A 91327-nucleotide genomic window follows, 5' to 3' on the forward strand; every position below is an offset into this window, starting at 1 on the left:
GCCGTGCGCCATCGGGGCTTTCCGATGGCGCACGGCCGGTCCGGACAAGGTTTTTCAAACACGGCCCGCCGAGTCCCGCCGCGCGCGGCGGGGACAGGGGCGGTGCCCGATTTACCCGAAGGCGCGGCTTCGCGGGTGCGATACACGCGGTACCATAGGGCGAAAGCGCGGCGCGCCCGGGTGCGTGCGGCGTACATGAAGCAAGGGATTGAAAGGAGCCATCGCCATGGCAGAGACCGTCAAGCTGTTCGTGGGCCTCGATGTGGGCGGGACATCCGTCAAGGAGGGCCTGTTCACCGAGGAGGGTGCGCTGATCGCCCGCGCGAGCGTGCCGACGCCGCCGCTGATCGACGGGACGGGCTACGATGCCGTCTGCTCCGGCATCGACGAGCTCGTGGGCCAGGCGAATGCCACGGTCGAGGACGTGTACGGCATCGGTCTTGCTGTCCCCTGCCCGGTCCCCGCCGACGGCGAGATCCGCCTGCAGGCGAACATCCAGCTGAATGCACCCGGCCTCATGCGCGCGCTGGAGACCCGCTGCCCGCATGCCGCCATCAAGTTCGGCAACGATGCCAACGCGGCGGCGATGGGCGAGCTGTGGCGCGGTACCGCACGCGGCAAGCAGAGCATGGTCATGGTGACCCTCGGCACCGGTGTCGGCGGCGGCGTGGTCGTGGGCGGCGATGTCGTCGAGGGCTTCGTGGGCGCTGCGGGCGAGATCGGCCATCTGTGCATGAACCCCGACGAGGAGCGCACGTGCGGATGCGGCGGCAGGGGGCATCTCGAGCAGTACGCCTCCGCGACCGGCATCGTGACCAGCTATCGCGACGAGTGCGCGAAGCGCGGGGCGGACCCGGTCGAGCTGTCGGGCCCGAGCGATTCGCGTGCGGTCTTCGAGGCGTATGCGGCGGGCGACGAGGCCGCCGGTGCCGCCGTGTCGACCATGTGCGAGTATCTGGGCCGTGCGCTGTCCGTCATCGCGGCGGTCGTCGACCCCGAGGTCTTCGTGCTCGGCGGCGGCGTGTCAAATTCCGCCAGCCAGTACCTCGACGAGCTGTACGCCGCCTATCGTCGCTACGCCATTAGCGTGTGCGCCGACACGCCGATCGAGATCGCCTCGCTCGGCAACGACGCCGGCATCTTCGGCGCCGCCTACATGGCGCTGCGTGCTGCCGAGGCGTAGCTGCGGCCAGGCGCGCGGGGCCATCGGGTGCGGAGATGCACCTGAGGCCTTAACATGCCGTGCAAGAGCGGCAAGGTCCGCTGAAGTCGATTGAGTACATCGAAGTGGGGGCGGGCGGTCCTGTGTGGGATCGCCCGCCCCTGGCGCTATCTGAGACAGGTGCGGCGCGCGGTTGTACTCAGCGGTTCTGCCCGCATGCCGCGTCGCGGTGCGCCATGTGGCCGAGCGCGTCGGCGAGGTCGGCCGTCACGGTGAGCGACCTGCCCTCGAGCTGTTGCGGCTCGCCTGCCTTGCCCTTGTTGATGCGCAGGTAGAACGCGTTCTCGTTGCCTGCGACCATACGCCAGAACGGGATCTCGATGATGCTCGGCGTCATACCGCCCACGCCGAGCTCCATGAAGAGCACGCGGTCCGCACCGGCGATCGCCTCGCTCACGAAGCGCTCGTAGCGCTGCTTCTCCTGCTGCCATCGTCCCTGTTCGCAGAAGGTGTCATCGCGCACCCACGGTACCTGCAGCCAGCCGCAATGCGGGCAGCGCGGCAGCAGGTCGGACGGGGCGGCAAGACCCTCTGGCCCCACGGCGTCGCAGATGGCGCGCATCGCCGGCAGCGCGTAGGTGAGCTCGTCGCAGCAGGGCTGTGCGCATTGCAGGTAGCCGAAGTCCCCTTGGAAAAGCCATGTGCTCTGCGTGGGAAACGCGCGGCGTACCTGGCCGTCGACATTGGTGGTGAGGATGGTGTGCGGCTTGTCCGCGAGAAGCTCGCGCAACGCCTGATACGCCTGGCCCACCGGACAGTCCTCGAGGTAGGTGATGTACTCGGCAAGATATGCCCAGCGCTCCTCGTTGGTGGCGTAGGCGTGGTAGAAGCCCTCCATGAGGTTTCGGATGCCGTGGACCCGCTCGAAGCGGGCGAAGCGGTTGTCGAACTCATCGGTGCGCTGGTAGAAGTCATACCCGCAGGCGCTCGACATGCCCGACCCGATGCCCACCACGATGGCATCCGCCGCGCGTACGAGGTCGGTGGCCTGGAAGATCGCCTCCCGATAGGCATCTTCGTTCTCGTACGGATGGGACTCGGGGGCGCCGAGGTGCAGCGTGCACATATCCATCAAGCATGCCATTGCCAACCTGCTTTCTCCAATGCCGACGAAGGTGCCCCGGGGTGGCAAGGGCGGGGCGGGCGCCCGGTCGACTGCGTGTCCGGTCGTTCGGTTTCTACCCGTTTTGCGCGCATCCCGCTCGATGGGTGCGCTGCTCGGGAAGGGCGTGTCGGCGGGTTCGGCACCATGGGTCGGAGAGGCGGTGGATCGCGAGCGCGATGCGCGCGGCGATCCGTCCGGGCGTGGGCGTGTCGAAAATGCAGTATGCTGTTTCGAGACCCGGCGCGCCGACGCGTGCCGGGTCTTTGTCGGCAACGATGGTTGGTGGGATATGGCTCAGCAGAACCTTTCGGCGCGTCAGTCTGCTCTTGTCGGCGTGACGCTCTTCTCCATGTTCTTCGGTGCGGGAAACCTGATCTTGCCCCCGCTGCTCGGTTTCCAAGCGGGCGAGGCGACCGTTCCCGCCGCGCTCGGCTTTCTTGTGGCGGCCATCGGCCTGCCCGTGCTCGGCATCGTCGTCGTGGCGCTGGCGGGCACGGTGCGCGACCTCGCCGCGCGCGTCCACCCGCTGTTCGCGCGGATTTTCGTCGCGGCGGTGTACCTGGCGATCGGCCCGTGCCTGGCCATCCCGCGCACCTCGTCGACCGCGTTCGAGATGCTTGCTCCCTTGCTGCCCGCACACATACCGATTGAGACGGCGAGCATCGTGTTCTCCGTTGCGTTCTTCGCTGTCGCCTACGTGCTGGCCATGCATCCGGGGCGCCTGACCAACCTGCTCGGGCGCATCACCGGCCCGGCGCTCATCGCCTTGATCGTCGCGGTGACGGGTGCCGCGCTGCTCTCGCCGGTGCCCGAGGTGGGACCGGCAGTGGCGCCCTATACCGATGGTGCCGCCGTCCAGGGCTTCCTTGTGGGCTATCAGACAATGGATCTGCTTGCCTCGCTCACGTTCGGCCTGGTCATCGCCACGAACATCCGTGAGATGGGCGTTACCGACCCCGCCGGGCTCACGCGCGAGATCTCGCGCGCCGGTGTCGTGGCGGGCGTTCTCATGGCGCTCATCTACTGTGGACTGGCCTTCGTGGGCGTGGGCGCGCGCACCATCGCGCCCGACGCCACGAACGGCGCGGCGATCCTGACGGCATCGGCGACGGCGCATTTCGGCACCGTGGGCACCGTCGTGGTCGCGGCGATCTTTCTGCTCGCCTGCCTGAACGTCTGCACGGGGCTTATCAGCTGCTGCGGTACGTATTTCGCCGACGAGCTGCCCCGTGTCTCCTACCGTGCCTGCGCCGTGGCCTTCGCGGTGTTCTCCTGCGTGCTGTCGAACTTCGGGCTCGATACGATCCTGGCCTTCTCGGTGCCGCTGCTCGGCGCGATGTATCCGGTGGCCATCGTGCTCGTGCTGATGGGTCTCGCCCACGGCCTCAGCGACCGCTACCGTCTGATGTGGCCCTCGGTCGTCGCGGTTACCGCGGTAGTGAGCGTGTCCGATGCGCTGCGCGCCGCGTTCGCGCCCACGCTGTGGCTGCCCATCGATGCGCTGCCTCTCGCAGGGTTGGATCTGGCTTGGGTCGTGCCGGCGCTGTGCGCTGCCCTCATCTCCTATCTCGTATCGCGCTCTCTGAACGCGCGCGCTGCGGCATAGGCCTCATGTTCCTCGCGGCGCGCTCTTCCTCCGGGGAGGTGCGCGTCGCGAACTGGTGGCCGTGCATACTGCCACCGAGAAGGCATCGATTTTTCCATATGCATCTCGCAATATGATATGAGATGCGAACAAGTTCTGCCTTGTACCGACAGACCCCTTCCCACCTGATGCACGGGATGGATAATGGGGGCAGTTTCCGATGGGTATCGGAGCCGATGTGGAGAGGTGGGGCGCATGATCGACGATTACCGCAAGGCACACAAGATCGGTGTCAGGCAGGTCCAGACCGATATCGCTGCGGGGCGCTACCCCTATCCCGTCGCCCTGGGCGACATCCTGAGCGACAGAGGCTATCAGGGCGAGGTCCCCATCGGCGAGATGGAAATCGACATGTCGCTCATCGCGGGCACGCGTACGCGCGGCCGCCAGAACTCCTTCTCGCGCGAGTTCATGCCGCTGCTCGAGGACAACTCGGAGTTCGCCACCAAGTGGAGTGCGCTGATCGATTCGCAGCGCAAAGAGGGGCTGCATGAGTCCATCATCGTCTACGAGTACCTGCAGCGCTTCTACGTGCAGGAGGGCAACAAGCGCGTCTCGGTGATGCGCTACCTCAACATGCCCACCATCATGGCGAACGTGACACGCGTGCTCCCCATGCCGTCGGATTCGAAGGAATCGCGCATCTACCAGGATTTCCTGCGCTTCTGGCGCGTGGCGCCCATCTACGGCATCGTCTTTTCCGAAGAGGGATCCTACGAGCGGCTCGCCGTGTTCGCCGGCCACGACCTCGACACCATCTGGCCCGAGGACGACGTGAAGACGCTGCGCTCGGTGTTCTCGAGCTTCGCCGAGGCGTTCGCGCGCCGGGACGGCGACCGCTTGGACATGACCGCGGGCGACGCGTTTTTGGTGTACCTGAAGGTCTACGGTTACGAGCTCGCCATGTGCGGCTCGCCGACCGAGATCGCCGACCGCCTCGGTCGCATCTGGGGCGAGCTGCGCGTCAAGTCGAACGGTGAGTCCATCGCCTATCTGGAGAGTCCGAGCGAACCCGCTCGCAGCTCGCTCATCTCGGACCTGAAGGGCCTGGCCCAGCGGGCGCTGCTGGCCAAGCCGATGCACATCGCCTTCATCTACGAGCTGGATCCGACGACTTCAGGCTGGGCGGCCGCGCACGATAAGGGCCGCCGGGAGCTGGAGCGCGCCTCGCACGGCACGGTCGAGACCACGGTCTATACCGACTGCAAATCCGACGAGGCGTTCGACCGCGCCATCGACAAAGCGGTGGCCGACCATTGCGATCTGGTCGTGACGAACGTGCCGACCCAGATGCCGCAGGCCCTGCGCGCTGCGGTCAGGTACCCGCATCTGAAGGTGCTCAACTGCTCGGTGAGCCTCTCCCACAGCGCGGTGCGTACGTTCGGCACGCGCACCTACGAGGCGAAATACCTGCTGGGCGTGCTCGCGGCGAGCCTGTCGTGCAACCACCGCGTGGGATACGTCGCCGATGCGCCGGTCTACGGCACGGTTGCGAGCATCAACGCGTTCGCCATCGGGGTGCAGACCGTCGATCCGCATGCGACGGTCTTCCTCAAGTGGTATGCATCGAAGGACTACGACTGGCGTCGCGAGCTGGCGGAGACCGACGTGCGCGTCATCTGCGCCCGCGATGTGCCCGACCTGCGTCATCCGGAGGAGCCCTGGGGGCTCTACCTCGTGGAGCACGACGGCACCGAGGTCCATCTGGGCGAGCCCGTGTGGGATTGGGGGCGCTATTACGAGCGCATCGTCCAGTCCATTCGCGACAACTCGTGGCGCCACGAGGCCGATATGCGGCGCGACAAGGCCCTGAACTACTGGTGGGGCCTTTCCTCCGGCGTGATGGACATTCATGTCGAGGACGTCGTGCCGTTCCGTCAGCGCGTGCTGGTCGAGGTGTTCAAGCAGGCGGTGCAAAGCGGGCAGATGCGCCCGTTTGCAGGCGAGCTGAAAAGCCAGATCGGCATCGTGCAGCCCGCGGGGTCCGATAGGCTGCCGAGCAATGAGATCGCCCGCATGTCATGGCTCAACGAGAACGTCGTGGGCCGTCTGCCGGAGGAGCGGGAACTGTCCGACCGCGCGCTCGACGAGGTGAGCGTTTCGGGCGTCATTCCCCTCGACCCGGTGGTCGCGGCTCACCGAGAGGCGAAGCGATGAAGATACTGGCCATTGCCGATGTCGAAGAGGCCTGGCTGACCGACTACTACGACCGTGAGCGCATGGAGGGGGTCGAGCTCATCATCTCGTGCGGCGATCTGCCGGCGAGCTACCTTGAGCACATCGAGACCCTGGCGAACGTGCCGCTTGTCTACGTGTGGGGCAACCACGACATGGCCTACATGGAGCATCCGCCCCAGGGCTGCTACTCCATCGAGGGGCAGCTGCGCGACTTCCGCGGCATCCGCATCATGGGTGTCGGCGGCTCGGTGAAGTACAACGACCGCGTCTTCGGCTTCACCGAGAAGCAGATGCGCTCGCGCGTGGGCAGGCTCGCCCTGCTCGCGCGTGCCACGGGCGGCGTGGACATCGTAGTCGCGCACGCGCCGATACGCGGCTATGGGGATATGGACGACTTGCCGCACCAGGGGTTCGAGGCGTTCGACTACTACGTGGACAAGCTGAAGCCCACGTTCTTTTTGCACGGGCACATCCATCGGGAGTACGGGCGCGTCGCGCGCACGCTCGAGCACCCGTGCGGCACGACGATCGTGAACGCCTGCGGGGCCTATATGTTCGACTATCCCGATGAGCTCATCCGCGAGCGCGAGCCGCTTCTGATTCCCTCCGTCGCGTAAAAGCTGGATCTGCGCCGGCGTCGCCTGCCCCATGTGTCCGGGACCGACCTCGCGCGGAGGGTTTGCGCCCGCCGGCTGCTCCGTATTGACGGTATTAGGTTACCGAAACGCGGACATGCAAAATCGATGCCCGGGCTCACGGCTTCCAACAGGGGTTTTGCGCGTCGAGGAGATGGCTTGCGGACGGGGTTCGGCTGACAGCCGCCTAATAGTGGAAATGGGGAGCAACGCAGCGGCGTCTATCGACCGCCGACGCGGGTGGGGCAAAGAGAAAGCTGGTCTGCCTCGGACCCAGTTACTTCATACGGGAAGTGCCGCGCTGTTCCGCCCGTCTACAGGACGGGGCAGAACTGGGTGATATCTTCGCGCCGCGCCTCGTCGAGCGCATCGTCGCAGATGAGCGCCGCAAGGTCCGCCAGATGGTAGAACGCGTAGAAGTCGCAGCGTCCGATTTTGCTGGTATCGCACACGGCGTAGCGCTCGCGCGCCTTGTCGAACACGAGGCGCTGGATCCTGCCCTCGTCCATGTTGTAGGTGAACAGATCGCCGTTTGCGACGCCGTTCGCGCCGATGAACGCCTTGTCGATGCCGAGCGGCGCGACGGCGTCCTCGGCCATGCTTCCCACAAAGCAGCTGGTCTGATGGCGGAAGAGCCCGCCGACGAGGTAGAGCTCGCATTGATCGTTGTTCTCGAGCAGCTTGAACACGGAAAGGCTGTTCGTGATGATGCGCAGGTTGCCGTGGGGGAGGTAGTCGACCATGGTCTCGACGGTGGTGCCGGCGCCGAGAAAGACCGTGTCTCCCGGCTCGATCAGGCGCGCGGCGCGCTGGGCGATCTGCTGCTTGGCCTGCGTGTGCAGGCGGCGCTTCTCGAGATGGCTGTACTCGCGCGGCAGCGGGATGCCGCCGGCGGAGTAGGACTCCTTCAGGGTTGACGGGATGCGGGCTCCTCCGTAGACGCGCTCGATGATGCCGCGCTCGGAGAGCTCCTCGAGGTCGCGCCTGATGGTCATCTCCGAGACGTCGAGCGCTGTCGCGATGGCGCTGACCGTCGCGGTGCCGTTCGCCATGAGGCGGGAAACGATCTGTTCTTGCCGTTCTGCTTTGAGCATGGGAACCTCCTTGCACCTATTGAACACAATCGAACAAACTAGCGCAAGTTATTTGTGATATTGAGCCGTTCAACCCGCGGGGCCGACCGTTCACCTGGAGGTGCGCGCACGGTGGGGAAGAGGCTCCGGACCCTTCTCTCAAAATGATATATAAGTGCAGGTATAAGGTACTGAATATCCATATTGCCAGGTGATATGCACGCGATGTGGCAACGCTTGCCGACAGCAGGCGACCGGTCCCTCGCAGATATGGTACAGTCATCGTGAACCTATCAAACTCTTACAGTCTCAAACATAAACGGAAGGGGACTGAAGGTGCGGCGGCGGGATGTGCCGCATGCCCGCCGTCGGATATCACGAGAGGAGATTCCATGGGCACGGCAGTATCTGAACTTGTCGATCGCTTCTCCGAGCAGTTCGGGGGAGGGCACGACCTCGCGCACGTCCACGCGCCGGCGCGCAGCGAGATCGCCGGCAACCATACCGATCATGAGGGAGGCCATGTGGTCGCCGGTGCCCTCGACGTGTCGATCGAGGGTGTGGCAGCGCTCAACGGCACCATGTGCGCCCGCGTGGTGAGCGCCGGCTACGAACCCTTCGAGATCGACCTTTCCGACCTCTCCGCGCGCGAGGACGAGCATGTCAGCACGGCCGGCCTGGTGCGCGGTATGGCGGCCGACCTCGCCGCGACCGGCCGTGAGGTCCAGGGTTTCGACCTCCTGATGACGAGCGACATCCCCGGTGGCAGCGGCCTTTCGTCCTCGGCGGCGCTCGAGCTCGCCGTCGGCCGCGTCATGGAGACGCTGTGGCCCGGCGACCCGGTGAGCCCCACCGCGATGGCGCAGGCCGCCCAGCGCGCCGAGAACGTCTACTTCGGCAAGCCCTGCGGCCTGATGGACCAGCTGTCCGAGGCGCTCGGCGGCATCGCCCACATCAATTTCGAGGATCCCGAGAACCCCGTGTCCGAGAAACTCGATTTCGACTTCGCCGACAAGGGATATGCGCTGTGCCTGGCCTACATGGGCACCGACCACAGTGTGAGCACCGCCGACTACGCCGCCGTGCCCGGCGAGATGCAGGCCGTGGCCGCTGAGTTCGGCAAGACCCGCCTGTGCGAGGTGCCCGTCGAGCAGTTCGACGAGCGCGTGGTGGAGCTGCGCGAAAAGCTGGGCGACCGCCCGGTGCTGCGCGCCCTGCATTACTACATCGAGAACCGCCTCGTCGTCGAGCGCTGGGACGCCCTGTGCGCGGGCGATATCGACACGTTCCTCGACTTGACGCGTCGCTCCGGCGCGAGTTCGGGCATGTACCTGCAAAACGTCTCGTGCGGCGGCAATGACCAGCCCGCCATGGTGGCCCTGGCGCTCGCCGAGCGCCTGCTGGGCGACGACGGTGCCGTCCGCATCCACGGCGGCGGCTTCGGCGGCTCTATCCAGGCCTTCGTGCCGCTCGACAAGGTCGACGCGTTCGTGCGCGGCATGGACGGCTGGCTGGGTGAGGGCAACTGCCGCACCTACCGCATCGCTTCTGAGGGGGCGTATGCGGCATGGCTGTAGAGAAGACCTATAGCGCCTCCGATCTCGCCGCCGATATCGAAGCGCTCGTCCGCTACGCGGTTCGCTGCGGTCTGGTTGCCCCGGCCGATGCCATGTGGGCGCACAACACCGTGCTGGAGGCCGTCGGCGCCACCGGTCCCGCGGCCCCGCATGTGCAGGTGTACCTCGATGCCGCCTACGCCACCTCGCCCACGTCGGACCTCACCGGCGAGGCGCCGGTGCCTGCCGTGGCCACGGGCGACGACGAATTCGACCTCGAGGGGACCGTCACCCGCATCGCGGAGGCCGGCGTGGCCAACGGGATGGAGGAGGACACCCCGTCGGGCGTCGACCGCGTGGCCACGCACGTCATGAATATCTTGATGCCCAGGCCCTCCGAGGTTGAGCGCGCCTTCGCCGCGCTGTACCGCTCCTTCGGCGCCAAGGCGGCGACCGACTGGTTCTACAAGATGAGCTGCGACAGCCGCTACGTGCGCAAGGCCGCCATCGCGAGAAACATCGCCTGGACCTCTCCGACCGAGTGGGGCGAGTTGGAGATCACCATCAACCTTTCCAAGCCGGAGAAGGACCCGAAGGCCATCGCCGCCGCTGGGGCCGCCAAGGACACCGGCGACGTGTACCCGGCCTGCCAGCTCTGCATGGAGAATGAGGGCTATCCGGGCCGCGGCGCGGGCGCTCCCCACGGTGCGCACCCGGCGCGCCAGAGCCTCCGCATCCTGCCCATCACGCTGGGCGGCGAGCACTGGGGTCTGCAGTACAGCCCGTACGCCTACTTCAACGAGCACTGCATCGCCATGAGCGCTGAGCACCGTCTTATGCACGTCGACCGCGAGAACATGAGCCGCCTGCTCGATTTCGTCGACCTGTTCGGCCATTACTTCATCGGCTCTAATGCCGACCTGCCCATCGTGGGCGGCTCCATCCTGTCGCACGATCACTTCCAGGGCGGACGGCACGTGTTCCCGATGATGAAGGCGCCGGCGGCGAAGACGTTCGAGATCGCGGGCTTCGACGATGTCTCCTGCGAGGTCGTGCGCTGGCCCATGAGCGTGCTGCGCCTGCGCGCAACCGACCGCGAGCGCTTGCTCGACGCCGCTGCGCATGTGCTCGACGTCTGGCGTGGCTACACGGACGAGGAGGCGGGCGTCATCGCCGAGACGGTGGAGGACGGTGTGGCTGTCGCCCACAATACCATCACGCCCGTTGCGTGCAAGGAGGGCAACGAGTACGTGCTCTATCTCGCGCTGCGCTGCAACATCGCGACCGACGAGCACCCGCTCGGCGTGTTCCACCCGCATGCGGAGTGGCACCACATCAAGAAGGAGAACATCGGCCTTATCGAGGTCATGGGTCTCGCCATCCTGCCGGCGCGCCTGGTTGAGGAGCTCGCTGCGGTCAAGGGGCACCTGCTGGCGCACGCAGGGGATGCCGACACGACGGCGCTCGCGGACGAGCTTGCTGCCGACCCGCTGTCCGCCTCCCATGCCGCCTGGGCGCTTGAGCTTGCGGCTGCCAATCCCGACATTACCGAGGAGACGGCCGAGCAGGTCATCCGCGACGGCGTGAGCGATGTCTTCGGCCATGTGCTCGCCGATGCCGGCGTGTTCAAGTGGAACGAATCCGGCCGCGCGGCGCAAGACCGCTTCCTGGCTGTCCTCTAGGCTGCGGCCAGCCCAATGCCCCGGCACCTCAAGGCAGGTGTCGGGGCATTTGTTTTTCGGGGCCATCTCATGAGAAGGGGGCGATGCAGCTCGTGCATCGCCCCCTCTGGCGTGTATATCGGTGCTACGAAAACGCTTACCCGTGCAAGGCTACTCGTCCACGCGCACGAAGTGGTAGCTGCGGCTCATGTAGAGCGCGGAGCTCACCGGCAGCGGCAGGCCCATATCCATGAGCGCGTTTGCCGGATAGACGCGGTCAGAGGCGACCTCGCGGTAGAAGGCGTCCCGCGTGAGACCGCGCGGCACCACATAACGGGCCTCGCCGTAGCCCTCCGCCTTCGCGACGACGGCGTTCACGATGGCCTCGGAGCCGTCTTCCGCCATGAACTCCCAGGCGTAGACGTCGTCGCTCATGGGATCGGTCAGGCGGTAGTAGAGGCCCTCGCGCATCAGGCCCTCGATGGAGCGGTAGCGCTTGATCTGCTCGCGGATGATCTCGCAGGCGCGGTCGTTGAGCTCGAGCAGGTCGAGCTCGTAGCCGAAGCCGCCGCCGGACATGGCGATGAGGCCGCGGGCGGACAGCGACACGGTGCGGCCGTTGACCTCGTTCGGGCAGGCGGAGACGTGGGCACCCATGACGGAGCAGGGATAGCCGAACGACGAGCCGTACTGGATGGTCATGCGATCATGGCCGTCGGTGTTGTCGCTCGTCCAGAACTGCGGCGCGTAATGGAACCAGCCGGCGTCGAAGCGGCCGCCGCCCGCAGCGCAACCCTCGATCAGCAGGTTCGGATAGCGCTGCACCAGGCGCTCGAGCACATCGTACAGGCCGAGGTAGTAGTCGTAGATGACGCGACCCTGGTCGACGGTGGCGTGCGAGTAGATGTCGATCATGCTGCGGTTGAAATCCCACTTCAGGTACTCGATGTTGCCCTGGTCGAGCACGCGGCACAGCTGATCGAAGAGGTTGTCGCGCACCTCTTTGCGGGAGAAGTCGAGCACGAGCTGGTCGCGGCCGAGTGCGGGCTGCTTGCCCGGGATCGCGAGCGCCCAGTCGGGGTGCGCGCGGAACAGGTCGCTGTTCTCGTTGACCATCTCGGGTTCGACCCAGATGCCGAACTTCACGCCCGTGGCGTTGACGCGCTCGATGAGCTGCGCCAAGGTGCCGCCGAGCTTCTCCTCGTTGACGGTCCAGTCGCCGAGCGACCGGCAATCGTCGTCGCGCGCGCCGAACCAGCCGTCATCCATGACGAGCATGTCCATGCCGAGGTCGGCCGCCTTCTCGGCGAGGCGCACGAGCTCGTCGCCGGTGAAGTTGAAGTAGTGGGCCTCCCAGCTGTTGACCAGGATGGGGCGCGGGGCGTCGCGCCAGGGGCCGCGGCACACGTGACGGCGGATGCAGCGGTGGAGGTTGTGCGACAGGTGCTCGAGGCCCTCATTGGAGTAGGTCATGATGACCTCGGGGGCCACCAGCTGCTCGCCCGGCTCGAGCGGGTAGCTGAAAAGCTCGTCGGACAGGCCCATCTGCATGCGGATCTGCTGGTACTGGGTCTGCTCGACCTCGGCCTTGAAGTTGCCGCTGTACACGAAGCTCATAGACCAGGCGCGGCCGGCGGTCTCGGTCGCATCGCGGTCGCACAGGATCATGAACGGGTTGTACTGGTGCGAGGACTGGCCGCGGCGGCTGCCGACGCTGAAGGAGCCCGGCAGCACGTGCTGGCGGCTCGGCTTGCGCTCCATGCAGTGCTGGCCGTTGAAGGTGATGACGTCGAAGGAGCCCGCGACGAAGTCGAGGCAGGCGGACTGCAGCTTCTCGACCGTCACGCGGCCGTCGCCGGCGTTTCTCACGATCGCGGCGCGCGCGATGATGTCGATCTCGGGGATGACGCCGAACAGCAGCTCGACCTCAAGCCCGATGCGCTCGTCGGCAAGCGTGACCGAAAGGGTCTCGGCGCCGTCCGTATCCGCGTCCGCGTAGGAGGCGGGCAGGCCGGGCAGGCCGTACTTGCCGGCGCGCACCTCGTGGCGCACATAGCGCAGGTCGCAACCGAACGTGCCGTTCGCGTCGCGCACCTGCAGCAGGGTGCTGCGCAGGTCGCCGTTGCCCTGGAAGGGAAACTCCTGGGGCAGGACATCGAGCGAATACGTGCGGGTGCCGGCCTCATGCGGGCTGCAGCAGCAGCCGCTGCGGTCCGCATAGGTGGGCAGGTAGTCCATGGTGCCCTCGCTGCGGGTACCGTAGTACAGGTGCAGCAGGTAACCGAAATCGTCAACGTGCATCTGATAAGTCGTGTTTCGCGTATGCAGCGTGAAGGTTTGCGTTGCGTCGTCAATGCGAATTGACATCGTACCTCGCTTTTTCTTGGCTGGGTGGAATGGTCGCGCCCGACTACGCTCATCGAGCAGGGGTATTTTACGGCACTTGGGTCCCGTCTCCGGGACCCAAGTGCAAGGGGTTACAAGCTACATGAGCAGTGCATATGTCGTATTTTGATACATGCAGGCAGCATAACCGTTACTTCACGGCACCGTTCGTGACGCCGCCGATGATCTGCTTCTGCGCGATGATGTAGAAGATGATCATCGGGAGCATGGCGAGCAGGTAGGAGGCGAACGCCAGGTTGTAGTTCGTGGAGAACGCGGTCTGGAAGTTCATCTGGGCGAGCGGCAGCGTGTTGATGCCCTGGCCGCCCATGATGACGAGCGGGGTCATGACGTCGTTCCACACGGCGAGGCCGGTGATGACAGCGACGGTGGCGTGCATGGGCTTCATGAGCGGGAAGATGACCTTCCAGTAGGTGCTCCAGGTGGAGGCGCCGTCCATGCGCGCGGCCTCTTCGAGCGCGATGGGGATGTTACGCAGGTAGCCCGTGTAGAGCATCATGTTCATCGGCATGTAGAAGACGATGTAGAGGATCATGACGCCGAACATGTTGTCCAGGTGCATGACGGCGGTCTGCTTGACGAGCGGCATCATCAGGATCGCGAAGGGCACGTACATGCCGGCGATGATGAAGTAGTAGCTCGCCTTGAAGATCCGGCTATGATCCATGTTGCGGCCGATCGCGTAGGCGGCGAGGCTATGGATGAGGATCGACGCCACGACGGCCACGACGGTGATGATCAACGAATTCAAGAAGGAGTTGAAGAAGTCCGTGACCTGGATGGCCTCGATGAAGTTGTCGAGGCTCCAAGAGCTCGGCAGCGACAGGATGCCGGCGATGTCGTTCGTCATCTCGGAGGGGTCCTTGAAGGCGATGACGACCGCCATGTACAGCGGGAAGATGATGGTGATGAGGCCGATGATGAGCAGGATGGTGATAGGCCAGTTCACCCGCTCTTTAACTTTATCTTTAGCCATTAGAGCTGCTCCTCCTTACTGTTCAAGAACTTGGTCTGCAGGATGGAGACCACCGCGATGAGAATGAAGAAGATCACCGCGTTGGCGCACTGGTAGCCGAACTGGCCGCCGGACAGGCCGTTGTTGTAGATGAGGTAGGAGATGGACTCGGTGGACTGGGCGGGGCCGCCGGAAGTCATCGAGACGATCTGGTCGAAGACCATCAGCATGTCCTTCATCACGAGCACCATGTTGGTGGTGACGCTCGGCATGATGAGCGGGAAGGTGATGTAGCGGAACTTGTCCCAGCCGGTGGCACCGTCGAGGCTGCCCGCCTCGTAGACGTCCTCGGGCACAGAGGACAGGCCGGTGATGTAGATGATGGTGGTCTGCGCGCAGGCCTGCCACACCACGACGATCACGATGGCCACCCACGCCCAGTCGGGGTTCGCGAGAATGGACTCGGTGCCGGTGATGGCGGGCACGATGTAGGTGAAGAAGTAGCTGAACACGTAGCCGACGACCAAGCCGCCCAGGATGCGGGGCACGAAGTAGACGCCGCGCAGCGCGCTCTTGAACTTGATCTTGCTCGTAAGGCCGATGGCCAGCATGAGCGAGATGACGTTCGTGCCGAGCGTGGCGACGATGGCCACCTTGAACGTGAACAGATACGAGTTCAGGATACGGGTATCGCTGAACATGTCGATGTAGTTCTGGATGCCGACGATGTTGAAGGCGCCGTAGCCCTTCGAGTCGGTGAAGCTGTACAAAAAGCCCGTGATGAGCGGGATCGTATTGAATGCGCAGAAGAGCACAAGAACCGGAATCAGAATCGCCATGAAGGTCTTGCGGCGATTCGACCCGATTGCAGCCGTACTTGCCATAGCGCGTCCTCCTTACTGCTGACCCTTGCTGTCCTGTACCTTACGGATGACATTGCGGTTGTAGCGCTGCCAATCGGTGTCCCATTTCTCCAGGAACGCGTCGATGTCCTTGTTCAGAAGCATCGTCTGGACCTGCGCGTCGCAACCCATGGAGGAGGGATAGGAGTGGTCGAGGTAGTCGAGGACGCGGCCCTCGTCCAAGAAGGACTGGATGTCGTCAAACAACGGATCGAGCTCGAAGTCTCCCTTCAGGCAGGGGATGGCACGCTGGTCGTCGATGTAGGTCTGGATGTTTTCGGCTTGCGACAGGAACTTGATGACCTCGTACACGGCGTCCTTGTGCTCGCAGGTCTCGGCGACGCACCACTGCAGGTCGACACCGGAGACTACCACGCGGTCCTCAGCGCGCTCCGCCGAGGGCATGGCGAACATACCGATGTTCATATCGGGGTTCACCGAGAGGATCTGCGGTACGGCAAACGAGCCGCAAGGGTACATGGCGCTCTGGCCGCGCGCGAACGCGGTGCAGGCGTCGTTATAGGCATAGGCGAACGGGCCGGGCTCCGCGTAGTCCAGCAGCTCGAGCATGCGCTCGGCGGGTTCGCGGTAGTAGTCTGCGAACTTGGCCTCGCCGAGGTTCACCTTGTAATTGAGATCCGACGGGACCATATTCGCCGTGATGGAGTTCCACGGCGACAGGATGGTCCACGTGTCAAGGTAGCCCAGGTAGATGGGGTAGATATCGGGCGTTTCGCTCTGGATCTGCTTGAACAAGGCGATCAGCTCGTCCCAGGTCTCGGGAATCATCCAACCGTGCTCCTCGAACATATCCTTGTTGTAGAGCATGCCGGCGGCGTTCGCTACATAGGGCACGCCGTAGATGCCCTCCATGGGTACGTAGGTCACGCTGTCGAGGATGTCGATGTAGGCGTCCTGTACGTCGTCGAGCGTCGGGCAGTCGGAGACGTCGGCGAGAATCTGGGAGTCGGTGAAGCTCGCGTAGTCACCGTCGCCGCCGATGCCGATGACATCGGGGTAGTTCTCACGCACAAAGCGCGTCTTCATGACGGTCACGGCGTCTGCCGGGCTCTGGATATTGAGGTAGATGTCATCGTGTGCCGCGTTGAACTCCTCCATGAGGTGCTCGAAGATGCTCACGGCCTCCTGCTTGTAGCTGACGATCTCAACCTCGATTTTGCCGTCTGCGCGCTCGGTGGTGCAGCCGCTGAACAGCAGGCCTGCTGCTCCGGCAGCCGCTCCTCCCAGGAGCGCACGGCGGGAAATGGGTTTGTTCAGCATGCGTGTAGCCTCCTTCCGCGCTTAGTGAACGATGGCCAGCTCGGACTGCTTGTCGAATACGTGGATCTTGTCGAGGTCGAACGCGACCTTGATGCGGCTCCCTACGCGTGCGGGGTTGGTGGACGACACGTGGCTGGAGACAGAGCCGCCGTCGACGTCGGCGTAGATCATGGCCTCCGAACCGAGCAGCTCGTAGACGGTGACCGTCGCCTCGATGGGCTCGGAGAGGTTGCGCCCGGCGGCATGCTCGTTGGAGTCGACGACGTCTTCGGGGCGGATGCCCATGACGACGACCTTGCCCACATAGCCCTTGTCCGCCAGGACCTTGCCCTTGTCGTCCGCGAGGGTGATGGTGTTCTTGCCGAAGGAGAGGGTGACGTGGCCGGCGGACTCGCCCACGGTGGCGTCGATGAAGTTCATCTGCGGGCTGCCGATGAAGCCGGCGACGAACAGGTTGCACGGCTCGGAGTAGAGCTTCGAGGGCGAATCGACCTGCTGCATGACGCCGTCCTTCATGACGACGATGCGGGTGCCGAGCGTCATGGCCTCGGTCTGATCGTGGGTAACGTAGATGATGGTGGCGCCCAGGCGGTCATGGAGCTTAGAGATCTCGGCGCGCATCTGGACGCGGAGCTTGGCGTCGAGGTTGGACAGCGGCTCGTCCATGAGGTAGACCTTGGGGTTGCGGCAGATGGCGCGGCCCATGGCGACGCGCTGGCGCTGGCCGCCGGAGAGCGCGGAGGGCTTGCGGTCGAGCAGCTTCTCGAGGTCGAGAATGCGCGCTGCCTCGCGCACGGCGCGATCGATATCGTCGGGGCTGGCCTTGCGCAGCTTCATCGGGAAAGCCATGTTGTCGTAGACGGTCATGTGCGGGTAGAGCGCGTAGTTCTGGAAGACCATCGCGATGTCGCGGTCCTTCGGCTCGACGTCGTTCACGACGCGGCCGTCGATCTTCAGCGTGCCGGACGTGATGTCCTCAAGGCCTGCGATCATACGCAGCGTCGTGGACTTTCCGCAGCCGGAGGGACCGACGAAGATGACGAATTCCTTGTCGGCGATCTCCAGGTTGAAATCCTTGACGCCCTCGTAACCGTTCGGGTATGTCTTCCCTACGTGTTCCAGAGAGAGCTCAGCCATTGCGTAACCCCTTCCTGTGTGCCCGTATGCGTCCTGACTGCGCATAGAGGCAGTTCTTACTGCGTCTTCAATACTATGTTTGCAAATTTGCGCGCTTGAGATTTCATTACGATATACAAGCTTGCTCTGTTCGCGATTGAGCAGGTAGAACGCCTCGTGTTTTGGCTGCCACACGAAGTTTCGTTCGGCAAACGGTCCAAAATGACCCGGAAGCGGTTTTTGAGGAGTTCTTCTATTTCCGCATGTAATGGGTAATATAGCCCCTTACCTGCACTAATAACTATAAACAAGTCATAGTGATATAAAATATAGATATCTAGGAGAGAAAAACAGCATGAACTAATATACAGTAATATAACCAATTGCGTGATGTAGCGCAGCCAGGGAATATTTCACCCGGTTATGGAAGGCAGATGCAATGCCCATGCACGAGATCGTCTCGTCCACGTTTTCACGAGGCAAATACATCGATTTGATGCCGTACCAGTACGGACGCGAGGTCTGCACGCCGGGCCACGCATTCGGCCCGTTCCGCCGCAGCCACTACCTGTTCCACTACATCATCTCGGGCGGCGGCACGCTTGTCTCCTCGGACGTTTCGGGAGAACAGACCACCTATCACCTGCAGGCAGGGGAGGGTTTCATGATCTTCCCGGGCCAGGTGAACACCTACTATGCGGATATGGATGACCCATGGGAATATATCTGGGTGGAGTTCGACGGCATCAGGGTGAAGGAGTCCCTGTCGTTTGCCGGGCTCTCCGAGTCCTCGCCGGTCTACCGCGCCGAGAAGACCGATGTGCGGGAGACGATGGAGCAGGAGATGCGCTACCTCGTCGACCATGAGAACGATACGGCGTTTCAGCTCATCGGCCACACCTATCTGTTCTTGGACAGCCTGCTGCGCTCGGTGGAGACCCCGCATGCGGCCTCGACGAGCAAGCTGCAGGACCTCTACATCCGCGAGGCCATGACCTATATCGAGCAGAACTACCAAAACGGCATCACGGTGGAGGACATCGCGCGCCAGACGGGCCTCAACCGCAGCTACTTTGGCAAGATCTTCAAGAACGCGACCGACAAGTCGCCCCAGCAGTACCTGATCGACTTCCGCATGACGAAGGCGGCACAGCTGCTCAAGCTCACGGCGCTGTCGGTGGGCGAGGTGGGCCGCGCGGTGGGCTATCCCAACCAGCTCCACTTCTCGCGTGCGTTCAAGAGCGCCTTTGGGCTGTGCCCGCGCGAGTGGCGTCGCGAGAACGCCACGGTGTAGGAGATCCCGTACGGCAGGGATGTCTCCAAACTGCCCCGTCCCCGATGAGGACATCCCGCCCGCGCGCGTGCTACGATTACAGCGTTTGATACACCTGTGAACCGTCTTGGAGGGTATCCATGAGCAACGTTCTCGTCTTCGGTCACCAGAACCCCGATAACGACGCCATCATGAGCGCCGTGGTCCTGTCCCAGCTGCTGAACCAGGTCAACTACAACGGCGACACCTACCAGGCCTGCCGCTTGGGCGCGCTACCCGCTGAGTCCGCGAAGCTCCTCGCCGACGCGGGCATCGAGGAGCCCGTGCTCATCGAGAGCGTCGAGGAGGGCCAGCAGGTCGTCCTCACCGACCACAACGAGGCGGGCCAGTCCGTGGCCGGTCTCGAGGGCGCCCAGATCGTCGGCGTCGTCGACCACCATCGCTTCGGCGGCTTCACCACCGCCGCCCCGCTGCACATCATCGCCCTGCCCTGGGGCTCCAGCTGTTGCATCGTGGCGAGGCTCTTTGAGCTCTTCGGCCAGCAGCCGACCGACACCCAGGCGAAGCTTCTGCTCGCAGCCATGATGACCGATACGCTCATGCTCAAGAGCCCGACCACGACCGATGTCGACCGCGCCGTCGCCGCCCGCCTCGGCGAGCAGCTCGGCGTCGACCCCGTCAAGTTCGGTATGGAGGTCTTCCTCACCCGTCCGTCCGGTTCCTTCACTGCCGAGCAGATGGTCGGCAACGACATCAAGCAGTTCGAGGTCGGCGCGAGCAAGCTCCTCATCGGCCAGTACGAGACGGTCGACAAGTCCCGCGCGCTCGGCATGATCCCCGAGATTCGCGAGGCCATGCGCGCCTATCAGGCCGAGAAGGGCGCCGACGGCATCGTGCTGTGCCTGACCGACATCATGGAGGAGGGCTCCCAGGTCCTGTTCGAGGGCGAGACCGAAATCGCCCAGAAGGGCCTCGGCGTCGAGGACGTGCCCGAGGGCGTCTGGATGCCCGGCGTGCTTTCCCGCAAGAAGCAGGTCGCTGCGCCGATCCTGGCCGCCGCTGAGTAACGGAAGCGACTCCAGTACGTTTTCTGACAAGCCCGGTGCCACCTGCGGCGCCGGGCTTTTCCGTGAAACGGGCACGTGCCGCGGGCGTCCCAGGACCGCGGGCGGAACGCTTTCCGTTCGCCTGTGAATTCGCGCGTCTCCCGAAGAAGCGGGGTCTTGCGCAGACCGATGGGTGAATAATAATTTATTACAGATGCGTGCATTCGCTGGGATGCACGGCGTGTGGATGGACTGACGGCTGAAGGGACCGGACGTATCATGACGAAGCATACGCGCAGACAGAGCAGGCGATCGACCAAGGCGGTCGAGCGCAAGGCGCTTGCGCTCGATGCGCCCGGCGCACCCGTTCCGCTTCTGAATGAAAGCCAGCGCCTGCGCCTCGAGCACCGCAGCGCGTTCGAGAACATCACCTCGAACGGCACCATCTCCGCGTGCGTGATGATTGTGGCCGCCGTCGCGGCCGTCATCTGTGCGAACACCGACGCCTACGAGGCCGTCCACGCCTTCTTCGAGCGTCCTGTCGCCATCGATATCTGCGGGTGGACCTTCTCGCTCACGTTCGAGCTGTTCGTGAACGACTTCCTCATGGGCATCTTCTTTTTGCTGGTGGGAACCGAACTCAAATACGAGATGACGGTGGGGCAGCTCAAGCGCCCCCGCCAGGCGATGCTGCCCATGCTCGCCGCGGTGGGCGGCGTCATCGCGCCCGCCTGCATCTACGCGTTCGTGAACCGCGATGGCGCCATCTACGGATGGGCCATTCCGATGGCGACCGACATCGCCTTCGCCCTCGGCGTGCTGTCGCTTCTGGGCAGCCGCGTGCCGCCGGCGATCAAGGTGTTCTTCTCGACGCTCGCCATCGCGGACGACCTGCTCGCCATCGTTGCCATCGCCCTGTTCTACGGGCAGACTCCGCAGTTGGGCTGGCTCGCCGCGGCTGCCGTGGTGACCTGCCTGCTTATCGCGTTGAATGTACGGCGTCATTTCCGCCTGGCGCCGTATCTTGCCTTGGGCCTCGTGCTGTGGTTTTTCGTGTACCAGTCCGGGATCCATGCGACGCTCGCGGGCGTCATCCTGGCGTTCACCATCCCGGCGCGCTCCGATATCGACGCGAGCGGCTTGGTCGGTTGGCTTCAGGCGAAGCTTCCCGAGCTCGAGGACCGCTTCGATGACAAGACGCATATCCTCGGCCAGCACGACTTCACGCATGCGGTCTACGGGGTCGAGCGCATCATGCATCGCGTGACGCCGCCGCTTCAGCGCCTGGAGAACGCAATCTCCACCCCGGTGAACTTCATCATCCTGCCGCTGTTCGCCTTCGTGAACGCCCAGGTGCGCCTGGTGGGCGTCGACCCGGCGTCGGTGCTGTTCGACCCCGTCGCCATCGGTACCTACTTGGGCATGCTGCTCGGCAAGCCGATCGGCATCGTTGGCATGACGTGCGCGCTCATCAAGCTGGGACTCGCCGAGATGCCACAGGGCGTGGGCTGGCGCCATATCGTCGGCGTGGGCATCCTGGGCGGCATCGGCTTCACGATGTCGATCCTCATCTCCGGCCTCGCGTTCGGCGGGGCGCCCGCCGAGCTCCTCGCCTCCAAGACGGCGATTCTCGCCGGCTCGATTTCGTCTGCTGCGATCGGCCTTATCTACATGCGCTTCGCCTGTCGCGAGTAGCGTGCGTAGCGGTAAGGGACGGGCCGCCGTCAGCGGCTGAGCATGCGCCGCACCGACTCGACCTGCTCGATGGCCGCTTCGACCTGGTCGCGCGCGTCGTTGATCCGCCCCTGGACGTAGAGGTCGACGAAGGGGTTGTCCCAGAACAGGTCGATGGCGGAGGCGAAGTCGTCCGTGTCGATATGGACGCCGCCTGCACCCTCCACGTCGGCGAGCTCGCGCGCGAAGACGGAGAGCGCGTCGCGCGCCGCGTTGAGCTCGCGCTCGGCGTCGGACATCTTGCTTTGCTTGATGAGGGTGGAGAAGAAGCCTCCGCCTACGATATCGAAGACGCCCCAGTTCTTCGCGGAGCCGAGCGCGTCGCGCGCGGCATAGAGGTGCTCGAGGGCGCAGTCGGCGGCGCGGATTGCCTCTTCGCGCTCGCGATTCTGGTTGGAATCGGACATGGAGCTCTCCTTTGCGATCGATGCGGTGCAGCTATTCCACGGTTCCGTACGTAGAGCCCCAGCCGTGGGCGGCGAGCGCCGAGTTCAGCTGGTCGCAGAGGCGTTGGCGGTCGTAGACACCCGGGGGCAGCAGCGTGACGATCTCCATGAGGTCGTCGCCGAGGTCCAAGATCTCCGCCTGGACGACGAGGTCGAGCCGGTCGATGGTCTCGCGACCGATGAACATGCCGTCCACCAGGCGCTGCAGGTCGCCGAACTCCTCCGCTTGAAACGAGCCGAGCCTCATGGGTCTCCTCCTCACCGTTGTCGTTTCGCCCCAATGTACCACGGTATGCATGAAGATATGTTTCCAGACGCAATACCTGCAGGTAATCTCGTTCACCTTTTTTGCCGCGCGCGTATACTTATGCAAGCTGTGTGAAACGACCTGCGCGGTCTCGCGTCTGCGAAACACGTGCTCGGTCACACGAAAAGGGAAGAGGGCCCGTCATGCAAACGATGTACGAGAAGATGGAGACGCCTGAGCTCGACGCCGCGATCGCCGACCTGCGCTCCCAGGTGGACGCCGTCAAGGCGAAGGGGTTGAAGCTCGATATGGCGCGCGGCAAGCCGTCGCCCGCCCAGGTGGATATCTCCCGTCCTATGCTCGACCTGCTCACGAGCGAAGCCGACCTCACCGACGGGGGCGTCGACTGCTCGAATTACGGCTGCTTCGAGGGCATCCCCTCGGCGCGCCGCCTAGCTGGTGAGTTCCTCGGCCTTCCCGCCGAGCAGACCATCGTGCTCGGCTCCTCGAGCCTGAACATCATGCAGTCCGTTCTCATCCACTACTGGGAGAAGGGCGTGCCCGGTTGCACCCCGTGGAGCAAGCTCGACCACGTGAAGTTCCTGTGCCCCGCGCCCGGCTACGACCGCCACTTCGGCATCACACAGGACCTGGGTATCGAGAACGTCCCGGTGCGCATGACCGAGACCGGTCCCGACATGGACGAGGTGGAGCGCCTGTGCGCCGCCGACGATTCCATCAAGGGCATGTTCTGCGTCCCGAAGTACTCCAACCCCACGGGCGTCACGTACTCCGACGAGACGGTCCGTCGCCTCGCCACCATGAAGGCCGCGCCGGACTTCCGCATCGTGTGGGATAACGCCTACGCAGTGCACGACTTCACCGACACGCCCGACCAGCTGGCCAACATCTTCGACTTCGCGCGCGAGGCGGGTACCGAGGACCGCATCCTCGCGGTGGCGTCGACCTCCAAGATCACGTTCCCGGGTGCGGGCATCGCATTCTTCGGTTCCTCGCCGGCTAACGTCGTCGAGGTCGCCAACACCCTGAAGGTGGGCCTTATCTCGGCGAACAAGCTGAACCAGCTCATGCACACCCGCTTCCTGCCGACGCTCGACGCCGTGCGCGCTCACATGCGCAAGCACGCGGAGTTCCTGCGTCCGCGGTTTGCCTGCGTCGAGGAGAAGCTCACCGAGGGCCTGGGCGGCACCGGGTGCGGCACCTGGTCGCATCCGCACGGCGGCTATTTCGTGTCCTTCGACGGCCCCGAGGGCTCGGCGAAGCGCGTGGGTGCACTCTGCGCCGAGATGGGCGTGAAGCTCACGCCGGCTGGTGCCACCTGGCCGGGCGGCAACGACCCGCACGACACGAACATCCGCATCGCCCCGACCTACCCGAGCGTCGAGGAGCTCGCAAGCGCCCTCGACGTGCTCGTGCTCGCCGTCAAGCTCGTCTCCGCCGAGCTCGCCCGCGAGGCGCGCGCCTAGGTGGTCGCCGACGCCCACGCGGCGCGTGTCCGTCAGATCTTCTCGAACATCGCGCGCCGCTACGACCTGTTCAATGCGCTCTCCAGCTTCGGTATCTACCGGAGCTGGCTGGCGCGTACCGCCCGTGCGGCGGCCTGCACGCCCGCAGACCGCGTGCTCGATGTCGCCGGCGGCACCGGCGATGTCGCCTTCGAGCTGGCGCGCCGCTGCCCGCCCGCATCCATCGAGCTCACCGACTTCACCCCGGAGATGCTCGAGGTCGCCCGTGAGCGCATCGCCGCCGGCGCCGCCCGCGGCGTGGATGTGGGCGTCCGCGAGGTCGATGCCCACAACCTGCCGTATACGGACGGCAGCTTCACGATGGTGACCTGCGCCTACGGCCTCAGGAACTTCTCGGACCGCACGCGCGCCATGCGCGAGGCGGCCCGCGTGCTCGTGCCCGGCGGCCGCTACGTGGTGCTCGAGTTCGCCACGCCGCCCTGGGCGCCTTGGCGCGCCCTGTACGGTTGGTACCTGGGGCATATGATCCCGCTCATCGGCGGGGTGCTCTGCGGCGACCGCTCGGGTTTCGAGTACCTGCGCGACTCCATTCGGGGCTTTCCGCCGCAGGAGGTCATCTGCGACGAGCTGCGCCGCTCCGGGTTTTCCGCGGTGTCGTATCGCAACTGCACCGGGGGCATCGCTGCGGTGTACACGGCGGTCAAGTAGGCTTCAGCGCGGGGCGTGTGCCCGTCCTTTTTTCGCGGCGGAGGGGTCGGTTGGTGTTGCCGTGTCCGGGCGGCTCGGTACAATAGCGTGACGCGGGCGCGCTGCGTGCCCGCCGTCCACGTATACAAGATTGGTACGAAGCATGTCTGATGAGTTTTTCGACGACGAGCAGGAATTGATGGAGAAGGCCGCGCCCGCCGCGACGCCGAAGAAGAAGGCCGCCGAGGCGCAGCCTTCTGCCCCGGCGCCCCAGGACGCTCCGCGCGCCTCCGACGCCGGTCGTCGCGAGCCGCCGCCGTTTTGGATGGTGCTCGCCATCGCCGTGATCGCGCTCGTGTTGGGTGTGGTCATCGGGTACCTGATCGGCACCTCGACGGCCTACAGCGCCTTGCAGGTTGTCCAGAGCGACGAGGCGCTCGAGGCCTACGGCGATTCGTCTTCCACGACCGATTCGAGCGAGATGCTGCCCGAGGGCCATCCGCAGCTCGACATCAAGGAGGACGGCACGGCGACGGTCGTCGAGGGCGACGAGGCGGACGCCTCTTAAGGCATCCGCAAGACCTTCCACACAAAAGGAGAGGACATGGCGTTTTCCGCCCAGCAAACCAAACGCATGCAGGTCGCGATTCTCATCGTGGCGGGCGTGGTGGTCGCGGTGTTGGCCATCGCCGTCTTCTCCGGTGCGCTGGTGCCCGCCTCGTCTAGCACGACGGCGCAAGACGGCGCCGCCGCCCAGCAGAATCAGGGCAGTGCAAGCGGCACGACATCCTCCGAGGCGCACGACATGACGCACGTCGATGCGAACTACGAGGGCACGGTCGAGCAGCTGCAGGCACAGTACGATGCCGACCCCTCGAACCCCTCCGCGCTGCTGAAGCTTGCGAACGGCTACTTCGACTGGGGCGCCGCCGCGCTGCAGGTCGCTGAGACGGACGAGGACAACGCTCACGTCGTTGACCTCTTCAACCAGGCGATCGCGCGCTACGATGATTATCTGGCCGACAACCCCGACTCGAAGTCCGTCGAGGTCGACCGCGCCATCTGCATCTTCTACACCGGGGATACGGACCGCGCGATCGCGACGCTCGAGGACTTCGTCGCCGCCGATGACAGCTTCGGGCCCGCCTGGGCGAATCTTGGCATGTTCTACGAGAACGCCGGGCGTACGGACGACGCCCGGGGTGCCTACGAGTGCGCGATCGAGGCCGATGCCGACGACGCGTTCGGCGTGCGCACCTATGCGCAGGGCCGGCTTGACGCGCTCGACGGCGAGTAAGGTTCCGGCCGCCATCCGAACGATGTCCCACGAACCGACTACTAGATAAGGAGCGAACTTATGGATCTTGGAATCACGACCACCCCGACGCCCGAGCGTTACCTGATTTCCGTTGCAGGCGAGGTTGACATCTCGAACGTCGACGCGCTGCGTGACCGCATCGATTTGGCGCTCGAGCAGCCCACTGCCAAGATCACGCTCGACTTCGCGAACGTCTCGTATATCGACTCGACCGGTATCGGCGTTCTCGTGGGCGCGGCGCATCACGCAGCCGAACACGAGAAGGGCTTCGAGGTCATCAATGCGCAGCCCAACGTCATGCGCGTGGCCCAGCTACTCGGCGTCGACCGCGAGATCGGCATCACCGAGGCCTAACAGCCATATTCCGCTGCGTTTTTCGTGCAGGTATCGAGCGCGTGCGCATTTCGCGTACGCGCTTTGTGCTATGCCGTGGGAGCGCGGTATACTGCAACAGTTGTTCTGAGAGCATTCGTCCGGCATGTCGCCGGCAACGACGATGAAACCACGGGAGGTTCGCTCGTGCCTAGTATCGGTGGAACAGAGCTGGTGATCATCTTGGTGTTCGCCTTCCTGCTCTTCGGTCCCGATAAGCTTCCGCAGATGGGGCGCACGATCGGTCGCGCGCTTCGCCAGTTCCGCGAGACGCAGCAGAAACTGACCGACGTTGTCCAGACCGAGGTTGTGGACCCCATGGCGGCCGCTGCCAACGCACCGAAGCCGAAGAAGGGCGCCGCCGCCGGCACCGCGCCTGCTGCGGCAGACGATGATGATGCGGATATCGAGTCCACGTCTGGCTCTGCGGCCGCCCCGCGCCGCAAGGAGACGTTCGCCGAGCGCCGTGCGCGCCTGGCCGCCGAGAAGGCCGAGCGCGAGGCTGCAGAGGCCGCGCCCGAGGCCGATGAGGTCGCCGGCACCGCGTCCGCTGCTCCGGCTGCTGCTCCCGCTGAGGCTGCGCCCGCACAGAAGCCTGCGGCTGCCGAGCCGGCTGACACGCCGGCGCCTGCGGCTGAGGCTGCTGCCGAGGAGCCCCAGGTGACCACCACCGAGGACCTCTATGCGCGCCGCCCGCGCAAGCACCGCAAGGCTGAGCCCGCGGCTGCAGCCGACGCGACCGTTGAGGGCGATGCGACCGCCGATACCGCCAAGACCACGGAAGGGGGCGAGCGCTAATGCCGATCGGACCCGCTCGCATGCCGCTGCTCGACCACCTGGGTGAGCTGCGGCGCCGTCTGACCATCGTTGTCGTGTCCGTCCTCGTGGCGACCGTCGTCATGTACTTCGCCACGCCGGTTATCGTCGACATCCTGAAGGATCCCATCGCCTCGAAGCTGCCCGAGGGCACGAACTTCGTGATCACCACCTCGCTCGGCGGTTTCTCCATCCGATTCAACATCGCGCTCAAGGTTGCCGTCGTCATGTGCACGCCCATGATCGTGTGGCAGATCCTGGCGTTCTTCCTGCCGGCGCTCAAGCCGAATGAGCGCAAGTGGGTCGTCCCCACGGTGCTCGCCTCGGTGGCGCTGTTCTTCCTCGGCGCGATCTTCAGCTACTTCATCATCATCCCGGCAGGTTTCGAGTGGCTGATCGGCGAGACCATGTCCATCGCCGAGGTGCTGCCGAGCCTCGAGGACTACATCAACATCGAGATGCTCCTCATGATCGGCTTCGGCGTGGCGTTCCAGCTGCCGCTCATCGTGTTCTACCTCGCGGTGTTCCATATCGTTCCGTACGCGAGCTTCCGCGCGGCATGGCGCTACATCTACGTCATCATGCTCATCGTGTCCGCCTCGGTGACGCCGGATGCGAGCCCGGTGACGCTCATCTTCATGTACGCGGCGATGCTCGCCCTGTACGAGATCTCGCTGTTCATCACCCGCATCGTGATCGTGGCGCGCGAAGGCAAGCAGGGCCTCTACGGCAGCCGCCTGTCGTTCATGTCCGATGACGAGGATGATGAGTAGCGGATGCACGAGCTGGGACTTGTTTCCGGAATTCTCGATGTAGCGATCAAGACGGCGCGTGAGGCTGGTGCCTCGCGCGTCGTTTCCGTATCGCTGCGCATCGGTGACATGGCCGAGGTGAACGAGGAGTCGATGGACTTCGCCTGGGATATCCTTCGCGAAGACGACCCGCTGACGGCTGAGGCCGAGATGCAGGTCGAGTACGTGCGTCCGAAAAGCGTGTGCGTGAGCTGTGGGCATGAGTTCACCCACGACCGCTTCCACCTACGCTGCCCCGAATGCGGTAGCGGCCAGACGGTGCTTCTGGCTGGCCGCGAGATGGATATCGTGTCAATGGAGATCGAAACCCCGGATGACGACGGGTGAGGCGCGCCCTCGCGTGCCCGAAGGAGGATATATGGCAGAGAAGACCGTGGAGATCGGAAGCTCCATCCTGAGCCGCAATGAGCGTCTGGCCTCTGAGCTGCGCGAGCGCTTCGCGAAGACGCGTACCTATGTGGTGAACGTGTTGTCGAGCCCCGGCTCGGGCAAGAGCTCGACCATCCTCGCCACGAACGAGATTCTGCGCGAGCGCTTCGGCCTGCGCTGCGCCGTCATCGAGGGCGATATCGCGAGCGACGTGGATGCCGTCAAGATGAAGGAGGCGGGCATGCCCGCCATCCAGATCAACACGGGCGGCTTGTGCCACCTCGAGGGCAATATGATCAGCCAGGCGATCGACGCGCTCGACGCCGGCGTCGGCCTCGACAACATCGACGTCATCTTCATCGAGAACGTGGGCAACCTCGTGTGTCCTGTCGACTTCGATTTGGGTGAGAACCTCGCCGTCATGATCCTGTCCGTCCCGGAGGGCGATGACAAGCCCATCAAGTACCCGGGTATCTTCCAGCATGCAGGCGCGCTGCTGCTGAACAAGATCGACGTCGCGCCGGCATTCGACTTCGACATGGACGGCTACAACCGTACGCTCGACGACCTGAACCCTGAGGCCCCGCGCTTTTCGATCAGCGCCACGAAGGGCGAGGGCATGGACGCGTGGGCGGGGTGGCTCGCCGCGCAGATGGGCAGATAAGGGCCGAACAGGACGGCTTGCGGTTGGGAAGATGCGGATAATTCGCGCGTGCGGCTCACTTGTGGTACGTTGCGGTACACGACTTTGACGCCTGCGGCGTGCGCTGCGGGTGCATATATAGGTAAGGAGCCGCTTTGAAGCTCGTCATCACAGAGAAAAACGATGCCGCGCAACAGATTGCCCGTCTGCTCAGCACGGTCGGAAAGCCCAAGGCCGATAAGGTCTACAACACCCCTGTCTACCGCTTTACGGTTGACGGTGAGGAGTGGGTCACCATCGGTCTGCGCGGCCACATCCTGGCGCCCGATTTCCCCACCGAGCTCAAGTTCGACAAGAAGCTCGGCTGGTATGCCATCTCCCAGGAGGGCGAGATGCTGCCCGCCGACGTGCCGGACGGTCTGGCTCGCCCGCCGTATGAGTCCAAGCGCAAGCCGTTCCTCAAGGACGGCATCGACATCAAGGGCTGGAAGGTGCCGAGCCTGCCGTATCTGGTGTGGGCGCCCATCGAGAAGCTTCCGGCGGAGAAGGAGATCATCCGCGCGCTCAAGAACCTCGCGAAGAAGGCCGACTCCGTGGTGATCGGCACGGACTTCGACCGCGAGGGCGAGCTGATCGGCTCCGATGCCCTCGCCATGGTGCGCGACGTCGCGCCGGACGTGCCCGTGTCGCGCGCCCGCTACTCCGCCTTCACCAAGGCTGAGATCGATCATGCCTTCGCGAACCTCGTGGAGCTCGACCAGAACCTGGCGGACGCTGGCGAGTCCCGCCAGTACATCGACCTCATCTGGGGCGCCGCGCTCACGCGCTACCTCACCATGGCGAAGTTCGGCGGCTTCGGCAATGTGCGCTCCGCCGGTCGCGTGCAGACGCCCACGCTCGCCCTGGTCGTTGAGCGCGAGCGCGAGCGTCTCGCCTTCAAGCCCGAGGACTACTGGGTCATCTCCGGCGAGGCGCGTCCCGCCGGCGCCGATGACGATGCCGCCTTCAAGATCACGCATACCCAGGGGCGCTTTACCGACCAGCAGGCCGCATCCACCGCGTTTTCCCACGTGGAGGGCGCCAGTACGGGCACTGTCACGAGCGTGGTCAAGAAAAGCCGCACCCAGCGTCCGCCTGCGCCGTTCAACACCACGTCGCTGCAGGCCGCGGCGGCCGCCGAAGGCATCAGCCCGGCGCGTACCATGCGCATCGCCGAGTCGCTCTACATGGACGGTCTCATCTCGTATCCGCGCGTCGACAACACGGTCTACCCGCGTTCGCTCGACCTGCGCGCTACGGTGAAGGCGATCGCGGAGGTGCCGCAGTACGCGCCCGTCTGCCGCGAGCTGCTCTCGCGTGAGAAGCTCACCGCTACACGCGGCAAGACCGAGACGACGGACCACCCGCCCATCTATCCCACGGCGCCTGCGGACCCCACGAAGCTTGAGCCCGCGCAGTGGAAGCTCTACAACCTGATCGCCCGCCGCTTCTTGGCGACGCTGTCCGACGCTGCCGTCATCGAGGGCACGAAGATCGAGATCGACGTCGCGGGCGAGCCGTTTGCAGCATCCGGCGACGTGCTCAAGGTCCCGGGCTTTCGCGGCGTGTACCCCTTCGGCTTGAAGAAGGACGAGCAGCTGCCCGCCCTTGAGCAGGGGGATACCGTCGACATCCGCGACATGCAGCTCGAGGCAAAGCAGACCGAGCCGCCGGCGCGCTATTCCCAAGGCAAGCTCGTGCAGGAGATGGAGAAGCGTGGCCTGGGCACCAAGTCCACGCGCGCGAGCATCATCGAGCGCCTCTACCAGGTGAAGTACTTCAAGGGCACGCCGAGCGGTCCCATCGAGCCGAGCCAGCTCGGCATGGCGATCATCGACGCGCTCCACGAGTTCGCGCCGCGTATCACCACCCCGGATATGACGAGCGAGCTCGAAGAGGACATGACACACGTGGCCGAGGGCATCGATACCCAAGACCAGGTGGTCTACCACTCTCGCGCGCTGCTTGCGGGCATGCTCGATGCGCTTATCGAGCATAAGGACGACCTGGGCGAGGCGATCTCGGACGCCGTGACGGCAGACGCCAAGGTGGGTACCTGCCCCAAGTGCGGCAAGGACCTCGTCATGAAGACGAGCGCCAAGACCCGTGGCAGCTTCATCGGCTGCATGGGCTGGCCCGATTGCGACGTGACCTATCCCGTGCCCTCCGGCGTGCGCGTAAGCCCGCTCGAGGGCGAGGCTGCCGTGTGCCCTGAGTGCGGAGCGCCGCGCATCAAGTGCCAGCCGTTCCGTCAGAAGGCCTACGAGATCTGCGTGAACCCCAAGTGCCCCACGAACTACGAGCCCGACCTGAAGGTGGGGGAGTGCAAGGTCTGCGCCGAGGCCGGCCGCCACGGCGATCTGATTGCGCACAAGTCCGAGAAGAGCGGCAAGCGCTTCATCCGATGCACGAACTACGAGGAGTGCGGCGTGTCCTATCCGCTGCCCGGGCGTGGCAAGCTCGAAGCGACCGGTGAGGTCTGTGAGCATTGCGGCGCGCCGATCGTGGTGGTGCACACCGCGCGCGGTCCGTGGCGCATCTGCGTGAACATGGACTGCCCGGGCAAGGAGAAGAAGACGACGACCCGCGGGCGCAAGGGCGCCTCGACTGCGAAGAAGCCGGCTGCCAAGAAGACTGCCGCGAAGAAGACCGCAACGAAGTCGACGAAGAAGACGACGGCCAAGAAGGCCTCAAGCACGAAGAAGGTCGCCGAGTAGGGTCGCCGCTCGTCTGGATATCATTGCTCTGTCCGCCCTGGCTGTGTCCCCTGCGAACGTTTCGCAGAACGCGCGGCCAGGGCGGACAGCTTCACGTTAACGCTTTTGACGGCCGTTACAGGACGAGCGTCGAGTCGCGAGTGAGGTCGCTTCCTGCAGAAGCGCCGTTGCTGTCGACGATCAGGACATCATGGGCGCCGAAGGAGGTGGGGCCGGCAGTTCCCTCTTCCAGGACGTATACGATGCCGTCCTCGCAGCGGTAATAGCTTCTCTCGGTCGCCTGGGCGGCCAGGGTGCGGGAGGTTTCCTCGATAGCGGTGTCGGTATCGAGGAAATGCCCGTCGGTGGTCGAGAAGAACGTCTCGAGGGCGTCGACGGTCGCCGCGCGCAGGTCGTTTTCGCTCATGCCGAGTGCCTCGGTGGCGGAGAGCTGCTCGCCGGTCTCGAGGTCGAAGAACATGCCGCTGACGAAGCGCGTGCCGTGCGCGCCACCGTAAAAGCCGTAGGTATCGGTGCGGACGGACGCGACGCCGTCCTGGATGGAGACGATGTCGGCCGCATAGCCGTGGTCCTGTTCCTCGCCGGAGTCGAAGGTCCAGGCTTCCGCCTGCCTCCGCCGTTCCTCGACGCGCGTACGCAGGAAGTCGTTGATGACGGCGACGCCTGCGGGAGCGTCTCCTTCCTCGACGCAGATCTCGGAATAGCGCCAGATGACCTCCTGGTCGAACTCGAGACCAGGGCCCTGTGAGGAAGCGAGCGATGAGGTCTCCTCGTGCTCCTGCACGGTGTAGGCGGGACTGCCCGCAGCGGGTGCTGACTCCGCATCCGTTTCGGCATCCGGGTCGATGGCGCCGGATGCCTCACGGAGGAAGTCGAGCGTCTGCTGCGTCAGCTCGAGGGTCTCGTCGAGCTGGTCGGTGCCGCCCCTGGCGCTGAGCACAAGATGGCGCGAGGATTGCTCGATGCCAGCGGTGAGATCTGCTATCTCCTCCTCGTCAATCTCCCTGTCGTCATGGAAGCAGCGATACCCCTGGTCTTCGTAGATGTAGTCGAGCGTCAAGGTGGGCGCGAAGGTCGTGCCGTCAAAGGCGTAATAGCGCAGGGTCATGCTCGGCTGGCCTTCCGCTGCATGGGGCGATTCACCGTAGGTGCATGCCGAAAGCTCCAGCACGCCATCGTGCAGGTATGTCGTGAAGCATGCGTAACCGCCATCAAGCTTCTCGAGCACGCCGGGCTCGTTGAAGACAAGGTCGATCGCGCCGTCCCGATAGGCCCAGACTTCGACGGCGAACGCATCGACCTGTTGCTCAAGGTATCCGTCGACGCCCTCGATAAAGGTGGGGTGCGTGTTGTAGACGACGACAAGCTCCTCAGTGCCGTCGCCGTTGAAGTCGATGAGCTGGGCGAAGCACAGCCCGGTCATCATGTTCGTGCTCAAAGCGCCAGATGTCGTCCACGCGGGCTCGCCCACTTGCGCGATGTAGTCCTGGCACTTCTGCCAATAAAGCTCGTAGGCGGTCGGCTGGGGCGTCTGCGCGTCCGCATCGGGATCGGGGGCGACGACGATATCAGTCTCCGCATCCTGGTTGTCCGGCTCATACTCGAGGGGCAGCTGCTGGGGCACCTGCGAGGCGCTGGTGTCCCCGGTGCCGTCGGATGTCGTCTCGTTGACGATGTAGAGGACATAGGAGCCCTGCGGGAGGTCGTCGCCGAAGTCGGCCATGGTGAAGCCTCCCGGGCCGTCGACGTTCAAGCAGTACGGGGTGGTTTCGAGCTTGGACTGCGGGTCATCCTGCCCTGCATCGGGATTGACGAGCGATGCGCTATACAGGGTGATCGGCTCATCGGCGACGTCGTGGGGGATGATGCGCGTGGCGCGCGCGACCGGCACGCTCTCGTCTTGGCCAAAGCGGACTTCGGTTGGATGCTTCCCGAACAAGAGGATGCAGGCGACGACGATGACGGCGATAAGCACGATGGCTGCGATGGTGACGATGGCGCCGCGGCGAGGGTTCTTCTTGGGTGCCGTTTGGGCTCCGGGCATATCCGCTGTTGCGGGCGGAATGGGTGGGTGTGGCGCCGTGTTCGGTGGCTCAGATGTGGTATCAACGGTGCGATCGGGCGCTGTGGATGACCGATCGAGGGCGGCGGTTTTCGGGTCGGTGTGTGGCTGGGGGGCGTCTTGCGGGGAAGATGGGGCCTCGATGGGCACGGGTTCCGGATGCGCAACCGGGGCGCCGCATCTCGTGCAGAAGCGCATGCCCGGCTTCAGCTCATTACCGCAGTTGGTGCAAAACATCGCGTCCTCCCGTCCCATGGGATAGATGGACCCTGAGGGGGTCAGCTCCATCATAGGCGATGTGGGGCTTTGTGCTGGCGCGACTCGGTGTATACAAGGTGCAGCGGCTTGAGGCGGCTGCGCGCACGCGTCAGTGTATGATGTGTCCTACATCAGGACGGCGGGTGCCAAAGGAGGCATATCTCGTGTTCATCACACTCGAGGGAATCGACGGATGCGGCAAGTCGACGCAGGCGCGCCTGCTGGCAGCGGCGCTGGAGGGTGCCGGGCATACGGTCGTTACCGTGCGCGAGCCGGGCGGCGTCGACATTTCCGAGCAGATCCGCGCGATCCTGCTCGACCCCGCCAACAGCACCATGAGCGACACCTGCGAGCTGTTGCTCTACGCGGCGGCGCGCGCCCAGGTGGTGCATGAGGTGATCGCGCCCGCGCTTGCAGCCGGGTCGGTCGTCGTGTGCGACCGCTTCTTCGATTCCACGACGGCCTACCAGGGTTTTGCCGGCTCCTCGACGCGAGAGGACGCTGATGCGGCCAACGCGCTGGCTGTCGGTGATTTCCGGCCGGACCTGACGTTCGTGTTCGATATCGATCCGGCAGCGGCCGCCGCCCGTCGCGCCGAGCGCGCAGGAGGACCTGACCGCATGGAGGCCAAGGGTCTGGCGTTCCAGGAGCGCGTGGCGGAGGGATTTCGCACCATCGCCCGCGAGGAGCCCGGTCGCGTGCGCCTTGTGGACGCGACGCAGCCCGTCGACGCGGTGTTCGCCTGCGTGCTCGCCGAGCTCGCCCATGCGGGCCTGGCCATCGATGCCGCGAGCGCCCGCGCCGCGCTGCTTTCGGTGGGTGCCTAGCATGAGTACATCGCCGCGCAGCGGCCTGCTCGCCCAACTGGATACCCAGCCACGCGTGCGGGATTTCCTCGCCCGTGCCGTCGCGACGGGCAGGACGAGCCATGCCTACCTGTTCGTGGGCGCTCCCGGGTCGGGCAAGCTCGACGCCGCCTGGGCCCTCGCGCAGGCGCTTCTGTGCGACGAGGGCGGCTGCGGGGCATGCGACGCCTGCGTGCGCGTGGCGCGCCATACGCACCCCGACGTGCACCTCTTCCAGCCGGAGAGCGCTACGGGCTACCTGATCGCCCAGGTGCGCGACCTGCTTGAGGACGTGGCGCTTGCGCCCATCCGCGGCGCGCGCAAGGTCTATATCATCGACCGCGCTGAGCAGCTCCGTTCCAATTCGGCGAACGCGCTGCTGAAAACCCTCGAGGAGCCCCCAGCGCACACGACGTTCATCCTGCTTGGCACCTCGACCGACGTGATGCTTTCCACCATCGTCTCGCGCTGCCAGTGCGTGCCGTTCCGCATGCTGTCGACCGATGAGTCGGCCGAGGCGGTGGCGCATGCCACGGGCCTTGCGCTCGCGCGCTGCCGCATGGCGGTGGCGGTTGCGGGGAGCCCGGCGCGCGCCATCGAGTTTCTGAAGAGCGCTGAGCGCCAGGAGGCGCGCCGCCAGATGCTGCGCGCCGTCGACGCGTTGCCGCATGCGGACGAGGCGGACATCTTGCTTTCGGCAAAAGATCTCATGGGCGCGATCCGCGCGCCGCTCGCCGACGTGAAGTCGACTCAGCAGGCCGTGCTCGAGAGGGATGCGGACTATCTGTCTCGTGGAGCCTTGAAGCAGCTGGAGGAGCGCAACAAGCGCGAACTTACCGCCCGCGAGCGTTCGGGTATCATGGAAGCGCTGGCGAGCGTGCGCGTCCTTCTGCGCGATGTGCTGATGAGCCTCGAGGGCGTCGCGGACGGCGTCGTCGATGAGGACGCGGCAGATATCGTCGCGCGCCTTGCCGCCGTGACCACCACGTCCGGCGTCGTGTGCGCTCTGGACGCCGTGAGCGACGCGGAGCGGCGCATCGCCCGCAACATTACCCCTCAGCTGACCATCGAGGTCATGCTCTTCGATATCAGGAAGGCTCTTGTATGCCTGTAGTCGTACCAGTTAAGTTCTCCTTCGCCTCGCGCGACCTGTGGTTCGATCCGCAGGGGCTCGATATCATGCAGGGCGATCACGCCATCTGCTCGACGGAGCGCGGCACGGAGTTCGGCCTCGTGACGGCCGACCCGTTCGAGGTGCCCGCCTCCGAGCTCGCGGCGCCTCTGAAGCCGGTGCTCGGCATCGCGACCGATGCGGATTACGACCGCGCCGACGAGCTCGCGCGCCGCGGCGAGGCCGCGATGGCCGACTTCCGCGAGCTTATCGAGAAGAACGGACTCGACATGAAGCCCGTTGGCGTCGAGTTCCTGTTCGGCGGGGAGAAGGTCGTCTTCTACTTCGCCGCCGAGGACCGCGTGGACTTCCGTCAGCTTGTGAAGGATCTGTCCGGGCGCTTCCGCATGCGCGTCGACATGCGCCAGATCGGCGTGCGCGACGAGACCCGCCTGGTCGGCGGATACGCGCATTGCGGCCAGGAGCTGTGCTGCACGCGGTTCGGCGGCCAGTTCGAACCCGTGAGCATCCGCATGGCCAAAGAGCAGGACCTGCCGCTGAACTCGTCCAAGATCTCGGGTGTGTGCGGCCGCCTCATGTGCTGCCTGCGCTACGAGTTCGAGGCTTATAAGGACTTCAAGGGCCGCGCTCCGAAGAAGAAGGCGATTATCGACACACCGCTCGGCAAGGCGCGCATCCAGGAATACGACACGCCCAAGGAGCAGCTCGTCTTGCGCCTGGAGAACGGCAAGGCGTTCCGCGTGAACCTGGCGGACATGACCTGCTCGGACGAGTGCAAGAAGCGCAGCCGCGAGCAGGGGTGCGCCTGCCGTCCGGACACCGTGACCCGCGAGGTGCTCGACCGCATCGAGTCGCCCGAGATCAAGCTTGCGCTCATGGAGCTCGATCGCGAGATGGGCGTGAACGTGGGCGACGGGCTGGACAGCTCCGACCGCATCGTCGCCGCCGGCCCCACGCCGCGCCGCAAGAAGCAGCGCGAGGAGGAGGCCGCCCGCGCCGAGGGCGCCGGTTCGCGCAAGCGCAACCGCCGCGCCAAGTCCGATCAGGACACCTCGGCGTCCCAGGCCGAGCAGGGCTCCTCGCGCCGTCGCCGCCGTCGTGCGGATGCGCCCGCCGCGCAGGGTGCGGCGCAGCAGGACGCTTCCGCGCAGCAGCCGTCCTCGCGTCGTCGCCGCAGGCACCTGTCCGCTGAGGAGCGCGATAATGCCTTCCGCGCGGCAGCTGCGCGCGAGCAGCGCTCCGCAGACGATGCGGGCACCCGTCCGTCCGATGAGGCCGGCCCCTCGCGCCCCTCGCGCCGCCGTCGTCATAAGTCGGCGTCCGACCAGGGCAAGGGCGAGGGACGCAGCGGCCAGTCGGTGAAGCCCGATGTGCCGTCCGTCGCCGAGCAGGTTGCCTCGGGCAAGGTGAAGGTTTCGCGCCGCCGGCCCGGTGACGGGGGCGGCAACGTGGAGCGCAGCGCGCCTGCGTCCGGTGCGAACCAGGCTCCCGATGGAGGCGAGGGCGGCGAGAAGAAGCGCCGTCGCCGTCGCCGTTCGCGCAAGCCCCGCGGCGGTTCCGAGGGGACCGGTGCGAGCGACGCGCCGTCGACGCCGGAGCGCTAGAACCTGTCCGCGTCACCTTCGCGCAGGTGTCCTATACTGATGTGACCCTCTCCCGTGTTTGCGCGGGGGAGGGTTTTTCATGTGCGGTAAGGATGATGGGGCGAATCTGTTTGATGGGGATGCGCCAGTGCTTCGGGCGCTTGGGGTCCTGTGTGACGCGGCGCTCGAGGCGCTCTCTCCCACGCGCTGCGCGGGGTGCGAGCGGCCGGGCGAGCTGATCTGCGGGGACTGCTTGACGCGCCTGGACCTGATAGATCCCGCGACCGCGTGCACCCATTGCGGCGCACCCTTTGGCTCGCTCGTATGCACCGAGTGCACGCCCGCGACCGGCGAGCCCCATGTTCTGCGCACCTCTGCGATCGGTCGCGTGCTCGCCGTGGCGGTCTTTGACGGTCCGATGCCGCGCATCGTCCGCGCGTACAAGGACGCCGGGGAGCAGCGCTTGGCGCCGCTTTTCGCCGACATGCTGCTCGATGCCGCAGTACATGCCCAAGCGAGCGCCGAGGACCGCTATGGCGGGCTGTTGGACGATGCGGACGCGCTTATCTTCGTTCCGGCGACCGCCTCCGCGTACCGTCGGCGCGGGTTCGACCACATGGGCGCCATCGCGAGCGCGCTCGCGCGCTCGGCGGGCATACCTCTCGTCGATGCGCTCGTGAAGCACGGCAGCTCCGACCAGCGCCTGCTCGGGCGAGCCGACCGAAAACTTCAAGCCCAGGGTGCCTACGAGGTGGTGGAGGATGTCCGCGGAGCGCGCATCCTGCTGATCGATGACGTCATCACCACCGGCTCGACCGTCGCCGCCGCAGCGGACGCGCTCGCGCGCGCCGGCGCGTGCCATGTCGACGCGCTCGCGCTCGCCCGTGTGCTGAGCTAGGGCGCCGGATGGGGAGCCCCGAGACAGATTCTGTAAAGGAGCTGACGTGAATCTGCCGGCCAGCCGGGGCGTCGGTAACCATTGGTTGAACCGTACCTGCTATAATGCGCTCGTTCCCGCCAGGCTGTGGTTGCGGTGGGCGGCCCTGTGCGTGCCCTCCTAGTCCAAGGCAGACGCGGCCGAAAGGATCCACGTAAGCGACCGCGTGCGCGCGGCGCGATCATGGCGCGTCCTAGAGGTAAGTCGCACCGTCCGTTCTATGTCTTTTGGGGCGCAGGGCCCCTGCGGGCGAGCGGGCAAGTCGTGAGGTCGCTGCGGCGACGCAAGCAAACGCTCCAGTGCGCAGGTGTGGGGTCAAAGACCAGGTCAGCTGGGGGAACGCCATAGGTAAGTTCTGCCGGTGCGGAAGGCGCCGGCAACGGACGCGCGGACGCGCGTGGTGATGGATGGAGAAGATCGGTATGCGTGGACGGGGTTCACGGCGGATGGGGCTCTTCGCGGCAGTGGCGCTTACGGTGGCACTCGGACTGGGGGGTTGCTCGCTGTTCACGCCCTCGCGCGCCGACGTCGCTCATGAGCAGGTGGAAGCGCAGATACCCGCCGACTCGCTCGTGCAGGAAGGCGTCTTGACGGTCGCGTTCAACTTCTCCGATGCCCCTCAGGGCATGACGGCCGCTGACGGCTCCGTCACCGGCTACGATGCGGACCTCGCTCGGCTGCTCGCCCAGGACCTCGGACTCGAGGTTTCGTTCGTGGACGCCGCCGGCCCCTCCGACGCGCTGTCCTCCGGATCGGCGGATATCTACATCGGCGCCTCGTCTTCCGATGCGTCCTCCTCCGTGACGGTGATCGGCGATCTTCTGGAGGACGCTCCCGCCCTGTTCTGCGGCCCCTCTGTCGGTTCGACCATCTCGAGTGCGGGCCTCTCCACCCTGACGGTGGGAGTCCAGTCCTCATCGGCGGCGCAGGACGCGCTCACGAAGACGGGGCTTCTCGGCGAGCAGCGTACCTACGGCAACGTCAACGAGTGCTTCGAGGCGCTCGCGTCGGGCGAGGTCGATTGCATCGCGTGCGATGCGACGGCCGGCGCCTACCTGTCGCGCGCCTACGAGGGCGTCACCTTTGCCGGTATTCTCGACACCGCGTCGGTCTACGGCGTCGCCGTCTCGTCCTCTAACTCCTCGGTCGCCGACGCCCTGTCCGCGACGCTCGACGAGATCTCCTCGAACGGGACGCTCGATGCCGTGCATGCCGCGTGGTATGGCGCGCTTCCCGTCACCCTGTCCGAGGATGTGCTTCCCGGCGTGACGATCTCCGTGCCCGATGAGGGGATCTCCGGTGACGAGGCGGCGCAGACGGGCACGATGATCGACAGCGATGTCGATATCAACGACCTGAACGGCTAGGCAAACACTGACGAGGCATCTATGCGCCCGCAGGCGTCAAGCATGGCGCCTGCGGGCGCAGCTGTATCGGTGCGGGTACATCCCGTTGCTGCTCCACGGTTGCGAAAGTCCTCGACCAGCGTGTTCTCGAGTTGCATGCTTCCTACACGAAGCATGCGCGCCGGAGGGGTGCATATCGGTATCCGGCCGGCTTCTGTTCGCGAGCGGGCGAGTGCGTTTTGTCGTTTAGCCCCTTCAAGTTATGGGGTACAACAACAGTGCGTCCTATTCCCGGATAGAAAAGGAGCCACGTATGGATATCAAGGTTTCTGGGCGGAAAACCACAGTTACCGATGCTCTGCGTGCGCGCGTCGAGGAAAAAGTCGGCGAAGCCTGCAAGGTGTTCGACATCGAGCCCATGACCGTCGATGTCGTTCTTCGCTATGAGAAGAATCCCTCCAACCCCAATCCCGCCATCGTTGAGGTCACGGTACGCGCCCGCGGCTCGGTGATTCGCGTCGCCGAGCACGGCACCGACATGTACGCCGCGATCGACGAGGCATCTGACAAGGTGACCCGTCAGCTGCGCAAGTTCAAGACCAAGGTCGTCGACAACCGCCAGCAGGGTCCGTCTGCCGCCGATGTGGCACCCATCACGCCGGTGGAGGATCTGGCCGACCTGCTCATCCCCGAGGATGAGGACGATCAGCTCGTTCGTGAGAAGATCATCGACATCACGCCGATGACCGAGGAGCAGGCGCTCGTGCAGACCGACCTGCTCGGCCATGACTTCTATGTGTTCGAGAACGCCACGACGGGTCTTATCAATGTGGTCTATCACCGTAAGAATGGTGGATACGGCATCATCAAGCCCAAGATTGAGGAGCTTGACGAGTAGAATGCATTAGATGCATGAGTCTAGGATGGCGGTCATCCCCATGCGGGATGGCCGCCATCTTGCTGAGATGCGAAAGGATCTCGATGAACGACACCGCTACAGGATCAAGTCACGCCCATCGCGTCCGCATCGTCGTCGACACCTGCGCGGATCTCACGCCCGAGATCGCCGCGTCGCTCGATGTCGATATCCTCGGATTCCCCTACATTCTCGACGGCGTCGAGCACACCGACGACATCTGGACCTCGATCACCCCGGCGGAGTTCTACGACAAGCTGCGCTCCGGCGTGAAGGCCTCGACGTCGGCGGTATCGCTCGGCCGCTACCTGGAGTTCTTCACCGAATGCGCCAAAGAGGGTACGCCGACCGTGTACCTGTGCTTCACCTCGGCGCTTTCGAGCAGCTACAGCTCCGCGCTCTCTGCGGCGGAGCAGGTGCGCGCGCAGTATCCCGATTTCGAGCTGTATGTGGTCGACAACGCGCTGCCCTGCGCGTGCGGCGAGCTGCTCGCGCTCGAGGCGGTCCGCCAGCGTGCAGCCGGCTTGACGGCGCGCGAGCTCGCGGCATGGGCCGATGAGGCCAAGACGTGCGTACACGGTTATTTCACGCTCGACAGCCTCGATTCCCTGGCGGCGGGCGGCCGCATTCCGCCGGCAGCCGCGCAGCTGTCCTCCAAGCTCGATATCAAGCCCGAGCTTTCATTCGATCTTTCCGGCTCGCTGACGCTCATCGGCGTGAACCGCGGCCGCAAGAAGGCGCTGAAGTCGCTCATCAAGTCGTTCAAGGACAACTACATCCTCGATCCCGCCATGCCGATCACCATCGTGTCGGCCGACGCGGAGAAGGATGCCGACTGGGTCGAGGCCGCCGTTCGCCGCGAGGAGGGCTGCGCCAACGCGACCATCATCCGTGGTGCGGTGGGTCCGACCATCGGTGCGCACGTCGGTCCCGGCATGGTCGCGCTCATCTTCTGGGGCCGCGACCGCGCCGAGAAGGTGTCGCTGTCCGACCGCATCGCCCGCAAGGTGCGCGGCGCGAACGCATAGGGCACACATTCCCTGTTGAATCGATCTGTTGCAGATAGGAGCATATTCATGGCAGATTCCAAGCAGACCGTCGCGTTCATCGGAACCGGCATCATGGGCGCGCCCATTGCGGGCCACATCCTGGACGCCGGCTACGACGTCGTCGTCTACAACCGCACGAAGTCCAAGGCCGACGGCCTCGTGGCGCGCGGTGCCCGCTGGGTGGATAGTCCCGCTGGGGCGGCTCGCGATGCCGACGTGGTGTTCACGATGGTCGGGTTCCCGACCGATGTCGAGGAGCTCTATCTTGCAGGCGATGGCCTGCTGACCGTGGCGAAGAAGGGCGCCTACCTCATCGATCTCACGACGAGCTCCCCGGAGCTCGCGCGCGACATCTCCGAGGCCGCCGAGACCATGGACAAGCACGCGTTCGACTGCCCGGTGACCGGCGGCGAGGCGGGCGCCATCTCCGGCACCCTCACCCTTATCGTGGGCGCCACCGAGGCGGATATCGCCCCGGTCCGCGCTATCCTCGAGACGTTCTCCTCCAAGATCTTCTGCTTCGGCGGGGCGGGCAAGGGCCAGGCGGCCAAGCTCGCCAACCAGGTGTCGCTTGCGGCCTCGATGGTCGGTATGGCCGATGCCCTGTCGTTCGCGCAGCAGTCCGACCTCGATCTCGCCCTCACGCGCGAGATGATCCTCGGCGGCACCGGTGCCTCCGGCGCCATGGAGCAGCTCGCCCCGAAGTCGCTCGACGGCGACTGGAAGCCCGGCTTCATGGTCAAGCATTTCCTGAAGGACATCGGTCTGGCGCTGCAGGTTGCCGAGGAGAAGGAAATCGCGCTGCCCGGTGCCGACACCGCCTTCACGCTCTACGACATGCTCGAGGCCATCGGCGGTGGGGACCTGGGAACGCAGGCCATCACGCTGCTGTACCAGGAGGAGGCCGAGGCGGTCGCTGCCGGTCTCGACTGGTCGCTGTACACCCACGCTCACGAGGAAGGCGACGAGTGCGGCTGCGGGCACGACCACGAGCATGGCGGCCGCGAGTGCGGCTGCGGTCATGACCATGGCCACGACCATGGCGACCACGAGTGCACCTGCGGACACGACCATGATCACGAAGATCACGAGTGCTGCGGCGGCCACGGCCATGACCACGACCACGAGTGCGGCTGTGGACACCATCACGAGGGGTAGCCTATGGTGGCTTTCTTCATCTGCGCGCTGCTGCTGACCATCTTCGGCGTCTATATCGGCTTCATCATCGGGCGCAACCTCGGAGAGCGGGCCGTGACGACTGCCGACTACTGGAAGATGAACGCCGCGGCGATCGTCGTGACCGTGCTGCTGTCGGCGGTCCTCTCCGGCCTGCCGCTGCTCACGGGCGGCATCATCGGCCTGTTGGCCGGCTGCATCGTGGGCATCAAGATGGGCTTCGGCGAGTCGGTTGGCCCGTGGCGCACGGTTGACCGCGCCTTCAATGTCAACAAGTCGCACCGGGAGGCGGCTGAATCGGGTACGGGTGAGGCACGCCGCGCCCGCCTCCGCAAAGGCGAGAAGGAGCCGGACCTCATCTCGGTTGCCGACGATCGCCCGAAATCCGAAAAGAACGCTAAGGATGCGAGGTAACTATGGCAGAAGAACAAACGCAGGAGCTCACGGCGGAGGAGGCGGTCCGTCTCGCGGGCGTCGAGCACGACCGCGATGCGCTCGCTGCGCTGGTCGACGAGTTGGCGGGCCGCAGCAGGCTCAAGCGCCAGCTGGCCGCGCGCGTCGTGCATCTGCTCGCCGAGCGCGAGCCGGTGCTGCTCGAGCAGTACATCCCCAATCTGATCGATGCGCTCGACTGCTCCGAGGCCCAGACGCGCTGGGAGATCCTCGACGCGCTGACGCTGCTCGTGCCCGATCATGCGCGCGAGGTCGGCGCCGCCTACGACGGGGCGGAGGCCGCCCTGTTCGACGACCTGTCCTCGACGCTGCGTCTGTCCGCCTTCCGCTTCCTGTGCACCTGGGGCGCCACGGAGCGCGGGCGCTCGAAGAAGGTGTGGCCGATCATCGACGAGGCCATCCAGTGCTATCACGGCGATCTCGAGTACCGCGATATGCTCGGCTGCCTGCTGACGTTCGCCGAGGGCAAGATCGAGGGCGGTGTGGCCGGAGAGCTTGCTGGCCGTCTGCAGTTCGATGCCGAGAACGGGAAGGGGACCTACCTCAAGGCCCGCTCGGCGGAGATCTACAACCTGCTGCTCAAGCGGTTCAAGCTCGATCATCCGCAGAAGCGCGCTCGCACCGTTGCGAAAAGCGATGACGCGGAGGACGAGGAGTAGTCCCAGTCCTGCTGCATGCGGACGCGATGTTGGCAATCGACTTCCATGAAGGAGTGTTCACCCATGGGTTTGATTCAGAAAAAAGACGAAGACGAGGTCATCGAGGGCATTGAGGTCATCGAGCGCTCCGATGAGCCCGACGATCTCCCGCAAACGGAGTACGACCTGGTCGGGGGCAAGACCGCTGAGGACATCTCGGGTACGACCGAGGCACGTGAGCAGGCGAACTCGCTCGACCTCACGCCCGATCCGGAGCTTATGGGCGATGATGCCGAGGCGAAGGCAGCCGAGGGGCCGGAGAAGCCGAAGCACGCCGCCGAGCCTGCGGGCACCGATCCGAAGAAGCCGGAGGCCACCTCGGGCAACGGTGACGGCCATGCCCCGAAGCGCGGCCTGTTCATCGCCATCGCCGTTATCGCGGTGATTGTCGCCGCGGTCGCCGGCTACTTTGTCGGCCACGGTGGCTTCGGTGCCGCCAGCCAGGGTGCCTCCTCGGCGTCGCTCACCGAGGACCAGCTCGATACCGTCATCGCGAGCTACACGTACAACGGCGCCTCGACGGACATCACCGCCCGCGAGGTCATCGAGTCCCAGTACAGCCTCGACGCGGTCAAGCAGGATGACGGCACCTACCCGACGCCTGCGGCCGACTCCGCGCTCGCCTATGCGCGCAACCACATCATGCTCGCCGAGGCCGAGACGCGCGGCATCACCGTCTCGGATGACGAGATGACCGAGTTCGCCGAGAGCTCCATCGGCACCTCCGACTACGCGGAGATGGCCGAGAACTACAACCTGACCGAGGACCAGGCGCGCGAGGTCGTGCGCCAGCAGGCGACGCTGCAGAAGCTCTACAAGCAGATCGTGCCCGAGACGAACGCCTCGGTCCCGACGGCTCCCACCGAGCCTGCAAGCGGCGACAACTCCGAGCGCTCCAAGGACTACGCGGACTACATCATCGGCCTTCTGGGCGACGAGTGGGATGCGAACGCGAACACCTGGGCGTCCGAGGACGGCCCGTTCTACTCCGCGTTGTCCGGAACCGACTTCACGGCTGATTCCGCGAGCTATGATGAGGCTCTCACGGCGTACTACACCGCCTACCAGGAGTATGCGGAGCAGGCCGGCGATGCCCAGACCGCGTGGAGCGATTTCCGGGACAGCCTGTACGCCAACGCCGACATCCAGCTGTTCGGCCTGTACGTCTAATGGCGGCCCGTCTATCCATCCTTATCAGTTCCTGCTTGCTTGGAGCCCCTTGTCGCTACGACGGGGGCTCCAAGCCCGATTTAGCGGTGGAGCGCCTGGCGCGGCGCATCGAGTGCGCGGGCGGGGCCGTTGCGCGCGCCTGCCCCGAGATGCTGGGCGGCCTTACCTGCCCGCGGGTGCCCGCTGAGCGGCGAGGTACGCGCGTGGTGGCAGCCGATGGGCGCGACGTGACCGCCGCATACCGTACCGGCGCCGACCGCACGCTTGAAATCGCACGGCGGGCGGGTGCGCGTCTTGCTATCCTGAAGGCGAAAAGCCCGTCGTGCGGCACGGGCCGCATCTACGACGGTACGTTTTCCGGCACGCTCGTGCCGGGAGATGGCGTATGTGCCGAGCTGTTGGAGCAGGAGGGATTCATCGTGGTTGATGAGGAGCTGGTGCGGTTCTGCGAGCCGAGCTTCGAGCATCCGGTAGCGATCGTGTTGGGGAGCGGCTTGGGTGCCCTTGCCGACCGTGTGCGTCCGGTGCGCCGCATTCCCTATGAGGATATCGAGGGGTTCCCGCATGAGGCGATTCCCGTGGAGGGGCATCGCTTCGAGGTCATCGTCGGCACGATCGACGAGGTCCCCGTCGTGGTCTATCCGGGGCGCGTGCATCTGTACCAGGGGTATTCCGCGCTCGAGGTCACCTCGCTTGTCCGCCATGCGCACCGTCTGGGTTGCCGCGACATCATCTTGACCTGCGCCTCGGGCGCGGCGGGAGATATCGCGCCCGGTACGGTCGGTCTCATCTGCGATCAGATGAACCTCACGGGCGTGAACCCGCTCGCGAGCGCCGAGTGCGTCGCGGCTGCCGAGATCGAGAGCCCCTTCGTGGCGATGACGGGCGCCTACTCGAGCTATCTCGCCGAGTTCGCCCGGGCAGCCGCCGACGATGCGGGTATCGAGCTTGCCGAGGGCGTGTATGCGGGTCTGCTCGGTCCGACCTACGAGACGGCGGCCGAGGTCGCCGCGCTGCGTGCGCTCGGTGCCGATTTCATCGGCATGTCGACGGTGTGCGAGGCCATCATGGCCCATGCGCTCGGAATGGAGCTGCTCGGGCTCACGCTCGTGACGAATCGGGCGGGCGGCGCGGGCAACGCGCACGATGAGGTGCTCGCCAAGGCCGACGAGTGCGGTGGCGCCGCCTGCGACGTCATCATGGGCGTGCTGCGCTACCTCGGTCGCCGCTGAGAAGTTTCGTTGGCCATGCTGTGATGCGCAATCGCGCGATTCGGAAGGATTTGACACATGATTTACGGTTCTCTTGCCGATCTGGCCCGTTACCGCGGCATGTCGCGCGGTCTTGACGTGTTAATCGAGTGGCTTCGCGACAACGACCCCAGCTCGTTGGAGGTGGGCAGCCACCCGATTTGCGGCGACAAGGTCTACGCGAACGTGATGGAGGCGACCACGCGACCCGAGGAGGGCGCGCACCACGAGTGCCACCATCGCTATCACGACCTGCAGATCGACATTTCCGGCCGCGAGGCTTTCAAGGTTGCTCTCGGTGCGCAGACGATGGTCGAGCCGTATGATGCGGCAGGCGACTTCGAGCTCATGGATGCCGAAGGGGCCATCGCCGGCGATCTTGCTGATGGCAAGTTCGCCATCTTCGTGGTGGGGGAGCCCCACATGCCGACGCTTCAGTACGGCGTGGACGGACCCCGGCCGGTCAAGAAGATCTGCTTTAAGATCCTGGCCGATGAGTTTTGGGATGAGTAGATTTCTCGATTACCAAAACACCCCTTGCGCAAACAGCGGTTTGGCCGTACTATAACAAGCCGTCGGACATCCGTCCGACCGATTGACAAGCCAACGTGGCTCAGCTGGTAGAGCAACGCACTCGTAATGCGTGGGTCAGCGGTTCGAATCCGCTCGTTGGCTCCATCGAATTCAAAGAGGCTCCTGAAAAGGGGCCTTTTTTCGTGCCGAGAGGTGACGATCGAGATGCGGGCATTCACGCTCCCGTGAAATCTTGGCAAACGCTGATCGCAACATGTCGTCATCGACGCGCCGCGCCATCCCCGTCCATGCGCGCGGTGCGCGGTCATGCCGCGCACCATTGGGGACGCAGACAGGGAAAGCGGGTCCCATGAGAAGGATTCCAGTTTCCATATTGCGCGGCCGTTTCATACCAGTGTCGTGTTCATCACATACCTGCTACTATTGTGATGCACAAAAATCTGCATATAAGACGCATAACTTTCTGCCTCTGGCCAAAACGGAATGTGACACTTTGCCACGAATAGATGGGGAAATGGCAGGTCGCATGAGGGCAATTCAGATGAACGGTATAAATTACCCTGTGAACGGAAAAAGACTCCGCCTACGCGAAAGCACACGGAGAACACTTCAACACCTGCTAGAATATAGCCACACGTTATGTGGTTACTACCAGTTAAGCAGATGGGGTGTCCACTGGTCGCCTCGAGGAAAGGTGGTTTGCATGATTGGATTCATCCTGACGGGTCACGGCCAGTTCTCGAATGGCCTCGCGAGCGCTATCGACATGGTCGCGGGCGACCAGCCGGCGTTCCAGATCGTCCCCTTCGAGGGCTCCCAGGCCGCTACCTACGGCGATGACCTGCGTGCCGCCATCTTCGCGATGCGCGCCGAGACCGACGGCGTCCTGGTGTTCGTCGACCTTCTGGGCGGCACCCCGTTCAACCAGGCCATGATGATTTCTCAGGACATCGCCGACGTCGAGGTCGTGACGGGCGCCAACCTGCCGATGCTCATCGAGCTGCTGCTCACCCGCGGTGCCGGCTCCACGCTCGCCGAGCTCGCCGACCAGGCCGTGACCGTCGGCCAGACCGGCATCGTCCACCGTCGCCTCGAGCCGATCGTCGTCGAGGACGAGACCGATGATGAGGACGGCATTTAATGAGTGGTGACTTCCTGCAGAGCGTTCTCGCGTCTTCGGTGGCGCTGCTCATCCTGCTCGCCATCATGGGCGTGGTCTACGTCATCTGGACGCAGGTCGGCCTCAAGAAGAAGCGCGAGTACTTCAAGGAGGTTCACACCGAGCTCGCCCCCGGACAGAAGATCATGTTCGGTGGCGGCATCTACGGCATCGTCAAGAGCATCAACGGCGATGTCGTCGAGGTGAAGGTCCGTTCCGGCGCGGTGCTGGACGTCTCCCGGTATGCCATCCAGGAGATCGTGAAGTAACCGATCTGACTCCCTTTGGTTTTCATCGGGCGCAAGCGCCCGTGTAAAGCACTGGTACGTATAAGCCATTCGAAAGCAAAAGAAAGGATGCGTACGAACATGGCAGAGCCCAACATTCTCCTTACCCGTATCGATAACCGTCTGATTCATGGCCAGGTCGCCACCCAGTGGAACTCCACCATCGGCGCCAACCTCATCCTCGTCGCCAACGACGAGGTGTCCACCAACACCATGCGTCAGAACCTCATGAAGATGGCGGCCCCGGCGGGCGTCGCCACCCGCTTCTTCTCGGTGCAGCACACCATCGACATCATTTCGAAGGCGTCGCCCAAGCAGAAGATTTTCATCGTGGCCGAGACTCCGCAGGACGTGCTGAAGCTCGTCAAGGGTGGAGTGCCTATAAAGAAGGTAAACATCGGCAACATGCACATGTCGGAAGGGAAGCGGCAGGTTGCAACGTCGGTCGCCGTTGACGACGCCGACGTCGCCGCTTTCAAGGAGCTTCAGGATTTGGGGGTGGAACTGGAGATCAGGCGTGTTCCGAGCACGCCGGTCGAGGACACGGACAAGCTGTTCGCCTAAATCGCGCGCAGTTCCGTGTGCTCCGCGCACAGGTTCGCATGTAGCCTCGGTGCGCAACGTACGTATTGATTCCTACGTAGAAAACATCTGAAAGGAGGAGCATAGATGGACGTCTCGATTGTTCAGATTGTTCTGGTCTTCCTGGTCACGTTTGTCGCGGCTATCGATCAGTTCGACTTCCTCGAGTCGCTGTACCAGCCCATCGTCACCGGCCCCATCATCGGCGCTATCCTCGGCGATGTGAACACCGGCCTTGTCGTCGGCGGTACGTATCAGCTCATGACCATCGGTAACATGCCGATCGGAGGTGCCCAGCCGCCTAACGCGGTCATCGGCGGCATCATGGCTGCCGTGTTCGCCTGCACGCTCGACATGGACGTCAACCTGGCTGTCGCCACCGCGATCCCGTTCGCGCTGCTCGGCCAGTACGGCGTGACCCTGTTCTTCACGCTGCGCGCTCCGCTGCTCGAGTTCTTCCGTGGCTGCGCTGAGAAGGCTGACACCAAGGGCATCACCAAGTGGACGGTCATCTCCGAGGTCATCCTCGGCCTGATCTTCGCCGCGATCGTGACCCTGTTCTTCATCGGCGGCCAGACCTTCGGCCAGACCGTGGTCGACGCCATCCCCGAGTGGCTCAACAACGGCCTCACCGCCGCTGGCAACATGATGAAGTTCGTCGGCTTCGCCATCCTGCTCAAGGTTATGATGAGCCGCGACATGTGGGCCTTCTTCCTCATGGGCTTTGGCCTCGCCGTCATCGGCGCGAACATCACCACCATCGGCAGCTCCGCGATCCTGCTCGTTCTTACGTTCATCGGCTTCGGCATCGCTTTCTGGGACTTCCAGCAGCAGACCGAGCTGAAGGGCGCTGCGCTTGACGGAGGTGACTTCAGCGATGGCATCTAATGAGTTCGTTATCCCCGAGCGCTATGAGGATCTGACTCCGGCTCCGCAGGTCGACAACAAGACCCTGAACCGCATGGCCCTGCGCTCCTACTGGCTCCAGTCTTCGTTCAACTACGAGACCATGCAGTCCGGCGGCTGGCTGTTCGCCATGATTCCGGGCCTGGAGAAGGTGCACACCAACAAGCACGACCTGTCGGTGTCGATGTACCACAACCTGGACTTCATCAACACCCACCCGTTCCTGGTCACCTTCGTCATGGGTATCGTTCTGTCCCTCGAGCAGAACAAGATGGACATCCAGACCATCCGCGCCGTCCGCATCTCCGCGGCCTCCCCGCTGGGCGGCATCGGTGACGCTCTGTTCTGGCTGACGCTCGTGCCTATCACGGCCGGCATCACCTCGAACATGGCTATCGACGGCAACCTCGCCGCCCCGATCATCTTCCTGGTCATCTTCAACATCTGCCAGGCCGCTCTGCGCTTTGGCCTCATGAAGTGGTCCTACAGCGTTGGTACCAGCGCGATCGACTCGCTGACCGCCAACATGCAGGCATTCACCCGCGCTGCTTCCATCCTCGGTTGCTTCGTGGTCGGCTGCCTGACCGTGACCATGGGCACCACGCAGATCAACCTGATGATCCCCAACGGCACCACCCGCGGTCTTGCCGCCACGACGATCGTCGTCTCCAACGAGGAGGCGGAGAACTTCGCCGACGCTGCTATCGACACCGAGACCGCCGAGCCCGGCACCATCGGTATGACCGATATGGATGGCGCTGCTCTGACCGCCTCTGATGCTGACGGCAACGCCGTCGAGACCGGCATCGTCGACCTGGGCAATGGCATGAGCCAGGTCACCTACGGCACCGTTACCGAGACGGACGTGAACTACTCTGTGGCTTCCACGCTCGACTCCGTCCTGCCGAAGCTCATCCCGCTCATGCTCGTGCTCCTGCTGTACTTCCTGTTTGCCAAGAAGAACTTCACGCCGCTCAAGGGCATTCTCGTGCTGTTCCTCCTCGGCATCCTGGGTGCTGGCCCGTTCGGTCTGTGGCCGAACATCTGGTAAAACGCTCTCTTGTGTCCGGGAGCGCCTAAGCGCTTCCGGACACGCTGAAGCTTTCCGGCTCATGTGTTGGCCGCGCCCCGCACGCGTTGAGGGACGCGGCCTTTTTCATCCCGAGGGTGAAATAGCCGGGGTAGATTTTGAATCTTGCCGCGTGCAGAATCTTTCCCGGTTGTTGCACCCGTGCGTTTAGGTAAAGGAGGGTGGCGAATGGCCATCGGTGCGCGCAGACAGCCGCTGTACGACCAGCTGGTCGACATCCTGACCGAAAAGATCGAGCACGAGTATCGTCCCGGCGACCTTATGCCCTCCGAGCGCGACCTGTCGAAGCACTACGGGCTGTCCCGCACGACGGTTCGCCTTGCGCTGCAGGAGCTTGAGCGCTTGGGTCTGGTGGTGCGCCAGCACGGGCGCGGCACCTTCGTCGCCGACCGCTCGGTCCAGACGACCAATCTCTCCCAGACGTACAGCTTTACCGAGCAGATGCGCGAGATGGGGCGCGATCCTGAGACCACCATTCTCGAGTTCGCCGAGATCGAGGCGGACAAGAACCTCGCGGAGAACTTGCGGACGAGAATCGGCGACAAGCTCTTTAAGATCAAGCGCCTGCGTATCGCCGACGGCATGCCGATGATGGTCGAGCGCACCTACCTGCCGGTGCGCAAGTTCATGTCGCTCAAGTGCCCGATGCTCGAGAACGCATCGCTCTACCACGTGATCGAGGTGGACTTCCACGAGAAGATCCGCGTGGCAGAGGAGGAGTTCTTCGCGAGCATAGCGCGCCCGGCGGACGCCCATCTGCTGGGGATCGGCGAGGGCGCCCCTGTGCTCGACCTCGTACGCACGACCTACGACATGGGCAACGAGATTATCGAGTACACCCTCTCGGTGGCTCGTGCCGACCAGTTCAAATATAAGATCTACCACTATCGTTCTGAAGGATAGACAGCATGGATACGGCGCGGTATGCCGGGCGGGCCCGATCGGTTGGGGCCTCCGGAGCTGTGGGCACCGCAGACGCTCGTGTCCGCTCGGCAGACCGCTAAGCCCGAATAAGGGAGTCGGGCGCAGCCGAAAGAGAGCAAAGGAGTTGGAATGTTCGAGAAGGATCTAGAGGAGCTCAAGTCCCTCGGAGCCCACATCACCACGGCCGAGATCAAGCAGCAGCCTGAGCTGTGGCGCGATGCGTACCGAATCTACCAAAAGAACAAGGATGCCGTCGAGGCCTTCCTCGCGGACCTCAAGGAGCTCGGCCGCGTGAGCGTCGTGTTCGCGGGCGCGGGTACCTCCGATTACGTCGGCGATACCGTCGCACCCTACCTGCGCCACGCCGGCGATACGGACGCGTTCGACTTCAAGCCGATCGCCACGACCGACATCGTCTCCGCTCCCCTTGACTTCCTGCGTCCCGAGGACCCGACCGTGCTCGTGTCCTTCGCGCGCTCCGGCAACAGCCCCGAGAGCCTGGCTGCCGTCGACGTGGCCCGCAAGGTCGTCAAGAACATCAAGTTCCTGAACATCACCTGCGCGCCCGAGGGCAAGCTCGCCGTCGAGTCCGCTGACGACCCGAACGCCTACACGATCCTGATTCCGCGCGCGAACGACCAGGGCTTCGCCATGACCGGCAGCTATTCGTGCATGTCGCTCATCTCGATGCTGCTGTTCGACTGCTCGGACGAGGAGCAGAAGGCGGCGTGGGTCGAGACTGCTGCCAAGATGGGCGAGGAGGTCGTGGCCCGCGAGAGCGAGATCGCCGACTTCCTGGCGTGCGACTTCAACCGCGTGACGTATCTGGGCTCTGGCTCCTTCGGCGGCCTCGCACAGGAGGCGCAGCTCAAGATCCTCGAGCTCGCGCATGGTCTGGTCGCCACGTCCTGGGACACCTCCATGGGTTATCGCCACGGGCCGAAGTCGTTCGTGGACGACAAGACGCTCGTGTTCGTGTTCGTGAACAACGACGCCTACACCCGCCAGTACGACCTCGACATCCTCGAGGAGATCAACGGTGACGGCATCGCCATGAAGACGATCGCTGTCCAGCAGGCGGGCGAGACCTCCTTCGGCCACACCGCCTTCACCTTCGAGGGCTACGAGGCGCTGCCCGAGGGTTATCTGGCGCTGCCCTTCATCATGGTCGGCCAGACCGTGAGCCTGCTCAACTCCGTGCGTGTGGGCAACACCCCCGACACCCCGAGCCCGACCGGCACGGTGAACCGCGTCGTCAAGGGCGTCACCATCCACCCCTGGGCCAACTAGCCTGAGTGGCCGGCTGGGCTGAGGCGTCTCAGTCCAGCCGGTCCGTTGCGGAACTGTTCGGTGCGGCGTTCCCGGAGACCTTTTTCTCCCCGTTCGCAATGGCTTGGGGAGCGCCGTTGCCTTTGTCGACACGTTAGCTCCGGCGAAGACTCACCTGCCCCGTGACCGTTCGGGGCGGCTATTTCTTTTCTCATGGTGCGAAAGGAGCGCTCGTATGAGCACCTATGCAATCAAGGCCGATACGTTTTTCCTTCCCACGCGCGTGGCGCACGGCGGCTACCTGATGGTCGATGACGGCGTGTTCGGCGCCTATATGACTGAGGAGCCGAGCTGCGAGATCGTCGACTACACGGGCAAGCAGATCGCGCCCGGCTTCGTCGACACGCACATCCACGGCTTCGACAACTGTGACGTCATGGACTGCAAGGCCGATTCCGTGAAGACCATTGCGCGCGGCATCCTGCGCAACGGCGTGACCTCGTGGCTGCCCACGACGCTGACCGCCGCCACCCAGCAGCTCACCGATGCCTGCGCGAGCGTGGCTGAGGCCGCCAAGGACAACGACGGCGCGCGCATCCAGGGCATCTTCCTGGAGGGCCCCTTCTTCACCGAGAAGCACAAGGGCGCCCAGAACCCGGCCTACCTGTCCGCCCCCAACATCGATACCCTGCGCGCCTGGCAGGAGGCCGCGGGCGGCCTCATCAAGAAGATTGCCATCGCCGCCGAGTACCCGGAGAGCCCCGCGTTCATCCGCGATGCCCGCAAGATGGGCGTCGTGGTCGCGCTCGGCCACTCCGACGCGGGCGTTCAGGACGCTCTGGCCTGCCTCGATGCAGGCGCGACGGTGTTCGTCCACACCTATAACGGCATGAGCCCGCTGCATCACCGCGAGCCGGGCATGGTGGGTGCCGCCCTCTATTCGGGCGACAAGTCCTACTCCGAGCTCATCTGCGACGGTCACCATGTGAACCCGATCGCGGCAGCCATCGTGATGAACGCCAAGGGTCACGACCATACCGCCCTCATCACGGACTGCATGTGCGCCGGCGGCATGCCCGATGGCGACTACTTCTTGGGCGAGCTGCCGGTCGTGGTGGCCAACGGCACGGCGCGCCTGAAGGACGGCGGCTCGCTCGCGGGCTCGATCCTCAACATGAAGGACGCCGTCAAGAACGTTGTCGACTGGGGCATCGCCACGCCGGCCCAGGCTGTCTACATGGCCACGCAGGCTCCGGCCGAGGCCAACGAGATCGCCGACGTGTGCGGCTCGATTCGCGCCGGCCGCGCTGCCGACTTCGTGGTACTCGGGCCCGACATGACCCTCGCTGAGACCTATCTGGGCGGCGAGAGCGTCTACAAGGCGTAAAACGATTCTCTGCCGGCCCTCCGGGGAAGCCGCCTGAGGCTGGAAAAAGCGGGAAGGGCGCGAGAGACGGTGCATACCGACCTCTCGCGCCCCTCCCGCTTCGTTTTTGATTCGATGGGGATACCGTTCGATGCGGATGCGGCATGCGCGCGCCGCTGAGATGACAGGTAACGAAAAAAACGTGTCCAGATTGCCATCCGGACACGTTTTTGGATCCAATGCGCGGCGAGCGGCTAGAGCGTGGAGAAGCGATATTCGATCGTGCTCGTCCAGGGGTGCTCGGGACCGCAGAAGCACTGCGGGAAGCTCGGGATGTTGGGCGTGTTGGGGTAGTACTCGGGCTCGAAGGCGAAGCCGCCGCGCTCGCGGTAGGTCGCGTCGCCCTTGGCATGCTCGTCGCCCACGTAGTTACCGGTGTAGAGGTGCGCGCCCGGCGCAGTGATGGCGATATCGAGCGCGCGGCCGCTTACCGGGTCGACCGCGTGCAGCGCTTGACGCAGATGCCCGCAGGGCCAGAAGCCGTCGATGCAGAAGCAGTGATCGTAGCCGTGGCCGATGCGGATCTGATCGTTATCGGCGTCGATATCGGCGCCGAGCGCCTTCGAGCTCCGGAAGTCGAACGGCGTGCCCGCCACATCAAGCAGGGTGCCGGTCGATACGCAGTCCTCGCCCAGCTCGACGATACGGGAGGCATTGATGGTGACGATCTGGTCCGCCACGCTGCCCGCGTCGTGGCCCGCGAGGTTGAAATAGGTGTGGTTCGTCATGTTCACGAACGTGCGGCGGTCCGACGTGCAACGGTAGCAAATGCGGAAGGCACCGGCGGGCGTCAGGGAGAACTCGGCCGTAAAGGTGCGCTCGCCGGGAAGCCCGAGCTCGCCATGGGCGAGGGTGGCCGTCATGCGGACGGTGTTGTGCTCCTCGTCGACCTCGGCGTCCCAGAGGCGCTTGTGCAGCGCGTGCTCGAGGTCGGTGTGCAGGTTGTTTTCGCCCTCGTTGGCGAGCAGCTTCCACTCAACGCCATCGATGGTGAGCGCGGCACCACCGATGCGATTGGCCGACGGGGCGATGGTGGCGCCGAAGCACGAGGGGTTGAGCGCGGTGTAGCCGTCGAGCGTGTCGTAACCGAGCACGACATCAGCGCGCTCGCCGGACAGGTCGGGAGCGTCGATGCCGAGCACCGTGGCGCCGAAGTTCATGACGCGCACGGTGATGTGCCCGTTATCGAGGGTGAAGCAGGTGACATCGGTGCCGTCGGGCGTACGGCCGAAGGGGGAAACGGAAACCATGGGAACCTCCAGATTGGCTGTGTCGATAGGGCTATTATAGGGCGTTCATAGAGGGCGGCCTAGGTGCTGCAGAAGTGGCTGCAGGGCTCTGCTCACCTTGCGTTTGCTTGCGAACGGCGCGGCGTGCGCGCCATCGCGCCTCTGCGGCGCGCAGCTCGGTTCGAGATACAATAGCGCTAGCGTTTACCTGCCCGAAAGAAAGGGACGGCTATGATCCTCACCGTTACTATGAACCCCTCGATCGATACGCGCTACACGGTCGACCACCTCGTGATCGACGATGTGAACCGCGTGGTGCCGGCCAAGACCGCGGGTGGCAAGGGCCTGAACGTGAGCCGCGTGCTCGTGCAGCTGGGCGACGACGTGGTGGCGACGGGCCTGCTCGGCGGGCACTCCGGCGCCTACCTGGGCGACCTTATGGACGCGGACGGCATCGCCCATCGCTTCACACCCATCGCCGGCGAGTCGCGCACCTGCATCGCGCTGCTGCACGACGGCAACCAGACGGAGCTGCTGGAGAGCGGCCCGGTGGTAAGTGCCGAGGAGCTCAAGGCGTTCGTGGCGAACTATGCCGACCTGGTGTCGCAGGCGTCCTGCGTCACGCTTTCCGGTTCCCTTCCCAAGGGCGTGCCGGCAGACACCTATGCGCACCTGGTGGCCATCGCTGCCGAGGCGGACGTGCCCGTGCTGCTCGACACCTCGGGCGCCGCGCTCGACGCCGCGCTCGAAGCCGAGGTCAAGCCCACGCTCGTGAAGCCGAACCTCACCGAGATCAACGACCTTCTGGGCACAAGCTTTACCGCCGATGACCTGCCTGCGCTCCAGAGCGCACTTGCCGTCGATCCCCGTTTCGCGGGTATCGAGTGGGTCGTCGTGAGCATGGGCGCCGCGGGTTCCGTCGCGTTCCACAACGGCCATGCGCTGCGTGCGAAGGCTCCGCGCATCGAGTGCGTGAACGCTACGGGGTCGGGGGACTCCACCATCGCCGGTTTCGCGCATGCCATCGCCGCCGGTGCGGACGAGGCGGAGGTGCTGCGCTGCGGCAACGCGTGCGGTACGCTGAACGCCATGGATCCGCAGACCGGGCACTTGGTGATGGACAAGTGGGACGAGATCTACACCGCCGTCGAGGTGTCCGAGCTCTAGGTTCGGCCCCTTGCTCATCAAACAGGGTAGCTTGCAGCGACGCGCCCCGGCCGGGTTCAAAATCCGGCCGGGGCGCGTCGTGTTCGACTTCTTCCTGCTCGCTTGCGGGGTCATAGGGCTCGTCTACAGCCCCATCTCCTCCTTCATGCGTGCGAGCTCCTCGTCAACGGCGGCGCTGTTGCCTGCAGAGGAGTACCTGCGCGCCAGCTCGGTGACGTCGCCCTCCGGCTTCTCGTTCAGCTCCGCCATGGCGTAGGCGCTGTCGAGCATCTGGTCGGCCTTGGCCTCCATGCGCTCGAAGGCGGCATGAAGGTTTTCGGTCCGTTCGGAGCCGGAAGTGTAGCCGGCGATCTTCTCGTGCGTCTTGGCGACGGCGACCTTTGCCTTGATTGCTTCGCGACGGCTCTTCAGGTTCTCGATGTCGCTCACGAGCTTGTCGTGCATCTGGCGCATCTTGTCTGCGTTCTCGTGCGCGGCGTCATAGGCTTTCTTGAGCTCCTCGTGGGTGCCGGTGAGCTCCTGCTTCTTGCCCAAGAAGGCGCGCGCGTCATCCTCGTTGCCTGCAGAGAGCGCCCGCTTGGCGAGGTCCTCCATGCGCTTGATCTCGGATTCGTTCTCGTCGACCTTGCGGTGGCAGCGCTTCTCCTCGGCGATGACGTTGGCTGCCTCGCGTTTGACCTCGGCAAGGGATTCGGTGAGGTCGTTCAGATACTGGTCGACCATCTTCGCCGGATCCTCGGCGTGGTCGAGCAACTCGTTGATGTTTGCCTTCACGATGGTGGTGAAGCGGTCCAGGATGCCCATATCTCGTCCTTTCTCGTCGGCGTTGTCGCCGGTTGGATTATGTATACCCGCCGTGTTAGGTGCGTGCCGTCTTGTCGGTGCCGTCCTCGTATTTGTCCGCCAAATCCTCGATGTTCTCGTCGCCGAATTTCTCGAGCGGCGTGTTGAGAATCTCCTCGGTGCGCTTGCGCGCGGCCTCCTGCTTGTCGCGGCGCCTCTTCACGACCAGGTAGACGATGCCGCCCGCGACGGCGACGCCTGCCACGACGATGAGGACCGTGCGGGTGGTCTCGGATGCCCGCTGGTCGTCGGCGGCGCCCATGATGAGGTCTGCCGTCCTGGAGAACGCCTGCGAGAAGATCTCCTCCTCGGTGAGGTCGTAGTCGTTGTAGGCGCGCTCGAGCTGGTTGGCGAGGATGCCGACCGCCTCGTCGTCCATGACCTCGGCTGCCAGTGAGCCCGTGGCATAGCCGCAGTTGTACGAGCCGTTGCCGTCATCGCAGAAGACGAGCAGGAAGTGCCCTTCGTCGGAGAAGAGCTGGTCGTAGAGCTTTTCGGCCTGGGCCGTCAGCGCGGAGGTCGAGGTGGTCTGCCCGTTCGGCAGGATGTAGACATATGGCTGGACGCCGGTTTTCTCAAAGAACGCGCGAAGACCGCGCTCGAGCGTTGCGGGATTGTGGATCCAGTCGCCATCCTCGTCGGTGTAGTAAACCGTCTCGGTGACGGCGCCGGCGGGAAGCTCTTCGCGCACGACGGTCGAGGCGCCCTGATCGGAATAGCTTGTAGAGCAGGACGGGATGAAGGTCGAGACCAACGCGCCCAGAACCGCCACGACGATGATGACCATAAGGATGCCGGCGCAGCCGCTGCCGCATCCGCTCGCCTCCGGTTCGGCGGGGCCACCCGGGGGCACGGGCCCTCCGTTGTTGACCACGACCGTGCGCCGGCGTCCGCGATTCAGCAGACTGCCCATGAGGAAGCCGCCCATGAAGCTGCCGCCTGAGGGGCTACGGGGCGGGGGAGCGGGCCTTCCGAAGGAAGGGCCGGGCCCGAAGCCTCCGCCAAAGCCGCCGCGCGGCGCGCCGGAGCGACCGCCCGAGCGCCTGCCGCCGGAGAAGCCGCCGGACCTGCGGCCGCCGCCTCCCCCGAACCCGCCGCTGCGGCCTCCGCCGCCAGAACCAGATCTGCCCACGCACAGCCCCTCTCGCCTCACGCGTCATACGCTTCATAGTGATAGATATCCAGATTATTCCCCGGGCCTGGCGAGCGGGTGGGCTTCAACGGAAGATTTAAGGAACCACTGTCCGTGCAGTGGGCAGGCTATTGTCTGTGCAGTTTACGCTTGGGGGTGTTTTCCGCGTCTTGGTGCCGTTCCGGATCCAGGCGCAAGCTGGTGCACAGAGCGCGATGAGTCTGCCAGGAGCTTGTTTGTATAAGCAAGGGCATGATCTGCAAAAACGTGCCTGCTAATGTGCTACTGAAAAGCAAATAATATAAAAGATGAATCGGGGTACGTTTTTTCGGTGCCAATCGCCCCTAGGCGCTATACCCCCTAACATTTCCCCAGTTGAATCCTGCGGAAATGTCGAGGGGCTCTCAGTGGTGGGGAAATCGCACCCAAAAATCGTACCCCGGACAACATCTCATATGTATTCATGGGGTTTGAGGCGGGTTGCGGCGCTCGGGAGGGCGGCGCGGGCTGCGTGCGCTCCATTCGATCTCTCCCAGTTGACGCGCAAGCCGTCACGTCGGCAACGACCGCCCGGTGCTGGCACTCGTCCCGAGTGTCCGGCAGCATGGCTCCGGTGATTACGGGCGGGCGATGATGAGACGCGGGCGGCGGGCATCGTCATCGATGGCGTCGAGCTCTGCGGCAACGATTCCTGATGGATCCCGGTCCATGACGACGGCGTCGATATCGGTTAGGCTGCCGAACCGGAACAGCCCCTTGCCGTTGACCTTGCTGGAATCCAGCAGGACGATGCGCTGCCGTGCCGCACCCATCATGCTGGCCTTGACTTCAGCCATCTGCTCGTAGTTGGTCATGAGGCCGAAGCCGGGCACGAGCGCCGTGGGGCAGAGAAACGCCTTGTCGGCATGGAGGATTTCGAGCGAGCGCGTGGCGAGCGGTCCATAGAGGTAGCGGTGCCCTTTGCGCAGCGACCCGCCCAGCAGGATAGCGTCGACGGCCGGCAGGCTCTCGTCGATGAAGTTCGCGATGGTCATGTCCGCCGTGATGACGGTGATACCTGATCTGCGGTCGAGCACGCGCACGAACTCGAGCGCGGTGGTGCCCGAATCGACGAGCAGCGCGTCGCCGTTGTCCACAAGCTCAAGCGCTGCGCCGGCGATCGCCTGCTTGGCCTCGACGTTCACGTTGACCCGTCGGTCCTGGATGGAGACGGTGAGTCGTTTGGACAGCGAGACGGCGCCACCGTGCGTGCGGCGGAGCTTGCCGTTCTTTTCGAGCGCATCGAGGTCTGCACGGATGGTGACGGCTGATACGCCGAATGTTTGCGCGAGGTCGGCCACCTGGACGGAGGCGGTGCGATCGAGCATATCCATGATGGCGGCCCTACGCTCCTCGGCAAACGAATGGGAAGATGGGGCGGACATGGGCCCTCCTGTTTCTCATCGGCACTATCTCCCCATGCGTTACTCATGACGCATGGGGGATGAATCATGGACGAATCGTGTAGATTCTATTTTGCTCTATTTTTCATTTCCGTAACTAAACGTACTTCGATTCCTTTTCTTTACGCAAGTTCAACAGATGGTGGGGGCGCGAAACCGTGTTCGCGGCGATTCGCGCGCACATGGCGTTTCGGCTCTCATCGAGGGTGGGGGAGCGCGGCGGTTTCTTTTGCTTTCCGCTCGCTGTCTTTTTCCTGTATTGCGCCGTGGAGCAGGCCATATGCGCTTCCTCTACAATAGTGCCAACAGGCGCCGCCTCAGCTAAGGGAGGCGGCGGGACGTGGCTTGCCGCGCGTCCGCGCGGCGGCAGGAGGGAGCGAAACCGATGCTCGTTACCACCAAGGAGATGCTGCTCGACGCGCAGAAGAACCACTACGCCGTGGGCGCCTTCAACGTCGAGAACCTCGAGTTCGTGATGGCTGTGCTGGCCGCCGCCGAGGAGACGAAGTCCCCGGTCATCATGCAGACCACCCCGGGCACCATCAAGAGCGCCGGTCTGGACTACTTCTACGGCATGGTGAAGGCCGCTGCCGAGCGCGCGAGCGTGCCGGTGGCCCTGCACCTCGATCACGGTGACGGCTACGACCGCTGCATGCAGGCCCTGCGCACCGGTTACACCTCCGTCATGATCGACGGCAGCCATGAGTCCTTCGAGGACAATATCGCCCTCACCAAGTCCGTCGCCGACGCCGGTCGCGCCATGGGAGTGCCGGTGGAGGCCGAGCTCGGCAAGGTCGGCGGCAAGGAGGATGACGGCCCGGCGGTCGAGGGCGAGAACCCCTACACCGACCCCGACGAGGCGCGCGAGTTCGTCGAGCGCACCGGCTGCACCAGCCTGGCCATCGGCGTGGGCACCGCGCACGGCGTGTACACCGAGACCCCTCACATCGAGCAGGACGTCGTCCGCGCCATCCGTGAGGCCGTCGACGTGCCGCTCGTGCTGCACGGCACCTCCGGCGTGCCCGACGAGCAGGTCGCCGAGGCGGTGAAGAACGGCATCTGCAAGGTCAACTACGCCACTGAGCTCCGTCAGGCCTACACCAAGGGCTACATGGGCTACATGGCCGAGAATCCCGGGACGTTCGACCCGAAGAAGCCGGGCAAGGCGGGCATGGCCGAGATCACCAAGATCGTGAAGATCCGCATGGAGAACCTCGGCTCCGTGGGTCGCGCGTAAGCTCGACGAGCTGACGGAAAAGCCCCGATCGCCTGTGCAGGACCGGCAGCGCCCCGTGGTGCTTGTGCGGTCGCGCGTAGGCGCATCGGGGCTTTGTTGTGTTGAGGGAAGCCCCGACCAAGACATATCGCGGCTGGACGCCTTGTGCCAGACGCCTGCGACCGCGGTACCGCGTTGGCGCGGCGCCACGGTACCCGTTGCGTTCCGCCGGCACCCGCCTTGTCGGTACCCTCGGCGGCAAAGGCCTTCGATCGGAGTTTTCCATAGGTTCAGGCGAGTCCGCGGGATGTCGCCGGGCCGTTCGATGGGCTTTCGGTGCCGCCGGTGTGCGGGATTATCAGAGTGCGTCCGCCATCCTGTTCGACTTTTTTTGTTTGTGCGACATTGATGCGCACACGGTGCTATCAGCGGTGAGAAGGAATGCGCGTTCGCCCGCCATATCCATCCGTTCACGTCGGCGAGCGCGCCGTTTGCCGTGGAATTCGGTACCGTTAATCATGTTAGTTCCCAAATGTCACACCACTTGATAAGCGGCGCGAGCCGAGGCGTAGTTATGGATGGAGGACTGCATGAACAAGCGGACGAAGATCGTATGCACCATGGGGCCGGCGTGCGACGACGACAACATCTTGCGTGAGATGATCAAGGCGGGCATGAACGTGGCCCGCTTTAATTTTTCACATGGCAGCCACGAGGAGCAGCATGTCCGTATGGAGCGCGTGAAGCGCATCTCGCGCGAGCTCGGCATCCCGGTGGGCATCCTGCTCGACACCAAGGGCCCCGAGATTCGAACCGGGTTCCTCGAGAACCATGAGAAGGTCATGCTGGAGACCGGTTCCACCGTGACGGTCACCGCGGCGCCGACCTCCGAGGACCTGCAGGGCAACGCCGCCCACTTCTACCTCGATCACCTCGAGCTGCCGCGCGAGGTCCATCCGGGCGGTACCATCCTGATCGATGACGGCCTGATCGGGCTCACCGTCAAGAGCATCTCCGGACAGGATATGGTCTGCCAGGTGGAGAACGGCGGCGAGCTCGGTGAGAAGAAGGGCGTGAACGTCCCCAACGCGAAGCTCTCGCTGCCCACCATCACCGAGCAGGACCGCAAGGACATCCTGTTCGGACTCGAGGAGGGCATCGACTTCATCGCGGCGTCGTTCATCCGCGATGCCGAGGGCGTCCGCGAGATCCGCAAGCTCTGCCGCGAGAACGGCGGGGCGAACGTCGATATCTTCCCGAAGATCGAGTGCGCGCTCGCGGTCTACCATTTCGACGACATCCTGAAGGAGTCCGACGGCATCATGGTCGCCCGCGGCGACCTGGGCGTCGAGGTCGCGCCGGAGGTGTGCCCGACCATCCAGAAGGAGATCATCCAGAAGTGCAACAAGGCATACAAGCCCGTCATCACGGCGACGCAGATGCTCGACTCCATGATCCGCAACCCGCGCCCGACCCGCGCGGAGGTGACCGACGTCGCGAACGCGATCAGCGACGGCACGGACGCCACGATGCTGTCCGGCGAGACCGCGGCGGGCAAGTACCCGCTCGAGTCCGTCAAGATGATGGCGAACATCGCGCTGATCGCCGAGGCGACCATGCCCGAGCACAACCGTCTGGACATCCATACCGCCGAGACGGGCATCCGCGCCATCAACAGCGCTATCGGCTTGGCCGCCGTGAGCACGGCCTTCAACGTGAAGGCCCGCGCTATCCTGATTCCCACCGAGTCCGGTCGCTCGGCGCGCCTGGTCTCGAACTTCCGCCCGATGCTGCCCATCTTGGCCGTGACGCCGCATGATGCGGCGACGCGCAAGATGACCATCTACTGGGGCGTGGACCCGGTGACCGAGGGGGAGATCGGCGATAAGCGCTACATCGTCAAGACGGCGATCAAGGTCGCCAAGGAGCGTGGATACGTGCGCGTGGGCGACGTCGCGGTGCTCACCGTGGGCGATCCGGACACCTCGATCACATTTGCCGACGGCGTGACGTCGACGAACGTGGTGCACGTCGCCCAGGTTCGCTAGCATCCCGCCTTCCATCGGAACCGCGGCGCCCGCTGTCCCCACGGGGCGGCGGGCGCCGTTATCGCATTCCCGCCCGCCGTCGTGAACAGCTCGTTTCGGCCGCCGTCCGTGTTGAGGATGCGTGCCGGTCCTGATACATTGGACGGCATGAGTTTTTTGGATCGATACATACACGGCGCCGACGCGCCGGTGGCGCCGGAGGACCGCGGGGCCGATCCGCACATGCTGCGAGGCGCCGGCGCGCGCTCCCCGCTGTTCTGGAAGCTTCTGCTTGTGGCGATGGCGCTCATGTGGGGCTTCTCGTTTTTCGTCATGAAGGACGCGCTTGACCTCCTGCCCACGTTCATGCTGCTCGCATGCCGCTTCCTTGCGGCCGCCCTCATCATGTTCGTCCTGTTCTTCCGCCGCGTGCGCGCGCACCTCAACAGGCGCAACCTGGTGGTCGGCATCGTGATGGGCTTGCTCATGTGGGGCGCCTACAGCCTGCAGACGCTCGGCCTCGGGGAGACGACAGCCGGCAAGAACGCGTTTCTGACGGGGACGTACTGCATCCTCGTTCCCTTCATCAGCCACGTGATGAGCGGTGAGCCGCTGACGCGCTACAACGTCGGCGCGGCGCTGCTGTGCCTTTTCGGCATCGGACTCGTGGCGCTCGACAGCCTGGCGATGAACGTCGGCGACGCGTTGACGCTTGCGGGTGCCCTGTTCTTCGCGTTGCAGATGGCGGTCGTCTCGCATTACGGCCGCAACCTCGACATCAACGTCATCACGTTCTGGATGTTTTTCACCGTGGGCGCGCTCAGCGCCGTCGTATCGGTGCTCTTCGAGTCGGCGCCCCCCTCGAGCGTGTGGACGCCGCAGCTTGTGGGGACCCTGGTGTTTCTCGCGGTGTTCTGCACCTGCATGGGCATGCTCATACAGAACGTGGCCCTCGTTCACGTGCCGTCCTCGATCGGTTCGCTTCTGCTGTCGCTCGAGTCCCCCTCGGGCGTGCTGTTCTCCGTGCTGCTCGCGAACGAGGTCCTGAGCGGCCGTCTGATTGCCGGATTCGCCCTCATCTTCATCTCGATCGTGCTGTCCGAGACGCATTTCGCGTTCTTGCGCACGGTGCTGCGCCGCCGATAGGGTGCGCTGCGGGAGGCGATTCGCCTGCGTTCCACGAGCAGAAGGATCCCGCTGGCAATGCTGCGCTGAGCAAGAAGGCCGCGTCCGCGCATGCTCTCGTGAGCATGCGCGGACGCGGCTGCATATACGGGCGGGATAGCGCGTTTCTGGCGCGGCCACGGGGACGTTAGCGCAGGGTCTGCGCGAAGGCGACGACCTCGTCGACGTCCTCATCGGTGGTGGTCCAGCTCGTTACGAAGCGCGACACGACGCGGCCGGCACCCGTCGGGTCGTCAACGAGCGAGACCTCGGCGCCGCAGGCCTCGGCGAGCTTCCGCGCCTGTTCGGGTGTGGTCCAGAAGAACTGCTGGTTGCCGAGGGTCTCGATAAACGGCTCGAAACCGGCCTCGCGCATGCCCGCCGCGAGGCGCACGGCGCAGGAGTTGGCGCGGCGCGCGTAACGCCAGTAGACGACGTCGCCCGCCCCATCGGCACGTGCCGGGTCGAAGGCGGCCTCGAACATCACACCCATGAGGCGGCCCTTAGCGGTCATCGCGCCGGCGCGTTTCGTGAGATAGGGAAGTCGCTCGATGGCGCGCCGACCGCGCGGGCCCCTCGGGTTCACCACGAGCGCCTCGCCGAACAGCATGCCGTTTTTCGTACCGCCGAGCGTGAAGGCGTCGGCGCGCGCGGCGATATGCTCGATGGTGAGGTCCGCGCCCGCGGCGGTCATGGCGCTCGCCATGCGGGCGCCGTCGACGTAGACGGCCAGGTCGCGCGATGCGGCCCAATCGCACAGCGCGTCGAACTCGCTGCGGGTGTACACGTGGCCGAGCTCGGTCGTGTCGGAGAAGTAGAGCATGGCGGGGCGGGTGGTATGGCAGCCGTTCGCGGTGCAGACGCGCCAGATGCGCTCGGCGGAATCGGGCATGAGCACGCCGAAGGGGTCGGCGGTCGCGAGCAGGCGCCGCCCGCAGCTCTCGATGGCGCCGGTCTCGTGCGCGGTGGGATGGGCGTCGGCGGCGCAGATGGGCCCTTCGAACTCATCGGTGAGCGCCGAGATGGCGAGCATGTTCGCCACGGTGCCACCCGGCACGAACGAGACGTGCGCGTCCGGCTGTCCGATGGCGGAGCGGATGAGGTCGGCGGCGTGCGCGCAGTACACGTCCGTTCCGTATCCGGGTGTCTGCTCGGAGTTCGTGCGGATGAGCGCGTCGATGATCTCGGGTACGGCGCCCTCGCTGTAGTCGTTGCGGAATTGGTGCATATGGTGCTCCTCGGATCGTGCCCGCGGGCATAGGCCCTCGGTGCTTCGGGATTCGCTGTGAATGATACCGCTGTCGGACGCGACGGGACGCGCATGGCGGCGCCCGCCCGCGCCGTGCGTCCCGCCGCTCTGGGATTCGCTGTGAATTGATATCGAACGGAAACGCGCGCGCCATATAATGGATGGCCGAAACGATAACGGCCGCGCGGCCGCAAAGCCATAAGGGGAAGATATGCAAGCACAGAGGGCTGAGGGCACCAAGGATCTGATCGGGCGCGACATGCGTGCCTGGCAGCGCATGCAGGAGGTGGCCGCCGCAACGTTCGAACCCTACGGGTTCGACGCGATCGAGACGCCCGCTATCGAGCAGCTCGACGTGTTCGTGCACGGCATCGGCACCTCCACCGACGTGGTGCGCAAGGAGATGTTCCGCGTCTTCTCCGGCGCGAACTTTGCGCGCGTGCTCGAGGAGGGTACCGACGCCAAGCTCAAGGCCAAGCAGCGCCTGGCGCTTCGCCCCGAGGGGACTGCCGGCGTGGTGCGCGCCGTGGTGGAGAACAACCTCGTGCCCCAGGGCTCCACGCCGTTCAAGGCATACTACGCCGAGGCGATGTTCCGCGGCGAGCGCCCGCAGAAAGGTCGCCTGCGCCAGTTCCACCAGGTGGGTATCGAGTGGTTGGGCGCGCCCGACCCGGCGGCGGACGCCGAGTGCATCATCATGCTCATGGAGTTCTACAAGCGCTTGGGCTTCGATTTGTCGAAGCTCCGCCTGCTCATCAACTCGATGGGCGACACCGCATGCCGTCCCGCCTACCGCGACGCCGTCCGTGCGTTCATCCTCGACCACGCCGACGAGATGTGCGACGAGTGCCGTGAGCGCGCCGAGCTGAACCCGCTGCGCGCCTTCGACTGCAAAAACGACCACTGCCGCGAGATCATGAAGGACGCGCCGCTCATGCGCGACAACCTGTGCGATGACTGCCGCGAGCACTACGAGCAGGTGAAGCGCTACCTCGATGCGGCGGGCATCGAGTACATCGAGGACCCGACGCTCGTGCGAGGTCTTGACTACTACACCCGCACGGTCTTCGAGGTCGAGGCCCCGGGTGCCGGCGTGGGTTCCATCGGCGGCGGCGGTCGCTACGACGGACTCGTCGAGCTCGAGGGCGGCAAGCCCACCCCGGGCGTGGGCTTCGCGGTCGGGTTCGAGCGCGCCATGCTCGCGCTCGAGGCGTTCGGCGTCGACATGGCCGCAGACGCCGATCCGTGCATCTACGTGGCGAACGCCGGCGCGGACCTGCGCGGTGAGGTGTTTTTGCTCACGCACGAGCTGCGCGCGGCGGGCATCCGCACCGAGGCCGACTACCAGGGCCGCTCGCTCAAGAGCCAGTTCAAGCAGGCTGACAAGGTCGGTGCCGTGCTCATCCTCGTTGTCGGCGGCGACGAGCTCGCGGCCGGCACGGTGAAGGTGCGCAACATGCAGACGCATGAGGAGGTGCTCGCCCCGCGCGGCGAGATCGTCTCCTGCGTGCGCACCATGCTGGCGTAGGGTATCGAATCTTTACCGCATGGGTTCGCACGGCGGGTGCCCTCTGGTGGGGCGCCCGCTTTTTCGTATGCGCCGGCAGGCGGCGGGGTCGCCGTGCGCGCCAGTGCGCGGGCGCACCGGTGGGCGCGAGGAGGCGGCCCGCCGGTGATGTGCTCGCATATGACGGTATGAGGGCTTCGATTCCTGCGGGTTGGCGTTTGGGCGCCTCTCATGTACCCGCTATCAGGGAGCTTCTCCAGCGTGTCGGTGCGGATCGGCAGGGTGCCGTAAACGGGCCGCCTCATGACGGAAGTGCGTGGCATCTGGAGCCTGCACGGGCTCCTTTGGGAAGGTGGCATGGCGACCAGCTGCATCCACATTGAGAATTGAGAACACACCGTGTGAAACATCGGTTTCGAAACGTTTCAAATGGGGATACTGCGTGAGACGGCAGTCGTCTCCACTATACTGATAGTGTTCTTAAGGTGTTCTTAATCGAGATGGCGGCTTGCGCTTCGTGAATGGGTTGCGAGGCGGGCTGCCGTATGAGAAAGGATGGTGCGGCGTATGACGGATACAGCGCAATCTCCGGCTCGTGACGTTTCGAGTCGCCGACGCGCCCTGCTTGCCGAGCGGCTCCAGGCGACCGTTGCGGATATTGCCGAGGGCCCCCTGTCCGAAATCGAGATCCCCGAGAGCCTGCGCGACAACATGGCGCTGTTCCAGCGCCTTGAGCGCACCGTGCTCAAGGAGTACGACCCGAAGGTCGCCGAGCTGTTCGACATGCTCCTCGCCGACGCCATCCATGCGAACGAGGGCAACCCGGGCACGCTCGCTGCCAGCGAGGCGGTCGACGACCAGGGCGTGCCGCTCTCCGACGAGGGGAGCGCCGGCGCGTTTCGCGACGCCGTCCATCTGCTCGACGATCTTCCCATCGACAAGGTCGAGGTGCTGGTGCGCGCCTTCACCTCGTTTTTCCACCTCGCGAATCTCTGCGAGGAGAACTACCGCGTCGAGGCGTTGCACGACCGCGAGCGCCTCGTGTCCATCGAGGCGGATGTCGACCCCTCCAACGAGCTCACGGTTGCGTTCCGCCAGCTGATTGATGAGGTGGGCGTGGACCGCGCGAGCGAGCTGCTCGACCGCCTCGAGGTCCATCCCGTGTTCACGGCGCATCCCACCGAGGCCCGTCGCCGTGCGGTCGAGGGCAAGATTCGCCGCATCAGCCGCCTTCTGGCCGCCCGTCCTCAGCTGGGCGGTTCCGACCTTATGGAAAACGAGCGGCACATGCTGCAGGAGATCGATGCACTCGTGCGCACGAGCCCGGTCGCCGTATCGAAGCCGACCCCGGTCGAGGAGGCCGATACGGTCATCGACATCTTCGACAACACCCTGTTCGACACCGTCCCGCAGATCTACCGCCGCTTCGACGCGTGGGTGCTGGGCGACGGCGCCGGCCTGGTCGACCCGGTCTGCCCGGCGTTTTTCCATCCGGGCAGCTGGATCGGGTCGGACCGCGACGGCAATCCGAACGTGACGGCGAAGGTGAGCCTGCAGGTCGCGGCCAAGTACTACAAGCACATGGTCTCGAAGCTCGCCGACAAGTGCTACCGCGTCGGGCGCAACCTCACGCTTGAGGCCAAGTACACGAAGCCCTCCGATGAGCTGCTCAACCTGTGGAACCATCAGGTCGAGATGAGCGAGGAGTTCACGAGCCGTGCCGAGCTCATCTCCGCCTCCGAGCCGCACCGCGCCGTCATGCTCGTCATGGCCGACCGCCTGCGTGCGACGGTGAGGCGCGACGCCGACACGATGTACCGCTCCTCGGCGGAGTTTCTGCGCGACCTGCGCGTCGTGCAGCGCTCGCTCGATGCCGCCGGCGCCTCGCGCGCCGCGTTCGGCCCGGTCCAGACGCTCATCTGGCAGACGGAGAGCTTCGGCTTCCACATGGTGGAGATGGAGTTCCGTCAGCATTCGGTCGTGCACACCCGTGCGCTCGAGGACATTCGCGCCAACGGTATCCACGGCGAGCTCGCGCCCATGACGCGCGAGGTGCTCGATACGTTCCGCGCCATCGGCACCATCCAGAAGCGCTACTCGCAGAAGATGGCCCATCGCTACATCATCTCGTTCACGAAGTCGGCTCAAAACGTGGCGGACGTCTACGAGCTCGCCCAGCTGGCGTTCGCCCATGCCGAGGACGTGCCCGCGCTCGACGTCATCCCGCTGTTCGAGCAGCTCGAGGACCTCGAGGGCTGCATCGACGTGCTCAACGACATGCTCGCGCTGCCGGCGGTGCAAAAGCGCCTGGCCGAGACCGGGCGCAGGCTCGAGGTCATGCTCGGCTACTCCGACTCCGCGAAGGATGCCGGTCCGACGACCGCTACGCTCGCGCTGCACCGTGCCCAGCAGCGCATCGCCGAGTGGGCCGAAGTCAACGACATCGACCTGGTCCTTATGCACGGCCGCGGCGGCGCCGTGGGCCGTGGCGGCGGCCCGGCCAACCGCGCGGTGCTCGCCCAGCCGGCCGGCTCGGTGAAGTGCTTCTTCAAGGTCACCGAGCAGGGTGAGGTCATCTTCGCCCGCTACGGGAACCCGACGCTCGCGCAGCGCCACGTGGAGAACATCGCGGCGGCAACCCTGCTGAACTCCGCGCCCTCTGTCGAGCGCACGAACACCGAGATGACCGAGCGCTATGCCGAGCTTGCCGGCGCTCTCGACCATGTGGCGCACGAGACGTACCTCGACCTGCTGCATACCGAGGGCTTCGCGCCGTGGTTCTCGATCGTGACGCCGCTCACCGAGGTCGGCCTGCTGCCCATCGGCAGCCGTCCGGCAAAGCGCGGTCTGGGCGCCACGTCTTTGGACGACCTGCGCACCATCCCCTGGGTGTTCTCGTGGAGCCAGGCGCGCGTGAACCTGGCGGCGTGGTACGGCTTCGGCTCCGCGTGCGAGGCCTATGGTGACCTCGACATGTTGAGGAGCGCCTACCGCGAGTGGCCGCTGTTCTCCACGTTCGTGGACAACCTGGAGATGTCCATCGCGAAGACCGACGCACGCATCGCCAAGATGTATCTGGCGCTCGGCGACCGCGATGACCTGGCGCGGACGGTTTACCGCGAGATGCAGCTCACCCGCAGCTGGATTCTCGCCATCGTGGGCGATGAGTGGCCGCTGGAGCACCGCCGCGTGCTCGGCCGCGCCGTGCGCATCCGCGACCCGTACGTCGATGTGCTGTCGCTCGCGCAGGTGCGCGCGCTGCGCATCGTGCGCGACGAGGGCGGCAGCCTCTCGGAGGAGGCGAAGGCCAAGTACCTGAGCCTGATCCTCGCCACCGTGACCGGCGTCTCCGCAGGTCTCCAGAACACGGGGTAATGTGACGACAGGGCCCGGTATCACGGGCGCATAAAGCCTGCCGTATGAACGAAAGGGGCGAGATCTCAAACGAGGTCTCGCCCCTTTACTTGTCTTGCGCCAGCAGTGCGGGCGTCCCCGATGAGGACGCCCCTCGCGTGCCTATTTCAGGTTGACCTCGCCCAAAAACGCGCGGGTGCGCTCGCTCTTCGGGTGCTCGAAGACCTCCTCGGGCGCGCCCTGTTCCACGATCACGCCGCCGTCCATGAAGATGACGCGGTCGGCAACGTCGCGCGCGAAGCCCATCTCGTGCGTCACGACGATCATCGTCATGCCGCCGTGCGCCAGCTCGCGCATGACGTCGAGGACGCCGCGCACGAGCTCGGGGTCAAGCGCGCTCGTCGCCTCGTCGAACAGCATGACATGGGGCTCCATGGCAAGTGCGCGTGCGATGGCCACGCGCTGCTGCTGTCCGCCGGAAAGCTCGTCGGGATAGTAATCGGTACGGTCTCCGAGGCCAACGCGCTCAAGCTGCTCAATGGCGATGCGCTTGGCGTCTGCTGCCGAGCGCTTGAGGACCTTGGTCTGCGCGAGCATGACGTTATGCACGGCATCGAGGTGCGGGAACAGGTTGAACTGCTGGAACACCATGCCCATGCGCTCGCGGATCTTGTTGACGTCCGCCTTGGGCGCGGTGATGTCCTCGCCCTCGAAGACGATCTGGCCGCCCGTGGGCTCCTCGAGACGGTTCAGGCAGCGCAGCAGCGTCGACTTGCCCGAGCCCGAGGGGCCGAGCACCACGACGACCTCGCCGCGGCGGATGTCGAGCGAGATGCCGCGCAGCACGTCGGTCTCACCGAAGCTTTTGTGCAGGTCGACGATGCGGATGATGGGATCGTCGACCGGGGCGCCCTCGGGCGCCGAGGTGGCTCGGGTATCGATATCAGGCATGCGGGGCCTCCTTGGTCGTGTCGGCGTCTTCCGCGTGCGCGCGCTTGCGCGTGCGCACATGACCGGCGCGCGTGCGCTCCTCGAGGAAGCGCGTGAAGCGGGAGAGCGGCAACGTGATCACGAGGTAGAACAGCGCGGCCACGATATAGGGCGTGATCGAGCCGGTGGAGGCGACGATGGTGCGCGCGTACATGACGAGCTCCATGACGCCGACGGCGGCGAGCAGCGAGGTGTCCTTGTACAGCGTGATGAACTCGTTGGTGAGGTTGGGGATCACGATGCGGAACATCTGGGGCAAGATCACGTACAGCATCGTCTGGAGCTTGCTCATGCCGAGCGAGCGGGCCGCCTCGTTTTGGCCCTTGCTGATGGACAGGATGCCCGCACGGAAGATCTCGCACATGTAGGCGCCCGAGTTGAGCATCATCACGATGACGCCGAGCGGGAAGTTCGGGATGTTGATGCCCGCCATCGGCAGTCCGAAGAACGCGATGTAGATCTGCAGGAACAGCGGCGTGCCACGCACGAGGTTCACATAGACCGCTGCGATGCCGCGCCACAGCGGGAACTTCGACAGGCGCATGAACGCCAAGACGAGCGCGAGCGGGATGCCCAGCGGGAACGCGAGCGCGACCACGGCGATGGACATGAAGAAGCCGTTCAGCACGACCGGGAAGCTCGTGACGAGCAGGGTCGGATCGAAGAACAGGCGCAGGAAGCGGTTTGAGTTCCAGGTCTGAACCCACGGCTGCTCCTCAAGCCACTGGGAGAGCGACTCGGTGACCGAGATGCCGTCGACGCTGATGACGGGGATGCCCTCGAGGGCGATGTCCTTTTGCTCCGTGGTCGAGTAGGTCGCCTCGACCTGCATCTCGCCGCCCGCTTGGGGGAAGTACACGTCGTAGACGATGACGCTCAGGTGGCCGGCCTGCCGGATGGGCTCGTCGAAGGTGAGCGTGAGGTCCTGGCCTGCGACCGTCTCGGTGTACCCGACGTCGTTTCGGGTCATGAGGTCGTCGCCGGTAAGCAGGGTCACGGCGAGGTCATCGGTGGCGAACTCGGTACCGTCGGGGATGTGCACCGTGAGCTCCTCCACCCCCTCGCCCTCCTCGATGGAGGTCTCGAGCGTGATGCGCGACTGCGTGGCGCCCATGATGACGGTGGGGTCATCCTCGGAGTTCGGGCGACCGGTGCACTTGACGATTTCCATGGCGTATGACGGCGCGGGCAGCGCGAGGCCCGCGGCGCCGATGAGGCTGGCCGCGCAGAGCGCGCAGACGGCGAGCGCGCGCGGAAGCAGGCGGTGGCGTGATAGGTTCATGGGGTGTTGCGCCTCACTTCAAAACGGGAAAGCGGCCCCTCCCGCACAGGAAGGGGTCGCTTGGACGAAAACGGTGCTATGTCGTGCGTTCGGGAGGCATTAGCCCATGTTGGCGGCGATGAGCTCGTCGATGGTGCCGTCCTCGGTCAGCGCGGCGATCGCCTCGTTGATCTTGTCGAGAAGCTCGGGGTTGTCCTTGGAGACGGCGATGGCGTACTCCTCGCCGGTCGCGGAGGTCATCACGACATGCTGGTCGGTGTAGGCGCCGTTCAGCATCTGCTGCACCACGGCGCTGTTGCCGCACACGGCGTCGGCCTGGCCTGCGGAGACGGCGGCGAAGGCGTCGGTGAACAGCGGGAACGGGAGCTGCTCGGCGTTGGGGAAGTTCTCGGCGGCGAAGTCGGCGCCGGTCGAGCCGCTCTGGACGGCGATGGTGACCTCGGGCGTGTTCAGGATCTCGGCGGCGTTGTCCTCGGTGATCTCGGTGTTCGTTGACATGACGGCGACCGCCTGGTTGTCGACGTAGTAGGGGTCGGAGAAATCGATCTGGTCCTCGCGCTCCGGGGTGATGGAGATGCCGGAGAGGCCGGCGTCGGCCTGGCCGCCGGCGACGATGGCCGGGATGATGCCGTCGAAGTCGATATTGGTGTAGACGCACTCGAGACCGAGGTACTCGGCGATGGCGCGACCGAGATCCATGTCGAGACCCACGTACTCGCCGTCCTCGAGGTTCTCGAACGGCGGGTAGTCCGGCGAGGTGGCGAACGTCAGCTTGCCGTCCTCGAGCAGCGTGAGCTCGCCGTCGGAGGAGGGCTCGGCAGACCCGGCGTCGGCGGCGCTGCCGGCGCCCGTGGACGCATCGTTGCCGCAGCCGGCGAGACCGAACAGGGCGGCGGCGGTGGTCGCCGCCAGCGGGATGAACTGCCTACGGGTGATATCCATGAGGTTCTCCTTCCAAAAACCTTTGCTATGCGAAGTGTCGACAATCCTAGTTCCATTCGGTGTGCATGAGACGGTAAGTAATATTCATGTAACCGATTCGAAACAGGAATCGTGATTCATAAGTATACGCCTGTAAGCATCACACGAGAAGCAATATGCATATATCTTGGCATATCGGGCATATCCATGCGGCGGGCGGATATGCATATCGGGGTGCGCCGGGCCGACCGGGTCCTAACGGGCATCCGCCATGCTTCGACTTTGTTAAGACTGGTTGGAACCCGCTCGACCTCCCCGCACGGTGCGGCATTTCCGCTATGCTAATGCAGCTGTCGCGATGGGCGGGTCCCTTCCCGCGGCATGCGCGCCCGGGCTGCGCGGTCTACGCAAGCTCGGGAATCTGTAGGCAAGCCGCCCGTTCCGGCACGGGGCGGCACAGATCAAAAGGAGGACCCCGGTGGCACAAGACCACGTCGTCAACCCTGCTGACATCCATTCCATGCATACCCGTACTTGCGGCGAGCTGCGTGCGGCCAATATCGGCGAAGAGGTGACCCTCACCGGCTGGGTGAGCCGTCGCCGCGACCATGGCGGCCTCATCTTCTGCGACCTGCGCGACCGCGAGGGCATCACGCAGTGCACGTTCGACCCCGAGCACGCGGCCGGCGAGGCGTTCCACACCGCTGAGACCATGCGTCCCGAGTGGCCGATCATCGTGCACGGCACCGTCATCGCGCGCGACGCCGACACGGTGAACCCCAAGCTCCCGACCGGCGAGATCGAGGTGCTCACCGACCGCGTCGAGGTGCTCAACCGCTCCAAGACCCCTCCGTTCCAGATCGAGGACGGCATCGAGACCTCTGAGGACACCCGTCTGCGCTATCGCTATCTGGACCTCCGTCGTCCCGAGATGATGGCCAACCTCAAGCTGCGCTCCGACTTCACCTTCGCCATCCGCACGGCGCTTCACGACCGCGCCTTCATGGAGGTCGAGACCCCGAGCCTGTTCAAGTCCACGCCCGAGGGCGCGCGCGACTTCATCGTCCCCTCGCGCCTGCAGCCGGGCAGCTTCTACGCGCTCCCGCAGTCCCCGCAGCTGCTGAAGCAGCTGCTCATGGTGGGTGGCGTCGAGCGTTACTACCAGGTCGCCAAATGCTTCCGCGACGAGGATTTGCGTGCCGACCGCCAGCCCGAGTTCACGCAGGTGGACATCGAGATGAGCTTCGTCGATCAGGATGACGTCATGAGTGCGCTCGAGGACGTGCTGCACGACGCGTTTGCCCACATGGGCGTCGACATGCCCACGCCGCTGCGCCGTCTGAGCTACTGGGACGCCATGGACACCTACGGCTCCGACAAGCCCGACACGCGTTTCGGCATGACGCTCGTCGACCTGACCGACGTGTTCAAGAACTCCAAGTTCAAGGTGTTCGCGGGTGCCGCCAACACCGAGGGTCATGTCGTCAAGGCCATCAACGCCAAGGGTGCGGGCGCCTGGCCGCGCGCTCAGATCGACAAGCTCGCCAAGGTCGCCGAGACCTTCGGCGCCAAGGGTCTCGCCTGGATCGCCTTCCGTGAGGACGGTTCCATCAACAGCCCGATCGTCAAGTTCTTCGACGACGAGGAGATGGACGAGCTCCGCCGCCGCTGCGACGTTGAGCCCGGCGACCTCGTGATGTTCGCCGCCGGTCCGCGTCTCGCCTCCGACGAGATCCTGGGCGGCATGCGCAACCACATGGCGGATGCCCTGGGTATCGAGCGCGCCGGCCACGACTTCCTGTGGGTCGTTGACTTCCCGCTGTTCCACTGGGATGACGAGGCGAAGCGCTACGAGGCCGAGCACCAGCCGTTCACGCTGCCGCACGTCGATGAGCTCGACCTGCTCGAGACCGATCCGCTCGCCATGGGCAGCTGCACCTACGACTTCGTCATGGACGGCTTCGAGGCCGGTGGCGGCGGCATGCGTATCCACGACGCCGACCTGCAGCTCAAGATGCTCGAGTTCATGGGCTTCACCGAGGAGCGCGCGAAGTCCCAGTTCGGCTTCCTCATGGAGGCCCTCACCTTCGGTGCGCCCCCGATGGGCGGTTTCGCGCTCGGTCTCGACCGCGTGTGCATGCTGCTCGCCGGCGCCGATTCCATCCGCGACGTCATGGCGTTCCCCAAGACCTCGAGCGGAAGCGACCTCATGAGCGCTGCGCCCTCCGAGGTCTCGATGGCCCAGCTGAAGGAAGTCGGCCTGCGCCTGATGTAGGTGCGTTTCAGGTGCAAAAGCGTACATAGATTGTTGTAGGGTCCCGGGTGCCGCAGCGCCCGGGGCCCTTCTGTTGCGCCGGTAGCTAGTTGCGGGCGGAGCGGACGCGTATGTGCGATGGGTTCTTAAACTCTGCTTAAGCCAGCGCGCGGCGGCCTGTCGGGCGCGGTCGTTCCGTACAATGGGGGGTGAGCCGAGGAGGTGCGCCCATGTCTGTCCGTTCGTTACGTATCGCTGGTGCCGGTTTCGTTTCCATCGCACTCGCCGCTTCGCTATCCGGATGCCTGGTGACCGACAACCACGCATCGGTCGGGGTTTTTGCGGATGAGGCGGTCCAGAGAGCCCTCGACGATGCGAGCGGTGCTCTCGACGACGTAGCCAGTGCCCTAGACGGCATCAAATCCGATCTCACCGATTCGCTCGGCGACCTGAGTGGCACGCTCGGCACCTTGGGCGACATTCCGGAGCTGCTCGACGACCTGTTCGCCTCGGATGGCGCGGCCACGAAGACCGATCGCGTGGTTGTTGAAGATGCGCAGACCGGCGAGGTGGTCGCCGACATCACGGACGCCGACGGGCTCAAACGCGTCGTCTCGACGTTTTCCGACCTTGATTGCGCGTCCTGGGAGCTCGTGTCTTCCGTGCCTGATACTGCGGAAGACCGCGTGCTGCGCTTCTTCCAGCACGACACGGTGCTGCTGGGTCAATCCGTTGAGAATACCGAGTCCTCCGAGGTGGCTCGCCTGACCACCTTCGACGGGTCGAATGTGATTGAGATCACGGTCCTGCCGCTTGATTTCACGCTTCAGTTCACTATTTCCGACGCTGATCTTGCGGCGCTCAACGGCCTTGCGTGATGGGCGAAATGGGTTCCGTGATATGAGGCACGCGGCGTCGACCCTGATGGGCCGGCGCCACGTCTGCGTGACGGGTGATGGCGCGGGCCGCTACACCTTCTGGCGGACGGCGGTGTCTCGGAAGCAGAAGAGGTCGAGGCGGTGACGGCTCTGGGTGCATTCGATGAGGATACCCTGGGTGTCGAAGGTTTGGCTCGAGACGACCGCGAGGTAGTCCACGCCGTCGAGGTCGAGGACCTCGCGGTCGCGGGCGTTCGCGCGCTCGCCGGTGATGGTGCGCTTGCTCGTGGCGATGCGCAGTCCCAGGTCCCCCTCGATGTACTGGTAGATGGACCGCTCGGCGATGGCGGTGCTCACCGAGGGCACGGTGCGCTTCCTCGATGCCGGTGCGTCGGCACCGAAGGTCATCGCCTTCGAGCGGACGCTCGGCGATGCGCGCCTTGTGACGGTGTGCTCGTTTGACGAGAACGGCTGCCGCGTCGATGGCATCGATCTGGCTGACATGGAGATGCGCATCGGGAACTACGACGATGCCGCCCTGCCCGGTGAGGACGGCGCGCTCGCGCTGCGCCCCTTCGAGGCGGTTGTGTTCACGAGCGGCTGCTAGGCTCAGATAGGCATCCGGGTTCACGCAAAGCCGGTGGTCAAGGTCCCTTTCCGATTGGCTGACAGACAGCCTACGGATGGGGACCTTTCCTGTGGGGGTGCGATTGCGGGCAGAGCGGTGCCGCCCATGGGGTCCGGGCACCTGCGCAGCCGGATCGTATGCGCCGTTCGCGCGCGTGCGGGGTGTTTTACTCGTGCGAAAACCGAGCGCTGCGAGCGCACCTGAGCGCTGTGGACAAAAACGCCTCGAGTGGGACTCCACACAGATGCGGTGGGTATATTGAGCCGCTGTCGAGGGTCACTTTCATTCATAGTTTAGGCACTTTCAGCAGCTAACAAGTGAAAAATATACACAGGTACCTAACTAGTTGTGACGGGACCGAATGTATAGGTCCCACTCGCGCCATTTTTGTCCACGGGAGTGTGAGATTGGCTCGGATGGGCGGTACTCGGCCGCCGTGTGCGGGCCGCCGCGCCGCACCGTGCAGGTTGAGCGGCGCCTCGCGCGCCCGCGCCGTTTCGACCCACAACCTGATCCGGATAATGCCGGCGTAGGGACGATCGCTCGAGACGTACGAGCCCCTACGATGATGCGAGGGGCTCGTTTTTTGCGCCCCGGAAGGGAAGGCCAATGGAGGCGAGCGTAGCGATTCAGGTGCTGCCGCAGAACACGGAGAGCGACGAGGAGACCTGCCGCATCGTCGATGAGGCAATCGCCTACATCATGTCGAAGTTCCCTGATGCGTACGTGGGTCCGTTCGAGACTGCCATCGAAGGCGATTACGACCTGTGCATGGAGGTGCTCGCCGAGGTGAACCGCATCGTCATCAAGGCCGGTGCCGACAAGGTCGCCACGTACGCCAAGATCTTCTACGCGCCGGAGCGCGGTCTCATGACGACCGAGCAGAAGGTCGGGAAGTACCATGAGTCCGAGGCGTAAGCAGGCGCCTGCCGCCGTGCGGTCCGCGGGCGTGAACCCGCTTCTGGGTAAGCTCGCGGCACCGGTCACGGTGATCGCGCTGATCGCGCTGTGGCAGCTCGTGTGCTCGGTCGGGCTCGTGCCCTCGTTTTTTGCTGCCGAGTCCGGTGGCGGTCGTGGAGGCGCTCGTCGAGGACTGGCCGCTGCTTGTCGGCCATGCCGCGACCTCGCTTGCCGAGGCGGCTGTCGGCCTTGGGTGCGGCATCGCCCTCGGTTTCGCCGCGGCCATCCTCATGGATCGCTTCGAGCTCGTCTACCGTGCGTTTTACCCGCTTGTCGTGCTCACGCAGACCGTTCCCACCGTGGTCATCGCGCCGCTGCTCGTGCTGTGGTTCGGCTACGGCATGCTGTTCAAGGTCGTGCTTATCGTCATCACGACGTTTTCCCCATCACGGTGGGGCTGCTCGACGGATTCCGCTCGGTCGACCCGGACGTTATCGACCTCATGCGTTCCATGGGGGCGAGCCGCGCGCAGATCATGCGCCACGCGAAGCTTCCGGCGTCACTCGGTCACCTGTTCTCGGGTCTGAAGATCTCGGCGACCTATGCCATCGTGGGCGCGGTCATCGCCGAGTGGCTCGGCGGTTTCTCGGGCCTGGGCGTCTACATGACGCGTGTGCGCAGCGCCTACGCGTTCGACAAGATGTTCGCCGTCATCGTTCTCATCTCGGCGCTGTCGCTTGTTCTCATGTGGGCCGTCGGTGTCCTGCGCCGCCGCCTCATGCCCTGGGAGCGTACCGAGAAGTAGGAGCACCTGGGCACCTGCCGCCGGCGTGCCTGTGCGGGCGCGCCATCCATCACGTTTGCTATCGGAGGAGATCATGTCTCATATCGAAACCATCGACCAGCTGATCGCTCGTTGCACACTTACCCGCCGCGGCCTGCTTACCCGCGGCATCGCAGCTGCCGGCGTGCTCGGCGCGGCTGCCCTTGCCGGCTGCGGCAACGCCGCCGCACCTGCGGGAGGCAGCGCGGGCGGCGCCTCGTCCAATCTGAAGAAGATCACCTTCGCGCTCGACTGGACGCCGAATACCAACCATACCGGCGTCTATGTCGCAGCCGCCCGTGGGTATTACAAGGACGCCGGTCTCGATGTCGAGATCGTGCAGGCTCCCGAGAACGGCGCCGACGCGCTCGTCGCCACCGGCGAGGCGCAGTTCGGCGTGAGCTTCCAGGACACCATGGCGAGCTATGTGTCGAGCGAGGATAGCCGTCTTCCCGTAAGCGCCGTGGCGGCCATCATCCAGCACAACACGTCGGGCATTATCAGCCGCGCCGAGAAGGGCATCACGCATCCGGCGGCCATGATGGATCACACCTACGCCACGTGGGAGGGCCCCATCGAGCAGGGCGTGATCCGTCGCTGCGTGGAGGCAGACGGCGGCGACTTCAGCCGCGTCCAGATGATCCCCTCGACGGTGACCGACGAGGTGACGGCGCTTGAGACCGACCAGGTGGATACCATCTGGATCTACTGGGCGTGGGCGGGCGTGAAGTGCGATCTTGCGGGCCTCGACACCAACTATTTCGCCTTTGCCGACATCGATCCGGTCTTCGACTTCTATACGCCGGTCATCATCGCCAATAACGATTTCATCGCCGACGAGCCCGAGACGGCCCAGGCGTTTATCGACGCCACGCGGCGCGGTTACGAGGACTGCATCGCCGATCCGGACGCTGCGGCCGACGTGTTGCTCGAGTCCTCGCCCGAGCTCGACGAAGAGCTCGTACGCGCGAGCCAGGAGTACCTTGCCGACCAATACCAGGCTGACGCAGCCCAGTGGGGCGAGATCGACCAGGAGCGCTGGGATGCGTTTTTCAGCTGGGTGGGCGACCAGGGGTTCGTGCCCGCCATCGAGCCGGGTGCCGGACTGGACCTTCAGTTCATCGAGGCGTAAACGAGGCGGGGGCGGATATGCGCGCGCAACAGGGAGGTAGCGGTGGCACAGCTTGATGTGGAGCACGTGAGCGTCGGGTTCGACGGGGTGCAGGTGCTCGATGACGTGAGCCTGACGGTGGCGTCGGGCCATATCGCCTGTCTGCTGGGGCCGTCGGGCTGCGGCAAGACCACGCTGTTCCATGTGGTCGCGGGTCTCGGCCTGCCCGATGCCGGTCGCGTGCTGCTCGACGGTCGCGACATCACCGGCGTGCCCGGGCAGCTCGCCTACATGCTGCAGAAAGATCTGCTGCTACCGGAGAAGACCATTCAGGACAACGTGTCGCTGCCGCTCGTCTTGCGAGGTGTCCCGCGCGCCGAGGCTCGCGCCCGTGCGCGCGAGCTGTTCGACACGTTCGGCCTTGCGGGCACCGAGGAGCGCTGGCCCTCGGAGCTTTCCGGCGGCATGCGTCAGCGTGCGGCGCTGTTGCGCAGCTACCTGTTCAGCCAGGAGTTCATGCTACTCGACGAGCCGTTCTCGGCGCTCGACGCCTTTACGAAGGCCGACATACATGCATGGTTTCTGGGCGTTGCCGAGCGCTTCGGCACGACGGCGCTCGTGGTGACGCATGACGTCGACGAGGCGCTCGAGATCGCCGACGAGATCTTCGTGATGCGTGGTGCCCCGCAGGCGGGCGTACCCACACGCATCGTCGGGGTGGAGCGCATCACGTGCCCACGTGACGAGCGCGCCGGCTTCGCGCTCACCGAGGACTTTCTCGCGCACAAGCGGCACGTGCTCGGGTTTTTGGGATAGCCCGGAGGCGCGCTTCCGCGCGGTTCTCGGGTCTCGCCTCAAGGCGGTTTCGAAGGGAGGGGCCCTAAGCGGGCCCCTCCCGCGTTATGGCCTCATCCGGCCGCGTCGGGGCAGCAGGCGCAGGTTCGGTTAGCCCATACTAACTGTTACCCATCCTATAACATATGTCAGCCACAGGTAACTTTTTTGGGCGAATCGCCCACATCCCCTTCACAACATGTTAGCCTTGTGCTAGTTTACCGTACGAAACATAGACGAGGCTAACTCCATAGCCGCACCGTCTATGGAGTCCGACCGAGACGACGAGACGAGGAGGTATCGCGACGATGAGTCAGGGACCGCAGGCTCCGGCCATGCCGCTATCCATGCGCAAGCCGGGGGAGACGGTGATGGTCTGCCGCGTACGCGGCGACGAGGGCCTCAAGCACCATCTGGCGAACATCGGGTTTGTCGATGGCTCGGAGGTGCACGTGGTGTCCTCCAGCGCCTCCAACATCATCGTGACGGTCAAGGGCGCGCGGTTCGGGCTCGACGCCAAGGTGGCCCAGCGCGTTATGACGGTATAGGTGCATGCGAGGCGCTCTATTCGATGTCCGAGCCCGCTCGCTGAAAGCGGGGCTGATATCGAGCAATCGCATGGTCACACTACAGGAAGGGGGAACCACATGAAGACACTGGGAGATGTGGCGGTGGGCGATAGCTCCACCATCGTCAAGCTGCACGGCACGGGCGCGCTCCGTCGCCACCTGATGGACCTCGGGCTCATCAAGGGCACGCAGTTCAAGGTCGTGAAGGTCGCTCCGCTGGGCGATCCGATCCAGATCACCGTCCGCGGCTACGAGCTCTCCATCCGCAAGGAGGAGGCTGCTATCGTCGAGGTGCAGTAGCAGCGTCTCTGAAGGACGTTTGCGCAGGTAGAGTTAGTTGTTTCTAACTCGTGTGCCTCCCGGGGAGATGAGGTGCGTTCGGGATGTTCGCGCGGCATGTCGGTACGGTGGCCGGAGTCGTACGCCGAACACCCTCTGTATCCTCTCTGCACCCCATCGCCCCAGGGGGCACGCAGACGACAGCTCAGTAACGTATCCAAGTTTCAAAGCCTACACGGAAGAAGGAATGCATGGCGGCTTCACAGCTTCATGTCGCGCTGGCGGGTAACCCCAATTGCGGCAAGACCACGCTCTTCAACCTGATCACCGGCCAGAACGGCTATGTCGGCAACTGGCCCGGCGTCACGGTTGAGAAGAAGGAGGCCAAGCTGACCAGTGACAAGAGCGTCACGATCACGGACCTCCCGGGTATCTATTCTCTTTCCCCCTACAGCCCCGAGGAGAGGGTCTCGCGCGATTACCTCATGAGCGGCGAGCCCGACGTCGTGATCCAGGTCATCGACGCCACGAACCTCGAGCGCAACCTGTACCTAGCGCTGCAGGTCGTCGAGACCGGTCTGCCCGTCGTCGCCGCGCTCAACATGGCCGACCTCGTCGAGAAGAACGGCGACAAGATCGACACCAAGGCGCTCTCCCGAAGCCTCGGGTGCCCGGTCGTGATGATCTCGGCGCTGCGCAACACCGGTGTCGACGAGCTTCTCGCCGAGGCCAAGAAGGCCGCCGCCGCCAAGGGGACCACGCCCGAGCATCGGTTCGACTCTGCGATCGAGGATGTCCTCGCCAAGATCGAGGACCTGCTGCCGGCGTCCGTTCCCGCCTCGAAGCGCCGCTACTATGCGGTCAAGCTCTTCGAGCGCGACGAGGACGCCTCGCGTCTCATCAACCTCACGAAGGACAACGCCTCCAAGGTCGAGGAGCTTATCGCCGCATGCGAGAAGGATTGCGACGATGACGCGGAGTCCATCATCACGGGCGAGCGCTATGCCGTCATCGCGCACATGATTGACGGCTGCCTGAAGAAGGCCCCCGAGCGCATGAGCACCTCCGAGAAGATCGACCGCATCGTCACCAACCGCATCCTCGGTCTGCCCCTGTTCATCCTCATCATGTGGGCCGTGTACTCCATCGCCACCGGTGCCGACGCGTTCGGCACCGCCGGCACCGACTGGGTGAACGACAACCTGTTCGGCGAGGGCTTCGAGCTGTTCGGCATGCAGTTTCCGTCCATCCCCGGCGTCATCGAGGGCTGGCTTGTCGCCGCGGGCGCGAGCGATCTTGTCCAGAGCCTCGTGCTCGACGGCATCGTCGCGGGCGTGGGCGCCGTCCTCGGATTCATCCCGCAGATGTTCGTCCTGTTCGTGCTCCTGTCGTTCCTCGAGGACTGCGGCTACATGGCGCGCGTCGCGTTCGTGATGGACCGTGTCTTCCGCCGCTTCGGCCTGTCCGGCAAGTCGTTCATCCCCATGCTCGTTTCCACGGGCTGCGGCGTGCCCGGCGTGCTCGCCACCAAGACCATCGAGAACGAGAAGGACCGCCGCATGACGGTCATGACCACGACGTTCATCCCCTGCGGCGCGAAGCTCCCCATCATCGCGCTGCTCATGGGCGCCATGGTGGGCGATGCCGAGGCCAGCTGGATCTCGCCTCTGTTCTACTTCCTGGGCGTGGTCGCCGTCATCGTCTCGGGCATCATGCTCAAGAAGACGAAGCTCTTCGCCGGTCGCCCGACGCCTTTCGTGATGGAGCTCCCGAGCTATCACTTCCCCTCGATCCGCTCGTGGTGGCTGCATATCTGGGAGCGCGTGTCCGCCTACATCAAGAAGGCCTTCACGATCATCTTCGCCTCCACGATCGTCGTGTGGTTCCTCTCCAACTTCGGCTTCTACGAGGGTGCCTTCGGCTTCCTGCCCGCCATGGAGGGCATCCCGGGGGAGTTCACCGACTACTCCGTGCTCGCCATGATCGGCGGCGCCATCGCCTTCATCTTCGCTCCGCTCGGTTTCGACTCCTGGCAGGCCACGGCCATGTCCATCACCGGTCTCGTCGCCAAGGAGAACGTCGTCGCGACCGCGTCCTCGCTGCTGCACATCGCTGACGGCACCGAGACCGACCCGAACCTGTGGACCGCGTTCGCCGGTATGTTCCCGTCCATGGGCGCCATCGCCGCGTTCGGCGCGTTCAACCTGCTGTGCGCCCCCTGCTTCGCTGCCATGGGCACCATCCGCGCCCAGATGAATTCCGCCAAGTGGACTGCGATCGCCATCGGCTACGAGTGTGCGTTCGCCTGGGTCGTCGGTCTCATGATCAACCAGTTCTACCTGCTGGCTACCGGCGTCTTCAGCTTCTGGACCATCGTCGCCATCGCCTTCGCCGCGGCGATCCTCTTCCAGCTGTTCCGCCCGATGCCCAAGTGGGCATGGGACGACGACCGCGAGACCGTCGCTCCCGCCGGGGTCACCGCATAAGGGGTCACGGTTGCCCCTGGGAGACAGCCCGCGCCTCGTTCGGACCGCCGCCTGCCGCCTTGCGCCGCAGGCGGCGGTCCTCCTGTATGGGTACATGGCGTGTCGGGTGCCCATGATGCTTCTCACCCCTTGCCGCACCCGGTCGCCGCCCTTCGGGTGAGCGCGGGAGGGGGGCAGGTGTCTTCGTTTGCACGAAGATGCGTGCGGAGCATCGGGGTTTCACCTGGCTTCTGAGGGCCGCATGCGTTAAAGTTACCATGAGCAAACAACGAGGAGAAACCATGGGTCCCATCGATTTCATCATCTTGGCCATCATCGCCGTCGCCTTCATCGGCGTGTGCATCCGCATCAAGCGCAAGGGCAGCTGCGCCGATTGCGGGTCGGCGGAAGGCTGTTCGGGGCATTGCTCCGGCTCGCACAAGGGGGGCTGCCCGGCGTGCAAGGGCGTCGACCAGGTGGCCGCGGAGCTCGGGCGCGGCGTGAAGTAGGCCGGGAGGTCGGGACGCGGGCGCGCGCCCGCCTCCTTCTCGACATGGCGCGGCGGTCCTGGCGCGCCGCTTACGGCGGGGCGAACCGCAAATCAAATCCGGTCCGGATACCGTCTACGGTTGTGATTTTCACGGTTTGGGGGATGCGTGGTACATTGAGTTAGACGAAGTGGCAACACGGGGGAGGAACCATGGCCGCATCGACGGGAGTCGTCAACACCATTCTGTCCGCATACGGGCGCATGTCCGAGGCGGAGCGGCGCGTTGCCGACTTCATACTGTCCAGGGAGGACGGCGTGTCCTCGCTGACGGCCGGCGAGATCGCCCGGCGTGCCGGCACGTCGAACACCAGCGTGTCACGGTTCGTGAAGACCCTCGGTTACGACAGCTTCGCGCACCTGCGGCTCGCGCTCGCCCGCGAGGAGGCGGAGATGCGCGAGCGCTCGAGTTCCGGCGTGCGCGAGATCACGCTCGCCGATGTGCCCGGCTCCGCCCGCTGCCTGCTCGACAACAAGATCGATGAGCTGAACGACACGTTCTCCCAGCTCGATATGGATGTCATAGAGAAGGTCGCCCGCGTCATCCAGACCTCGGGCACGGTCATGTTTGTGGGGGTGGGCAGCTCGCTGTCGTTCGCCCAGATGATGGCCATCAAGTTCTCGCAGGTGGGCGTGCGGGCTGTCTCTCCGGCGACGACGGATGCCGCGGCGATCATGGCGATGCTGCTCACGTCGGAGGACTGCATCGTGTTCATCTCCAACTCCGGTGCCTCGCGCCGGCTGAACATCATCATGGAGAACGCGATCGACTCTGCCATCAAGACCGTGGTCATCTCGAGCGACGACCGATCGTATCTGGCCGAGCACGCCGACCTCTTCGTGCGCGTCGCCCTGCGCGACCAGCTCCTCGCGCGCGACTTCATGTTCTCGCACAATTCCGCGAACTACGTGCTCGAGCTCGTGTTCATGCTGCTGTACCACGAGTCCACGGATGCCGGCGAGTACATGTGCATGTTCCACAAGACGTTTGCGGAGGAGAAGCTCGCCGACGCGCCCAACGGGCAATAGCCGGCCGTTCGCGGGCGGGCAACGACCGTTTAGGGAATCATTTTCAGAAACTTTGACTAATCCTCCTCGCGATGTCAGTGAAGTTCGGCTTGGCGCCGCTCTCCTTCATCATGCTCGGCTCCCCGATCAGGTTTCTCTCCATATCGCCCTCCCGTGGTAGGCCACGGTCGAGCGTATGCCGTTGGTGGAAACGGTGAAAGAACGTTGGCGCGATCGGCGAGGGCGCGTTGGCGGATTCGGCGCGACCCGTTGGCCTGAACGGTGAAACTCAGATTAGCAATAACACCGACAACGGGAGCCTCTACAGGAGCCGGGACTTCAACGCCCCGCTGAGGTCCGAGGGGGTGCGCCACAAGTACACGCGCCCCTACAGCCCCTGGCAGAACGGGAAGGTCGAGCGGATGAACCGGACGCTCGCCCAGGAGTGGCGGTACGGGCGCGCCTGGGCGAGCGAGGCGGAGATGGCCGAGGCCCTGCCCGCCTACATCGAGCGCTACAATTGGAGCCGTCCGCACAGCGCCTGCGGGGGCCTGCCGCCCATGTCGCGCATCGTCGGCGTAAACAACCTATTGGCACACAACACCTAGCGATTCTCGCGCTGCGGCTCGCGACGTGGCGGTATCGCGTCTTAGCGCACACGGTAACCGGGTGGAAACATGGCTGTGCAACAATAGCTGACCATCCTACCTAGAGAAGTCCCGTGCGCTGCGGAAAGGTGCCCCCATGGATAAAAGCCAGAACATCGACTTCGTCCTCCGTACCGTCGAGGAGCGCGACATCCGCTTCGTGCGCCTGTGGTTCGTCGACGTGCTCGGGCGCCTCAAGAGTCTGGCTATCAGCCCGGAGGACCTCGAGGCCGCGTTCGAGGAGGGCATCGGCTTCGACGGCTCGGCCATCGACGGCTTCACGGCGCCCGAAGAGGCCGACATGCTCGCTTTTCCGGATCCCTCCACGTTCCAGGTGCTGCCGTGGCGTCCGTCGAGCGACGGCGTCGCGCGCATCTTCTGCGACGTGTGCACCCCGGACCGCAAGCCCTTCGAGGGCGACCCGCGCAACTGCCTGCGCCACATGTTCCATCGTGCCGAGAAGGCCGGCTTCCTCATGAACGTGGGCACCGAGCTCGAGTTCTACTACTTCCCCGACGAGCACACGCCCGCGCCGCTCGACAACGTGGGCTACTTCGACCTTTTGCCCTCGGACTCGGCGCGCGACGTCCGTCGCAACACCGTGCTCACGCTCGAGAAGATGAGCGTGCCGGTGGAGTACACCTTCCATTCGTCCGGTCCCTCGCAGCACGGCATCTCGCTGCGCCATGCCGAGGCGCTCACCATGTCGGACGCCATCATGACGGCGAAGCACATCATCCGTCTCGAGGCGTTCCAGGCGGGCGTGCACGCGTCGTTCATGCCGAAGCCCATCACCGGCGAGGCGTCCTCGGCGATGTTTCTGCACCAGTCGCTGTTCGACTATAAGGGCAACAACGTCTTCTACGGCGAGGACGACCCGGTCTACCACCTGTCGCCTGTCGCGAAAAGCTACATGGCCGGCATCCTCGCGCATGCGGCCGAGATCACCGCGATCACGAACCCGACGGTGAACTCCTATAAGCGCCTGGCGCCCGGGCGCGGCAACACCGCCCCGACGCATGCCACCTGGGGCCTGCGCAACCGTGCGGCGATGATCCGCATCCCCATCTACAAGCCGGGCAAGCAGCTCTCCACCCGCATCGAGCTGCGCAGCCCCGACCCGATGGCAAACCCCTATCTCGCCTGCGCCGTGACGCTCGCCGCCGGCCTGGACGGCATCAAGCGCGGGCTCGAGCTGCCGCCGGAGACGGAGTTCACCGATACGGACCTTTCGGGCAACGAGCTCACGAAGCTCGGCTACACGCCGCTTCCGCGCAACTTGGACGAGGCGCTCGACGTCTTCGAGGACTCCGCGTTCATGAAGGATGCCCTGGGCGAGCATATCCACGGGTTCTTCCTGCGCAAGAAGCGCTGCGAGTGGCGCAAGTACGCCTCCACGGTGTCCCAGTGGGAGGTCGAGCAGTACCTCGCGAACTCCTAGGGGGCTCGGGTTGCCGACGCGGTGCTCTGCAGCTGCACCGCTTTAGCTTGACGGTGCGCCGCTGCAAGCGGGATGCGCCAGCTGGTATGATTACCGAAACGAGAGGAGGGTGGCATGTCGGAGAAACACGCTCTGTTCATGGCGCGCACGACGCGCTACTACGACTTCGCCCAGTCGCTGACCCAGACGCTGGGCATCGAGGTCAGTGCCGCCACGCCCGATTCACCGACTGCGGCCCGTGATTTCGACGTGCTGATCTTGGATGCCGACGGTATCCGCAACGACCGGATCGAGCAGATCGCGAAGTGGCTCGACGATCGCGGCAACATCCCCATGCTCGTGCTGGTGGACGATGACACGCTGGCGAGCCTGCACATGCCCGCGCGCTCGCGCTCCGATTTCATCTGCTCGGGCGCGAGCGAGACGGAGCTCGAGGTGCGCACGCGGCGCCTGCTGGGCGAAGAGGAGGCGTTCTCGGTCGATGACGTGCTGCGCGTCGACAACATGACGATCAACCTCGCCACCTATCAGGTGTATCTGGACGACAAGCCGGTCGACCTCACGCTCATGGAGTACTCGCTGCTGTCGTTTCTGGCCATGCACCCGAACCGCGCCTACAGCCGCGAGGTGCTGCTGCACCGCGTGTGGGGCTTCGAGTACTGCGGCGGCACGCGCACGGTGGACGTCCACATCAGGCGGATCCGCTCCAAGGTGGGTCCGCAGATCGCGGCGCACATCACGACCGTCCGCGGCGTGGGCTATCTGTTCAAGGGATAGCGCGAGATAACATCATTGCTGGTAAAACGGGGTCCTCGGGCCCCGTTTCTCATATGGATGCCCCGTGCGGCTCCCAGGTGGGCAAGGGGGGTCGGCTGTGCACCTTGTGGCGGGAACCTTACGAATCGCTTAACTCAAAACGCATGTGCGCTTGATGCATTTCAGTTAGGGGTACAACGATAGAGACCGAAAGGTTGCGCAGACAGTCTATGCCTTAACGATCCATATCCATATGAAAGGACGAAGCGATATGAGTGACAACACGCCCCAGCGCCCCGATGGCCTGAACGATACTCCCGGAATGCAGCCGCGTGTCCAGGTGGAGCCCACGCCGGCGCATCCCGCAGACGCCACGCAGGTGAACAAGACGACGGAGATGCCGGGTGCCGGCGCGCACGCCGCTGAGCACGCCGCGGGCCACGCCGCTCCGCACACCGAGACCGTGAGCCGCACGGTCGTGAAGACGAAGACGAAGGGATTCCCGATCTTTCTGAGCTCGCTTGCCGGCCTTGCCGTCGGCGCGGTGCTCGTGATCGCACTCGTGATGACCGGTGCGCTCAACATCGACCGCGGCGGAAGCGTGACGGCTGCCACGCCCGACTCGACGACGCAGTCGATCAAGATCGATGCGGAGGACACGACGCTCGCCGAGACCGTGGCGGCCAAGGCCCTGCCCTCGGTCGTCTCCATCTCCACCGAGATCGCCTCTTCCGGCATGGGTGACTCCTCATCGGCCAGCTCGGGCAACATCGGCTCCGGCGTGATCCTCGACACGGACGGAAACATCCTCACGAACAACCACGTGGTCGAGGGCGCGACGAGCATCGTGGTGACGCTTGACGACGGCTCGTCCTTCGAAGCCGAGCTCGTGGGTGCCGATTCCTCGAGCGATTTGGCGGTCATCAAGCTCACGAATGCCGACGGCGCGTCGCTCACCCCGATCGAGATCGGTGACTCTGACGACCTGAGCGTGGGCGAGTGGGTCATGGCGATCGGCAGCCCGTTCGGCAACGAGCAGTCCGTATCCACGGGCATCGTGAGCGCCCTGTATCGCTCCACCGCGCTTTCGAGCACGTCGGGCACGTCGATCTACGCGAACATGATCCAGACCGATGCCGCCATCAACCCCGGCAACTCCGGCGGCGCGCTCGTGAACGACCAGGGCGAGCTTATCGGCATCAACTCGGTGATCGAGTCCTACTCCGGCTCGAGCTCGGGCGTGGGCTTCGCGATCCCGGTGAACTACGCGAAAAACATCGCCGACCAGATCATCGCCGGCAAGACCCCCGTCCACTCCTACCTGGGCGTCACGCTGACGAGCGTGAACGCGTGGAACGCGCGCCAGAACAACCTCGCGGTCGACAGCGGCGCGTACGTGAACGAGGTTGTGGCCGACGGCCCCGCCGCCCAAGCGGGCATCCAGCAGGGCGACATCATCACCGCGGTGAACGGCGAGGCGATCACCTCGGCGGACGGCCTGATCATCGCCATTCGCGAGCACGAGGTGGGCGAGAAGGTCACCCTGACCGTCATGCGCGGCACCGAGGAGCAGCAGGTCGAGGTCACCCTCGGCTCCGACGAGGCGCTGCAGGCTGAGCAGCAGGATGCGACCGAGGGCAACGGCTCGGGCGGCAACAACATGACCGAGGAGCAGTTCCTCCAGTACCTGCAGGAGCTCATGGGCGGCGGTATGCGCTAACGCGACGCATACGCGAACATGATGTGAAGCTGCCAGAGGGCGGTCCGGTGGGAACCGGGCCGCCCTTTGTCCTCGTTGGGGACGGGGCGGTTTGGAGACATCCTGCGCCCGGCCGGGCGCAGGATGTCTCCAAACCGCCCCGTCCCCAACG

At 64.8% G+C, this 91327-nt stretch carries 80 protein-coding genes, 1 tRNA gene and 3 pseudogenes; 63 read left to right on the top strand and 21 right to left on the bottom strand.

Annotated features, from left to right (window positions below; all coding sequences use genetic code 11):
• Window positions 1-226 precede the first annotated feature (226 nt).
• Window positions 227-1183: an ROK family protein gene (locus tag H6A21_RS04095; RefSeq protein ID WP_204560497.1), complete on the top strand. Its 957-nt coding sequence runs from the start codon at window positions 227-229 to the stop codon at window positions 1181-1183.
• Between the two features lie 178 nt (window positions 1184-1361).
• On the opposite strand, the gene H6A21_RS04100 is transcribed toward H6A21_RS04095, so the two are convergent.
• Window positions 1362-2306, bottom strand: coding sequence for a hypothetical protein (locus tag H6A21_RS04100; RefSeq protein ID WP_204560499.1), 945 nt, complete (start codon window positions 2304-2306; stop codon window positions 1362-1364).
• Window positions 2307-2616: 310 nt separating this feature from the next.
• Between H6A21_RS04100 and brnQ the strand changes: the two genes are divergently transcribed.
• The 3 genes from brnQ to H6A21_RS04115 all read left to right on the top strand — a co-directional run bounded on the left by brnQ (window position 2617) and on the right by H6A21_RS04115 (window position 6767).
• A complete protein-coding gene (gene brnQ, locus H6A21_RS04105; RefSeq protein ID WP_204560501.1) occupies window positions 2617-3933 on the top strand; it encodes a branched-chain amino acid transport system II carrier protein in 1317 nt (438 codons plus the stop codon).
• 234 nt (window positions 3934-4167) lie between these two features.
• Window positions 4168-6129 carry a BMP family ABC transporter substrate-binding protein gene (locus H6A21_RS04110; RefSeq protein ID WP_204560508.1) on the top strand — a complete coding sequence of 654 codons (1962 nt, stop codon included), beginning with the start codon at window positions 4168-4170 and terminating at the stop codon, window positions 6127-6129.
• Window positions 6126-6767 carry a metallophosphoesterase family protein gene (locus H6A21_RS04115; RefSeq protein ID WP_204560549.1) on the top strand — a complete coding sequence of 214 codons (642 nt, stop codon included), beginning with the start codon at window positions 6126-6128 and terminating at the stop codon, window positions 6765-6767. The genes H6A21_RS04110 and H6A21_RS04115 overlap by 4 nt, the downstream gene beginning before the upstream one ends.
• A gap of 332 nt (window positions 6768-7099) precedes the next feature.
• Here the strand turns inward: H6A21_RS04115 and H6A21_RS04120 are convergent, their stop codons facing one another.
• Window positions 7100-7879, bottom strand: a complete 780-nt coding sequence (locus H6A21_RS04120) for a DeoR/GlpR family DNA-binding transcription regulator (protein WP_204560551.1) — start codon at window positions 7877-7879, stop codon at window positions 7100-7102.
• Between the two features lie 371 nt (window positions 7880-8250).
• Between H6A21_RS04120 and H6A21_RS04125 the strand changes: the two genes are divergently transcribed.
• Both H6A21_RS04125 and H6A21_RS04130 read left to right on the top strand, forming a co-directional pair.
• Window positions 8251-9435 (top strand): galactokinase, encoded by a 1185-nt coding sequence (locus H6A21_RS04125; RefSeq protein WP_204560553.1) that lies wholly within the window; start codon window positions 8251-8253, stop codon window positions 9433-9435.
• Window positions 9426-11096, top strand: coding sequence for a UDP-glucose--hexose-1-phosphate uridylyltransferase (locus tag H6A21_RS04130; RefSeq protein WP_204560555.1), 1671 nt, complete (start codon window positions 9426-9428; stop codon window positions 11094-11096). Before H6A21_RS04125 ends, H6A21_RS04130 begins: the two co-directional genes overlap by 10 nt.
• A gap of 150 nt (window positions 11097-11246) precedes the next feature.
• Here H6A21_RS04130 and H6A21_RS04135 read toward each other — a convergent pair whose 3' ends face one another.
• The 5 genes from H6A21_RS04135 to H6A21_RS04155 form a co-directional block, all read right to left on the bottom strand.
• The gene (locus tag H6A21_RS04135; protein ID WP_239462649.1) at window positions 11247-13376 is read right to left on the bottom strand and encodes an alpha-galactosidase; all 2130 of its coding nucleotides are present in this window, start codon (window positions 13374-13376) and stop codon (window positions 11247-11249) included.
• Window positions 13377-13611: 235 nt separating this feature from the next.
• Window positions 13612-14457: a carbohydrate ABC transporter permease gene (locus tag H6A21_RS04140; RefSeq protein WP_204560559.1), complete on the bottom strand. Its 846-nt coding sequence runs from the start codon at window positions 14455-14457 to the stop codon at window positions 13612-13614.
• The gene (locus H6A21_RS04145; protein ID WP_204560561.1) at window positions 14457-15320 is read right to left on the bottom strand and encodes a carbohydrate ABC transporter permease; all 864 of its coding nucleotides are present in this window, start codon (window positions 15318-15320) and stop codon (window positions 14457-14459) included. The genes H6A21_RS04140 and H6A21_RS04145 overlap by 1 nt, the downstream gene beginning before the upstream one ends.
• A 12-nt stretch (window positions 15321-15332) precedes the next feature.
• Complete coding sequence (locus tag H6A21_RS04150; RefSeq protein WP_204560563.1) at window positions 15333-16619, bottom strand: ABC transporter substrate-binding protein; 1287 nt, start codon at window positions 16617-16619, stop codon at window positions 15333-15335.
• A 21-nt stretch (window positions 16620-16640) separates the two neighbouring features.
• Complete coding sequence (locus tag H6A21_RS04155; protein WP_204560564.1) at window positions 16641-17756, bottom strand: ABC transporter ATP-binding protein; 1116 nt, start codon at window positions 17754-17756, stop codon at window positions 16641-16643.
• Between the two features lie 418 nt (window positions 17757-18174).
• Here H6A21_RS04155 and H6A21_RS04160 point away from each other — a divergent pair, with 418 nt between their 5' ends.
• The 3 genes from H6A21_RS04160 (at window position 18175) to nhaA (ending at window position 21749) form a co-directional block, all read left to right on the top strand.
• Window positions 18175-19029 (top strand): AraC family transcriptional regulator, encoded by an 855-nt coding sequence (locus H6A21_RS04160; RefSeq protein WP_204560566.1) that lies wholly within the window; start codon window positions 18175-18177, stop codon window positions 19027-19029.
• Between the two features lie 119 nt (window positions 19030-19148).
• Window positions 19149-20075: a DHH family phosphoesterase gene (locus H6A21_RS04165; protein WP_204560568.1), complete on the top strand. Its 927-nt coding sequence runs from the start codon at window positions 19149-19151 to the stop codon at window positions 20073-20075.
• A 258-nt stretch (window positions 20076-20333) separates the two neighbouring features.
• The gene (nhaA, locus tag H6A21_RS04170) at window positions 20334-21749 is read left to right on the top strand and encodes a Na+/H+ antiporter NhaA (protein WP_204560570.1); all 1416 of its coding nucleotides are present in this window, start codon (window positions 20334-20336) and stop codon (window positions 21747-21749) included.
• 29 nt (window positions 21750-21778) lie between these two features.
• On the opposite strand, the gene H6A21_RS04175 is transcribed toward nhaA, so the two are convergent.
• Window positions 21779-22195 carry a hypothetical protein gene (locus H6A21_RS04175; protein ID WP_204560572.1) on the bottom strand — a complete coding sequence of 139 codons (417 nt, stop codon included), beginning with the start codon at window positions 22193-22195 and terminating at the stop codon, window positions 21779-21781.
• A gap of 31 nt (window positions 22196-22226) precedes the next feature.
• Window positions 22227-22481 (bottom strand): hypothetical protein, encoded by a 255-nt coding sequence (locus H6A21_RS04180; RefSeq protein ID WP_204560574.1) that lies wholly within the window; start codon window positions 22479-22481, stop codon window positions 22227-22229.
• Window positions 22482-22684: 203 nt separating this feature from the next.
• Here H6A21_RS04180 and H6A21_RS04185 point away from each other — a divergent pair, with 203 nt between their 5' ends.
• The 10 genes from H6A21_RS04185 (at window position 22685) to H6A21_RS04230 (ending at window position 31741) form a co-directional block, all read left to right on the top strand.
• Window positions 22685-23968 carry an aminotransferase class I/II-fold pyridoxal phosphate-dependent enzyme gene (locus H6A21_RS04185; protein WP_204560576.1) on the top strand — a complete coding sequence of 428 codons (1284 nt, stop codon included), beginning with the start codon at window positions 22685-22687 and terminating at the stop codon, window positions 23966-23968.
• The gene (locus H6A21_RS04190) at window positions 23969-24676 is read left to right on the top strand and encodes a ubiquinone/menaquinone biosynthesis methyltransferase (protein WP_204560578.1); all 708 of its coding nucleotides are present in this window, start codon (window positions 23969-23971) and stop codon (window positions 24674-24676) included. It begins immediately after the preceding gene.
• 142 nt (window positions 24677-24818) lie between these two features.
• On the top strand, window positions 24819-25223 hold the full coding sequence (locus tag H6A21_RS04195) for a hypothetical protein (RefSeq protein WP_204560580.1): 405 nt from the start codon (window positions 24819-24821) through the stop codon (window positions 25221-25223).
• A gap of 36 nt (window positions 25224-25259) precedes the next feature.
• On the top strand, window positions 25260-25952 hold the full coding sequence (locus H6A21_RS04200) for a tetratricopeptide repeat protein (RefSeq protein ID WP_204560582.1): 693 nt from the start codon (window positions 25260-25262) through the stop codon (window positions 25950-25952).
• 60 nt (window positions 25953-26012) lie between these two features.
• Window positions 26013-26327: an STAS domain-containing protein gene (locus tag H6A21_RS04205; RefSeq protein ID WP_204560583.1), complete on the top strand. Its 315-nt coding sequence runs from the start codon at window positions 26013-26015 to the stop codon at window positions 26325-26327.
• A gap of 165 nt (window positions 26328-26492) precedes the next feature.
• The gene (locus tag H6A21_RS04210) at window positions 26493-27143 is read left to right on the top strand and encodes a twin-arginine translocase TatA/TatE family subunit (protein WP_204560585.1); all 651 of its coding nucleotides are present in this window, start codon (window positions 26493-26495) and stop codon (window positions 27141-27143) included.
• On the top strand, window positions 27143-27934 hold the full coding sequence (tatC, locus tag H6A21_RS04215) for a twin-arginine translocase subunit TatC (protein WP_204560586.1): 792 nt from the start codon (window positions 27143-27145) through the stop codon (window positions 27932-27934). The genes H6A21_RS04210 and tatC overlap by 1 nt, the downstream gene beginning before the upstream one ends.
• A 3-nt stretch (window positions 27935-27937) precedes the next feature.
• The gene (locus H6A21_RS04220; protein ID WP_204560588.1) at window positions 27938-28300 is read left to right on the top strand and encodes a hydrogenase maturation nickel metallochaperone HypA; all 363 of its coding nucleotides are present in this window, start codon (window positions 27938-27940) and stop codon (window positions 28298-28300) included.
• A gap of 31 nt (window positions 28301-28331) precedes the next feature.
• A complete protein-coding gene (hypB, locus tag H6A21_RS04225) occupies window positions 28332-29006 on the top strand; it encodes a hydrogenase nickel incorporation protein HypB (protein ID WP_204560589.1) in 675 nt (224 codons plus the stop codon).
• Between the two features lie 134 nt (window positions 29007-29140).
• Entirely contained in the window at window positions 29141-31741 is a 2601-nt protein-coding gene (locus H6A21_RS04230; protein ID WP_204560591.1) for a DNA topoisomerase I, read from the top strand.
• A 115-nt stretch (window positions 31742-31856) separates the two neighbouring features.
• Here H6A21_RS04230 and H6A21_RS04235 read toward each other — a convergent pair whose 3' ends face one another.
• Together H6A21_RS04235 and H6A21_RS11280 are read right to left on the bottom strand one after the other, a co-directional pair.
• Window positions 31857-33785 (bottom strand): DUF4163 domain-containing protein, encoded by a 1929-nt coding sequence (locus tag H6A21_RS04235; protein WP_239462650.1) that lies wholly within the window; start codon window positions 33783-33785, stop codon window positions 31857-31859.
• Window positions 33786-33974: 189 nt separating this feature from the next.
• Window positions 33975-34094 (bottom strand): annotated as a pseudogene (locus H6A21_RS11280) (zinc-ribbon domain-containing protein); the annotation flags it as partial.
• Between the two features lie 131 nt (window positions 34095-34225).
• Here H6A21_RS11280 and tmk point away from each other — a divergent pair.
• The 22 genes from tmk to nagA all read left to right on the top strand — a co-directional run bounded on the left by tmk (window position 34226) and on the right by nagA (window position 54754).
• On the top strand, window positions 34226-34888 hold the full coding sequence (gene tmk / locus H6A21_RS04240) for a dTMP kinase (protein ID WP_342636059.1): 663 nt from the start codon (window positions 34226-34228) through the stop codon (window positions 34886-34888).
• A 1-nt stretch (window position 34889) separates the two neighbouring features.
• A complete protein-coding gene (gene holB, locus H6A21_RS04245) occupies window positions 34890-36020 on the top strand; it encodes a DNA polymerase III subunit delta' (protein WP_204560594.1) in 1131 nt (376 codons plus the stop codon).
• The gene (locus tag H6A21_RS04250; RefSeq protein ID WP_204560596.1) at window positions 36011-37642 is read left to right on the top strand and encodes a PSP1 domain-containing protein; all 1632 of its coding nucleotides are present in this window, start codon (window positions 36011-36013) and stop codon (window positions 37640-37642) included. The genes holB and H6A21_RS04250 overlap by 10 nt, the downstream gene beginning before the upstream one ends.
• A gap of 79 nt (window positions 37643-37721) precedes the next feature.
• Complete coding sequence (locus tag H6A21_RS04255) at window positions 37722-38519, top strand: ComF family protein (protein ID WP_204560598.1); 798 nt, start codon at window positions 37722-37724, stop codon at window positions 38517-38519.
• Window positions 38520-38965: 446 nt separating this feature from the next.
• The gene (locus tag H6A21_RS04260) at window positions 38966-39925 is read left to right on the top strand and encodes a substrate-binding periplasmic protein (protein WP_204560600.1); all 960 of its coding nucleotides are present in this window, start codon (window positions 38966-38968) and stop codon (window positions 39923-39925) included.
• Between the two features lie 292 nt (window positions 39926-40217).
• Window positions 40218-40802, top strand: coding sequence for a ribosome hibernation-promoting factor, HPF/YfiA family (gene hpf / locus H6A21_RS04265; protein ID WP_204560602.1), 585 nt, complete (start codon window positions 40218-40220; stop codon window positions 40800-40802).
• 83 nt (window positions 40803-40885) lie between these two features.
• The gene (locus H6A21_RS04270; RefSeq protein WP_204560604.1) at window positions 40886-41848 is read left to right on the top strand and encodes a DegV family protein; all 963 of its coding nucleotides are present in this window, start codon (window positions 40886-40888) and stop codon (window positions 41846-41848) included.
• Between the two features lie 48 nt (window positions 41849-41896).
• The gene (locus H6A21_RS04275; RefSeq protein WP_204560606.1) at window positions 41897-43027 is read left to right on the top strand and encodes an NAD(P)-dependent oxidoreductase; all 1131 of its coding nucleotides are present in this window, start codon (window positions 41897-41899) and stop codon (window positions 43025-43027) included.
• A 3-nt stretch (window positions 43028-43030) separates the two neighbouring features.
• A complete protein-coding gene (locus H6A21_RS04280) occupies window positions 43031-43459 on the top strand; it encodes a hypothetical protein (protein ID WP_204560608.1) in 429 nt (142 codons plus the stop codon).
• Between the two features lie 2 nt (window positions 43460-43461).
• Window positions 43462-44157: a hypothetical protein gene (locus tag H6A21_RS04285; RefSeq protein ID WP_204560610.1), complete on the top strand. Its 696-nt coding sequence runs from the start codon at window positions 43462-43464 to the stop codon at window positions 44155-44157.
• Between the two features lie 63 nt (window positions 44158-44220).
• On the top strand, window positions 44221-45366 hold the full coding sequence (locus H6A21_RS04290; RefSeq protein ID WP_204560611.1) for a hypothetical protein: 1146 nt from the start codon (window positions 44221-44223) through the stop codon (window positions 45364-45366).
• On the top strand, window positions 45366-46598 hold the full coding sequence (locus tag H6A21_RS04295; protein WP_204560613.1) for a purine-nucleoside phosphorylase: 1233 nt from the start codon (window positions 45366-45368) through the stop codon (window positions 46596-46598). Before H6A21_RS04290 ends, H6A21_RS04295 begins: the two co-directional genes overlap by 1 nt.
• A gap of 57 nt (window positions 46599-46655) precedes the next feature.
• Complete coding sequence (locus H6A21_RS04300; protein WP_204560615.1) at window positions 46656-47129, top strand: YhcH/YjgK/YiaL family protein; 474 nt, start codon at window positions 46656-46658, stop codon at window positions 47127-47129.
• Window positions 47130-47218: 89 nt separating this feature from the next.
• A tRNA-Thr gene (locus H6A21_RS04305) sits at window positions 47219-47294 on the top strand.
• Between the two features lie 559 nt (window positions 47295-47853).
• Window positions 47854-48291: a PTS sugar transporter subunit IIA gene (locus H6A21_RS04310; protein WP_204560617.1), complete on the top strand. Its 438-nt coding sequence runs from the start codon at window positions 47854-47856 to the stop codon at window positions 48289-48291.
• Window positions 48291-48578, top strand: a complete 288-nt coding sequence (locus H6A21_RS04315; RefSeq protein WP_204560618.1) for a preprotein translocase subunit YajC — start codon at window positions 48291-48293, stop codon at window positions 48576-48578. The genes H6A21_RS04310 and H6A21_RS04315 overlap by 1 nt, the downstream gene beginning before the upstream one ends.
• Before the next feature lie 99 nt (window positions 48579-48677).
• A complete protein-coding gene (gene agaB, locus H6A21_RS04320) occupies window positions 48678-49160 on the top strand; it encodes a PTS galactosamine transporter subunit IIB (RefSeq protein ID WP_204560620.1) in 483 nt (160 codons plus the stop codon).
• Between the two features lie 105 nt (window positions 49161-49265).
• Complete coding sequence (locus tag H6A21_RS04325) at window positions 49266-50066, top strand: PTS mannose/fructose/sorbose/N-acetylgalactosamine transporter subunit IIC (protein WP_204560622.1); 801 nt, start codon at window positions 49266-49268, stop codon at window positions 50064-50066.
• Window positions 50056-51135, top strand: coding sequence for a PTS system mannose/fructose/sorbose family transporter subunit IID (locus H6A21_RS04330; RefSeq protein ID WP_204560624.1), 1080 nt, complete (start codon window positions 50056-50058; stop codon window positions 51133-51135). The genes H6A21_RS04325 and H6A21_RS04330 overlap by 11 nt, the downstream gene beginning before the upstream one ends.
• Before the next feature lie 207 nt (window positions 51136-51342).
• Window positions 51343-52077 (top strand): GntR family transcriptional regulator, encoded by a 735-nt coding sequence (locus tag H6A21_RS04335; RefSeq protein WP_204560626.1) that lies wholly within the window; start codon window positions 51343-51345, stop codon window positions 52075-52077.
• A gap of 150 nt (window positions 52078-52227) precedes the next feature.
• Window positions 52228-53388: an SIS domain-containing protein gene (locus tag H6A21_RS04340; protein WP_204560627.1), complete on the top strand. Its 1161-nt coding sequence runs from the start codon at window positions 52228-52230 to the stop codon at window positions 53386-53388.
• 214 nt (window positions 53389-53602) lie between these two features.
• A complete protein-coding gene (gene nagA / locus H6A21_RS04345) occupies window positions 53603-54754 on the top strand; it encodes an N-acetylglucosamine-6-phosphate deacetylase (protein ID WP_204560628.1) in 1152 nt (383 codons plus the stop codon).
• Window positions 54755-54987: 233 nt separating this feature from the next.
• On the opposite strand, the gene H6A21_RS04350 is transcribed toward nagA, so the two are convergent.
• Window positions 54988-56043 (bottom strand): aldose epimerase family protein, encoded by a 1056-nt coding sequence (locus H6A21_RS04350; RefSeq protein ID WP_204560629.1) that lies wholly within the window; start codon window positions 56041-56043, stop codon window positions 54988-54990.
• 210 nt (window positions 56044-56253) lie between these two features.
• On the opposite strand from H6A21_RS04350, the gene H6A21_RS04355 reads away from it, so the two are divergent.
• Window positions 56254-57189 carry a hexose kinase gene (locus H6A21_RS04355; RefSeq protein WP_204560630.1) on the top strand — a complete coding sequence of 312 codons (936 nt, stop codon included), beginning with the start codon at window positions 56254-56256 and terminating at the stop codon, window positions 57187-57189.
• A gap of 123 nt (window positions 57190-57312) precedes the next feature.
• Here the strand turns inward: H6A21_RS04355 and H6A21_RS04360 are convergent, their stop codons facing one another.
• From H6A21_RS04360 to H6A21_RS04370, 3 genes are all read right to left on the bottom strand, one after another.
• The gene (locus H6A21_RS04360; protein WP_204560631.1) at window positions 57313-57993 is read right to left on the bottom strand and encodes a PspA/IM30 family protein; all 681 of its coding nucleotides are present in this window, start codon (window positions 57991-57993) and stop codon (window positions 57313-57315) included.
• A 55-nt stretch (window positions 57994-58048) separates the two neighbouring features.
• On the bottom strand, window positions 58049-58960 hold the full coding sequence (locus tag H6A21_RS04365) for a hypothetical protein (protein ID WP_204560633.1): 912 nt from the start codon (window positions 58958-58960) through the stop codon (window positions 58049-58051).
• An 821-nt stretch (window positions 58961-59781) separates the two neighbouring features.
• Window positions 59782-60588, bottom strand: coding sequence for a DeoR/GlpR family DNA-binding transcription regulator (locus H6A21_RS04370; RefSeq protein ID WP_204560634.1), 807 nt, complete (start codon window positions 60586-60588; stop codon window positions 59782-59784).
• A gap of 403 nt (window positions 60589-60991) precedes the next feature.
• On the opposite strand from H6A21_RS04370, the gene H6A21_RS04375 reads away from it, so the two are divergent.
• The 3 genes from H6A21_RS04375 (at window position 60992) to H6A21_RS04385 (ending at window position 64995) form a co-directional block, all read left to right on the top strand.
• Window positions 60992-61843, top strand: coding sequence for a class II fructose-bisphosphate aldolase (locus H6A21_RS04375; RefSeq protein ID WP_204560636.1), 852 nt, complete (start codon window positions 60992-60994; stop codon window positions 61841-61843).
• A 569-nt stretch (window positions 61844-62412) separates the two neighbouring features.
• The gene (gene pyk / locus H6A21_RS04380; protein ID WP_239462652.1) at window positions 62413-63870 is read left to right on the top strand and encodes a pyruvate kinase; all 1458 of its coding nucleotides are present in this window, start codon (window positions 62413-62415) and stop codon (window positions 63868-63870) included.
• A 156-nt stretch (window positions 63871-64026) separates the two neighbouring features.
• Complete coding sequence (locus tag H6A21_RS04385) at window positions 64027-64995, top strand: DMT family transporter (RefSeq protein WP_239462653.1); 969 nt, start codon at window positions 64027-64029, stop codon at window positions 64993-64995.
• A 166-nt stretch (window positions 64996-65161) separates the two neighbouring features.
• On the opposite strand, the gene H6A21_RS04390 is transcribed toward H6A21_RS04385, so the two are convergent.
• Window positions 65162-66241, bottom strand: a complete 1080-nt coding sequence (locus H6A21_RS04390) for a threonine aldolase family protein (RefSeq protein WP_204560642.1) — start codon at window positions 66239-66241, stop codon at window positions 65162-65164.
• A 232-nt stretch (window positions 66242-66473) separates the two neighbouring features.
• Here H6A21_RS04390 and hisS point away from each other — a divergent pair, with 232 nt between their 5' ends.
• Together hisS and H6A21_RS04400 are read left to right on the top strand one after the other, a co-directional pair.
• The gene (hisS, locus tag H6A21_RS04395; RefSeq protein ID WP_204560644.1) at window positions 66474-67790 is read left to right on the top strand and encodes a histidine--tRNA ligase; all 1317 of its coding nucleotides are present in this window, start codon (window positions 66474-66476) and stop codon (window positions 67788-67790) included.
• A 546-nt stretch (window positions 67791-68336) separates the two neighbouring features.
• Entirely contained in the window at window positions 68337-71144 is a 2808-nt protein-coding gene (locus tag H6A21_RS04400) for a phosphoenolpyruvate carboxylase (RefSeq protein WP_239462654.1), read from the top strand.
• Between the two features lie 141 nt (window positions 71145-71285).
• Here H6A21_RS04400 and H6A21_RS04405 read toward each other — a convergent pair whose 3' ends face one another.
• From H6A21_RS04405 to H6A21_RS04415, 3 genes are all read right to left on the bottom strand, one after another.
• The gene (locus tag H6A21_RS04405) at window positions 71286-72074 is read right to left on the bottom strand and encodes an amino acid ABC transporter ATP-binding protein (RefSeq protein ID WP_239462655.1); all 789 of its coding nucleotides are present in this window, start codon (window positions 72072-72074) and stop codon (window positions 71286-71288) included.
• A complete protein-coding gene (locus H6A21_RS04410) occupies window positions 72067-73395 on the bottom strand; it encodes an amino acid ABC transporter permease (protein WP_204560648.1) in 1329 nt (442 codons plus the stop codon). The genes H6A21_RS04405 and H6A21_RS04410 overlap by 8 nt, the downstream gene beginning before the upstream one ends.
• Before the next feature lie 99 nt (window positions 73396-73494).
• Window positions 73495-74337: an ABC transporter substrate-binding protein gene (locus H6A21_RS04415; RefSeq protein WP_204560649.1), complete on the bottom strand. Its 843-nt coding sequence runs from the start codon at window positions 74335-74337 to the stop codon at window positions 73495-73497.
• Window positions 74338-74836: 499 nt separating this feature from the next.
• Between H6A21_RS04415 and aspS the strand changes: the two genes are divergently transcribed.
• Complete coding sequence (gene aspS, locus H6A21_RS04420) at window positions 74837-76591, top strand: aspartate--tRNA ligase (protein WP_204560680.1); 1755 nt, start codon at window positions 74837-74839, stop codon at window positions 76589-76591.
• Between the two features lie 209 nt (window positions 76592-76800).
• A complete protein-coding gene (locus tag H6A21_RS04425; RefSeq protein WP_204560651.1) occupies window positions 76801-77448 on the top strand; it encodes a hypothetical protein in 648 nt (215 codons plus the stop codon).
• A gap of 90 nt (window positions 77449-77538) precedes the next feature.
• Here H6A21_RS04425 and H6A21_RS04430 read toward each other — a convergent pair whose 3' ends face one another.
• Window positions 77539-77814, bottom strand: a complete 276-nt coding sequence (locus tag H6A21_RS04430) for a UTRA domain-containing protein (RefSeq protein ID WP_342636061.1) — start codon at window positions 77812-77814, stop codon at window positions 77539-77541.
• Here H6A21_RS04430 and H6A21_RS10930 point away from each other — a divergent pair.
• The gene (locus H6A21_RS10930; RefSeq protein WP_239462662.1) at window positions 77792-78055 is read left to right on the top strand and encodes an alpha-glucosidase C-terminal domain-containing protein; all 264 of its coding nucleotides are present in this window, start codon (window positions 77792-77794) and stop codon (window positions 78053-78055) included. The genes H6A21_RS04430 and H6A21_RS10930 overlap by 23 nt on opposite strands.
• Here H6A21_RS10930 and H6A21_RS11285 read toward each other — a convergent pair.
• Window positions 78002-78316, bottom strand: a pseudogene (locus H6A21_RS11285) (hypothetical protein); the annotation flags it as partial. The gene H6A21_RS10930 and the pseudogene H6A21_RS11285 overlap by 54 nt on opposite strands.
• A gap of 369 nt (window positions 78317-78685) precedes the next feature.
• Between H6A21_RS11285 and H6A21_RS04435 the strand changes: the two are divergent.
• The 13 genes and pseudogenes from H6A21_RS04435 to H6A21_RS04495 all read left to right on the top strand — a co-directional run bounded on the left by H6A21_RS04435 (window position 78686) and on the right by H6A21_RS04495 (window position 91176).
• A complete protein-coding gene (locus tag H6A21_RS04435; RefSeq protein WP_204560654.1) occupies window positions 78686-78994 on the top strand; it encodes a thiamine-binding protein in 309 nt (102 codons plus the stop codon).
• 272 nt (window positions 78995-79266) lie between these two features.
• A pseudogene (locus tag H6A21_RS04440) lies at window positions 79267-79781 on the top strand (ABC transporter permease).
• Between the two features lie 73 nt (window positions 79782-79854).
• The gene (locus H6A21_RS04445) at window positions 79855-80931 is read left to right on the top strand and encodes an ABC transporter substrate-binding protein (RefSeq protein ID WP_204560656.1); all 1077 of its coding nucleotides are present in this window, start codon (window positions 79855-79857) and stop codon (window positions 80929-80931) included.
• A 42-nt stretch (window positions 80932-80973) separates the two neighbouring features.
• Window positions 80974-81726 carry an ATP-binding cassette domain-containing protein gene (locus H6A21_RS04450; protein ID WP_204560658.1) on the top strand — a complete coding sequence of 251 codons (753 nt, stop codon included), beginning with the start codon at window positions 80974-80976 and terminating at the stop codon, window positions 81724-81726.
• A gap of 326 nt (window positions 81727-82052) precedes the next feature.
• On the top strand, window positions 82053-82292 hold the full coding sequence (locus tag H6A21_RS04455) for a FeoA family protein (protein WP_204560660.1): 240 nt from the start codon (window positions 82053-82055) through the stop codon (window positions 82290-82292).
• Window positions 82293-82391: 99 nt separating this feature from the next.
• A complete protein-coding gene (locus tag H6A21_RS04460; RefSeq protein WP_204560661.1) occupies window positions 82392-82613 on the top strand; it encodes a FeoA family protein in 222 nt (73 codons plus the stop codon).
• Window positions 82614-82843: 230 nt separating this feature from the next.
• The gene (gene feoB / locus H6A21_RS04465) at window positions 82844-85078 is read left to right on the top strand and encodes a ferrous iron transport protein B (protein ID WP_204560663.1); all 2235 of its coding nucleotides are present in this window, start codon (window positions 82844-82846) and stop codon (window positions 85076-85078) included.
• 281 nt (window positions 85079-85359) lie between these two features.
• Window positions 85360-85566 (top strand): hypothetical protein, encoded by a 207-nt coding sequence (locus H6A21_RS04470; protein ID WP_204560664.1) that lies wholly within the window; start codon window positions 85360-85362, stop codon window positions 85564-85566.
• A gap of 191 nt (window positions 85567-85757) precedes the next feature.
• Window positions 85758-86633 (top strand): MurR/RpiR family transcriptional regulator, encoded by an 876-nt coding sequence (locus tag H6A21_RS04475; protein ID WP_204560666.1) that lies wholly within the window; start codon window positions 85758-85760, stop codon window positions 86631-86633.
• A 344-nt stretch (window positions 86634-86977) separates the two neighbouring features.
• Entirely contained in the window at window positions 86978-87220 is a 243-nt protein-coding gene (locus H6A21_RS11125; protein WP_204560668.1) for an integrase core domain-containing protein, read from the top strand.
• A gap of 136 nt (window positions 87221-87356) precedes the next feature.
• Complete coding sequence (locus H6A21_RS04485) at window positions 87357-88700, top strand: glutamine synthetase family protein (protein ID WP_204560670.1); 1344 nt, start codon at window positions 87357-87359, stop codon at window positions 88698-88700.
• Window positions 88701-88814: 114 nt separating this feature from the next.
• Window positions 88815-89477, top strand: a complete 663-nt coding sequence (locus tag H6A21_RS04490) for a response regulator transcription factor (RefSeq protein WP_204560672.1) — start codon at window positions 88815-88817, stop codon at window positions 89475-89477.
• A gap of 250 nt (window positions 89478-89727) precedes the next feature.
• Entirely contained in the window at window positions 89728-91176 is a 1449-nt protein-coding gene (locus H6A21_RS04495; RefSeq protein WP_204560674.1) for a S1C family serine protease, read from the top strand.
• Window positions 91177-91327 lie beyond the last annotated feature (151 nt).

It is taken from the genome of Collinsella tanakaei (assembly GCF_016902615.1).
Taxonomy (GTDB): domain Bacteria; phylum Actinomycetota; class Coriobacteriia; order Coriobacteriales; family Coriobacteriaceae; genus Collinsella; species Collinsella tanakaei_A.

Coding starts and splice junctions, on each gene's coding strand:
- H6A21_RS04095 (WP_204560497.1), top strand. CDS start 227: ATGGCAGAGACCGTCAAGCTGTTCGTGGGCCTCGATGTGGGCGGGACA.
- H6A21_RS04100 (WP_204560499.1), bottom strand. CDS start 2,306: ATGGCATGCTTGATGGATATGTGCACGCTGCACCTCGGCGCCCCCGAG.
- brnQ (WP_204560501.1), top strand. CDS start 2,617: ATGGCTCAGCAGAACCTTTCGGCGCGTCAGTCTGCTCTTGTCGGCGTG.
- H6A21_RS04110 (WP_204560508.1), top strand. CDS start 4,168: ATGATCGACGATTACCGCAAGGCACACAAGATCGGTGTCAGGCAGGTC.
- H6A21_RS04115 (WP_204560549.1), top strand. CDS start 6,126: ATGAAGATACTGGCCATTGCCGATGTCGAAGAGGCCTGGCTGACCGAC.
- H6A21_RS04120 (WP_204560551.1), bottom strand. CDS start 7,879: ATGCTCAAAGCAGAACGGCAAGAACAGATCGTTTCCCGCCTCATGGCG.
- H6A21_RS04125 (WP_204560553.1), top strand. CDS start 8,251: ATGGGCACGGCAGTATCTGAACTTGTCGATCGCTTCTCCGAGCAGTTC.
- H6A21_RS04130 (WP_204560555.1), top strand. CDS start 9,426: ATGGCTGTAGAGAAGACCTATAGCGCCTCCGATCTCGCCGCCGATATC.
- H6A21_RS04135 (WP_239462649.1), bottom strand. CDS start 13,376: ATGCACGTTGACGATTTCGGTTACCTGCTGCACCTGTACTACGGTACC.
- H6A21_RS04140 (WP_204560559.1), bottom strand. CDS start 14,457: ATGGCTAAAGATAAAGTTAAAGAGCGGGTGAACTGGCCTATCACCATC.
- H6A21_RS04145 (WP_204560561.1), bottom strand. CDS start 15,320: ATGGCAAGTACGGCTGCAATCGGGTCGAATCGCCGCAAGACCTTCATG.
- H6A21_RS04150 (WP_204560563.1), bottom strand. CDS start 16,619: ATGCTGAACAAACCCATTTCCCGCCGTGCGCTCCTGGGAGGAGCGGCT.
- H6A21_RS04155 (WP_204560564.1), bottom strand. CDS start 17,756: ATGGCTGAGCTCTCTCTGGAACACGTAGGGAAGACATACCCGAACGGT.
- H6A21_RS04160 (WP_204560566.1), top strand. CDS start 18,175: ATGCCCATGCACGAGATCGTCTCGTCCACGTTTTCACGAGGCAAATAC.
- H6A21_RS04165 (WP_204560568.1), top strand. CDS start 19,149: ATGAGCAACGTTCTCGTCTTCGGTCACCAGAACCCCGATAACGACGCC.
- nhaA (WP_204560570.1), top strand. CDS start 20,334: ATGACGAAGCATACGCGCAGACAGAGCAGGCGATCGACCAAGGCGGTC.
- H6A21_RS04175 (WP_204560572.1), bottom strand. CDS start 22,195: ATGTCCGATTCCAACCAGAATCGCGAGCGCGAAGAGGCAATCCGCGCC.
- H6A21_RS04180 (WP_204560574.1), bottom strand. CDS start 22,481: ATGAGGCTCGGCTCGTTTCAAGCGGAGGAGTTCGGCGACCTGCAGCGC.
- H6A21_RS04185 (WP_204560576.1), top strand. CDS start 22,685: ATGCAAACGATGTACGAGAAGATGGAGACGCCTGAGCTCGACGCCGCG.
- H6A21_RS04195 (WP_204560580.1), top strand. CDS start 24,819: ATGTCTGATGAGTTTTTCGACGACGAGCAGGAATTGATGGAGAAGGCC.
- H6A21_RS04200 (WP_204560582.1), top strand. CDS start 25,260: ATGGCGTTTTCCGCCCAGCAAACCAAACGCATGCAGGTCGCGATTCTC.
- H6A21_RS04205 (WP_204560583.1), top strand. CDS start 26,013: ATGGATCTTGGAATCACGACCACCCCGACGCCCGAGCGTTACCTGATT.
- tatC (WP_204560586.1), top strand. CDS start 27,143: ATGCCGATCGGACCCGCTCGCATGCCGCTGCTCGACCACCTGGGTGAG.
- H6A21_RS04220 (WP_204560588.1), top strand. CDS start 27,938: ATGCACGAGCTGGGACTTGTTTCCGGAATTCTCGATGTAGCGATCAAG.
- hypB (WP_204560589.1), top strand. CDS start 28,332: ATGGCAGAGAAGACCGTGGAGATCGGAAGCTCCATCCTGAGCCGCAAT.
- H6A21_RS04235 (WP_239462650.1), bottom strand. CDS start 33,785: ATGCCCGGAGCCCAAACGGCACCCAAGAAGAACCCTCGCCGCGGCGCC.
- holB (WP_204560594.1), top strand. CDS start 34,890: ATGAGTACATCGCCGCGCAGCGGCCTGCTCGCCCAACTGGATACCCAG.
- H6A21_RS04250 (WP_204560596.1), top strand. CDS start 36,011: ATGCCTGTAGTCGTACCAGTTAAGTTCTCCTTCGCCTCGCGCGACCTG.
- H6A21_RS04255 (WP_204560598.1), top strand. CDS start 37,722: ATGTGCGGTAAGGATGATGGGGCGAATCTGTTTGATGGGGATGCGCCA.
- H6A21_RS04260 (WP_204560600.1), top strand. CDS start 38,966: ATGGAGAAGATCGGTATGCGTGGACGGGGTTCACGGCGGATGGGGCTC.
- hpf (WP_204560602.1), top strand. CDS start 40,218: ATGGATATCAAGGTTTCTGGGCGGAAAACCACAGTTACCGATGCTCTG.
- H6A21_RS04270 (WP_204560604.1), top strand. CDS start 40,886: ATGAACGACACCGCTACAGGATCAAGTCACGCCCATCGCGTCCGCATC.
- H6A21_RS04275 (WP_204560606.1), top strand. CDS start 41,897: ATGGCAGATTCCAAGCAGACCGTCGCGTTCATCGGAACCGGCATCATG.
- H6A21_RS04280 (WP_204560608.1), top strand. CDS start 43,031: ATGGTGGCTTTCTTCATCTGCGCGCTGCTGCTGACCATCTTCGGCGTC.
- H6A21_RS04285 (WP_204560610.1), top strand. CDS start 43,462: ATGGCAGAAGAACAAACGCAGGAGCTCACGGCGGAGGAGGCGGTCCGT.
- H6A21_RS04290 (WP_204560611.1), top strand. CDS start 44,221: ATGGGTTTGATTCAGAAAAAAGACGAAGACGAGGTCATCGAGGGCATT.
- H6A21_RS04295 (WP_204560613.1), top strand. CDS start 45,366: ATGGCGGCCCGTCTATCCATCCTTATCAGTTCCTGCTTGCTTGGAGCC.
- H6A21_RS04300 (WP_204560615.1), top strand. CDS start 46,656: ATGATTTACGGTTCTCTTGCCGATCTGGCCCGTTACCGCGGCATGTCG.
- H6A21_RS04310 (WP_204560617.1), top strand. CDS start 47,854: ATGATTGGATTCATCCTGACGGGTCACGGCCAGTTCTCGAATGGCCTC.
- H6A21_RS04315 (WP_204560618.1), top strand. CDS start 48,291: ATGAGTGGTGACTTCCTGCAGAGCGTTCTCGCGTCTTCGGTGGCGCTG.
- agaB (WP_204560620.1), top strand. CDS start 48,678: ATGGCAGAGCCCAACATTCTCCTTACCCGTATCGATAACCGTCTGATT.
- H6A21_RS04325 (WP_204560622.1), top strand. CDS start 49,266: ATGGACGTCTCGATTGTTCAGATTGTTCTGGTCTTCCTGGTCACGTTT.
- H6A21_RS04330 (WP_204560624.1), top strand. CDS start 50,056: ATGGCATCTAATGAGTTCGTTATCCCCGAGCGCTATGAGGATCTGACT.
- H6A21_RS04335 (WP_204560626.1), top strand. CDS start 51,343: ATGGCCATCGGTGCGCGCAGACAGCCGCTGTACGACCAGCTGGTCGAC.
- H6A21_RS04340 (WP_204560627.1), top strand. CDS start 52,228: ATGTTCGAGAAGGATCTAGAGGAGCTCAAGTCCCTCGGAGCCCACATC.
- nagA (WP_204560628.1), top strand. CDS start 53,603: ATGAGCACCTATGCAATCAAGGCCGATACGTTTTTCCTTCCCACGCGC.
- H6A21_RS04350 (WP_204560629.1), bottom strand. CDS start 56,043: ATGGTTTCCGTTTCCCCCTTCGGCCGTACGCCCGACGGCACCGATGTC.
- H6A21_RS04355 (WP_204560630.1), top strand. CDS start 56,254: ATGATCCTCACCGTTACTATGAACCCCTCGATCGATACGCGCTACACG.
- H6A21_RS04360 (WP_204560631.1), bottom strand. CDS start 57,993: ATGGGCATCCTGGACCGCTTCACCACCATCGTGAAGGCAAACATCAAC.
- H6A21_RS04365 (WP_204560633.1), bottom strand. CDS start 58,960: ATGGGCGGCTTCCTCATGGGCAGTCTGCTGAATCGCGGACGCCGGCGC.
- H6A21_RS04370 (WP_204560634.1), bottom strand. CDS start 60,588: ATGTCCGCCCCATCTTCCCATTCGTTTGCCGAGGAGCGTAGGGCCGCC.
- H6A21_RS04375 (WP_204560636.1), top strand. CDS start 60,992: ATGCTCGTTACCACCAAGGAGATGCTGCTCGACGCGCAGAAGAACCAC.
- pyk (WP_239462652.1), top strand. CDS start 62,413: ATGAACAAGCGGACGAAGATCGTATGCACCATGGGGCCGGCGTGCGAC.
- H6A21_RS04390 (WP_204560642.1), bottom strand. CDS start 66,241: ATGCACCAATTCCGCAACGACTACAGCGAGGGCGCCGTACCCGAGATC.
- hisS (WP_204560644.1), top strand. CDS start 66,474: ATGCAAGCACAGAGGGCTGAGGGCACCAAGGATCTGATCGGGCGCGAC.
- H6A21_RS04400 (WP_239462654.1), top strand. CDS start 68,337: ATGACGGATACAGCGCAATCTCCGGCTCGTGACGTTTCGAGTCGCCGA.
- H6A21_RS04405 (WP_239462655.1), bottom strand. CDS start 72,074: ATGCCTGATATCGATACCCGAGCCACCTCGGCGCCCGAGGGCGCCCCG.
- H6A21_RS04410 (WP_204560648.1), bottom strand. CDS start 73,395: ATGAACCTATCACGCCACCGCCTGCTTCCGCGCGCGCTCGCCGTCTGC.
- H6A21_RS04415 (WP_204560649.1), bottom strand. CDS start 74,337: ATGGATATCACCCGTAGGCAGTTCATCCCGCTGGCGGCGACCACCGCC.
- aspS (WP_204560680.1), top strand. CDS start 74,837: ATGCATACCCGTACTTGCGGCGAGCTGCGTGCGGCCAATATCGGCGAA.
- H6A21_RS04425 (WP_204560651.1), top strand. CDS start 76,801: ATGTCTGTCCGTTCGTTACGTATCGCTGGTGCCGGTTTCGTTTCCATC.
- H6A21_RS10930 (WP_239462662.1), top strand. CDS start 77,792: ATGGCGGTGCTCACCGAGGGCACGGTGCGCTTCCTCGATGCCGGTGCG.
- H6A21_RS04435 (WP_204560654.1), top strand. CDS start 78,686: ATGGAGGCGAGCGTAGCGATTCAGGTGCTGCCGCAGAACACGGAGAGC.
- H6A21_RS04445 (WP_204560656.1), top strand. CDS start 79,855: ATGTCTCATATCGAAACCATCGACCAGCTGATCGCTCGTTGCACACTT.
- H6A21_RS04455 (WP_204560660.1), top strand. CDS start 82,053: ATGAGTCAGGGACCGCAGGCTCCGGCCATGCCGCTATCCATGCGCAAG.
- H6A21_RS04460 (WP_204560661.1), top strand. CDS start 82,392: ATGAAGACACTGGGAGATGTGGCGGTGGGCGATAGCTCCACCATCGTC.
- feoB (WP_204560663.1), top strand. CDS start 82,844: ATGGCGGCTTCACAGCTTCATGTCGCGCTGGCGGGTAACCCCAATTGC.
- H6A21_RS04470 (WP_204560664.1), top strand. CDS start 85,360: ATGGGTCCCATCGATTTCATCATCTTGGCCATCATCGCCGTCGCCTTC.
- H6A21_RS04475 (WP_204560666.1), top strand. CDS start 85,758: ATGGCCGCATCGACGGGAGTCGTCAACACCATTCTGTCCGCATACGGG.
- H6A21_RS04485 (WP_204560670.1), top strand. CDS start 87,357: ATGGATAAAAGCCAGAACATCGACTTCGTCCTCCGTACCGTCGAGGAG.
- H6A21_RS04490 (WP_204560672.1), top strand. CDS start 88,815: ATGTCGGAGAAACACGCTCTGTTCATGGCGCGCACGACGCGCTACTAC.
- H6A21_RS04495 (WP_204560674.1), top strand. CDS start 89,728: ATGAGTGACAACACGCCCCAGCGCCCCGATGGCCTGAACGATACTCCC.